This is a genomic window from Achromobacter sp. GQ309 (genome assembly GCF_059759315.1).
The window spans coordinates 167,876-280,907 of sequence record NZ_JCAXDP010000003.1; the positions used below are offsets into that span (position 1 = coordinate 167,876).

Below are 113,032 nucleotides of genomic sequence, written 5' to 3' on the forward strand. Positions count from 1 at the left end.
CAGCACCTTGCTGTACAGCAGCGTGGTCGGCGCGGGTTCTATGTAGATCTCGATGCGCGGATGCCGGGTCACCCACGTGCGCAGCACCGGCGGCATGATGCCGGTCAAGGCGGTGGGGGTGGCGCCCAGCCGCAAGGGGCCGGCCGGCAGGTCCGTGTCCGACGCGGCCGAGCGCAGGTCACGCACGTCGCGCAGGATGGCGCGCGCGCGTTCCAGGATGCGCACGCCGGCGGGCGTGGGTTTGACCGTGCGGCCCGAGCGCGCAATCAGTGCGCTGCCCACGTCCGCCTCCAGCGCGCGCAACCGCTGCTGCACCGTGGCCGGTGTCAGCCCCTGATGCCGGGCGGCCTGGGCGATGGAGCCGAGTTCCACCACATGCACATAGGTCTGTAGAAAGCGCGAATCCAAAGCCGCGTGCCCTTTTCAGAAAATGGTTTTTCCATATTCTAAAGATGCGTGAAGATAATTGTTGTTTTCTTTGGTCCGGAGAAGAATACGTCCAGGCGATCAGGCAGCGCGCGGCGCGCCGATCGGTCCAGTCGATTTCACTGCTTTCAAGGAGCCACCCGTGCCCATCATTGAATCCATAGACGTATGCGCCGCGGCGGTGCCTCTGGATAAAGTCACCTCGTTTTCCAACCGTACCGTGTCCACCCGCCACTACGGCCTGGTCAAGGTGCGCTCCACCGATGGCGTGGAGGGCATCGGCTTTTGCTACGTCGGCAGCGCCGGCGGCGCGATCTTCGAGGCCGCCGTCCAGAGCCTCTTGGGCCCCGTGCTGCTCGGCAAGGACTCGCACGCGGTCGAAGGCCTGTGGCAATCCATGTATCAGGAAGCGCTGCTGCAAGGCCGCCAAGGCACCGTGATGCGCGCGTTGAGCGCGCTGGACATCGCACTGTGGGATCTGAACGCCAAGACCGCGGGCCTGCCGCTGCACAAGTTCCTGGGCGCGGTCGAACTGGAATCCGTGCCGGCCTACGCCAGCGGCGGTTACTACCTCGATGGCAAGACCCCGCAGCATCTCGGCGAGGAAATGGCCAGCTACGTGGCCAAGGGGTTTGGCGCCGTCAAGATGAAGACCGGCCGCCTGTCGCCGCGCGAGGAAGAAGCGCGCCTGAAGGCCGCGCGCGAAGCCGTGGGTCCGGACGTCGAGCTGATGATGGACTGCAACAACGCCTGGCAGGACGTGACGCAGGCCATGCAATACATCCGCCGCTTCGAACAATACGAGCCGTACTTCATCGAAGAACCGTTCAGTCCGGATGACATCGACAGCCACGCCAAGTTGGCGCGCCTGACGCATCTACCGATAGCCACCGCCGAGATCGGCTACGGCCGCTGGTATCACAAGGAACTGCTGGACAAGGGCGCGGCGGGCATCCTGCAGACGGATGCGGCGGTTTGCGGCGGCATCACCGAATGGAAGCGTATCGCCGCCACCGCAGCCAGCTACGGCGTGGTCGTGTGCCCGCACTGGTTCCACGACGTGCATGCGCCGCTGGTCGCGGCCACGCCCAATGCGCGCTATGTCGAATTCTTCTGGGACGATCAGGTCCTGAATTTCCGCAAGCTGGTCGACCGCCAACTGACCCACAAGCAGGGCCGCGTGATTCTGCATCAGGAGCCGGGTCTGGGGTTCGGCTTTGACGAGCGCATAGTCGAACGCTTCGGCAAGTGGACGCGCGTCGCCCGTTAGGCCCGTCTTCCATTAGGCCCGTCTTCCATCAGGCTCGTCGACCGGCGCCGCGCAAAGGTTGCATGCCGTGCACATGCGGCAGCGGCGCCGGTTCATGCAGGCGTAGTACCCGAAGGTCCGCATCCAGGCCGCGTCAGACGGCCGGATGCAACAGCGGCAGGCAGTTCCACATAACCAGTTGCCGGCCGTCGGACCGGCGCGCGAGGAGACAACGATGCAACGTAGGCAATTCATGACCAGCGCCGCGGCGCTGGGGGCGGCCCTTGTGCTGCCGTCGGCGGCGCGGGCGCAGGACATGCCCTCCGGGCCGGTGAAGATCGTGGTGGGGTTTCCCGCGGGCGGCGGCACGGACGTGCTGGCCCGGCTGCTGGGGCAGAAGCTCGGCGTGCTGTGGAACATGCCCGTCATCGTCGAAAACCGCGCGGGTGCGGCCGGCATCATTGCGGCCGAGCAGGTCGCCCGCCAGCCCGGCGACGGCAATACGCTGCTGATGGCGCACGTGAACAGCCATGGCATCGCGCCCGGCCTGCAGCCCAAGCTGGCGTATTCGGTGGACAAGGACTTCACGCCCATCGCGCTGGTCGGCAAGACGCCCACCATATTGATCGGCGGCGCCAGCCAGCCGGCCAAGACGTTGCCCGAACTCGTCCAGCTATGCCGCGCGCAGCCCGGCAAGATCGTGTTCGGATCGGCGGGCAGCGGATCCGCGCAGCATCTGGCGCTGGAAATCTTCAAGGCGCGCGCCGGCATCGACGTGCTGCACGTGCCGTACAAGGGATCGGCGCCGCTGATGAACGACCTGCTGGGCGGCCACGTGCAATATTGCTTCGAGGGAATGACCACCGCCACGCCGCTGATCCAGTCCGGCAAGGTCATCGCGCTGGCCCAGACGCTGCAGAAGCGTTCCAAGAGCCAGCCCAATGTGCCGACGGTGGCCGAGCAGGGCTATCCGGGCTTCGAGGCCAGCATCTGGTTCGGTATGGTTGGCCCGGGCGGTATGCCTGCCGCCATGGTCCAGCGCATGAACCGCGACATCGACCATGTGCTGGCGATGCCGGACGTGCAGGAGAAACTGGCGCAGGTGGGCGCGGAAGACGGCGGCGGGGGCGTGCAGCGCTTTGCCGAATTCATGAAGAGCGAACAGCAGAAGTACGCGAAGACAATCCAGGACGCGAAGATCGTGGCGGAGGGGTAGCGCTTACCGCGCCTCAGGATCCACCCAGCCCGCCGTCGCCGAGATCGAGCGGGCTTTTTCGCTGAGCAGGCGCGCGGTTTCGGATTCCAGGTCGTCGTCCACCGCGCCGACCGGTCCCATCAGCGTGATGGCGGCCTTCATTTCGCCCAGCATGTCGAAGATGGGCGCGGACAACGACGTGAAATGCGGCAGCAGCGCGTGGCGGCAGCGGCTGATGTGGTGCTTCTGCACTTCGTCGCGAATGGCCTGCACGTCCGCCATCGTGTAGGCATTGCCGGCGGTGCCGCCGTGGCTTTCGGGCACGGATGAGGCCAGCTCCTGTTCCAGCAGCTCGCGGGTCAGCGCATCGGGCAGGTGCGCCAGGAAATTTCGGCCCAGCGCGGACGACAGCAGCGGCATCACCGTGCCCACGCGCAATTCGAGCAGCGGCCGGCTGCGGCTGCCTTCGACGCGGTAGACAATCGTGGGGCCCTTGTTGCCCCACACGCCCAGGAACACCGTGTGACCCGTGGCCGCGGCCACCTCGGCCATGATCGGGCGCGCCGTCGTGAACACGTCGAATTGCTCCAGCGCGGCCAGCCCCAGCCGCAACGCATACGGACCCAGGCCGTAGTGGCCGGTGTCGGCGTGCTGCTGCACCACGCCCACTTTCTGGAAGCTCACCAGGTAATAGTGGACGTTGGGCACCGTCAGCGCACAGGCGTCAGCGATTTCCTTGAGCGGCATCGGGCGGCCGGTCTTGCGGATGACGTCCAGGATCCGGAACCCCACCTCGATCGACTGGATGCCCCTGCGCGCCGTGGCCGGCGCCTGTTCCGAATTCTTTTCAATCTTGCCGGCGGGCCTTGCCATTGCTGCCTCCACAGTGTGCGTGGCGGCAGTGTAGCAGCGGCCTTTTCCCCGCTTTTCCAGTCCGCGCCGGGTTTCCCCTAGCTTTTTCCCGTCCGGGCTTAACTTTGATAATAGTTAATGCGTACAGCACTATCAATCTAAAACGACAGGGGAAAGCAAGCATGGAAGCAAATGTCGCAATGCCCAGGCTCGACGCCGGGCCGACGCTGAGCCGCAAGGAAGAACGTCAGGTCGTGGTCGCCTCGACGCTGGGCACGCTGTTCGAGTGGTATGACTTTTTCATCTACGGAACGCTGGCCGTCTTCATGAGCCAGGTCCTCTTTCCGCAGGACAACCCCACCGTCGCGCTCTTGGCCGCCCTGGGCGCACTGGCCGTGGGCTTCATCATCCGGCCGCTGGGCGCGGTGATGTTCGGCTATCTGGGCGACAAGCTGGGCCGCAAATACACCTTCCTGATCACCGTCGTCATGATGGGCGGCGCGACCGTGCTGATCGGCTGCCTGCCCACCTACGAGACGGCGGGCCACCTGTCCTGGATCCTGCTGCTGACGCTGCGGGTCGTGCAGGGCCTGGCGGTGGGCGGCGAATACGGCGGCGCGGTGATCTACGTTGCCGAACACTGCGAACCGCGGCGCCGGGGGCTCCTGACCGGATGGATCCAGATCACCTCGTCGGCCGGCCTGATCCTGTCGCTGGTCGTCATCCTGCTCGTCCAGGCCTCGATGAGCGCCGAGGACTTCCGCCAGTGGGGCTGGCGTCTGCCGTTCATCCTGTCGATCGTGATGCTGGCCATTTCGATCTACGTGCGCGCCAAGCTGCACGAATCGCCCGTCTTCACGCGCATGAAGCAGCAGAACCGCCTGTCGAAGAACCCGGTCAAGGAAACGTTCGGCCAATGGCCCAGCCTGCGCCTCGTGCTGCTGGCGCTGATCGGCGTGACCGCCGGCCAGGGCGCCACCTATTTCACCGGGCAGTTCTACGTGATGATCTTCCTGCAGCAGGCCGTGCAGCTTGATCAGACCACTGTCTACCGGCTGATCCTGATCGGCTTCATCATCGGCGCGCCGACCTTCGTGCTGTTCGGCTGGCTGTCGGACAAGGTGGGCCGCAAGTGGATCATGATGGCCGGCCTGTTCATCGGCGCCGTGGGTTACCACGCAATGTTCAACGTGCTGCTCAACGCCGGCAATCCGGCGCTGGCGCAGGCCATGCAGACCACGCCGGTCCGCGTGCATGCCGATACCAGCGGCGGCGCGTGCGACTTTGGATTGCAGGCCGCCATGATCGGCAGCCATGCCGACCACAAGAAGGTGTGCGTGCAGGCCAAGAAATTCCTGGTCGGCAAGGGCATCAACTTCGAATATGCCGCGCCGATCCCGGGGCAGGAAATTGCGATGAGCGTGGGCGGCGCCACCGTCAACGGCTTTGACCGCGCGGCCTACGCCAAGGCGCTGACGGCGGCCGGCTATCCGGAGAAGGCGGATCCCGCGCGCATCGACCGCGCCACGATCATCCTGATCCTGGTGCTGATGACGGCCGTCGTCGCGATGGTCTATGGCCCGGTCGCGTCCTATTTGGTTGAATTGTTCCCGGCGCGCATCCGCTACACGGCGCTGTCGTTCCCGTATCACATCGGCGCGGGCATTTTTGGCGGTATCGTGCCCTTTACCGCCACGTACCTGGCGCAGGCCATCGGCAATATCTTCGGCGGCCTGATGTACCCGGTGGCGGTGATGGTGGTCGTGGGCGTCATCGGCAGCCTGCTGCTGCCCAACACGCGTGCGAAGGCCATCGACGAAGATCCGGCCCACTGACAACAACGAGACAAAAAGGAAGCGAGCATAGATATGTCCATGCAAAAGACCTTCAAGGCCGCCGTCATCCAGGCGGCGTCCATTCCCACCGACAGCATGGCTTGCGCCGAAAAGGCCGCCGCGCTGATCCGGCAGGCGGCCGAGCAGGGCGCCCGGGTACAGGTGTTTCCCGAAGCCTTCCTGGGGGGATATCCCAAGGGCAATTCCTTCGGCGCTCCCATCGGGATGCGCAAGCCCGAAGGCCGCGACGCCTTTGCCGCCTATCATCAGCAGGCCATCCGCCTGGACGGCGAGGAGGTCGCGCTGGTGGCGCAGGCCGCGGCCGACACCGACAGCTTCGTGGTGATGGGTTGCATCGAGGCCGACGGCGGCACGCTGTACTGCACCGTGCTGTATTTCAACGGCCAGGCCGGCCTGGCGGGCAAGCATCGCAAGCTGATGCCGACCGCTGGGGAACGCCTGATCTGGGGTTTCGGCGACGGGTCCACCATGCCCGTCATCGACACCCCCTACGGCAAGATCGGCGCGGTGATCTGCTGGGAAAACTACATGCCCATGCTGCGCATGTACATGTACAGCCAGGGCGTCGCGCTGTATTGCGCACCCACGGCGGACGATCGCGACACCTGGGTGCCCAGCATGCGCCACATTGCGCTGGAAGGGCGCTGCTACGTGTTGACCGCGTGCCAGCACCTGCGCCGCAGCGCCTACCCCGAGGACTTCGAATGCGCGTTGGGCGACGCGCCGGACACGGTCCTGATGCGCGGCGGCAGCGCCATCATCGGTCCGCTGGGCGAGGTGCTGGCCGGTCCGGATTTCTCGGACGAGACCATCCTGTACGCCGACATCGAACCCAACCAGATCCTGCGCGGCAAGTACGACTTCGACGTGTCCGGGCACTACGCCCGCCCCGACGTCTTCCAGCTTCAGGTGGACACCCGCGAAAAGCGCGCGGTCTCGGCCACCGGCGCCGCCGCCGGGCAGCAGGAGGCATGATCGATGCATTTTGATTTCAACGCCTTGCCGGCGCAGACGGTCTACAACATCCTCACCTCGACCGTCACGCCGCGTCCGATCGCGTGGGTCACCACCGTGTCGGGCAAAGGCGTCGTCAACGCCGCGCCGTTCAGTTTCTTCAACGTGATGGGGCATCAGCCGCCGACGGTCGCGATCGGCCTGATGCGCCATGCTGGCGGGGAATTCAAGGACACCGGCGCCAACATCATCGAGAACGGCGAGTTCGTGGTGAATCTGGTGCCGGAATTCCTGGTCCGCGAGATGAACCAGACCTGCGCCGATTACCCGGCGGACGTGGACGAGATGGCCGCGGCCGGTTTGACCGCGCTGCCCGCCACCCATGTGCGACCGCCCCGCATCCAGGGCAGTCCGGTGTCGCTGGAGTGTGTCAGCCAGGCAACGGTGGTGACCGGTCCGCGACAGATTGTGGTTATCGGGCGCGTGCTGGGCGCGCATGTCGAAGACGCCTATGTGCGGGACGCCGAACGCGGGCATGTGGATACGCCGGCGCTGGGACTTATTGCCCGCATGCACGGCGGCGGCTGGTACGCGCGCAGTACGGACACCTTCCAGCTTGCGCGGCCGACGTCGCCGACCTGAGTTTCCGCGGCCTTCGGGCCGTTTTTCTTGCCTGGGTTTTCCCGTTGATTCGGTCAGCGATAGCGGCTTTTTTACAACGCTGCCGACGCCTTTCAGGCAATGCGAGGAGGTTGTGTCAATAACGCCTTCATTTCCCCCGATGCCGCCCAAATCCGGGCTGCTAGCATCCGTTCGACCGTCGCGAGAACCCTCGAAAATCCGAACTCTCCGCCGGCAATTTCAGACACAACGGACACCATTATTGGGGGCGGATAACCAGGGGCTTGCGAGCATCTGGCTTGAATTGGCGGCGGCGCAATCCCGCCGCCAAGGCATCCGCCCGAGCACGCATTCACACCGCCCTGGAAGTCGCCGGAGGCAGTATGAAAAACATGAAGCTTGGAACCCGCCTTGCGGGTGGTTTCGCCATCTTGCTGGCCATGATCATGGTCATGTGCATTGTCGGGCTGGTCAGCCTGGCCAACATCAACGAATCGGTCGAAACGCTGACGCAGCGATCCCTCACAAAGGAACGCCTGATCAACGACTGGGCGCGCAACATCCAGTCGGGCGTCACCCGGACCACCGCCATCGCCAAGAGTGCTGACGCCAGCCTGGCAGGCTTCTTCGCCGAGGAAGCCGCGGCATCGACCCGCAACTCGTCGGCCTTGCAGCAGAAGATCGAGCCCTTGATTGAAAGCGACGAGGAAAAGGTGCTTTGGCAAGGCATTGGCAAGGCGCGCAGCGAATACCTGCGCACCCGCGACGGCATCTTCAAGGCCAAGCAGGAAGGCAACGTGGACGCCGCCAACAAGATCTTCACGCAGGAGTTCTTGCCCGCGACGCGCCAGTTCATTGACAACATCAATCGCCTGTCCGAATTGCAGCGCGCCGATATCGACGCGCGCGCCGCAGAAATCGAAGCGTCTTACGGCAACGCGAATCTGTGGATGATCGTGATCGGTTCCATTGCGGTGGTGTGTGGCCTGTTGATGTCCGTGCTGCTGACGCGCAGCATCACCCGTCCGCTGTCCGACGCCGTGCGCGTCGCGCGCACGGTTGCCGCAAACGACCTGACCAGCACCATCGTCGTGCGCTCGCGCGACGAGATCGGCCAGTTGATGGCGGCCCTGGAATCCATGAACGCCAACCTGGCCAGCACGGTCGCCCGGATCCGCACCGGCGTGGACAGCATCGCGTCCGCCTCCGGCGAGATCGCGGCAGGCAACACCGACCTGTCCTCGCGCACCGAGCAGCAGGCTGCGTCGCTGGAGGAAACCGCCGCGTCGATGGAGCAGCTGTCGTCTACCGTGAAGCAGAACGCCGACAGCGCCAAGCAGGCCAACCAGCTCGCCGCGGCGGCCTCGGAAACCGCATCGCGCGGCGGCGCCACCGTGTCCGAAGTCGTCAGCACCATGAACGCGATCTCCGCCAGCTCGGTGAAGATCTCGGACATCGTGTCGGTGATCGACGGCATCGCATTCCAGACCAACATCCTGGCGCTCAACGCCGCGGTGGAAGCCGCGCGCGCCGGCGAGCAGGGCAAGGGCTTTGCGGTCGTGGCCGCCGAGGTGCGAACGCTCGCGCAGCGCAGCGCCCAGGCCGCCAAGGAAATCAAGGTCCTGATCGAAGACACCGTGCAGAAGATCGGTCAGGGCTCGGGCAGCGCCGAACGCGCCGGCGCTACGATGCAGGAGATCGTCAGTTCCGTGCAACGCGTGACCGACATCATGGGCGAAATCGCGGCGGCCTCAGCCGAGCAGGCGGATGGCATTGAACAAGTCAACCGTGCCGTGTCGCAGATGGACGAGGTGACCCAGCAGAACGCGGCGTTGGTGGAAGAGGCTGCGGCGGCTGCGGGCTCGATGCAGGATCAGTCGGCGGATCTGACGCGGGCGGTGAGCGCGTTCAGGTTGCCGGGAGGTGCGGAGCGGGTGTTGGCGGTCGAGGCGGTGTCGTCCGTCCAGGCCGGCGGGTCGCAGGCGTCGCTGCGGCTGGCCGCTTATTGAGCATGCGGCACGGCGTGAATACGCCGTGCAAAGAAAAAAGCCCCTGATTTCTCAGGGGCTTCATCCTTCAATACTTGGCGGAGAGGGTGGGATTCGAACCCACGGTACGGGGATACCGTACGCCTGATTTCGAGTCAGGTACATTCGACCACTCTGCCACCTCTCCGTGGCTGGGTTCCGCATCGGTGAAGTTTCGGTTTAACAAGACTTCACTAAAAGATCCCTGGTCGGAAGGATCTTCGTTGTCGGAGCAGCGAAGCCCGCAATTCTACAGGATTTTTTTCTTTTGTGTAAAGGGGTGGAAAAAAGAACGGGTAAAAGGACCACAGCGGGTTTCATCCGGCTTTCAGTCGGCGCAATCTTTGGCCAGAATTCACCCCATTCCGCCCTCTGCGCATTCCATGGACCTCATCCTCATCCTTCTGCTCGCGGCCGTGCTTTGCGTGCCCATCACGCAAAGACTGGGGCTGGGCGCCATTCCGGGCTACCTGATCGCGGGCGTCCTGGTCGGTCCATCGTGCTTCAAGCTGGTCACGAACGTGGACACGATGATCGGCGTGTCGCAGTGGGGCGTCGTGATGATGCTGTTCATCATCGGGCTGGAACTGTCGCCCAAACGCCTGTGGGCGATGCGCAACGAAGTCTTCATCCTGGGCACCCTGCAGATGTTGGTCTGCGGCCTGCTGCTGGGGGTGGTGTTCGGCGCGGCGCTGCGGCATCTGGCGGGCATGGAGTGGCAGGCGGCGGTGTTGTGCGGTCTGTCGCTGGCGCTGTCGTCCACGGCGGTGGCGCTGCGGTTGCTGGACGAGCGTCAGTTGACCCGCACGCCGCTGGGGCGCTCGGCGCTGGGCGTGCTGCTGTTCCAGGACATGGCGGCGATTCCGATGCTGGTCGCGGCCGGATTGCTGGGGTCGGACGGGACCTCCGCGCCGTCCTTCAAAGAAGCGCTGGTGGCCGTGGCGGTCGTGGCGCTGGCCTACCGGCTGCGTCTGCTGGGCTGGGCGGCGAAGGCGGAATTGAACGAACTCTTTACCGCCGCGGCGCTGCTGATGGTGGTGGGCGCAGCTCAATTGTTCGACTACGCGGGCCTGTCGGCGGGCCTGGGCGGATTCCTGGTGGGCGTGTTGATGGCCGAGTCGCGCTACCGGCATGAGCTGGAAAAAGCGATCGACCCGTTTAAGGGCTTGCTGCTGGGCCTGTTCTTCGTGGCCATCGGCATGTCCATCAACCTCAAGGTCGTGGCCCATCACTGGATGTTCATCTGCGCGGGCGTCGCGGCGCTGCTGGCGGTGAAGGCCGTCATCCTTTATGGATTCGCGCGCTTTCTGGGGCTGCCGCGCTATCACCGGCTGCTGTTTGCGCTGGTGCTGGCCCAGGGCGGCGAGTTCAGCTTCGCCATCTTCAACGAAGCCTGGGACAACCATCTGGTGAACCTGGAGCAGCGCGACGTGCTGTCGGTGATCGTCGCGGTGTCGATGGGCGTGGTGCCGGTGCTGATCAAGGTGCTAGAGCGCGTGCCGGAGAAATACGGCGGCATGGCGGGCCTGCCTGTGACGGACGCGGTGCCGGTCACGGACACTGCGCCGTCTGCCGACGTCGCGCCGTCGTCCTCCTCGGACAAGCCGCCCACCGCTTGACCCCGCAGCGGGTAAGGGCATGGCATGATTGGCGGCTTGCCGGGCAGCTACACTTGAAGCCCGTTTCGTTTCCCCACGCCAGCTCACAGGAGAAAGCTCATGCTCAAAGGAAAAGTAGCGCTTGTCACCGGTTCCACCAGCGGGATCGGCCTGGGTATCGCCACGGCCTTCGCCGAGCAGGGCGCCGATATCGTCCTGAACGGTTTTGGCGACGCGGCCGAAATCGAGAAGCTGCGCGCGGAGCTTGCCGCCAAGCATGGCGTGAAGGTCATCTACGACGGCGCGGATCTCTCCAAGGGCGCGGCCGTGCGCGAGCTGGTCGAAAACACCGTCAGCCAGCTTGGCCGCATCGACATCCTGGTCAACAACGCGGGTATCCAGCACACCGCGTTGATCGAAGACTTTCCGGCCGAAAAGTGGGATGCCATCCTGGCGCTGAATCTGTCCGCCGTGTTCCACGGCACCGCCGCCGCCTTGCCGCACATGAAGAAGCAGGGGTCGGGCCGCATCATCAACATCGCGTCCGCGCATGGTCTGGTGGCATCGGCCAGCAAGTCGGCCTACGTGGCCGCCAAGCATGGCGTCGTGGGATTCACCAAGGTCACGGCGCTGGAAACGGCCGGGCAGGGCATCACCGCCAACGCCATCTGCCCGGGCTGGGTGCGCACCCCGCTCGTCGAAAAGCAGATCACCGCGCTGGCTGAAAAGAATGGCGTGGACCAGGAAACCGCTGCCCGCGACCTGCTCAGCGAAAAGCAGCCGTCGCTGCAATTCGTGACGCCGGAACAACTGGGCGGCACCGCCGTGTTCCTGGCCTCGGACGCCGCCGCGCAAATCACCGGCACGACCGTCTCCGTCGATGGCGGCTGGACGGCGCGCTAAACAAGGAAATTCTGAATGCTGTTGTTGCTTTCCCCCGCCAAGAAGCTGGACTACGACTCGCCGCTGCACGTCGAGACGCATACCCAGCCGATGTTCGTGGATCAGGCCGCCGGCCTGATCAAGGTCCTGAAGACCAAGACCGCCGAGGACATCTCGGACCTGATGAGCCTGAGCCCGGCCCTGTCCGAGCTGAACGTCCAGCGCTACGCGCACTGGAAGCGCAGCTTCACGCAGGCCAACTCGCGCCAGGCCGTGCTGGCCTTCAATGGCGACGTCTACGAAGGCCTGGACGCCGCCACCCTGTCGGCCAAGCAGCTCGACTGGGCGCAGGAGCACGTCGCCATCCTGAGCGGCCTGTACGGCGTGCTTCGCCCGTTAGACCTGATGCAGCCGTACCGCCTGGAAATGGGCACGCGGCTGGAGAACCCCAAGGGCAAGAACCTGTACGAGTACTGGGGCAGCACCATCGCGGACTACCTGAACGAGCGCCAGGCCGGCCAGAAGTCGCCGGTCGTCATCAACCTGGCCTCCGAGGAATACTTCAAGTCCGTCGATCAGAAGGTCCTGAAGGCGCGGGTGGTGCAATGCGTGTTCCAGGACTGGAAGAACGGCGCCTGGAAGATCATCAGTTTTCACGCCAAGCGCGCACGCGGCCTGATGGCGCGTTACGCCATCCAGCACAAGGTTGCCAAGCCGGAAGGGCTGCAGGGTTTTGATCTGGAAGGCTACGCGTACGACGCGTCGGCGTCGTCGGCGGACAAGCTGGTGTTTCGCCGCAAACTGGACTGACGAAGTCGGCGGCGGGGGAGGGTGTCAGACACCTGGTTGGGACCTCGCCCTCTCACAATAAATGCCAGCCTGGCATCTCCGCCAGGCTGGCATTTTTTTTGCCCGTCGAATCGACGAACGGCGGCTTACGACGCCGCGGCTGCCACCGGCGGCGCATGCAGCGGATCGGCCAGCGCCTGCAGTTCCTGGCGGATCATGTGCGTGGCCTTGAGCATCTGCTTCACGGGATAGACCAGCGCAGCCTGATCGCCCGCAGTGTCGAACTGCGTGGGCAGGTCCAGCGGCACGCGCGGGCTGTTTTCATCCAGCAGCACGGTCATGCCGTCCAGCGCTTGCCGGACCGGCTCGGGCGTGGCGGGCAGCGCCGCCAGAATCGGAATTGCCGCGGTAATTTGCGAGGCCAGCACGTGGTTCTGGATCAGCAGATTGTTCAGTTCCGGCACGTCCACTTGATGCGACTTGGGCTCGCTCATCATGCGGTAGAACGCCTCGGCGAAGTTGCTGAAGGCGATGTGCACGTTCTTGCGCGCCAGGCGCCAGGCCAGGTCGGCGTCGGTGACGGCGGGCGTGTCGGTGGCAGCTGCGCCCACGGGGGCGCCGTGCGCCTGCATGGCTTCGACGTAGCGCAGGCCGGCCAGCAGATACTCGCGGTTGGCGCGGGTTGCGGCCGAAGCCAGCGGCTTCAGGTAACGCGCCTCCCACCACGGCAGGATGTAGCTGCAGACCAGCGCCAGCGCGCAGCCCAGCAGCGTGTCGATGGCGCGTTCGCCGATCACCGACATGGACACGGTGCCCGGCGACACGAAATGGAACACCAGCACCACGAACAGCGTATTGAAAATGGCGCTGGCCATGTAGTTGAGCTGCACCATGCTGTTGCCCATGATGCAGGCGCCCAGCAGGACGGCGAACAGGACGCTGGGCTCGTCGGTCACGTTGAACAGCAGCAGCGCGGCGATGCAGCCGATCAGGGTGCCCATCAGCCGCCAGCCATTGCGCTGGCGCGTCAGCGCAAAGCCAGGCTTCATGATGATGACGATGGTCAGCATGATCCAGTAGTTGTGCGCCGAGAACTCGGGCGATAGCCAGCGGCTGGCCAGCGTCATGGCGATCGCGGCAGCGGCCGTCACGCGCAGCGCATAGCGGAAGTGCGGGGAATCCAGCCGCAGGTTGCTGGTCAAGAGGCCAAAGCGGAATTCCTGGCGCGAAATGAACCGCGTCAGCGACTTGTTGATGCGCAGCACGTCGGTGGGCTTGGCATCGGGCGAGGCTGCGGTGTGATCGGCCAGCCGGTCCACGATGCGCGCCGAATTGCGCAGGCGCCGCAGCACCTGCACGATCAGCGCCAGCATCTCCGGATCGCGTTCGCCCAGGCCTTGCTGCTTGAGTTGCTCGATCTCGTACTCGATGGCGCGCAGTTCCGCCTTGGCGCTGCTGCGGTATTGCACCTTGCGTCCGCGCGACACGTCCAGCGCGATGCGGTTCAGTTCCAGCGACATCTTCACCAGCGCGTCGCGCATGAACATCAGGCAGTCATTGCCGGCCAGGGTGCGGCGCAGCGCGGCGTAGTCGGTATGCGTGGCGACCAGCGTGTCCAGCAACTGCAGCATGTCCACGAACATGTTCCAGATCATCACGCGCTGGCGGTCGCCCAGGCCTTTGCCGCGGGGCAGGGCGCGCAGCACCATGTCGCGGGCCGCCTGGTGCTTTTCGGTCATGACGGACTGCCGTTGGATCAGGTTTCGGTAGGCCTCGTCCAGATCGGCGGTTTCGTCGTAGAAGTTTGCGCGCGCGGCCACGTAGTCGGCGGTGGCAAACAGCGCGACGGACATGGCCTGTTGCTCTTCACGCAGCCAGAACAGGCGCGAAAACCCCAGGCTGAACGCCACATAGAAAAGCGCGCCGCCCAGCGTGGCGGCGGCATGGGCCAGCACTTCTTGCGGCGCCAGCGGCGAGTGCATGGTCAGCGTCATCAGCAGAAGGCCCGCAAAGCCGATCAGGCCGCCGCGCTTGCCGAACACGGTGAACATCGAATAGACGAAGCACTGCGCAATGACGGCCAGCCAGATCAGCACCGGATGCGAGGATGCCAGCCCCGTGATGATGACGGTGATCGTGCCCAGCGCCGCGCCGCCCAGCATTTCGTTGGTGCGGTGCCGCTGCGGACCGCCCGGCTGGTCGATGATGGCCAGGCATTGCGCGCCGAAGGTCGCCACCAGCCCGGTCGTGTAATTGCCGAAGAGGCCGCCCAGCACCAGCACGGGCAACAGCATGCCGACCCCCTGGCGCACCCCTCCGAAGAAGTAGTGGCTATAGAGAAAGCGGCGAATGCTGGCAATGCGCAAATCCATGGGCGGCGGCTCGGTTCTGGACGACGCAACAAGTATAGAGAGGGCATCGCGCGTTTTGGGGCCGGATAGTGACCGAACCTTCCGCGCAACGGTCGGCAAAAGCCGATTTGCCACCTTTGACGCAACGCGGTAAATTGCTCCACTTGCTTCGGTCTGCCTATCCGATACCGGAGCGTTGATGCGAACGGCCAGGGTCACATCCCAGCCGTTGTGCAGCAAGTCTCACCTGCCGTTGGCCGCGCCACAAGCGTGTGTTGCCAAGGCTTCCATTTCGACCTCCAGCGTCCCCCAGGGGCGTTTGCACTGCGTTCTGTCGAGCGTGTGCCGGGTCGGCAAGGTGTCCGGGTGGCGTGGCTCCGTGAGCCGCTAAGCGCCGGATCATGTTGTCGTAACCGGTATGGGTTCAGTTGCCGCCGTATCCGGGCGCGCAGCAGTCAGGGTTGCAGGGCCGGTTTTGAAAGGAACTACAACATGGAAATGAATGGCGCCGATATCGTCGTGCGCTGCCTGGCCGATGAAGGCGTGGAACACGTTTTCGGCTACCCTGGCGGCGCGGTGCTCTACATCTACGACGCAATCTTCAAGCAAGACAAATTCCAGCATATCCTGGTTCGTCACGAGCAAGCTGCCGTGCACGCGGCCGATGCCTACTCGCGCTCGTCGCAAAAGGTCGGCGTCTGCATCGTGACCAGCGGTCCGGGCGTGACCAATGCCGTCACCGGCATTGCCACCGCCTACATGGACTCCATCCCGATGGTCATCATCAGCGGGCAGGTGCCCACTGCGGCCATTGGCGAAGACGCTTTCCAGGAATGCGACACCGTCGGCATCACGCGTCCCTGCGTCAAGCACAACTTCCTTGTGCGCGACGTGAAGGACCTGGCCGAAACCATGCGCCGCGCGTTCTATATTGCGCGCACGGGCCGTCCCGGTCCGGTGCTGGTGGATATCCCCAAGGACATCACCGTCGCGCAGTGCAAGTACGTGCCGCCCAAGGGCGAGATCTCGATGCGTTCCTACGCGCCCGTCAACAAGGGCCACCAGGGACAGATCAAGAAGGCCGTGCAGATGCTGCTGGCGGCCGAGCGCCCCATGATCTACACGGGCGGCGGCGTCATCCTGTCGAACGCCGCGCCCGAGCTCAACAAGCTCGTGACGCAGCTGGGCGCGCCCTGCACCAGCACCCTGATGGGTCTGGGCGGCTTCCCGGCCAGCAGCGGCCAGTTCGTGGGCATGCCCGGCATGCACGGCACGTACGAGGCCAACATGGCCATGCAGCACTGCGACGTGCTGCTTGCCATCGGCGCCCGCTTCGATGACCGCGTGATCGGCAATCCCAAGCACTTTGCGCAGAACGCCCGCAAGATCATCCATATCGACATCGATCCCTCGTCGATCTCCAAGCGCGTGCGCGTGGATGTCCCGATCGTGGGCAACGTCAAGGACGTTCTGGCCGATCTCAGCGCGCAGTTCGAGATCGCCGCCGCCGAACACAAGCCGGCCTCGCTCGCCAAATGGTGGGACCAGGTCGAGACGTGGCGCGGCAAGGAATGCCTGAAGTTCGCCAACTCGGACGAGGTCATCAAGCCGCAGTACGTGGTGGAAAAGCTCTGGGAAGTGACCGGCGGCGACGCCTTCGTCACCTCGGACGTCGGCCAGCACCAGATGTGGGCCGCCCAGTACTACAAGTTCGACAAGCCGCGCCGCTGGATCAACTCCGGCGGCCTGGGCACCATGGGTGTGGGCCTGCCGTACGCCATGGGCGTGCAGATGGCCAATCCGGGCAAGGACATCGCCGTGATCACCGGCGAGGCCTCGATCCAGATGAACATCCAGGAACTGTCGACCTGCCACCAGTACCGCCTGACGCCCAAGATCGTCTGCCTGAACAACCGTTTTCTGGGCATGGTGCGCCAATGGCAGCAGATCGACTACGGCTCGCGCTATTCCGAGTCGTACATGGATTCGCTGCCCGATTTCGTCAAGGTCGCCGAAGCCTATGGCCACGTGGGCTTGCGCATCGAGCGTCCCGCCGACGTCGAACCGGCGCTGCGCGAAGCGTTCGGCAAGCACAAGGAGCGCCTGGTCTTCCTGGACTTCATCACCGACCGCACTGAAAACGTGTGGCCGATGGTCAAGGCCGGCCGCGGGCTGACTGAAATGCTGCTCGGCTCTGAAGACCTGTAAGGAGGCCCCGCAATGAAGCACGTGATTTCCGTCCTCCTCGAAAACGAACCCGGCGCGCTGTCGCGCGTGGTGGGCCTGTTTTCGGCGCGGGGCTACAACATCGAAACCCTGACCGTGGCGCCCACCGAGGATTCCACGCTGTCGCGCATGACCATCGTCACGACCGGTTCGGACGAGGTCATCGAACAGATCACCAAGCATTTGAACCGCCTGGTCGATGTCGTGAAGGTGGTGGACCTGACCGAAGGCGCCCACATCGAGCGCGAGCTGATGCTCGTGAAGGTGCGCGCCGTCGGCAAGGAACGCGAGGAAATGAAGCGCATGGCGGATATCTTCCGCGGCCGCATCATCGACGTCACCGACAAGTCCTACACCATCGAATTGACCGGGGTGCAGGAAAAAGTACAGGCCTTCCTCGAGGCCCTGGACCGCAGTGCCATCCTTGAAACCGTGCGCACCGGCGTGTCCGGCATCGGACGCGGTGAACGGATTTTGAAGATTTGACCGGCCTTCCAGGCCTGCCTCACCCTACATCTGAATCAAACGAATATCCAAATACTGGAATCTGGAGCACAACATGAAAGTTTTCTACGACAAAGACTGCGATCTGTCCCTCATCAAAGGCAAGACCGTTGCCATCATCGGCTACGGTTCGCAAGGTCACGCCCACGCGCTGAACCTGCATGAGTCGGGCGTGAAGGTCATCGTCGGCCTGCGCAAGGGCGGCGCCTCGTGGAACAAGGCCGCCAACGCCGGCCTGGAAGTCAAGGAAGTCGCGGAAGCCGTCAAGTCGGCCGACATCGTCATGATGCTGCTGCCCGACGAGAACATCGCCTCGGTCTACAACAACGAAGTCCACGGCAACATCAAGGCGGGCGCCGCCCTGGCGTTTGCCCACGGTTTCAACGTGCACTACGGCCAGGTCGTGCCGCGTGAAGACATCGACGTCATCATGATCGCCCCGAAGGCCCCCGGCCACACGGTGCGCAACACGTACAAGCAGGGTGGCGGCGTGCCCCACCTGGTGGCCGTGTACCAGGACAAGTCGGGCGCCGCGCGTGACGTGGCCCTGTCGTACGCCAGCGCCAACGGCGGCGGCCGTGCCGGCATCATCGAAACCAACTTCCGCGAAGAAACCGAAACCGACCTGTTCGGCGAACAGGCCGTGCTGTGCGGCGGTACCGTCGAACTGATCAAGGCCGGTTTCGACACGCTGGTGGAAGCCGGCTACGCGCCCGAAATGGCTTACTTCGAGTGCCTGCACGAACTGAAGCTGATCGTCGACCTGATCTACGAAGGCGGCATCGCCAACATGAACTACTCGATTTCGAACAACGCCGAATTCGGCGAGTACGAAACGGGCCCGAAGATCGTTACGGACGAAACCCGCAAGGCCATGCGCCAGTGCCTGACGGACATCCAGACCGGCGAATACGCCAAGAAGTTCATCCTGGAAAACGCCGCCGGCGCCCCGACCCTGACCTCGCGCCGCCGCATCAACGCGGAATCGCAGATCGAGCAAGTGGGCGGAAAGCTGCGCGCCATGATGCCCTGGATCGCCGCCAACAAGCTGGTGGACAAGTCCAAGAACTGATCCCCACGGCAGGCGGGGCGTTGCCCCGCCGGTCAGGATCGAAGCGGCATGCCTTTCATGGGCATGCCGCTTTTTTCTTATTTTTTGGCCTTTTCGCAGCCATTTGGGCGCTTTGGCGCCAAATGGGGCCGGGCACGATCCTTGCTGTAGCCCGCAAGCAGGGCCAGATAGGTTAACCTTTCAAAGTCCGTCGTAAGTTATTGAGACCATGCCCAATTTTTCCATGCGCGATTCCGAGAACCGCCACCGGAGCATTTACCTGCTCCCCAACGCGTTCACCACCGCCGCTTTGTTTGCCGGGTTCTACGCCGTTGTGCAGGCCATGAACGACCGCTTCGAAGTCGCCGCCATCGCCATTTTTGTCGCCATGGTGCTGGACGGCATGGACGGCCGGGTGGCCCGTCTGACCAACACGCAGTCCGCATTCGGCGAGCAATACGACTCGCTGTCCGACATGACGTCGTTCGGTGTGGCGCCGGCCTTGGTCATGTATGAATGGATCCTGAACGACCTGGGCCGCTGGGGCTGGCTGGCGGCCTTCGTCTATGTGTCCGGCGCGGCGTTGCGGCTGGCGCGTTTCAACACCAATATCGCCGTCGTGGACAAACGTTTCTTCCAGGGATTGCCCAGCCCGGCCGCAGCTGCGCTGGTGGCGGGTTTCGTCTGGCTGGCCGTGGACAACAAGCTGCCCATCCATGACAGCCTGATGGCCTGGGTGGCGTTCACGCTGACCATGTACGCCGGCATCACCATGGTGTCGAATGCGCCGTTCTTCAGCGGCAAGAGCTTCGCTCTGGGCCGCAGCGTGCCGTTCTGGGGCATCCTGCTCGTCGTTGCGGTGTTCGTGTTCGTGTCCAGCGATCCTCCCGTTGTCCTGTTTGGCCTGTTCGTGCTGTACGGCCTGTCGGGCTGGGTCACCTGGCTGTGGCGCTGGAACAAGGTGCGCCGTCTGCAGCAGGAGCGACGCGGTCATTCGTCCTGACGTCCAGACGCCGCCAACAAAAAACCCGCCATCGCAAAGATTGGCGGGTTTTTTGTTCCGGGTGGTGCTACCAGAAGTTGAACCGGTCGTCGTCGTACATGGGGTCCGGTCCGGGGTGGAAGTGGGTGACCTTGCTGCCGTCGCGGCTCATGTAGACGTACATCAGGGAATTCCAGACGCTGTTTTCCTTATAGCGATACGACCACACGACCTCGCGCTTTTCGCCCAGGCCAGCCTGTTCGATACGAGCTGGCGGGCCGAACTCGCAGCGCACCCGATCCGGCCCCCAATCTCCGGTCTCCAGCACTTTGAAGTGCGCGTCGGTCAGAAGCGGCATCACCCGGTCGACCCGACCATCGGGGCCGACGTTCGCGCCCCAAGCGTACTGGCCCATGGGCTGCTGCGTCCAGATCACCCGGCGGCCGCCATTGGCCTGGGGACATTCGAAGTTGGGCGCGCCGAACTGCGCCTGAACTTGCGAAAGCGGGGTGCCGGGCGGCACCTCGGTCATGTTGGCGCAGGCGGCCAGTCCGGCCAGTGCGATCGAGGCCAGGGTCACGCGGGCCGTTCTGTATAAGCTGATCATGTCCATGCTCCTTCGGGTGCGCACTGCGGCTTGGCCGGCCCTCGCGGCGGGCCCGGTCTTCTTGCTGGGGTAATTCTAGCGAATCAGCTATAATCGCCGAGCTTTATCAAATGTATTGATTCTGCAAGATCCTTTGCGCCAGCCGCCGGCGGCTTGTCGCAGTACCCGCAACATGGCGCCAAGCCTCAAGTGCCGGTTCTGCCCGATCCCGCCAATGGCAGCAGTGAGAAAGCGAATTCAAGCCTGGCTCGCGCAAAATTTTCCAAACCACGTCAGGGCGCCTCGGCCCTGTCGCATGTCCGAAGAGGTCATCAATGTCTGTAGCTGACATCAAGAAATCCGATATCGTTGCGCAATTCCAACGCGCTCAGGGCGATACCGGCTCCCCCGAAGTTCAGGTGGCTCTGCTCACCGCCCGTATTAACGAGCTGACCGGTCACTTCAAAGAACACATGAAGGATCATCACTCGCGCCGCGGTCTGCTGCGTATGGTCAGCCGTCGCCGCAAGCTGCTCGACTATCTCAAGGGCCGCAATCCCGATTCGTACCGCGCACTGATCGAAAAACTCGGTCTGCGCAAGTGATCGACGGGGCTGGCTCCCCATGACGCAACCGTGGTCGGTGCGACGCATGTCGCAGCGGCCACGGTTTTTCATTTGTAAGGAATAATCGTCATGTTCAACAAAGTGACTAAATCGTTCCAGTACGGCCAGCACACGGTCGTCCTGGAAACTGGCGAAATTGCTCGCCAGGCCTCCGGTGCCGTTGTGGTGTCGATCGAGGACACCGTCGTCCTGGCCACCGTCGTGGCTGCCAAGAAGGCCAAGCCGGGTCAGACGTTCTTCCCGCTGACCGTCGACTACATCGAAAAGACCTACGCCGCCGGCCGTATTCCGGGCGGGTTTTTCAAGCGCGAAGGCAAGCCCTCCGAAAAGGAAACGCTGACGTCGCGCCTGATCGACCGTCCGCTGCGTCCGCTGTTCCCCGAAGACTTCTACAACGAAGTCCAGGTGGTCCTGCACACGCTGTCGGTCAATCCTGAAATCGATCCCGACATCGCCGCCATGATCGGCGCCTCGGCCGCACTGGCCATCTCGGGCATCCCGTTCAATGGCCCGATCGGCGCCGCGCGCGTGGGTTACATCGATGGTCAATACACCATCAATCCGACCGCATCGGAACTGAAGTCCTCCAAGCTGAACCTGGTTGTCGCCGGTACGGAAAACGCCGTGCTGATGGTCGAATCGGAAGCTGACCAGCTGTCCGAAGAAGTCATGTTGGGCGGCGTGGTCTATGGCCACCAGCAAATGCAGACCGTCATCAACGCCATTCACGACCTCGTGAAGGATGCTGGCAAGCCCGATTGGGATTGGCAAGCTCCCGCCAAGGACGAGGCCCTGATCGCCGCGGTCACCGCCGCCGCCCAGGAAGGCCTGAACGCCGCCTACCAGATCCGCGAAAAGCAGGCCCGCACCGCCAAGCTGCGTGAAGTGTCGGCCGAAGTGTCGGCCAAGCTGGCCGCCGCCGCTGCCGAAAAGGGCGAATCGGCTCCCGACGCCGTCACGGTCGACAACATCATGTTCTCGCTGGAATCGGCCATCGTCCGCGGCCAGATCCTGAACGGCGAACCGCGCATCGACGGCCGCGACACCCGCACCGTCCGTCCGATCAGCGTGCGTCTGGGCGTGCTGCCCCGCGCGCACGGCAGCGCCCTGTTCACCCGTGGTGAAACCCAGGCGCTGGTCGTGGCCACGCTGGGCACCAAGCAAGACGAACAGATCATCGACGCGCTCATGGGCGAGTACCGTGACCGCTTCATGATGCACTACAACATGCCTCCGTTCGCCACCGGCGAAACCGGCCGCATCGGTGTGCCGAAGCGCCGCGAAATCGGCCACGGCCGTCTGGCCAAGCGTTCGCTGGTGCCGCTGCTGCCGGCCCCCGAAGACTTCCAGTACACGATCCGCCTCGTGTCGGAAATCACCGAATCCAACGGCTCCTCGTCGATGGCCTCGGTCTGCGGCGGCTCGCTCGCCATGATGGACGCTGGCGTGCCCATCAAGGATCACGTGGCCGGCGTGGCCATGGGCCTGATCCTGGACGGCGGCAAGTTTGCCGTGCTGACGGACATCCTGGGCGACGAAGATCACCTGGGCGACATGGACTTCAAGGTTGCGGGCACCGAAAACGGCGTCACCGCACTGCAGATGGACATCAAGATCCAGGGCATCACCAAGGAAATCATGCAGGTTGCGCTGGACCAGGCCCGCGAAGGCCGTCTGCACATCCTCGGCAAGATGAAGGACGCCCTGGACGGTTCGCGCGGCGAGCTGTCGGCGTTCGCGCCGCGCATGCTGACCATCAAGATCAACCCCGAGAAGATCCGTGACGTGATCGGCAAGGGCGGCGCCACCATCCGCGCGCTGACCGAAGAAACCGGCACGCAGATCGACATCTCCGACGACGGCACGATCGTGATCGCCAGCGTCGACGAAGCGCAGGCCAAGGAAGCCCAGCGCCGCATCGTCGAGCTGACCGCCGACGTCGAAGTGGGCCAGATCTACGAAGGCTCGGTCCTGCGTCTGCTGGACTTCGGCGCCATCGTGCAAGTGCTGCCGGGCCGCGACGGTCTGCTGCACATCTCCGAAATCGCCAACTACCGCATCGCGAACATCAACGATGTGCTGAAGGTCGGCCAGCAAGTCCGCGTCAAGGTCATCGAGGCCGACGACAAGGGCCGTCTGCGCCTGTCCATCAAGGCAATCGGTGGCATCGAGCAGCAGCAAGCCGCTGCCGCTCCCGAAGCTGCCCCCCAATCGGAACCGCAAGCTGAATAAGCCTGCAGCCTCCTGATTGAAAAGCGGCGCCTCATCCGAGGCGCCGTTTTTTTTGCCTGGCGCGGCTGAACGTGAGGGGGATGGGTCGCTGCTCCCCAGTTCGTCCGCCTTCCTGTAAAGTCTTGCGCGAGAGACGCGCCGCCGGGTGCAATGGCGCGCTTCACGCTTGATCGAAGGGGGCATACGGATGAGCAAGGCATGACGGCGTGGCCGATAACCGCAGTCACCGCAGCGCTGTTGGCGGCGCTGTTGACCGGCTGCATGTCGCCCCCCGGGGCGGGCCAGCGTGGCCCCAAGGGCGAGGACATGACGGCGGACCAGTTCGCGCAGACGGACTTCAACCGGACGGTCACGCTCGAGGTACGCGACAACCTGACCAGCCTGTATTCGTTGCTGGACAAGCTGTACCGCCGCAATCCGCGGGAATGGCGCAAGACCGGTGCGCCGGACCTGGCGACGGCGGTGAACCGCGTCAAGCATTCCATCGAAGTCCGCGTGCCGCCGCGAGATCTGAGCGGGCTGCGCGACATCCAGATCCTGGCAGTCGCCCTGGATCCCAATTATCCGGGCGACCGGGTCGGCGCCTTCATCTACGGGCTTGCGGACACCATCATCGCCGCGCACAACGGCAAGACGCGCCTGTACGCGACAGACGCCCTGGACGGCCAGCGGGTCTACAATGCCGCACGGAACGTCGAGGCCGCGGCTTGGCTGCTGGCCACGCGCCGCAACAACCAGGGCGAATTGCTGTTGCTGGCCAACGAAATTTCCCCGACCGCCACGAATCTCAGCTTCGAGCGCGAGTTCGGCGCCATCATCGGCCGGCTGGACCTGATCGCCAACCTGCTCGGCGAGAACTCCCGGCGCATCGGCATCAACTACGCCCAGGGCCTTTTGCTGTTCAACTTCCTGCCTGTGCGTTAACCGGATTTCCATCGTGATCGATATCGCATCCATCCAGGCCGCCCGCGAAAAGCTGCGCGGCCAGGTCCTGAAGACCCCGTTCACCCTGTCCCGCACGCTGTCTGACATTTTCGGCGCCGAGATCTGGCTGAAATTCGAGAACCTGCAGTTCACCGCATCCTTCAAGGAGCGCGGGGCGCTGAACCGCATGCTCACGCTGTCGGACGAGGAGCGCGCCAAGGGCGTGATCGCGGTGTCGGCGGGCAACCACGCGCAAGGCGTGGCCTACCATGCGCAGCGCATGGGCGTGCCGGCGGTGATCGTCATGCCGCGCTTCACGCCGACGGTGAAGGTCGCCAACACGCGGCGCTTCGGCGCTGAAGTCGTTCTGGCAGGCGACACCTTTGATGATGCCAAGGCGCGCGGCTACGAGCTGGCTCGCGAACGCGGCCTCATCATGATCCACCCCTACGACGACGAAGCCGTCATGGCGGGGCAGGGGACCGTCGCCCTGGAAATGCTGGAAGACCAGCCCAAGCTGGACACCCTGGTCATCGCCATCGGCGGCGGCGGGCTGATCTCGGGCATCTCCACCGCCGCCAAGGCCGTGAACCCCGGCATCGAGATCGTGGGCGTGCAGACCGAGCGCTTTCCGGCCATGTACGCGGCCGTCAAGGGCGTCACCATGCCGCCGGGGCAGTACACCATCGCCGAGGGCATCGCCGTCAAATCGCCCGGCGATCTGACGCTGGCCGTCGTGCAACGACTGGTCGACCGCATCGAACTGGTCAGCGAAGCGGACATCGAGCACGCCATCGTCGTGCTGCTGGAAATCGAAAAGACCGTCGTGGAAGGCGCAGGCGCCGCGGGCCTGGCCGCCTTGCTGCGCGCGCAGGAAGAGGGCAGCGACCGCTACAAGGGCAAGCGCATCGGGCTGGTGCTGACGGGCGGCAACATCGACCCGCTGATGCTGGGCGAGCTGATCGAGCGCGGCATGGTGCGGGCCGGGCGGCTGGCGCGGATCCGCGTCGACCTGCGTGACCTGCCCGGGGCGCTGGCGCATGCCACCAAACTGATTGCCGACGCGCAGGCCAACATTACGGAAGTGCACCACCAACGCGCGTTCACATCGCTGCCTGTGCGCAATGTCGAGGTGGATTTCGTGTTGCAGACGCGCGGTCCCGAGCACATCCAGGAAGTGATCGACATCCTGAACGCGGCCGGGTTTGCGGCCAGCAATCACGATCATTGACCGCTCGGGCGGCATCGTGATGCGGCCCCATTCTTTCAATCTGCTGTCAGAAAACTGTCGCTCCGGCCGAACTTTCGGCCGGAGCGTTTTTGTATGGGCGGCGTGTACATCGACGCCGCGTTGCGAGCATCAGGTGCGAGTCCCGGCAGGGCCTCGCCGGTGACGGATTCCCCGCTCCAGATCCTGCAAAAAATGCATCTTAATATTTCTACGCAGGCTCGCATCCATTCTGTACGGAACTTTTCCTCTAATGGCTAACTCACCTGAAAAATCGGCTATTTAAGCCAATTTCGCGGATTTGTGACCCTTCCGGCAGGTGCCAGGATGCCGAATTGCGTCCATTCCACGGTCTAGGGATATCCCCCACAAAGTCATGGTTGATACCCATAGGAGATATGTCGTTCCACGATTTACCATCCCGCGTTCATGTCGTTGCCGCCCGTCAAAGCGGCTGCGTTGAAAGAGAAATGAGCGCGTCTGAAGTCAGGATTTCCGGGACGCGACGGATTAGGGAGAAAGCAGATTGATAAGAAACAGACAGGATTTCTGGTCTGGCGTCATGTTCATCGTGGTGGGGGGAGGCTTTGCGTTGCAGGCGACCCAATATTCCATGGGCAGCGCGGCGCGCATGGGCCCCGGTTACTTTCCGTTCTGGCTCGGCATCGTGCTGGCGCTGATGGGCGCGACGGTGCTGATGAGCGCCTTGTCCCCCCGCGCCGAGAAAACGACGATCGGCCGCTATGACTTCCGCATTCTTTTTCTCGTCGTCGGGTCCGTGTTCCTGTACGGCTTTTCCCTGCGTTATCTCGGCCTGTACCTCTCGGTGTTCCTGCTTGTCCTGATCAGCAGCGTCGCCAGCCACGAATTCAACTGGAAGGTTGCCGTCGCCAACGGCCTGTTCCTCGTGGCGTTCTCCTACCTCGCGTTCATTCGCGGGTTGGGCCTGATCTTTCCGCTGTGGCCCAGCGTGCTGACCAACTGAGGTACCGGACATGGAATTGCTTCAAAACCTGATGCTGGGTTTTTCGGTGGCCTTCACCCCCGAAAACCTGACTTACGCATTCATCGGCTGCCTGCTGGGCACACTGGTCGGGGTGCTGCCGGGGCTGGGTCCCGTGCCGACCATCGCCATGCTGCTGCCCATCACCTACGTGCTGCCGCCTACCGCCGGCCTCATCATGCTGGCCGGCATCTACTACGGCACGCAGTACGGCGGGTCGACGACAGCCATCCTGGTGAACCTGCCGGGCGAAACCTCGGCGGTGGTGACCGTGCTGGACGGGCACCAGATGGCGAGAAACGGACGGGCGGGCGCCGCACTGTCGCTGGCGGCCATCGGCTCGTTCTTCGCGGGCAGCGTCGCCACCGTGCTGATCGCCGCCTTCGCGCCGCCGCTGGCCGAAGTGGCATTCGCGTTCGGCCCGGCCGAATACTTCTCGCTGATGGCGCTGGGCCTGATCGGCGCCGTGGTGCTGGCGTCGGGCTCGCTGCCCAAGGCGATCTGCATGATCCTGCTCGGCCTGCTGCTGGGCATGGTGGGCACCGACGTGAACTCGGGCGTGGCGCGCTATGACTTCAGCATCCCCGAACTGCAGGACGGCATCGACTTTGCCATCGTTGCCATGGGCGTCTTCGGTCTGTCGGAAATCATGAGCAACCTGGAGCTCAAGGAGAACCGGGTCGAGATCACCGACAAGGTCGGTTCGCTGTATCCCAGCCGGCAGGAATTCCGCGAGGCCGCGCCCGCCATCGTGCGCGGCACGGCGCTGGGTTCGGCGCTGGGCATCCTGCCGGGTGGCGGTTCCGTGCTGTCGGCCTTTGCGTCCTACACGCTGGAAAAGAAGCTTTCGAAAGAGCCGCAGCGCTTCGGCAAGGGGCATCCCGCCGGGCTGGCCGGTCCCGAATCCGCCAACAACGCGGGCGCGCAGACCTCCTTCATTCCGCTGCTGACGCTGGGCATCCCGGGCAACGCGGTGATGGCGCTGATGGTGGGCGCGATGACCATCCACAATATCCAGCCGGGACCGCAGGTCATGTCCAGCCACCCCGAGCTGTTCTGGGGCCTGATCGCCTCGATGTGGATCGGCAACCTGATGCTGGTGGTGCTGAACCTGCCGCTGATCGGCATCTGGGTGAAGCTGCTGCGCGTCCCTTACCGCATGCTGTTCCCGGCGATCCTGGTCTTCTGCACGATCGGGGTGTATTCGTTGAACTACAACGCCTTCGACATCTTCATGTTCGCCATCTTCGGCATCATCGGCTACGTGTGGAGCAAGCTTGGCTGCGAAGGCGCGCCGCTCCTGCTTGGCCTGGTGCTGGGGCCCATGATGGAAGAGAACTTCCGCCGGGCACTCCTTCTGTCGCGCGGCGAGTTCTCCACCTTTGTCACGCGTCCGCTGTCGGCCACGCTGCTGGCGCTTGCCGCGATCCTGCTGGTGCTGGTTGCGATGCCCGCGCTGCGCAAGAAGCGCGAAGAGGCTTTCGTCGAGGTCGATTGACGTAACGGTAACGGTTGGCTCCGGGTCTGGTTCGGCGAAAGCCGGCCAGGCCCCTTTTTTCTTGGCGGCTTCTTATTGCCTGCCTTATTTCCGCCGGCTTATTGCCGCCGCTTTCATCGCCAAGCGGTCTATTGACGCGCCACCAGGTTCTTCAGACCGTACAGCCGTTCGCGATGCAGGGTCGCAGTCAGCGGCTCCGGCTCGCGGCCCAGCGCGACGTAGTCGGCGGGAATCTGCGCAATCGCGTCCTGCATGTTTTCAGACCCCGCGTGCCACCACTGCACCAGCATCCGGTCCGGGTTGTAGACGTCCAGCCCCTGGCGTCGCAGCTCGGATCGATTGAAATCCTTCAGGTTCCACGTCAGCACCTGCACGGTCGGCGTCTGAGGCAGCCCGCAGCGCGCGCGCCGCGCCAACCCGGCCGCAATCACGTGGAAATCCTTGGGGTCGCTGTAGCGCAGCGACGCTTCATAGACCTGCGTGTCCGATTCCATGGCCGCCGGAAACCGCGCGTTCATGTCTGCCCAGAATTCCGCCATCACCTCCGGCGGAATGTCCCAGATGCGGCAGGCGTTGCGGCGCCATTCCTCGCCGATGCGTTCGGTCCATACGGGCTGGAACACGCCGGCCTCGGCCAGGCGCAGCAACAGGCGGCGCAGGATGCCGGACATGAGGACGCACGCGTCCAGGACGATGAACGGGGGAGAGGCGGGGAGGGAGGTCAAGATCGGTTCGGTCGCTGGCCCGGGCAACGCGCACGAATGGTGCGGCGATGGTCGCCGGGCGGGCGGGAAATATGAGGCGAGGCAGAAGAATAGTGGTTTTTTCTGTGGTCTGCCGAGCGGGTTATCTGTTCAGGAGGTCGTCCGGCACCAGAAGGTTTCGGTCGTCGGGACCCTGTTGGGTACCGCTGAGGAAAGGTCGGGCCATCGGGGTGGCCGTCAGCATGTCTGCCGGAAACGGAACCAGCATCTCGCGGCTGTGGGCGGCCGATGCGGTCAGCCAATCGCCATAGGCGCCTTCCGGCAGGATGACCACCATGCGCTTTTCCGTGTTGGGCTGGTGATAGCGGCTGAACAGGGGATCGTGGTCGGCGTTGATGGTGAGCATGGTGTAGCTCTCCTGCCATTGCCCCGCCGCATCGCGATAACGGTCCCACAAGCCCGCGATGCCCAATGGCTTGCCGTCGGCGCGGGTGAAACGGGTGGCCACGGCCTTGCCGGACGTCCAGTCCGGCTCGAAGATCGCGTCGGCGGGAATGATGCAGTGCTGCGCGCGGCGCCAGGCGTTGCCGAACGTGTACGAGCCCGCGGCGGTCTCCGCGCGGGCATTGAAGGTAGACAGCTTGCCTGCCCGTTCCAGGCCGCCTGAACGCGTCATGGCGCTGATCAGTCCCCAGCGGCCCGCCGCGGCCTCACGATCAGGAACGGCATCGTCGCCGGCGTCATGCTCAGGCGGACGCCGCACGAACACCCCTTCGTAGCGGGGCCACATGTCGTACTTGCCGATGGCGGCGGGTCTGGTGCGCACGCCGAATTTCTGCAGCAGCAGTTCGGCGTCCTTGAGCGTCTGGTAGTGCGAACACATGCACGGGCTCCCGGAATGACGGGGGAGGCGCACGGTGGCGCCTCCGGGGTATCCAAGCTTGCCGTGTGGGCGTGCGATTTGTCCAGCGTGAGGGGACTGCGAGAAGGCGTGGCGAGCAGGGCGCTCATGCGGCGCGGGGCGACAGATGCTGAAAAGGAAGCTCGAGAGCTTCCTTTTTTCATTATGCGGCGACCATCTTCTTGATCGGTGCCGGAGGTCCGGGTTCTTCCCGGGCGCCTTGTGTTATGCCGCTGCTACCGCTGGTGATGGCGCGCAAACCGGAGTCCGTGAGGGTGAGCTGTCGTACCGTGATCTTGGCATCCGGTTTCGAGATGACCGTTGCCTCTTTTACGAAAGTCCAACGTGAGCGCGGGGTGGCAGTTGTCATGTCAATACCTTTTCGTGACGAAATCGCTGATGGCTTCGCAGCCGGCGCCAACTATTTCCATTACATCGTCACGGGCGAACAATGCACGGTCACTTGAATCGAAGTAGATCACGCCCACTGCATGCTGTCGAGAAGCGTCCAGGACAGGAATGGCTAATGCGGAATATCGCCCCGGCGTGAGTCTGCGAGCTTGTGCCGTAGTGTACCCCCAGGCATCAACGAGCTCATCTCTCAATTGTTCGTCCGTCGCGGTTTCGCTCGACATATCAAATGGGGTCTTATTGCGGATGGCTTTGCCGGTGATGCCCGCGTTCACCGGAAACGTTCGGCCAACCCCTTCGCCGCTTCCGCCTGCATAGTTGATGATCTGCTCGATCTCAGTCGGATCGTTGACAGGTGGGACGACTCGATGAAAGGTTGTCCGCAAGTCCGACCCGCATTCTCGGGTGGCGCATTGCTTGGCGAGCATATGGTGTACGGTGGACACCGCAGCATACAGCCCTTCGTGGACGGCGGCGGGGCTGTCTTTGGTATCCTCCCCTCGAGCTACGCTGACGCGAACCATGAGGGCGGCAATAAGCCAAACGAACGCAAGAGCGGCGCAACCGAAAAGGAAGTAATCAGGCTTTGGCTCATGCCACAGCTTTATCGCCGCAATGCCGGCCGCGAATATAGGCGGCACGTTATACAGGAGTTCACGCGGCCAGCGCTTCTCGAGCAGCCGTCGCTTTTTGGCGCCGGGGATTTCTTTCAGGCGCATAGGGTTCCCTCCTGTTCGGACCCGTCGGGTGGCAGGTGACCGATTCTGCGAGGTAAGTCTAGCTTGGCTGTTATCGCGGTAGCCAAGGCTCAACAAAAATCAGACAGAGTCGCGCATAACGCTTGCCGAGCATTGGTGCCAGTGGGCATGCGAAACAATCATGAACAGTTTCGGGAGGCGCGTGGCGTTGCGGCCCCTGACGGGCACAGCGAACGCCAAGGAAGGCGGCGCAGAAATGGCGTCCTGCCTTGGATCGTGATGCAGAGGGGTGGTGCCCGAGACCGGAATCGAACCGGTACGGCCGCGAGGCCGAGGGATTTTCTTACCACTTCGGCTTTCGCCGCCAGCACAGGCTTGCTGTTCGTGGTCTGGAGCACGCCTTCACCATAGCCCTTTCGGCCTTAGGTGCCCGCCGTCTGCTCTCTACACCTTCCCCGATATGTCATCGGGGCTTGGCTCGGCGTTAGCGCGGAACGGGTCCAGGGCCTTCGCCGAGTTTGACGGGCTTCACCTTTGGAGTTTCCTCCAGAGGGCTCAAATTTGTTCAAGTCCCTTGTGTCTACCAATTTCACCACTCGGGCGATGCGCGTCCCGCGAGGGGCCGGCAGCGGGCGAGACTATACCACCTTGGCAGCGGGGATATTGGCGGCGCGCGCTGGTGACGGGTAATCGCGACAGGAACTGGACCGGCGGGCGGGTAAACCCCGATCCCTGCGCGGCGGGACTACGGACGACACTTTGCGCCATGAAGCCCAGCCCGCCCGCCCCGCCGTCCCGCGACATCGACCCCGTTTCCCTGCGCCTGTTCCTGGCCGCGCTGGAGGAAGGCAGCCTTGCGCGCGCCGCCGCCCGCGAGAACATCGTGCCGTCGGCCGTCAGCAAGCGCATGTCGGAAATGGAAGACGCGTTTGGCGTGCCGCTGCTCGAGCGCGGCGTGAAGGGCGTGCAGCCGACGCCGGCCGGCGATGCGCTGGCCGCGCACGTGCGCCGCGTGCTGGAGGATATGGACCGCATGCAGCGCGACATGGCGGGATTTGCAACCGGGGTGCGCGGGCATATCCGGCTGGCCGTCAGTTTTGCCGCCTTGTCGGGCGACCTGCCGGCGCAGATCCAGTCCTTCCGGCGCGCGAATCCGCAAATCGATATCTCGCTGGAAGAGGACACCACGCAGACGGCGTTTCGCGCCGTGCTGGAAGGGCGGGCGGACGTGGCGGCCGGTTCCGACTTCGGACACGAAGGCCTGCAGGTGTTTCCCTTTGGCCATTGCGAACTGGCGGCGGTGGTGCCGGGCCGGCATCTGCTGGCTGACCGCGAGACGCTCGGTTATGCACAGCTGCTGCCGTTCGAGCAGATCGAGCTGAACCGCGATAACGGCATCAGCAGCGTATTCGATCAGGCGGCGCGCGAGGCGGGTATGACGCGCCGCATCAGCGCGCGTGTCAGTTCGCACGAGACCATTTGTCTGCTGGTGTCGCGCGGAATGGGCGTGGCGGTGGTGCCGCATTATCTGAAGCCGCGACTGGCGCACCTGGACATTCGCTTCATTCCGCTGGAAGGGCCGTGGTCGAGCACGCCGCTGTGCATTGCGGTGCGGGATCCGGAAGCGCTGTCGCCGGCTGCGCGCGCGCTGCTTGCGCATCTGGGCGTGCTGGGGGATTGACGCCCTCAGGGCTAACCCGGACGTTCCGAAACGAGAATGCCCCCGTGCTGAAAGACCGCTACCCGCCGGTGCCGCCCGCCCGCGATGATGCAGACATGCCGGCGCGGCGGACAAGTTTCCGAGGCTGACGCCGCGCTCCCATCGAACAGGCTGGCAAGAGGAACCGCAGATGACAGCAGCACCGGCTTCACCCTTCATGGACAGCACCGAACTGCCGCTGCGCGGCATCAAGGTCCTGGAACTGTCTCACATGATCATGGGGCCGGCCGCCGGCCTGTCGCTGGCGGACCTGGGCGCGGACGTCATCAAGGTCGAACCGATCGACGGCGACCGCACGCGGCGCTTGAAGGGATCCGGCAGCGGCTATTTTCCGGTCTTCAACCGCAATAAGCAGAGTCTTGCGATCGACCTGAAGTCGCCGGAAGGCCAGGAGGTGGTGCGCAAGCTGGCGCTGCAGACCGACATGATCGTGGAGAACTTCCGCGACGGCAGCCTGGCGCAGTACGGACTCGATTACGAATCGCTGTCGGCTGAGAACCCGGGGCTGATCTATGTGTCGCTCAAGGGCTTTCTGTCCGGTCCCTACAAGCACCGCACCGCGCTGGACGAGGTGGTGCAGATGATGGGCGGGCTGGCGTACATCAATGGCGGGGCGGACACGCCGCAGCGGGTGGCGGCGTCGGTCAACGACATCCTGGGCGGCACGTTCGGCGTGGTGGGCGCGTTGGCCGCGCTGCACGACCGCCACGCCACCGGCCGCGGGCGCCATGTACGGTCCGGCCTCTTTGAAAACAATCTGCTGCTGGTTGCACAGTTCATCGCGCAGTTCCAATTGACGGGCACGGCACCCAAGCCGATGGGCGCCGAGCGCAAGCCGCCATGGGGCGTGTACGACGTCTTCGAAACCGCCGATGGCCGCGTGTTCGTCGCAGTGGTGGGCGATGCGCAATGGCGCAACTTCGCGCAGAAATTCCTGCCGCCCGAATGGGCCGCGGATCCGCGCCTGGCGACCGCCATCGACCGCGAGGCCGCACGGTCGTGGCTGGTGCCGGGCGTCGGTGAAATCCTGAAAACCTGGAAAACCGACGAACTGTGCGCCGCGCTGGAGGAAGCCAATCTGTCGTATGGCCCGATCCGCCAACCGCACGATTTGCTTGATGACGCGCATCTGAACGCGGGTGGCGCGCTGCTGCCGACCCGGCTGCCGGACGGCGGCGAGATCTCGGCCGCCGCGCTGCCCATCGAGTTCGATGGCCGCAAGGCGGGCAAGCGGTTCGATCCGCCCACCCAAGGCGCGCAGACGCACGCCATTCTTCAAGGCCTGGGCCTGGATGCCGCGCGCATCGACGCCTTGCGCACGGCGGGAGTGATTGCATGACGCCAGGGCGTTAGCGCCCGATTTCTGTCGAGGCGGCGTCAGACCGCCAAGACATCCATCAAAGAGGAGACACCCATGATCCGCAAACTCGTTGCGCTGGCTGCGCTGGCCGTCGCATGTACCGCCACTGCGCAGGACTATCCGAACAAGCCCATCCGCATCATCATCCCGTCCACGCCGGGCGGCGGCACCGACTACATCGGCCGCCTGATGAGCACCAAGCTGCACGAGCTGAACGGCTGGGCGGTCGTGCCCGAGAACAAGCCCGGCGCCGGCACCGCGCTGGGCTTGGCCGAAGCGGCGCGCTCGCCCGCGCAGGGCTATGACCTGGTGATCGGCCAGTCCGACAATGTCACGCTGATTCCGCTGCTGATGAAAGTCGCCTACGACCCGGTCAAGGATCTGACGCCGGTAGCGCTGGTGGCCACGACGCCGATGGTGCTGCTGGTGGCGGAGGCCTCGCCCTACAAGACGCTGCCTCAGGTGATCGAAGCGGCCAAGAAGGCGCCCAACCAGATTTCGTACGGCACGTCGGGCACCGGCGGGGGCGTGCACATCGCAATGGAAATGCTGCAGCACGAAGCCGGCTTCAAGATGCAGCACGTGCCGTACAAGGGTTCCGCGCCGGCGCTGGCCGACCTGATGGGCGGGCATCTGCAGTTCGCGGGCTCGTCGATCTCGTCGGCGGCCACGCTGATCAAGTCGGGCAAGGTGCGCGCGCTGGCGGTGACCTCGCCCAAGCGCAACCCGGCCTTGCCGGACGTGCCGACCGTGGCGGAGCTGGGATACAAGGACTTCAGCGTGGTGACCTACTACGGCGTGCTGGCCCCGGCCAAGACGCCCGACGCCATCGTCACGCGGCTGAACAGCGACTTCAACAAGCTGCTGGCGCGCCAGGATGTGAAGGACGCGCTGGCGGCGCAGGGACTCGAGACCGACCCCGTATCCAGTGCCCAGTTCGCCGCGCTGATCCAGTCGGACATCGGCAAGGCGCAGCAGACCATCAAGAGCGCCGGCATCGTCATTCAGCAATAGACACGGGAACGTATATGAACCAGGAAGTCAGGCTTTGCGAGGTCGGGCCGCGCGACGGGTTGCAGATGGCCAAGGGCATGATGCCGGGCGCCGACAAGCTGCGCTGGATCCGGCAACTGGCTGATGCCGGGCTGCGCGAGATCGAAGTGGGCAGCTTCGTGTCGCCGCGACTCGTGCCGCAGATGGCGGACACGGGCGACATCCTGCCCGAAGTGCTGAAGATCGACGGGCTGACGGTGTGCGCGCTGGCGTGCAATCTGAAGGGTGCCATCGCCGCCTACGAGGCCGGTGCGCACGTGCTGGCGTTTCCCGTGTCGGTCAGCGACACGCACAGCCGCGCCAATGTGGGCAAGGGAACCGACGCGCAGGTCGACATGCTGGCCGCCATCGTCGACTGGGTGCGTTCGCAGGCGCGGCCGATGCGAATCGACGCCGCCGTCGCCACCGCGTTCGGGTGTTCGATGGAAGGCGAGGTGCCGGTGCGGCGGGTGGCCGAGGTCGCGGCCGCGGTGGCGCGCGTGGGCGCCGATGAAATCGCGCTGGCCGATACCGTGGGCTATGCGCATCCCGGGCGCGTGCGCGAGGCGGTGCGTGCCGCGCAGGATGCCGTGGGCGCGCGACTGACCAAGCTGCATCTGCACGACACAATGGGATTGGGTCTGGCGAATGCGCTGGCGGGGCTGGACGAAGGCATCCGCGCCTTCGATTCCTGCCTGGGCGGGCTGGGCGGTTGCCCGTTTGCGCCGGGGGCGTCGGGCAACATCGTCACTGAAGACCTGGTGTTCATGCTGGAAAGCATGGGGTATCGCACGGGCGTTGACCTGCCCCGCCTGCTTGCGGCACGGCCACTGCTGGCCGAATCATTGCCGCAGGAAACCCTGCGCAGCGGCGTGGCCGCCGCCGGCATTCCCGGGACCTACGCGGCCACCGCTTAGGTCAGCGATACACCAGGACGGGCAGGGTGGTGTGCGCCAGCACCTTCTGCGTCTGGCTGCCCAGCAGCAGCGCGGCCATGCCCCCACGGCCGTGCGAAGACATGGCAATCAGGTCGCAGTTGCGCGTCATGGCCACGTCGACGATCACCTGATAAGGCGAGTCGCTCTCGCGCATTTCCGTGACGCAGGCCACGCCGGCGGTGCTGGCCTTGCCGGCGGCTTCGGACAGATACGAGCTGGCCAGCTCGCGCGCCTGGTTTTCGTAGATGCCGCGCATGCCTTCAAGCTGCACGGATTCCATGGAGGGCATCTCGAACGGGCTGTAAACGGTCAGGACCGTGACGCTGGCGTCCAACGCACGCGCAAGCGCAAGGGCTTGTTCCAGGCCGGAATTGGCCAGGCTGGATCCGTCGATGGGGATGAGTATGTGCTTGTACATGGCAACCTCCAGAAGGAATCTGCGTCCATGGTACGCCCGTTGGGGACGGCCCGTTTGGGACGGCCCGTTTGGGACGGCCTGTGGAGGACGGCCTGTGGAGGACGGCCTGTGGAGGACGGCCTGTGGAGGACGGCCCATTTGGGACGGTTGCCTCTGAATCTGGCGGAAGCGGTGAGATTCGAACTCACGAACGGTTGCCCGTTGCCGGTTTTCAAGACCGGTGCAATCGACCACTCTGCCACGCTTCCGGGGTGTTGCCAGTACTGCCGGCGATTTTGCCTGCCGGATTGCCCGCAGTGCCGCCAGTCTATTGCGGCCGCCAGGCAAACATTCTGCCCGAACGGAATCACGATATGCCGCAAAGGGCGCAATAATAATCCATTTGCTGCAAAGGAGGCACGCGATGCACGCTGTTGAAATCACCCGCCCCGGTGGCCCCGAAGTCCTCGTCCCCGTGGAACGCCCCACGCCCGAGGCCGGCGCCGGCGAAGTTCTGATCAAAGTGACCGCTGCGGGCATCAACCGCCCCGACGTGTTCCAGCGCAAGGGCAACTACGCCCCGCCGCGCGGCGCATCCGACCTGCCGGGTTTGGAAGTGGCCGGTGAAATCGTCGGCGGCGACGTGGCCGGCAGCGGCTTTGCCGTGGGCGACAAGGTCTGCGCCCTGGTCGCGGGCGGCGGCTATGCCGAATACTGCGTCGCGCCTGTGGCGCAATGCCTGCCGATTCCCAAAGGCCTGTCCGACATCGAGGCCGCCGGCCTGCCGGAAACCTATTTCACCGTGTGGAGCAACGTGTTCGACCGCGGCCGCCTGTCCGAAGGCGAGGCGCTGCTGGTCCATGGCGGCGCCAGCGGCATCGGCACCACGGCCATCCAGTTGGCCCGTGCGATGGGTCACAAGGTCTACGCGACGGTCGGTAGCGACGATCGCGCCCGTGCCGTCGAGGCGCTGGGCGCCGACAAGGGCATCAACTACAAGACGCAGGACTTCGTGAAGGAAGTGCTGGACGCCACCGGCGGACGCGGCGTCGACGTGATCCTGGACATGGTGGCCGGCGATTACATCGCCCGCGACATGCAGTGCCTGGCCGATGATGGCCGTATCGTCATCATCGCGCAGCTTGGAGGCTCGCACGCCAATGTGGATACCGCCCAGGTCATGCGCCGTCGCCTGACCATCACCGGCTCCACCCTGCGGCCCCGTCCGGTCGCCTTCAAGGGGGCCATCGCCCGCGCTCTGCGCGAGCAGGCCTGGCCGCTGCTGGAAAAAGGGGCCATCAAGCCCATCGTCCACGCCACGTTCCCGCTGGCCGAGGCCTCCAAGGCGCACGCCATGATGGAAGGCGGGGAAAACATCGGCAAAATCATCCTGACTATGTAAGAAACGCGCGGCGTTCGGCGTATCGCCGCGCAACAGGATACAATCTCGGGTTTCGCCTGGAATTTTTTCCAGGCAGGCCCGTGGGCGGTTGCTGCACAAGTCCCCTGTATCAGGACCTGCAGGCTCACCCCCTCACTCCCAATCGTCAGACAAATTCGCCATGACTTCAGTCGAAAACCGCGCCCGCCTCGTGCTGGGCAACTGGAAGATGCACGGCAACCTTGCCGAGAACGCCGCGTTGCTGACCGAGCTTCGTGCCGCGGATGCGGCGGGCCACTGCGAAATCGGCATCTGTGTTCCGTTTCCCTACCTGGCGCAGGCTGCTTCGGCCCTGACCGGCAGCAGCGTGTCCTGGGGCGCGCAAGACGTCAGCGCGCATGACAAGGGCGCGTACACGGGTGAAGTTTCCGGTTCGATGCTGAAGGAATTCGGTTGCCGCTGGGCGCTGGCCGGCCACTCCGAGCGCCGCGTCCTGCACGGCGAAACCGACGAGATCGTGGCCGCCAAGGCCCAGGCCGCACTGGCCGCCGGCCTGACCCCCGTGGTCTGCGTCGGGGAATCCCTGGCCGACCGCGAAGCCGGCAACACGCTGGCCGTGATCGAACGGCAGCTCAAGCCCGTGCTGGCGTTGGGCGCCGATGCGGTTTCCCGCATGGTTCTCGCCTATGAGCCCGTCTGGGCCATCGGCACGGGCCGCACCGCTTCGCCGGAGCAAGCCCAGGAAGTCCACGGCGCCATCCGCGCCGCCCTGCGCGCGCTCGGCGCTGCACAGGTCCAGGTGTTGTACGGCGGCAGCGTCAAAGCCGCCAACGCCTCCAGTTTGTTCGCCATGACTGATATCGACGGAGCCCTGGTCGGCGGCGCGTCGCTCGTGGCCGAAGAGTTTTTGCGAATTGCCGCCATCTAAGTTTCCGTTCCGGAGTCTGTAATGCCCCTGATGCTCAAAATTCTGCTGGCCGTCCAAGTGATCTCGGCGCTGGCTATCATCGTCCTGGTCCTGCTTCAGCAGGGCAAAGGCGCCGACATGGGCTCCGCTTTCGGTAGCGGCTCGTCGGGCAGCCTGTTCGGCGCCACCGGTGCGGCCAACTTCCTGTCGCGCGCCACCAAGTGGGCCGCGGTCGTGTTCTTTGCCTCCACCGCTGGTCTGGCCTACTTCAGCCACAAGGGCACCGCTGGCCCCGCTGTGGATTCCGGCGTGATGCAAAGCTTCCCGGCCGACCGTTCGGTCCCGCAAGCGCCGGGTTCCTCGGTGCCGGCCACGCCGGGCGCATCGTCCGTCCCGGGCGCATCGTCCGTGCCCGCCACGCCGGCGCCCGCCCAGCCCGACGCCTCCGTGCCGACGGCTCCGGCTGCCCCGGCCGCCCCGGCTGGCGACAAGCCGGCGGCCGCGCCCGCCGCCCCGGCAAAGTAAGGCACAGCAGCAGAAAGGCCGGCGTAAGCCGGCTTTTTTTATGCTTGCCGCATTGAAGCGACCTGCCTGGAAAAGCCATGGAAAAGCGATTGATGCCGTCGATGATGGCGCTGCAGTGTTTCGAGGCGGTGGCGCGGCACATGAGCTTCACGCGCGCGGCCGAGGAACTGCACATGACGCAGAGCGCGATCAGCAAGCAGATCGCGCAACTGGAGGCCCTGCTGCGCAACCCGCTGTTCCTGCGCGTGCGCCGCCGGCTGCAACTGACGCCCGCGGGCGCGCTGTACCAGTCCGAGGTCAGGGCAATTCTGAATCAGATCGACGTGGCTTCGCGCGACATTCTGACCTATGGCAGCGAGACTCAGGTGCTCACCATCGGCACCCAGCCCACCTTCGGGTCTCGCTGGCTGATCCCGCGGCTGCAGCGCTTCATGGCTGCGCATCCGGAAATCCAGTTGAAGGTGCGCAGCGAAACCCATCCGTTCGATCTGATGCAGGCCAAGATCGACATATCGCTTTTCTTCGGCCATGGCGCGCTGCCCGGCGCGCAGTGCGTGGAACTCTTCGAGGCTGACGTCGTGCCGGTGTGCTCGCCCGCCATCCTGCACGGCGGCAAGCTGGCCAGCCTTGCCGACCTGAGCCGGCAGACGCTGATCCAGTGCGCCTCCCGCCCGGAGGCCTGGCACGACTACTTTTCCCATCAGCAATTCCAGTCCGACCGCAGCTATCTCGGACCGCGCTTTGACACCTTCTACATGTGCGTGCGCGCGGCCGAGGGGGGTTGCGGCATCGCGCTCACGCCGCGCCTTCTGGCCGAAGAAGAATTGCAGGCCGGCAAGCTGGTCGTTCCCTGGGATTACGTGCAGCCCAGCGATGGCGCGTACTTCGTGGCGTATTCCGAGCACTCGGCCGAGGTGCCGAAGATCAAGCAGTTCGTGGCATGGGTGCGAGACGAAGCCCGCCAGCCGGACGGCCGGGGCGCGCCGCGCGCCCGGTCCATGAAAAAACGGACTGATTAGGCCGAATTTTTTCATTTGATCGGCGCGGGGCGGCGTGATTACATGCGGGCCATCCTTTTCCACCGATGTGCCGAGCCCGTCATGAGTCAGAACTACGTCAATCCCGATCAGATCCGCGCCTGGTTTTCGCGCGCCATGTCCGACATGTACAAGCAGGAAGTCCCGCTGTACGACACGCTGCTGGACCTGGTGGCGCAGGTGAACGCCCGGACGATGGACGAGCAGCCGGAACTGGCCGCGCATCTGGCGCGCACCGGCGAGATCGAGCGCCTGGACATCGAACGCCATGGCGCCATCCGCGTCGGTACGCCGGAAGAACTGGCCAACATGCGCCGCGTGTTTGCCGTGATGGGCATGCTGCCCGTCGGCTACTACGACCTGTCGCCCGCCGGCGTGCCGGTGCATTCGACGGCTTTCCGCGCCACGCATGAAGCGGCCCTGCAGGCCAGCCCGTTCCGCGTCTTCACCTCGCTGCTGCGCCTGGAGCTGATCGACGACGTGGCCCTGCGCGAAAAGGCCGCCCGCATCCTGGCCGCCCGGCAGATCTTCACGGACCGCGTTCTGGCGCTGACCGCCAGCTGTGAGGCGCAAGGTGGCCTGAATGAGGCCGACGCCCGGGAATTCGTGGCCGAGGCGCTGCACACTTTCCGCTGGCACAGCGAGTCCACGGTCAGCCTGGCCGACTACCGCGAATTGCATGGCCAGCATCGCCTGATCGCCGACGTGGTGGCATTCAAGGGGCCGCACATCAACCACCTGACCCCGCGCACGCTGGACATCGACGAAGCGCAGGCCGAGATGCCGCGCCGCGGCGTGTCGGCCAAGGCCGTCATCGAAGGCCCGCCGCCGCGAAAGTGCCCGATCCTGCTGCGCCAGACCAGCTTCAAGGCGCTGGAGGAACCGGTGCGCTTCGCCGGCGCGGATGGCTCCAGCGCGGTGGGCAGCCACACCGCCCGCTTCGGCGAGATCGAGCAGCGCGGTGTGGCGCTGACCCGCAAGGGCCGCGCGCTGTACGACCAACTGCTGGACCTGGCCCGCAGCCGCATCAGCGGCGCGCCCAACGAGGGCAATGCGGCGGCTTACATGCAGAACCTGCAGGATTGCTTTGCGGCGTTTCCGGACGATTACGCGGCGCTGCACGACCAGGGGCTGGCGTACTTCCGCTATTTCCTGACCGGCAAGCCGGGCACGCCGGAAACCTCGGATCTGTCCGCCCTGATCGATGCGGGCTACGTCCAGTTTGAACCGCTGGTGTACGAAGACTTCCTGCCGGTCAGCGCAGCCGGCATCTTTCAGTCGAACCTGGGCGACAAGGCGCAGGCCGAATACGCGCAAAACGCCAGTCAGGCCGCGTTTGAAGCGGCGCTTGGCGCACCGGTGATGGACGAACTGGCGCTGTACGACGCCACGCAGGCGCGATCGCTCGCGGCGTGCCTGCAGGCGCTGGGCGTGGAGGCGGTGGCGGCCTGAAGTTGTCCGGGCTGAGTGGGCCGCAACCCGCCGCCTTGCAGATAAAGCGGGACGGCTTTCCCGCTTTCCAAATTACGTGATAGAATACTCGACTTTCCAGCAGGGTTCGCCTTGTTGGGTTGGTCAAGCCGACGTGGTGAAATTGGTAGACACGCTATCTTGAGGGGGTAGTGGCGAAAGCTGTGCGAGTTCGAGTCTCGCCGTCGGCACCAAGAAATTCCTCGCAATGAACCCGCATTTTTCTTTTGGAGGATGCGGGTTTTTTGTTTGTGGGTCCCTTCGGTGGATGGTCCCTTCCATGGTGGGTCCGCAAGCTAACTGTGGCTATCCCCGGATCCGCTGGAAAACAGATTTCCAGATAGCGGAACAAAGGACAGAAGGGCCTCGGATCCCCCGTGAACCGGCCATCTCAGGGGAAACCCCATCCGGTCGCGTATCGCCGCTGCGCTTGTGCCGTCGCCGCCTCGCGACTAACATGTCGCAAGCCAACTATCAAGCCAACATTGCAATCTGTCGCTCGTGCCCCGAGATTGCGCAAAATTCTTCAATGCTTTCCTGCACCTTCGAATCCCCGAGCCGACATCGGCATGACCGACCGCATCCTCATGCCGGGGCTTTCCGGCATTTGCCGAGGCCGCGTCCGTGCTGAACGTGTCGGTCCGGCAAAAGACCGCCCATCCGAAGACGACACCCTGGAAGGGCCTGCAAGTCATTCCGCGGCGGGCGCTCGCCCCGTCGGAATCGGCCAGTCCGTTCGAGGTCCTGGATTTGAAGCCGCTGAACATCGCCGCGGCGGGCAGCGAGCGGGACGTGTATCTGCATCCGGCCGACAACTCGTTGCTGATCAAGATCGTCAATGGCGTGCGCCGCAGCCAGGCCGACCGCAAACGTCCCTGGTACAAGCGTTTCCGGCGTGATGCCTCGCATCGCGTGTTCATCATGGAAGCCGTTGAATACATCGCCACCACGGCCCAGCAAGGCGCGCGGGGAGGCAATGTGCTGATGGCGCGCATCTTCGGTTTGGTGTTGACCTCGAAGGGCTTGGGCCAGGTGGTCGAGCGCATCGTCGACGCGCATGGCAACCTGGCGCCCACGCTGAAGGAAGTCGTGGCGCGGCACGGGTTCTCGCCGGAACTGCGCTATCGCGTGCACGAATTCATCATGGCGCTGATCGACGCGCACGTGGTGTTCAACGATGTCAGCGCCAGCAACATCGTCGTGGGTTTCAATGCCGAAGGGCGCGAAGGCCTATATCTGGTGGACGGGTACGGCTCCAAGCAGCTCATTCCCGTCTATTCATGGAGCAAGTCGCTGAACGGCCGGCGCATTCTGCGCCGTTACGACACGATGACCAAGAAGCTCCTGGCCGCTAGCGAACGCCGGCGCTAGGCGTTTACCTCGTTAGCCCAGATTTGACGCCTGTCCTTGGGGGCAGGCGTCCGCCGCTTTTGTCTCTAACGACTTGAAATTCTTCGCTGCCTATTCAACAGGGCAGGAAGTAAGAATTTCGGGCGCGAGTTTCTGGATATCGCTTCCTGATAGCGCCGGCAGCGCCTCCGCCTTGATGCTGCGCTTGATGACTTGTAGCGCACAGGTGCAATAGCCGGAGTTTCCGCTACTCGCCGCAACACAGTTCTTTTCGAAGTTGCGATCAAACTCAGATTGCCGCGAACAGCTTGTTAACATCGCAAGCGTCAGAAACATAAAAATACATTGAAGAAAATTTTTGTGACGCATTGTTAGTCTTATCCTTATAATTTCAAACTGTCCCGAATTAAAACACGGGGTCGTCCATGCCCGCGTGACGGAGATTGGGGGCTGTTCGTCCAGATTGTGGGCGATATAAAGCAGACAAGTAACAAAATATGCTAGGCGTTAAATTACGTAGCGAAAATATTGACCAGTTTGATGTGTTGGGCGAACGCGGACAGGCCATTCACCTTGTCGCCAGCCAAATCCTGACTGTGTTGAAAGGCAAGCGTCCCGATCTGCTCGCCAATTTCGCCGTGCCGCAGCCTAGCGAAAATGGCACTCGCATTGATTGGTACGCGCCTAATCCGGGAGCCGTGATCGCCTGGAACGCGGCGACCAAAACAGAGCAGTCGAGCGCATTGGCAAGGCTCGAATCGGTACGGGCTGGCGTGGCGCAGTTGCGGGAAACCGTGCAAGCGAAGGGGAGCAGCAACGATGCTGCCTTGCTGGGTCAACTGCTGAAATGGATCCTGCACCACCCGGATAACAGCTTTGTGTTCCTCGTGGACGGCCAGCCCGTCATCACGTTCTGGGGCTTCGTGCACAGCGGTGCGGATCGATCCCTCGATCCTCTTCACGCCTTGCGGCCATCCGCTTTCGCGGAATCGGTCCCGCAGGCGCCACTCCTGGAAACTGCAACCCGTCCCTCCTTGTCCTCGCCGGGGCTGCCTCAGGTTGGCGCGTCCTCACCTTGGTGGAAGCGGTGGTGGATATGGCCGCTCTTGCTTCTTGCATTGTTGGCTTTGTTGTTTGGTTTGCGTGCGTGCATGCCGGGTCTCGCGCCCAGCTCATCCTTGCCGGTCGACACGGCGCCGCGCGACGTTGGGGGGTCACAAACCCTTCCGGAGCTGCCTAAGCCGCCTGGTGTCACACATTGGACCGCGCCCGCAGCGAATGGCAATGGTGCAAGCAGTGGCTTGCCCGCCACTTCGGGCAGCGCTGTGTCGGGCGAGAAACTGCCTGTTCCCGGCCTGAATACTCCCGCTGAATCTGCATCTGCCCTTGCCGGAGCAGACCAAGTCGCGCCTGCGACGCCGCCTTTGGCCGCGAATGACGCCAATTCTTCCGCGCCGGGCGCCTCGGACAATTCCTCCGGCCAGCGCGATGTCGTGCCGCCGTCGCCGGCAGAAAACAAGGACGCCCTGCAGATTCCGGTTGACGCGGGCGAGGGCAATGCCGACTTCCTCAACGGTAACTGGCGCGCCGGCGCGGGAATTCAAGACCGCGATACCGGCCAGCCCCTGCGTCTGCTCTACCAGTTCAAGAACGGGGAAGGGAACGTCACCCTCAATCGTCACAACGGCGTGCAGTGCTCCGCGCCTGTCAGTGCCGCCATGAGCAAGGGCTCGTTGATGATCAACAACAGCGTCGAGGCACAGTGTAGCGATGGAGGCACCTACGAAATGCCCCAGATCCAGTGCCAGCCCGGCGCGACAAGTATCGCGTCGTGCGCCGGCCATTATGGGGACACTCGATTCCCCATCTCCATGCGTCGCGCCCAACCCTAATCGTTGAGAGAACCTGCCATGTTGCCCCCAGTTGATACCTACGACGCCGACAAAGATAACGTTGAGCTTTTCGGAAATACGGGCGTCCAGTTCCTCGACCTGGCGTGCGCCCTGCCTGATCTCAAACGAGAGCCGGAGGGTGAGTTCTGCATGCATCCATCTGGCAGGATGCCGATCAGGCTGTATGTGCCTGACGACGGCAAGCCAGGCTACGAAGACAGGCCGGGCAACTTCTTCGAGACGAGGGCCGCCTTTTCCCTGCCGCTACAGGAAAGCCTGGAGTTGTTTGACGGCTACTGGTTGCCTGCTCCTTTCTTTCGCTACAAATCAGACAGCCAATTCGATCGGGGTCCGAAGAACTGGGCGCGCCTGCGCTTCGTCAAGCTCGCTGAAGCTGACGCCAATGGCAATACGCACCGTCTAACCCTGGCGTTCGACACTCGCACGCGTGCGCGCGACGACGCCCGCGATTACATCGAGCCCTACGACGAAGACATGGAGACGGGCGCCTTGTTTCGTCTTGCCTTCAACCTCCACGAAATGCAGTGGTTCCTTGACGAACAGGAATGGGTCGTCAAGTGGCTTGAAAGTATCTTCCGCGAGCGCCGGGACGACCTCGAAAACCGGGAAATTGAAAAGGCGCTCGCAAAGAAAGAGCACATTGCCCACTACTTGAACCTGCTCAGCCTGATGCGCGAGGGCGCGCCCACCACACGCTCCAACAAGGAGCTGAAGGACAAGGTCAAGATCAAGTTGCCGCGCATCAAGGTGCTGAACATGGTTGCGCCCGGTAGCAATGGCCGCAAGGTGATTCGAGGGGGAAGCGTGCCGGTCGACCTGGTGCTGGACGTGGGCAATTCGCGCACCTGCGGCATCCTGATCGAGGAACACAAGCAGAACGACAACGGCTTGAACGACTACAGCTTCCTGACCTTGCGCGACATGACACGGCCGGAGCATGTCTACCATCATCCGTTCGAGTCGCGCGTTGAGTTCGCACCGGTCAGCTTCGGCAAGGATGACCTTTCTCTGCAAGGCGGACGCGACGACGCGTTTGTCTGGGTCTCGATGGCGCGGGTCGGCACCGAAGCGACGAACCTGGCCGCGCGCAAGGAAGGCACGGAAGGGTCCACCGGACTGTCCAGCCCCAAGCGTTACCTCTGGGATGCCGAGGATGCCTACGAGACTGGCTGGCGGCCCAATGCTTCAACGATCAAGGGCGAAGCGCCTGAATGGGCGACGCTCGGGCCTTTGAAGAACCTGATCGACGAGAAGGGCATTCCTTTGTATGGACCGTGCCCGCTTTACGAAGGCGAGGAAACTTCAGGCTTTCCCGCGTTTGAGGCCCACTACACGCGCAGTGCGTTGATGGGCTTCATGTTGAACGAAGTGTTCGCGCAGGCGGTGTCGCAGATCAATAGCTGGTTGTATCGTTCGCGCAAGAAAGATCGGACCCTGCCTCGCTTCCTGCGTGCCATCATCCTGACCGTCCCCCCCAGCATGCCGCAGGTGGAGCGTGGCATCTTCAAGCAGCACGCGCAACGCGCACTCAGCTTGCTCTGGAAGAGCATGGGCTGGCACACCGGCGATGGCGACCCCGTCGAGGACAGCGAGGATGAGAAGCACGACCTGTTCGTCATTCCCTTGCCCAAGATCGTCATCAAATGGGACGAAGCGACCTGCGGTCAATTGGTTTACCTGTACACGGAGGTCGTCACCAACTTCAACGGCTATGCCGAGGAGTTCTTCGATGCGATCGCGCGGCGCGAGAAGCCGGATCGTGAATGCATCACCGTGGCCTCCCTGGATATCGGCGGCGGCACGACCGACCTTGTCATCACCGACTACAAGCTGGACCGGGGCGCGCGGCAATCGGCCAACAGCTTCGTCCCGATCACCCCCACGCAGCGCTTTCGCGATGGCTTCAAGGTGGCGGGAGACGACATCGTCCTGGAGGTCATCCGCAAGTACGTGCTTCCCCAGCTGGAAACCGCGCTCAAGGAGGCGGGCGCCCGGGAAACGGCGAGCCTCATGGACATCCTGTGCGGAAGCACGGGCGACGACGAGCGCCAGCGCCTTCTGCGCCAGCAGCTCACGTTGCAGTGCCTCTATCCCTTGGCGCTCGTACTGCTCAAGGAGTACGAAGGCTATGACCCGGAGAAGCCGGCCGAGCGCAAGGAACAGACCATTGGCGATTGGCTGCACGATAAGCAGCCGCTTAGCAGTGCGGTGCGAGGATTCGTGGGCAAGGCGCTCAATGAAGCCGCCGGGCAGCCGGTCGAGTTTGACCTGGACGCGGTGGTCCTGACGTGCGACCCGCTCAAGATGCACTTTGACTTCCTGACCGACAACCTGGATATCTGCAATACCTTGCGGAACCTGTGCGAGATCGTCAATTACTTCGAGTGCGACGTGTTGTTGCTGACCGGCAGACCGTCTGTCCTGCCGGGCGTGCAGGCCGTGATCCGCAAGGCCGTGCCGTTGCCACCGGGGCGGCTGGTTTCCATGCACAACTACCGCACTGGCGACTGGTTCCCGTTCCGCAAGGCTGGATGTATCGACGATCCCAAGACGACGGCGTCGGTGGGGGCCATGGTGATCTGGTTGTGCGAGAACAATCGCATTCCGACCTTCAAGATCAACACCAGCACGCTACGGCCCAAACCGCTGATCCGCCACTTCGGCGAGATCGGCAACGACAACATGCTCAAGCACGGCAACGTGCTGTTTGCCGACATTCATACGCGGCAGTCCGATGACGGCAAGACGTCCATGGACCAAAGCATCGAGTTGCCCCTGGGGCCGGACGGCGACGTCATCCCGTTCAAGATGGAAAACACGGCGCGGCTGGGTTACCGGCAGCTCAAGGCGGAACGTTGGCCCGCGACGCCCATGTATGTCCTGGGCTTCGACCGGGAGTGGGAGCAGGAATACAAGCGCATGCAGGAAGCCAATCCGAACAGGAGCCATGCCTCGGGCCGCGTGTATTTCAAGGTCGCCAAGCCCACGGAGCAGGAGCGCAAGGCGGGCCTGATCAGCGACCGGCTGCTGGTTGCCAAGACCGCGCCTCTGACGGACGACGCGCGAGGCAAGCCGGAGGTGAGGCTGCAACTGAACACGCAGCTCCGGATCGGGAAGGCGAATTTCTACTGGCTGGATAGCGGTAGCGTGAAAGGTTGATTCAGGATTGATTGCGACATGAGCGAATCTCAGGAAAAAATTGCGAACCAATGGCGTGCGATTCATCGCGGCGCGGGCCGTGCAATTGCATGGATAGACGCCGTGCGCGGCAACTCCAAGCGGCTCGACGACAAGGCCGATGCCTTGATCCACGGGTTGCGCCGGACCAGCAACAAGGCGCGCAGTCTCGAGCGTGCGGCGGGTCACCCCATGGCCATCGGGTTCTTCGGCTTGTCCCAGGCGGGAAAGTCGTATCTGATTTCCACCCTGGCGGCGAGCGAAGACGGCCGCCTGGAAACGGAGTACGGCGGTCAACGCGTCGACTTCTTGACGTCGGTGAATCCTTCCGGCGGCGGTAGCGAGGCGACAGGACTGGTGACCAGGTTCACGCGGACCAAACCTGCCATCCAGGATGCGGCCTATCCCATCGAAGTGCGCCTCTTCCGGGAAATCGATCTCGCCAAAATTCTGGCCAACGCATGGTTCAAGGACTTCGACCAAGGAAAGGTCGAATACAAGATCAATGGCAATGGCATCAAGTCCATCCTTGAGCGGTTCGCCGATCGGGTATCGCATGAGCCTCAGCCCGGCGTAAGCGCTGACGACGTCGTGTCCCTGTGGGACTATGTGTCCGATTCGTTCGGCAACCACGTCCAAGCGCTGGAAGGCGACCTTAAAAGCGGCTATTGGCCGCAGGCCGTCGCTCTGGCGCCTCGGTTGTCTCCCGCCGACCGCGCGGAGTTCTTCTCTCTGTTGTGGGGCGAGGAAAGGGAGCTGACGAAGGTTTACGCGCAAATGGCCGAAAGCCTTCGCGCCATCGGCAATGCCGACGTCGCGCATATTCCGCTCGATGCCGTGCAGGATCACAGCGACGGTCCTCCCAGCATCATGAACGTCACGATGCTGGACCAGATCGGCGGCGGCGACGGCGCAACCATCAAAGTGCGCGCGGTGAAGGGGGGGGCATTGGGCGAGCCGGTCAGCATTCGGCGCTCGAATCTGGCTGCCCTGACGACGGAGCTGGTTTTTCCGCTGGTGAACCCGCCGCGGGAACGCAGCCTGGAAACGGTCGACCTGCTGGATTTTCCCGGCTACCGGGGCCGATACGACAAGGCCCGTTTGAGCGAAATTCCGAACAATCCGGTAGGCGAGCTGCTGCGTCGTGGCAAGGTGGCCTACCTGTTCGAGCTGTACACCGAAAATCAGGAAATGAACGGCCTGGTGCTTTGCACGCCAGCGCACAAGCAGCCCGAAACGAGCGCGGTAGTGCCCGTGCTCGATCGGTGGGTCAGGCGAACGCAAGGCGATTCGGGCCGTGATCGCGCCGAAAAGTCGGGCTTGTTGTGGGCCGTGACCATGTTCAACGCTCGCGTCACGGACATGCTGCAGAAGGAAGACAAGTGGCACCAGGAGTGGAAGGGCTTGAACGACATTGCGTTCAAGATCTATGAAAGCCTCGACTTCATGCGTGACTGGAAGGGCGGAAAGCCGTTCAGCAACACGTTCCTCGTGCGCACGCCTTCCTACTCGGACTTCACGACCAAAGACGGCCATCGGGAAGTCGCCGTGTCTCCTGAGAAGCGGGATGCACTGAGCCGGATGCGTGAGAGCTTCATCAACGCCGATGCGCTGCGCAGCAGGTTCCCGCAGGCGGGCGAGGCGTGGGACGCCATGATGCAGCTTGACGACGGCGGCATGGGACGCATGGCAGGCGCCATCGCGCAGATCAGCGACATCGGGTTCAAGCTCGATCGGCTGCGTTCCCAGGTCGAGGACGCGCACCACACGATCGCCGATGTTGGCGTGGGCCTGTTTTACCGTGAAGGCAGCGATGTCGAAGCGGCACGAAAGAAAAAGCGGGAACTGGCTGACAAGGTCGCGCCCGTCTTGCGTGGCATCGCCGAGAACCCCAAGGCCTATTTCATCCTGTCGGAATTGATGCACGCCCTGGAGATTCCGAGCGAAGCACTCCGCAACCTGTATCTGAACGGCGCGGACGTGCCGCAGGCGCGGCAGGTTCAGGCCGAGGCGAAAGCGGCGCCCGCGAGCACGGGAGACGATCTGTTTGCCAGCCTGCTGGACAGCGGCAGTGGTGGCGGCGATGATGCGCCAGCCAGCGCCGCTGCGGATGTGCTCGTTGATACCTACGAACACTGGTTCGCCGATTCGGCGTTCAAGCTGTGGCTCAACCATCTGAGCGAGATTCCCGCCCGAACGCGCCAGCACGCGATGCTCAAGAACATTCCGCAGGATGTTCTGGAGATTGTCGTCGAAGAGCTGCGCAACGCCGCCTATCGGGACAATGCCATCGGCCATAACCTGCCCAAGCAGATGCTGCTCAGCCTGCTCGCGCGCTCGGACAGCGCTTCCAAGCGCGATCAGATGGTCATGAGCCAGGTGCTGCGCGTGCAAATGGTGCTGCGCGACTTCATTGCGTGGCTGGGTTACCCCGGCATGAACGACGACGACAAGCCTGCCAGCGCGTCGGTGGCCAACGGCAAGGTCTTTGCAAAGACCACATCGCTTGACGCCGCCACCGGCCTGCCCGACCTGCCCGAGAAGAACGAAATGGGTAAGGGGCGCGAGTTCTTGAAGGACTGGGTTGCTTGCTTGACCGACATGATCGTCAAGAACGCAGGCTACACGGCCGGGCAGGAAATCAGCGATGAACAGAACGAGGCGCTGGGCGCCATCATTGCGGACATCAGGAAAGGTTGATAAATGGCTGTTTTTATTTCTTTGAATCCGCTGCCGAGCCGGCGCGCGGGTTACGCCGAACTGCAGATCGAAGGATGGAGCGGCGACGCCGTCGAAGTCGAGCTGAGCGTCCGGCGCAACTCATCGCCGGCGCACCTGGATGCACAAGGGACGTGGGGCGGCGAACAACAGTGGCTGCGCTTTGGCCATGGTCAGGCGCGAGACGGCCGGCTGGTGATCGAGATCGGCCCTGCGATCGTGGACGCGATGCTTGAGGCCAAGCGCAATTCCCAGTTCCAGATCGAAACGCGCAAACCTGACGGTAGCGTGGCGCGCTATCCGGTACGTCCCATTCCGAATGATGTAACGCCGTCGACCGCGGCGGGCGAAGCGCCCGCGCAGGCCGAAGTTGTCAATGTCGCGGCCGCCCCGCAGCCAACGCCGTCCGAGCCGGTCGTCCTGCCGCCCACAGTCGAGCCAGCCGAGCCGATGGGCCAGCCTGAACCTGCGCCGCCCGAAGCGCGTAAATCCAAGCCGGTGGTTGCCATCGTCGCTGCCGTGCTGGCGCTTCTGGTGGCGGCCGGTCTGGCCGTCTGGTTCTTCCTCAAGAAGGGCGACATGCCCGCGCCAGCGCCGAAGGCGGACGTTCCGGCGGCCGCGCCGGCCGCTTCTGCAGCCGCTTGCTCGAAAGACAGCTTGGGTACTGCATCCGAAATGGTCTTCGTGCAGGACTGCGTGCGGGACGTCAAGGATCCCGTCGCGATGTTGTCGATCATTCAGGCCGCGCGGGACGCTGGCAAGTGCTCGATCGCCCAGCGGCTCTATGCGAATCGCGCGCAGGCCGGTGACGCTCAGATAGCCCTGGCTTATGCAGGGGAGTATGACCCCGCGAGCTACAAGGAAAACGCCTGCTTCAAGGCGGATGCCGCGACCGCTGCGTACTGGTACCAAGCGGTGCTGGAAAAGGATAAGGACAACGCGCAAGCGCAAGCGCGCCTCAAGGAGCTGCCGAAATGAGGAAGATCTTTCTGGCGATCGGCCTGATCGGCATGTCCTTCGCGGTACACGCCGCACCGCCGCTGTTGCAGGAAGGCAAGAAGACGCTTTACCAGCGCGTGCTGACCACGCCAGGTTGCCAGCTGCACGAGACCCCCGACGGAAAACCCGGTGCGGTCCAAGCCACCTTCAGCCGTTTCTACGTTTATGCGGATCAGGAAGTTGGAGGCAAACGCTGGGCGCAAGTGGGACCAGATTCATTTGGCAAGACGCTGGGCTGGCTTGACCGAGCCTGCACGGTGGACTGGAAGATGCAGATGTCGCTGGCCTTCACCAACCCCGCTGGCCGGGATCGAACCTTGTTCTTCAAGGACCGCTCGGCACTCGATTCGGTGCTCAACGCAATCGACCCTGTCGAGAAGATCGCTCCCGCGCGACAGCAACTCAAAACGTCGGGCAAGGCTCCGGGCGTGGTGGCGCAGGAGCCTGAGCTGTTCGTCGATATGACCAAGAACTTCTATCTGCTGCCCATTCTTGGCGGCGAAGAGGTGATGACGGAACAGAACATGCGCGTGCGCGTGCTGAACGTGGCGTCCGTCAGTGCGGCGGACCCCGGGGCCGCGGCCAATGGGAGCCCGGACCAATCGACCGAGCAGGAACGCACGAAGCAGATCAAGGAATTCAGTTCGGCGGTGGTCTTTGTCATCGATTCCACTATTTCCATGGATCCGTACATTGAGCGAACGCGCGAGGCGATTCGCAAGGTCTATGCAAAGGTCGAGGCCGAGAAACTGGGCGACAAGGTCAAGTTCGGCCTGGTGGCCTTCCGCTCCAGCACCAAGGCCGTGCCGGGTCTGGAGTACGTGAGCAAGATCTACGCGGATCCGAACAATATCAAGGACGGCGCGGATTTCATGGCCAAGGTGGCCGAATTGAGGCAGGCCAAGGTCTCCAGCAGCCTGTTTGATGAAGATTCGTACGCAGGTGTCATGGACGCCATCAACAGCATCGATTGGCGTCCGTATGGCGCGCGATATGTCGTCCTGATCACCGACGCCGGCGCGATCGATGGCGGCGACAAGTTGTCCTCCACGGGCATGAGCGCCAGCCAAGTCCGCCTGGAGGCGGCCAAGCCTGGCGTTGCCATCTACACGCTGCACCTGAAGACGCCTTCGGGTTCCAAGAACCACGCAGCTGCCGAGGCGCAGTATCGCAACCTGTCGACGTACGGCAACAGCAACTTGTCCCTGTACTACCCGGTGAATGCGGGAGATGTGAACGAATTCGGCAAGAAGGTGGATGCCTTGTCGGAGGCGATTACGCAGCAGGTGAAGTCGGCCTATCAAGGCGAGGATGCTGTCGGCAGCGCCGCCAACGCCACGGACCCGGGCAAGAAGCCGGCCAACGCTGACGAAAAGATGCTGCAGGATGCGGATCTTATTGGCAATGCGATGAAGCTGGCTTATCTCGGTGAACGCATCGGCGCCAAGGCCCCTCCGGTGTTCGAGGCATGGATCAGCGATCGCGATCTGATCAAGCAGACCGTACCGACGACCGACGTGCGCGTGTTGTTGACGAAAGGGCAATTGAGCGACCTGAACGACATCATGAAGACGATCGTGGACGCGGCGAATCAGGGCTTGATTTCGCCGACCGACATGTTCAACCAATTGCGCAATGTCGCTGCCACGATGGGCGCGGATCCCAATCAATTGCAGAAGTCCGACAAGAAGCTGGCGGAAATGGGATTCATGGCGGAGTACCTGGAGGGACTGCCCTACCAGAGCGAGGTCCTGAATCTTGACGAGGCGACCTGGAAGAGCTGGGACGGCTTGGCCCAAGAAAAGTTCATCCGCAATTTGTCCATCAAGCTTCGGCACTACCAGGTCTACAACGCCGATGTCGATCGCTGGGTATCGCTTGCGCCAGACAGTGATCCACGTGATTTCGTCTACCCGGTGCCTCTGGAAATGATGCCCTGAGCGGTCGGATGATGCTGGCTATTGACGATTTGCGGTTGCAGCGAGGGCGGGGCGATTCCACCTACGAGGTTCGGCTTCCGCGGTTACGCCTCGCGCGCGGCGAGGTGATGGCGGTCGTGGGAGGCAGCGGATGCGGAAAGAGCACGCTGCTGGAAGGTATCGGCCTGCTCTTGTCACCCGTGCAGATTCAAACTTACACCCTTGGCGACCAGCGTGACGTGGCCGCGTTGATGATGCGCGATGACGAGTCTGCGCTGGCGGCCGTGCGTGCGTCCAGGATCGGCTTCGTGCTGCAGACCGGCGGGCTGTTGCCTTACCTGACGGTGCTGGAAAACATCCTTCTGCCGCGCCAGCTTCTTGGTCTGCCCGCGCACAGTTCGCGCGTCCGTCATGCAATCGAATTGCTCGCCCTTGACGGCTTGCTTGATAAGCGGCCATCCCAATTGTCCATTGGCGAGCGGCAGCGCGTTGCGGTGGTGCGGGCACTTTCGCACGACCCGGATGTGCTGTTGGCCGATGAGCCCACGTCTGCGCTGGATCCGGATAACGCGCGCAAGCTCTTTCAGCTTTTCCTCGATCTGGCGCGCGACGAAAGCATGGCTACGCTGGTCGTCTCGCACGATTGGGACCTGGTCCGTCAGTTTGGGCTGCCTTGCTTGACGGCGGAGTTGGAGCCAGGCTTGAGCGTGTTCGGTCTGCGCGAGGCATTTTGATGCGCACCTGGCAGATATCTCGGCTGGCAATCAGAGACCTTTGGCATGACCGATTGGTGTCGCTCTGCATGATCGCTACGCTCGTGGCGGTGATCGCGCCACTGTTGCTCCTATTCGGGCTGAAGCATGGGGTTGTGAGCGCCATGCAGGACGAGTTGATGCGTGACCCGCGCAATCTGGAAATCCGTATGCTCACCAGCGGCAGCTATGACCAGGCGTGGATTGACGAACTAGCTGGCCAGTCCGGTGTCGGCTTCACGGTGGGTATGACGCGTTCCCTGAATACACAGGCGGACTTCATCCGTAGCGCCTCGAACTTCCTGGAGAATGTGGAAGTCCTGCCCACTGCCCCTGGCGATCCGCTGATGAGCGGCGTGGACGTTCTCGCCTTGCCGCATTTCGGCGTGATCTTCAGCGCACAAGCCGCGCAGCGCTTGAAAGCCGTTTCAGGAGATGTACTGCGCATGCAGATCGCGCGTCGCCTGAACGGCATGGATCAGCGCGCCGTGGTCGAACTCACCGTCCTCGCCGTGCTGCCGGGTCCAGCCTACGAGCGTGCCGCCGCATTTGTGCAACCCGCCCTGTTGCGAGACATGGAGTGGTACCGCGACGGCTACGCCGTCGCCGCCTTGGGCGCTGCGGACGGCAATGACGTGGAAGCCGCGAAGGTGCGTTTCGCGCGTGCTCGCATGTATGCGAAGGACCTGGACGCCGTGGAAGGCCTGGAGAAGCGCTTGAACGACCGCCGCATCGAAACCAGCAGCCGCCTGGCCGACATACGCAACGTCAAGGCCATCAACCATCTTCTGACGACCGTGTTCGGTGTGATTTCCATCACCGCGGTTGCAGGGTGCGTGGCGGCCTTGGTGGGGGCGTTCCTGGCCAGTGTCCGGCGCAAGCGGCGCGACATCTCGACGCTGCGCCTGCTGGGACTGGGTAGCCGGGACGTCGCCGTCCTGCTTGCGATGCAAGCAATCGCTTTGACCGTCGTGGCGATGGGCGCAGGTCTCGCCATTTACTTCACGGGAAGCGCGGTGTTCAACGACATGTTGGGCGGCGTCCGGGAGGCTGGCCAATTCGCCTGCCAGATCACGCCGCTGCATGGCGGCATGGCGTTCATGCTTGCCCTAGGCGTAGCGCTGCTGGCGTCGATGATCGGCGCGGCCAGCGCCAAACGAATTCAACCCGCGGAGAGTTTGCGTGAAATTTGAACTGCTGGGCCGTTGCGCCGCACTTGTCCTGCTGGCGTGGCCCTCAAGCCAAGCGGCGCTTGCCGCGGATGCGCCGGCGTCACCCTCGAAGTGGGATGCGCGTTTCTATAACCCCAAGCCGGAAGCTGGCGACATTGAATTGCCGCTGCCGTGCAATGGCGCCATCGTCTTCCGAAAAATCGTCGTCCCGGTGGGGGGGCCGCTGGCCGACCTGCCCATTCAGGTGGGCCAGGAAGGGGGAGCCTACTCTTTTGTCGAAAAGAGCAGGCCGGCGTACATCGCAGGCGGCTTCACCGAAATCTCGGCAGACAAGAAGTCGCGATCCAGCTATTACCTGATGGCCAAGTATGAGCTGACCACCAGCCAGTATCTCGCTCTGGCGACGCTGGCCAACGGCGATTCGACCAAGTGTCCGGATCCACAGGCTGGCGATGGCCGGTTCCCCATTACAGGGGCGAACTGGTTCGACGCGATGCGGACTGCCCATCTTTACAACATTTGGCTGCGGCAGCATGCCAAGGGGTTGCTACCTCAGGAAGACAAGATCTCCGGCTTCGTGCGCCTGCCCACCGAGGTCGAATGGGAGTTTGCCGCCCGGGGCGGCATCAACGTCAATGCCGCGGAGTTCGCTGAACCGCGTTATCCCATGCGCGACGGGAAGATCACGGAGTATGAATGGTTCGGCGGCACGCAGTCGTCGAACAGCAAGATCAACCGGATTGGCGTGCTTCTTCCGAACCCGCTGGGACTGCACGACATGCTGGGCAACGTGTCAGAGATGACGCTTGATGCATTCCGGCTCAACAAGTTCGATCGCCAGAACGGCTCGGCCGGCAGTTTCGTCATTCGCGGTTCAGACTTCATGCAGCCGGAGTCGGAGCTTCGTGCCGCGCTGCGGCGCGAGGGGAATCTCTACGACGAGGACGGCGAGATCAAGGACAAGACGGTGGGCCTGCGATGGGTGATCGCATCGCGCGAGATGACCAGCGCGAACCACGTCAAGGCGCTTGAAGAAAGCTACAGCAAGCTGGGAGACGGCCATGTTTCTTCGGACGCGACCAAAAAGGGCGCTTCGGCAGTCAAGGAATTGAACGCGTTGGCAGGCACTGTCACGGATAAGAAACTGAAGGATCAACTGGCTGGCTTGGAAGGCAAGCTGCGCGCAAGCAACCAGCAACAGGAAGAGGCGCGTGACCAGGCAATTCGCGCGAGTCTTAACCTCGGCGCGTTTCTGTGCACCAAGCTCAAGGATGACGGCGAGCACCGCAATCTGCTGCGCAGTGTCTACAAGTCCAATTGCGAGGACGGCAATTCCGACGCCACTTGCGAACGCCGCAAGAAACTGCTTACCAGCCACGAGAGCCGGGTCGAGGGCGTCACACAGTACTACGCCAGCAGCCTTGTCGACGCGGCCACCCTGTACGGCGCCAACAACCTGACCAAGCAGGTGCCGGTCCTGGACAAGATGTTCGAGCAGAACAAGCAGCTTAACGGGTTGCGGCCCTACTTGACGACCTATTGGTCGCAACAGAAGGCATACCTGAGCAATAAGAAGATCGACCGCTCGGCGTGGCTGGATTCGTGCATGGCAGTCAACAAATAACAATCAAGGAGTTCTCATGGCTTTATCCGCAAGGAAGTGGAATCGCATTCCGGTCGTTCTCATGATGGTCTGTTCTTTGGCGATTAGTGGGTGCGCCAGCACGGGCAGCTCCTTCCTCAACAATGGCGTGAAGCCCGACCCGCGTCTGACGCAGGGCAGTGATGCCAAGTTTTTCAGCCAGTCTGGTCTGCAGGCCTGCATGATGGGCGCAGCTGCGGGATTGGCGGTAGGGTTGCTGGCCGGAGGCAAGAACAAGGCAACGGCTGCCGTCGTCGGCGCCGTTGCGGCCTGCGGCGTGGGAATGGGCGCAAATTACTATCTGGACGTCCGCCGCAGTCAGTACAAGAACACCTCGGATCAGCTCAAGGCGATGGGCGACGACATCAAGACCGATACGCAAAAAGTCCAGGACCGCAGCAACTCCATCGTGGCAGTGATGGCCGACGACAAGAAGAAGCTTGTCCAGTTGCAAGCCGAGATTGCGACCAAGTCCGCAGACCAGACCGCCGCTCGAAAAGATCTTGCGCAGATCGACGCCAACATCGGCCTCATCAAGAGCGACATCGATCGGATGAAGGGCGTCGCAGATCAATACCGGCAGGCTGGCGAGCAAACTGGCGGCAGCGCGAAGGACACCAAGGAAATGCAAAAGGAATTGGCCGTGCTCGAGAACAAGATTGCGAAGCTCAACAAAGAGGCGGATAGCTACTTTGCCTTGCGCGGCGCCATCGATCTCGGGGAGCAAAAGGCATGAAGCGCTTGATGACGCGAGTTGCGCAGCTTGCTCCGATCGTGGCGCTGTTCGTTCTGGCCGGTTGCGCAACGACGGCAGCCGATTGTGATCCATCGAACACGAACGCCGGTTTCATCACCAAAATGAACTGCGACGTGGGCGGAGGCTATGGCAAACACGTGGCACAGCGCGAAGACGACATACGGGCGGCTCAAGCCGAAAATGCGCAAGCCAGGCAGGTGCTAGCCGATCTGGAGGCGCAGCGGGCGTCAATTGGCAAGTCCTTGGCGGAAAAGACCAAGGCGCGTAACGCGCTGTCAGCATCGGTCCAGAAGTTGCTGGATCAGGCGCGGGCCAAGTCCAAGAACAGCGAGGAGCTCAAGCGGCAACTGGCACAGTCGGAACGGGCACTGAAGACGCCCATCAACGTCAATGTTTCGGATGCCGCCCTGGAAGCGCAGATCAAGGCCAAGCAGGCCGAAGTGCTCAGGCTGCAAAAGAGCATGGGCCTCGTTCCTTGACGCCTCCGTAAGCCCAAACTTCGAGACTATCCATGCAACGCTTCTTGCGGGACCCGCGAGGGAACATGTCGGAGGCGTCGCTGTCCGGCACCTACGGCGAGCTGATCGAGTTGATCCGCAAGCATTTCGCGCCGGGCGTGGCGGCGACGTACGCCGTGCCCCGGATTGGCGCGGACGGGGTGCTCGAGTGGTGGACTTCCCAGCAGGGGGCGGTGACGCAGTATGCCGCCCTGTCTGAGGACGCCCAGCAGGCGCTGCTTCGCGCCTATGATGCGCATGTCGCCACCCTTGGTGGCCTGGCAGAGGCCATGCGAGCGCGCGGGATGGAGCACCAGGCGCAGCAGATAGAGGCGCTGCGGGTTCCGCCCGATCTGGACAAGCTGTATGGCGTGGACGGGCGCCTGCTGATTCGCCTGCAGGATGCGGCGCCCACGCTTCCGGCTGCGGGCGGCGCGCCGGCGCCGTCCTTCGCTCTCTGGCGCTGGCTTGCGGTGGGAGGGGCGCTGTTGCTCGCGCTGCTCCTGGCTGGCGCATGGTGGTGGTACCGGCAGCCGGCATCGCCGAGCGGCCCAGCTTTGCCTGCACTCAGCCCTGAGCCCAAAGCAGAGCCGGATCGCACGCCGGAATGGCCCACGGAACTGGTGTTCGTGCTGGAAACGGCAGCGCGTATGAAGGCAGCGCCGGAAAAGATCGGCGGGCCTGAACGCCGGGTCATTGGCCACGATGAGATTCGACGGATCGTCGACCGATTGCCGGACGTCACCGATACGCGTCTCGTCACGTTCCCAGCAATGCAGTGTGGAATGCCACACAGTCAGGGCGCTTTCCCATCGGCGAACCGAGCGGAACTCCTGCAGGCTCTGAAATCCACGCAGAACGAGGGCAAGGCGGCGTTGACCGACGGATTGAAGATCGCGGCAGCGACCGTCGATGGCGTCAAGCGCGATGCCCTGATATTCCTGTTCCTGGCCGGCGCGGACGAATGCGGCCAGGATATCTGTGCAACGGCTGTGCAGCTCTCCCGGGACAAGCCGCGGCTGCGGATCAACATCGTGGACTTGAGCGGTACGCACGCGGTGGCGGCCTGCCTCTCCGATCAGTCACGCGTGGGCTCGTACGCCTGGACGAGGTCCAAGCCAGATGGAAAAGGAGTGGATCTGTCACGAGAGGCGTCCAGGATGCTCTCGCCCGCAACGGATTCAGCTGGGTCATCCCAAGGCGCCGCTTCAGCCAAGTAAGCAGTTGGCGCGGCGCCACATCATTACGCCCCCTTCAACCGCTCCGGCACATCCTCCATATCGCTGCACACGGCCAGCACCTCGGCCGGCTTTCTGCTCAGCGACAGATAAACGTGGCCGATGCTGCTGTCGAAGTACGCCGATTCCAGCCGGTTCAGCACGACGCTGTCGCCGTTTTCGAACTGGATGCGGACCTTGCCCGACAGGACCACGACGAACTCCTGGCCCGGGTGGCGGATATAGTCTTCAAACTCCACGACCTTGCGCGAATCGATCATGGCGACCATCGGCAGCATCTTCTTGCCGGGGTATTCGCCCATCAGCAGGCGGTAGTGATAGTTCTCGGTGATGTAGTCGCGGGCGTCGCTGAGCCGGTTCTTGACGAAGGTGGGGGCGACCGCGGCCTGCGCGGCGTCGCGCAGCATGAACATGCGGGTCATGTCGATGTCGAGCGCGCGGGCCAGCGCGGCGAATTTTTCGTAACTGAGGGCGATCTGGCCGAGTTCGGCCTTCGATAGCGTCGACACCGCGATGCCGCTGGCCTTGGACAGCGCCTGCAAGGTCATCTTCCTGGCCTTGCGCTCGGCGCGCAGGCGGGCGCCCATTTCTTCCTTGCCCACGATTTCGGGCGGGGATGTGTTGCCGGTTGGGGCCATGTAGCGGTCTGGCTTATAGGGTTGAGGGCGGGGGCAGGGCCCGCAAGCCCCGCCGCGTGTAGCCGGATTGTACGGGGTGGGCCGGGTCAGGCGGGAGGCTGGGTGCCGGTGCGTTCGACGATCATCCGGTAGTGCTCGGGCCGGCGGTGGGCGGCGAAGTTGAAGATGTTGGCGCGGTAGTGATCCGACACCGACAGGTCGCAGACGAAGTTGATGACCTCGTCCTCCTCGGAGAACGTGCGCACCATGATTTCGCCGGTGGGCGCGACGATGCAGGATCCGCCGATCATGGGGTTGCCTTCCTCGACGCCGGCCTTGGCGGCGGCGGCCACCCAGCAGGCGTTCTGGTAGGCGCCGGCCTGCAGCGACAGCAGGTGGTGGTGCATGCGCAGGTGGATGGGCTCGTTCCATTGCACGTAGCCGGAGGGCGTGTTGTACCCGGCCATGACGACCTCCACGCCTTGCAGTCCCATGACGCGGAACGTCTCGGGCCAGCGCCGGTCGTTGCAGATGCACATGCCGATGGCGGCGTCCGGGGTCTGCCAGACAGGAAACCCCAGGTCGCCGACCGCGAAATACTTCTTCTCAAGATGCTGCAAGGGCGCGCCGTCGACGGCTTGCGCGTCGCCGGGGATATGAATTTTGCGGTACTTGCCCACGATCTGGCCATCGCGACCGACCAGGATGCTGGTGTTGTATTGCACGCCGTCCGCCAGCTCGGCGTAGCCCAGATAGAAGCCGATGCCCTTGTCGCGGGCTGCGTCGAACAGGGGGCGGGTCAGGGGGCCCGGCATTTCGGTTTCGAAGAACGCCTGCACCTCGGCCGGATCGTCGATGGACCAGCGCGGAAAGAACGTGGTCAGCGCCAGCTCCGGAAACGTCACCCAGGCCGCGCCGCGGCTGTGGGCGTCTTCCAGCAGGTCGATCAGCCGGCGAACGACCTGGACCCGGGTGTCGCTGCGCTGGACGGGGCCAAGTTGCGCGACGGCAAGGTGGAGCTTGCGGGCGGTCATGCGGCGCTCCCGGCGTTTCCTGGAGCGGCGATCCCAACGGCGCTCCGCGCCAGGACGCGGCCGGCGTGCTGACCGGTGAAGGCCTGCTCCTCCCACACGGGCGCGCCGTTCACGTAGACCGAGTGAATGCCGGCCGCGCGTTCGGTGGGGCGTTCGAAGGTGGCGGCGTCGGCCACCGTGGCCGGATCGAAGACCACGAGGTCGGCGAAGTAGCCAGGCTGCACCTGCCCGCGTTCGGCCAGGCCGAACTTGGCGGCGGTCAGGCCGGTCATTTTCCAGACCGCGGTTTCCAGCGGGAAGAGGCCCAGGTCGCGGGAGTAATGGCCCAGCACGCGCGGGAAGGTGCCCCACAGGCGCGGGTGCGGACGCTCATCGTGGGGCAGGCCATCCGAGCCGATCATGGTGGGGCCGAACTTCAAAATGCGCTGCACGTCGGGCTCGTCCATCATGAAGTAGATGGCGCCGGCCGGTTGCAGCTCGGGCACCACGTCGAATTTTGACTTGCCGCGTTCGGCGGCGACCTCGTCCAGGTCGCGGCCGCTGAGTTCCGGAAAGGGCTTGCACCAGGTGATGATGGTGCGGCCGGCCAGCAGGACGCGGTCCTGCTTGAGCATGGTGGAGCCGGCTACATAGGGATAGGCGTCCAGCGAGACGTCCTGCTTGGCCATCGCGGCCTCGATCAGCGGCAGCGTCTCGGCGGAGCGGCCGAAGTTGGGCTGGCCCATGACCTTGTGATGCGAGATTACAACCGGCACGTCCAGTTCGCGGCCGATGCGGAAGGTTTCTTCCAGTGCCTCCACGATGTGTTCGCCCTCGTCGCGCATGTGGGTGGCGTAGATGCCGCCGTGCGTGTTGAGCGGGCGGCAGACTTCGATGATTTCCTCGGTGGTGGCCTGGGCGGCTGGCGGGTAGAACGTGCCGGTGGAGATGCCGATGGCGCCGCTGGCCAGCGCGTCGTCGGCCAGCGTCTGCATGGCCTGCACTTCATCCGGCGTGGCGGCGCGCTGCAGGTCGGGCATGACGGCCGCGCGCAGCGTGGAGTGGCCGACCATGCAGGCGGCGTTGACGGCGGCGGGCGTGGCGCGCAGCGCGTTCAGGTAATCGGAGAAACGTTCGAAGCGATACGAGCCGCCTTCGTCCAGCAGGTCCAGCGGCGCGGGCGGGCTGGCATGGGCGTGGGCCAGCGGCGCCAGGCTGATGCCGCAGTTGCCCGTGACGACGGTGGTGACGCCCTGCGAGATCTTGGGCGTCATGTCGCGGCGCTTGAGCAGGTAGTTGTCGTCGTGGGTGTGCGAGTCGATGAAGCCGGGCGCCACCACTTTGCCCGTCACGTCGATGCGGCGTTGCGCGGCGCTGCCGGACAGGTCGCCCACGGCGGCAATGCGGTCGCCGCGCACGCCCACGTCGGCGCGCTGGCCGGGGGCGTTGGTGCCGTCGATGACGGTGCCGCCGGTGAGGATGTAGTCAAACGGGGTGGCGTCGGGCTGGGACATGCGGTTCTCCGGCTGGATGGATCAGGCAATGCGGGGATCAGGCAAAGTGGCAGGCGACCTGCTGTTCGGCGGCGACCTGGCGGGGCTGGGGCGTTTCTTCGGCGCAGCGCGGCTGCGCCATCGGACAGCGCGTGCGGAACGCGCAGCCGGATGGAGGCGACAGCGGGCTGGGGATTTCCCCCTTCAGGACCTCGACCGGATTGCGTTCTCCCTGGCGCGCGGACGGCACGGCGGCCAGCAGCGCGCGGGTGTACGGATGCGCCGGGCGGTCAAAGATCGCGTCGCGCGTGCCGATCTCGACGATCTTGCCCAGGTACATCACGGCCACGCGGTGGCTGATGTGGCGCACGACGCTCAGATCGTGCGAGATGAACACGTAGGTCAGGCCCAGGTCGCGCTGCAGGTCCATCAGCAGGTTGATGACCTGCGCCTGCACCGACACGTCCAGCGCTGACACCGGCTCGTCGCACACGATGAGGCCAGGGTCCAGCGCGAGGGCGCGCGCGATCACGATGCGCTGGCGCTGGCCGCCCGAGAACTCGTGCGGATACTTGTCGGCCGCGTCGGGCCGCAGGCTGACGCGCGCCAGCAGCTGCGCCACGCGCTCGCGAATGGCCTCGCGGCCGTGTCCGAAGTTGCGCAGCGGCTCGCCGATGATGTCGCGCACCCGCATGCGCGGGTTCATCGACGAGAACGGATCCTGGAAAATGAACTGCATGCGGCGGCGCATGGCGCGCAGCTGACTGCTGTTCATCTTGGCGAGGTCTTCGCCTTCCAGCAGGATGCGGCCTTCGGTCGGATCGGTCAGGCGGATCAGGCACTTGCCCGTCGTGGACTTGCCGCAGCCGGACTCGCCGACCAGGCTGAGCGTCTGGCCGCGCGGCACCGATAGCGAGATGCCGTCGACGGCGCGCAGCACCTTGGCGCCGCGCCCGCTGTCCACAGGAAAGTGCTTCTTCAAGCCGATGACTTCCAGCATGGGCACCGCGGTGGCCGCGGGCGCGGAAGACGCGAGGGGAATGTCGTGCAGATTCATGGCGGATCTCATGCGTCTCAGGCAGTCAGGGCGGCGGGCGCGGGGGCGTCCTGGCGGGCCCAGCACCAGACGCGATGGCGCGCGCCGGCGTCGGTGGCGGACGGCGCTTCCTCGGTGCAGCGTGGCAGGGCCTCGGGGCAACGCGCGGCAAAGGCGCAGCCGCGCGACACGGGCGTCCTGACGGGGACGATGCCGGGCAGCTCGGCAAGCCGGGCAGTGTGGTCCTGGCCGTCGACGAAGTCGGGCAGCGAACGGATCAGCGCCTGGGTGTACGGATGCTGCGGGCGGTCCAGCACGTCGTCCACGCTGCCTTCCTCGACCTTGCGGCCGGCATACATGACGATGACGCGCTGGCACATCTGCGCGACCACGCCCAGGTCGTGCGTGATCAGCACGATGGCCGTGCCAAGCCGCGCCTGGATGTCTCGCAACAGGTGCAGGATCTGCGCCTGGATGGTGACGTCCAGCGCCGTGGTGGGTTCGTCAGCGATCAGCACCTTGGGCTGACAGGCCAGCGCCATGGCGATCATGGCGCGCTGGCGCATGCCGCCCGAGAGCTGGTAGGGATACTCGCGCACGCGGCGCGCCGGGTCGGAGATCTGCACCAGGTCCAGCAGCGCCTCGGCCTGCGTCAGCGCCTCGCGCCGCGACAGGCCCTGGTGCAGCATGAGCGATTCGCTGATCTGCTTGCCCACCGTGATCACGGGGTTCAAGGAGGTCATGGGCTCCTGGAAGATCATCGAGATCTTGTTGCCGCGAATGGCGCGCATCGATTTCTCGGGCAGGGCCAGGAGATCGCTGCCGTCGAATTCGATGCTGCCGGTGGCGACGCGGCCGGGGGCGCGCAGCAGCCGCATGATGGACAGCGACGTGACGCTCTTGCCGCAGCCCGATTCGCCCACCAGGCCCAGGGTTTCGCCGGGCAGGAGGTCGAACGAGAGCTTGTCGACGGCCAGCACGGTCGTGTCGTCGCCGTCGAAACAGGTGGTGAGGTCTTGCACGCGCAGGACGGGATGGGGCTGCATGTGCGCTCCTACAGCTTCTTGGCCAGGCGGGGATCGAGCATGTCGCGCAGCCCGTCGCCGACCAGATTGACGGCCAGGACGGCCACGCCCAGAAAGAGGCCCGGATACAGGATGATGTGGAACGCCACGGCCACGAAGTTGCGGCCTTCGGCCATGATGTTGCCCCAGCTCGGGATGTGCGGCGGAATGCCCACGCCAAGGAAGCTCAGCACGGCTTCGGTCAGGATGGCGGAGGCCGCGATGAACGTGGCCTGCACCATCAGCGGCGCAAACAGGTTGGGCAGGATGTGGCGCATCAGGATCGACGGCACCCGCGTGCCGACCGAGACGGCGGCCTCGATGTAGGGCTGCTCGCGGATGGTCAGGACCAGCGCGCGCACCAGCCGCACGACGCGCGGCACTTCGGGAATGACGATGGCGATGATGACGGTGCCCAGCCCGCCCTTCAGCGTGGCCATCAGCGCAATCGCCAGCAGCACGCCGGGGATGGCCATCAGGCCGTCCATGATGCGCATGATGACGGCGTCGATGCGGCGGAAGTAGCCTGCCATCATGCCCAGCACCACGCCAGCGGCGGTGGAGACGACAGCGACCACGATGCCGACCAGCAGCGAGATGCGGGCGCCCCAGACAGTGCGCGAATAGACGTCGCGGCCCAGCGCGTCGGTGCCGAACAGGTGTTCGGCCGAGGGCGGCTTCATGCGCGCCAGCGGATTGATCTCCTGCGGGTCCACGGTGGCCAGCCACGGCGCGGCCAGCGCGATGGCCGCGAGGATGATGAGGATCGCGCCGCCGGCGTACAGCATGGGATGGCGGCGTATAGACCGGAACGCGCGCCGCAGGCGCGGCCGCGCGGCGGGAAGGGGCAGGGTGGTCGTGTTCATGCGTGGCCTCTTCTCAATAGCGGATGCGGGGATCGAAGAGCCGGTAGCTCAGGTCGACCAGCAGGTTGATCAGCACGTAGATGCCCGAGGCCACCAGCAGCACGCCCTGGATGACCGGATAGTCGTGGCGCAGCACGGCGTCGATGGTCAGGCGGCCCAGGCCGGGGATCGCAAACACGGTCTCGGTCACGACGACGCCGCCGATCAGCAGCGCCACGCCCACACCGATGGTCGTGACGATCGGATTGGCGGCGTTCTTGAGCGCGTGCCAGACGATGGGACCGGATGACAGGCCCTTGGCGCGCGCGGTGCGGATGTAGTCTTCGGACAGGGCCTCCAGCATGGTGGCGCGTGTCATGCGCGTCAGCAGCGCCATGTACACCAGGCCCAGCGACAGACAGGGCAGCACCAGGTGGCGCAGGTAAGGCACAAGGCCATCGGCCAGCGGTTTGTAGCCCTGCACCGGCAGCCAGCCGAGCTTGATGGAAAATCCGTACACCAGGCTGTAGCCGATCAGGAACACCGGCACCGAGAACGCACAGACCGCGCCCACCATGACCAGCCTGTCCAGCCACTTGCCGGCGTTCCACGCGGCCAGCACGCCCAGCGGAATCGCGGCCAGCACGGCAAACAGCATCGTGAAGAGCGCGATCGAGATCGTGGGGCCCATGCGCTGGGCGATGAGCTGCGACACGGGCATCTGCGTGGACATCGAGGTGCCCAGGTCGCCGACGGCGATATGGCTGATCCAGATGACGAACTGCTGCAGGAGCGGCTTGTCCAGCCCCAGGTTCTGCCGGATTTTTTCGACGTCGTCGGCGGTGGCGTTGTCGCCTGCGATGACCGCCGCGGGATCGCCCGGCGACAGGTGTATCAGCAGGAACACCACGACGGCCACGACGGCCATGACGGGTATGACGGCCGCGATGCGGCGCAGGATGAATTTCACGCTGGATTCCCCCCGGCTTGCGGCCGGGCGCGCACGGCGCCCGGCGTCTGCCTTACGGTTTCTCGATGTTCCACATCACCGGAATGCCGGACTTGATCAGATCGGTCTGCTTCAAGCCGCGCACCGCGAAGACAGGCTTGAACTCGCCCCACATCACGTAGGGCACCGTCTGGTAGGCGCGCGCCTGGATCTGCGCGGCAAGGTCCTTGCGTTTGGCGGCGTCGTTCTCGCGGATCCAGCTGGTGCGCAGGGTGTCCAGTTCCTTGTCGCACGGCCAGCCCGGCAGGCTGTTGCCGCAGGCGGCGGATAGCCACGGGTTGGTGACCGGCGTGCTGGCGTCGAAATAACCGCCCCAGGTCAGGAAGATGTTCCAGCCGCCTTGAGCGGGCGGATCCTTCTTCAGGCGGCGGCCGGCCAGCGAGGCCCAGTCCATCGACTGCAGGTCCACGTTCACGCCAGCCTTCTTCAGGTTCTGCGCCAGCACCATGACGGCCGGGGCGCTCAGGTGATCGGTGGGGTACAGCAGCACCACCTTCTCGCCCTTGTAGCCGGCTTCCTGCAGCAGTTGCTTGGCGCGTGCGGGATCGGTCTTGGCGTAGGGCGCGGCGCCCGCGTCCGTGGCCAGGGGCGAACCGCAGATGTACATGGTGGCGCAGTAGTCCACCCGGTACTTGTCCGGGTAGCCCATCGCGGTCAGCATTTCCTTCTGGCTGACCAGGTAGTACACCGCCTGGCGCGCGAGCGGGTTGTTGAACGGCGGATGCAGCGAATTCAGGATCACCATGCCTTGCGAGGCCACCGACGTGCTCAGCGTGATGTCCGGGTTGGATTCCAGCACCGGCAGGAAGTCGGGCGTGACCTGTTCGATCATGTCGACCTCGCCGTTCATCAGCGCGGCCGTCGACGTGTTTCCATCGGGGATGTAGACCCATTCCACGCGGTCCACCTTCACGTTCTTGCCGCCCGCCAGGCCGTCAGGCGCTTCGGATCGCGGCACGTAGGACGGGTTCTTCACATAGACGACCTTGTTGCCGGGCACCCATTCATCGCGCTTGAAGAGGAACGGACCCGAGCCGACCATTTCGGTGACCTGGGTGTTCGGATCAGTGGCGGCCAGCCGCTTGGGCATGATGAAGGGCGGCATGCCCGAAGGCTTGGACAGCGCGTCCAGCACGAGGCCGAAGGGCTCTTTCAGCGTCAGCGTGAACGTGTTTTCGTTGGTGGCGGCAAATTCTGCGCCGGCCGCCATCATGGCCTGGCCCAGCGTGTCCTTCTTTGCCCAGCGCTGGATCGACGCAATGCAGTCCTCGGCCGTCACCGGCGTGCCGTCGTTGAACTTCAGACCGGGACGCAGGGTGAAGGTCCAGGTCTTGCCGTCTTCGGACGTGGTCCAGGTATCCACCATCTGCGGCTTGACCTGGCCCTTGCTGTCCTGCGCGAACAGGGTGTCGAACACCATGTAGCCGTGGTTGCGCGTGATGTAGGCGGTGTTGAAGAGCGGGTCCAGCGTCTTCAGGTCGGCGTGCGGCACGAGGCGCAACGTCTTGGTCTGGGCGAGTGCACCGGTCGCGGCGCTCATGGCTAGGAGCGCGGCGGCTCCCAGCAGGCTGAAACGTCTGATCATGGATTTCCCCTTGTTGGTTCTGGTCTGCCCGTCATGGGCGGCAATGGTGGTTGGTCCTCGGCCCCCGCCTCAGGCCTTGAAGGGCCATTTCGGCAGCTTGCGCTTCACGAACGGCAGCGTGTTGAGGTCATTCGTGATGGCGCCGGGCGTTTCGACGTAGATGACGTGGCGGCCGACCTTGGAATACGAGGCATAGAAATGCTGCGAAGACTTCACGATGACGAGTTTCATCGCGGCCAGGTCCACGCCGAATTGCGTGAACAGGTCGGTGCCCATGGCCTGGGTGCGTGAGGTGGTCATGACGAGGGTGACGCCGCCGGTGCGCACGACGGCCACGTCGCCCAGCAGCGCAGGCGTGCCGGCCAGACCAGTCATGACGGCGTCGCGCTTGAGCGCCAGGATCTCGCAATCCAGGTCCAGCGGCTGGCCGGACACCGGCGCCACCTTGCCGCCCACGCGCAGCTTGATCTGCGCGCCTGCGCCGGCCTCGAAGCACAGTTGCACGGCAACCGGATCCCAGAACGGGCCGGTGGCGACATCGGTGATGCCGCGCGCCAGCACGCGTTCCAGGATGAAGGTGGCATCGCTGGGCGCGCCGCCGCCGGCGTTGTCGGCCGAATCGGCCAGCACCACCGGGAATTCCTTGTGCGCCAGCGCCTGGTCCAGCGCTTCGTCCGCGCCGGGGTAAGGCGGCGCCAGCTGATCGCGGAAACCGATGATCTCCTCGCCCAGCGTGCGCGCCAGCGCCTCGGCCTGCGCGGCGTCGCCGTCGGTATAGACCAGCACCTTCGAACCCATGTCCGGCGTGTCGCCCCACGGGAAGCCGTGCGCGATGGACACGGACAGCACGCCTTCCTTGCCTTCCATCGCGAGCAGGCGGTCCACGAAGCTGCGCATCGGCTCGCGGCTGGTGTGCATGATGGAGATCATTTCGCAGTCGTAGACCGCACGCGTGGGGTTGATGCGGCCCTCGGCGCGCGCCACGCACAGGTCGACCAGGTCGAACGCACGTTCCAGGATGTCGGTGTGCGGGTATTCCTTGAAACAGACCAGGAAGTCGGCGCTCTCTACCATCGCGTCTGTCAGGTGACAGTGCGGATCGAGTTCGGCGCCGATCACGGCGTCCGGGCCGACGATCTCCCGCGCGCGGCGCAGCAGGTCGCCTTCGCAGTCGTCGTAGCCGTCGGCGACCATCGCGCCATGCAGGCCGAAGAGTGCGATATCCACCTTGCCCGCGCGGCGCAGGTCGTCCAGCAGCTCATCGCGCAGCGTCTCGTAGGCGTGGCGGGTGGTGATGCCGGCCGGCGTTGCGCCTGCGGTCAAGCCTTCGATCAGCGTCCAGTCCTTGCCCGCGGCGCGCTGGCGCGCGGCCCACAGCGGACCCGAAAACATCTGCATGCGGTCCGGATGCTGGCCGGCGGGGAAGTAGCCGCGCGCCCGGTAGGAAGCCAGGCCGGTCGGAATGGGGGAGAAGGTGTTCGTCTCGGTCGCCAGGGACCCGGAAAAGATCTTCATGAATGACGCTCCGCGCTAGAGAGGGGCTTTGAGGGCGCGGGCATCGGGGCGCGCGCTGGGAGGTGTCGCCCCGCCAGGCGTGGGCCTGGCGGTGACATGCAATCGAACGAATACGGCGTCAGGCGGCTGCGGGACCCTTGGGCCGGCTGTCGCCCAGCCAGGCCTGCACTTCGATCTCGACATCCACGTCCATGGCCAGCTTGGCCTCGACGGTGGAGCGCGTGGGGAAATCGGAAGAGAAATGGCTGCGGTAGGCCTCGTTGAACTGCGCGAACAGCGCCAGATCGGTCAACCACACGGTCACGCGAACCACGTCCTTCAGGCTGGCGCCGGCCAGTGCGAGCGTGTCCTTGATGCGCTCGATGGCGGCATTCGTCTGGGCGGTGATATCGCCGCGCACGACCTGGCCGTCGGCATCCAGCGGGATCTGCCCGGACAGGAACAAAAAGCCGCCCGCCTGAGTGGCGCGCGAGAAGGGCAGGGGCAGGCTGCTGGGGTATCGGGTGATGGCGGTCATGTCGGGGTCTCGGTTATCGGTGACTGGATCAGCGCAAGCGCTCGGGCCGCACGGCGTCGGCATTGACGCCGTGCGCGTGCAGGTGATCGGGTAGGGGCTGGCGCGTCAGCAGCGCGGCCGCCAGTTCGGAAGTGGCTGCGGCGGTCTGGATGCCGTAGCCGCCTTGCGCGGCCAGCCAGAAGAAGGCCGGCGTGGCCGCGTCCCAGCCCACCACGAAATCGCCATCGCGCACGAACGAGCGCAGGCCGGCCCAGATGTGCTTCGGGCGGCGGATGGTCAGCGACGTGGCGGTTTCGATGCGATAGATGCCGGTTGCGACATCCAGCTCTTCGGGCACGACGTCGTGCGCGTCGACCGGATCGGCATTGGCGGGCGAGCCCAGAAGCTGCCCGGCGTCCGGCTTGAAGTAATAGCTTTCGTCTACGCCGACCACGGCGGGCCAGTGCGAAAAATCGACGTCGTCCGGACCGCTGAAGGTAAAGGCGGTACGGCGGCAGGGTTGCAGGCCGACGGGGGCGGCCCCGCACAGCGTTGCCGTGTGGTCGGCCCACGCGCCCGCGGCGTTGACGACGGCGCGCGCTCGGATCTGGCGCCCGTCGGCCAGGGTCAGCGTCCAGACATCGTTCTCGAACGCGGCGCCGGTCAATTCGGCATTGTTGTGCAGCACCGCGCCCTGGCGGCTCATGCCGCGCAGAAAGCCCTGATGCAGGGCATGCACGTCGATGTCGCGCGCGTCGGGCTCCTCGATCGCGCCGCAGAGCTGGTCTTCGCGCAGGCAGGACACGCGGGCCACCGCTTGCGCGGCGTCGATCAGCGTGACGTTGGGCGACTGGCGGTGGAAGTCTTCGAACACTTCCTGCAGCAGATCCTTCTGGTCCGGCGTTGCGATGTACAGCACGCCGCGCGGGCTAAGCAGCGGATGCTCGCAGAAGCCTTCGGGCGGATGCTCGTAGAACGCGCGGCTGGCGCGCGTAAGCGCCTTGATCTGCGTGGTGCCGTAGGTCTCCATGAACATGGCTGCGGAGCGGCCGGTGGAGTGATAACCGGGTTGGGACTCGCGTTCCAGCACTGCCACGGACGCCGAGGCGCTGAGGCGGTAGGCCACGGAGGCGCCGGCGATCCCGGCGCCGACCACGGCAAAGTCGTATAGGGTTTCAGCAGTCATTTTGTCGGAAGCGAGAATTCTCTTATTTGATAATTCTCGAATACGATAGTTTTTTGACGCGGCTGGAGTAATAGGGGAATGCCCGCATGGGCGCAAAAGGCGCGCACGATGCGGCGCAGCGCGGAGAGGGAAGCCGCGCTACCTGTCCATGGGTGCGCGACGGCGGGCCGCGCTACCCCAGCTTGCCCAGCAGACCGATCAGTTTTCGCCGATCCGCCGCGCCGAGCTTGCCGCTGATGCGCGCGTCGTGCGCCTGCACGGCCTCGGTGATGGCGGCTAGCGCGGTGTGGCCGGCCGGCGTCATGGCCAGCGCGTAGGCGCGCCGGTCGCGTTCGGCTTCCTGGCGCTCCACGTAGCCCAGTTCCTGCAACTGGTTGACGATCTGCACCGCGCCCGAGCGCGCAATGCCCAGGATGCGCGCCAGGTCGGTGAGCTTGAGGTTTTCATTGGCGGCGATCAGCGTCAGTGCCGAATAACGCTGCGGCGTGATGTCCCACGGCGCCAGCGCGGCCAGGAAGTCCTCGTAGATCAGGATCTGCGCGCGGCGGATGGCGTAGCCCACCAGATCGTCCAGCGCGCCGTACTGAATGCCGGGCACATGCGGATCGAAGTGTTCGCCGCGGGCAGCAGGGCGGCGAGGGCGTGGGGCGGAGGCTCTGGACATCGGGGGCAGATCGTGAAACGGGGCCTCAACACTAATGCACGCGTCGCCGCCGCGCCACCGGATTGCGGGAAATCCCTCGTGCGAAACGCGTGGCTATTTTGTTATGTTGCATAACAAATAAGACCAGGAGTAGACATGCATATCGTCATTGCCGGGGCGGGGATCGGCGGGCTGACCCTTGCGCTGATGCTGCATCGGCGCGGCATCGGCTGCCGCATCTATGAAAGCGCGCAGGAATTGCGGCCATTGGGCGTCGGCATCAATCTGCTGCCCCATGCGGTCAGCGAGATCGAACAATTGGGCCTCATGCCCCAGTTGGCCGAACGCGCCATCGAGACCTCGCAGCTTCACTACTACAACAAGCTCGGCCAGCCGATCTGGCGCGAGCCGCGCGGCCTCGAGGCCGGTTATCCGCTGCCGCAGTTTTCGGTGCATCGCGGCGAATTCCAGATGCTGCTGGCGCAGGCCGTGCGCGACCGGCTCGGCCCGAATGCCATCGTGCCGGGCATGGTGCTGGAATCGGCCAGCCAGGATGCGGCGGGCGTGCACGCGCAGTTCCGCCGCCGCGCGGACAACGCGCTGCAGGCCGTGCACGGCGACATCCTGGTGGGCGCCGATGGCATCCACTCGGCACTGCGCCGTCAGCTTCATCCCGTCGGGGACGAGCCCCGTTTTTCCGGGCGCATGTTGTGGCGCGCCGTGACCGAGGCGCCGCCGTATCTGGACGGGCGCAGCATGTTCATGGCGGGTCACCAGGACCAGAAATTCGTCTGCTATCCGATCTCCGAACCGCTGCGCAAACAAGGCCGTTCGCTCATCAACTGGATCGCCGAGCTGTCGATCCCCGGCGCGGAACTGCCCGCCACCGACTGGAACCGCAAGGTCGACAAGTCCGTCTTCGCGGACCGCTTTGCCGATTGGCGCTGGGATTGGATCGACATCCCTGCCATCATCGACGGCGCCGAGGCGATCTACGAATTCCCGCTGGTGGACCGCGACCCCTTGCCGCGCTGGACGCGCGGGCGCTTTACGCTGCTGGGCGACGCGGCGCATCCGATGTATCCGATCGGCTCGAACGGATCGGCCCAGGCGATCCTGGATGCGCGCTCCCTGGCCGACTGGCTGGATCAGGCGGTGCAGGGCAAGGCGCGTTCAGCAGAGATCGCGCTGCTGGAGTACGAGGCCGAACGTCTGCCGCGCACCGCCGGCATCGTGCTGCGCAATCGTTTGAACGGCCCCGAACAGGTGATGCAGTTGGCCGAAGAGCGCGCGCCGCAAGGCTTTGCGAACATCAACGACGTCATATCGGGCGAGGAGCTGGCGGCGGTATCGCTGCGCTACAAGCAGCTGGCGGGCTTTGACCCCGCTGCGCTGCGCCTTGCCCGCGGAGAAAAGCCATGAGCGGCGCCGATGCCATCAACGAACCCCACGCGCCCCGGCTGGAACACGTGACCACCGTGGTGGTGGACGTGGGCGCGCCGCAGGAAGTGGGCGATACGCCGCAGGGCCGGCGCCGCGTGATCCCGATCACAGGCGGCACGGTCGACGGTCCGCGTCTGTCGGGCAAAGTGCTGCCCGGCGGCGCGGACTTCCAGATCATCCGCTCGGCAACATTCACGGACATCCACGCACGCTACGTGATCGAGACGCCCGAAGGCGAGCGCGTGTATGTCGAGAACACCGGCATCCGCACGGGCAGCGCCGAGGACATCGCGCGGCTGGCGCGCGGCGAAGCCGTCGATCCGGCGCGCATCTACTTTCGCAGCTATCCCCGCTTTGAAACGTCGTCGCCCGCGCTCGGCTGGATGAACGAAAGCCTGTTCATCGGCACCGGCGCGCGTTATCCCGACCGCGTCGAATTGCGCTTTTATCGCATTTGCTGAACCCGCGGCAGCCGCCGCGGCATTAAAAAAACCAGGAGACAACCATGCAAACGATGCTGCGCCGCCTGCTGGGCGGCTTCATGCTGTGCCTGCCGCTTGCGGCAGCCGCCCAGTTCCCCAATGGGCCGGTGCGCCTGAACGTGGGTTTTCCGCCCGGCACGGGGCCGGACATCGTGGCCCGCACGTTGTCCCAGCACATGGGACCGCTGCTGGGCGAAAGCGTGGTGGTGGAGAACAAGGTCGGTGCGGGCGGGCAAATTGCCGCCCAGAACGTCGCGCGCAGTCCGGCGGACGGCCAGACGCTGCTGCTGGGCGAGGTCGGCTCGATCAGCATTTCGCCTGCCACGTACCGCAACCTGAACTACGATCCGCCGCGCGACTTCGCGCCGATCTCCGAGGTGGTGCGGGCCGACTTCGTGCTGGTGGTGCCGGCCAGCTCGCCGTACAAGGACCTGCCGGCGTTCATCGACGCCGCGAAGAAGGCGCCGGACCGCGTGAACTTCGCCACCTTCGGCGCGGGTACGCCCGGCCATTTCGGCGCGGAGCTTTTCGCGCGCGAGGCAGGCCTGAAGATCGAAGCCATCCATTACCGGTCGACGGGCGATGCCGTGTCTGGACTGGTGTCCGGCGGCGTGCAGGCGGCCTTCGTGACGACGGCCCTGGCCGCGCCCCAGGTGCAGGGCGGCAAGCTGCGCGCGCTGGCCACCACCGGCGCGAAGCGCTCGTCCGCGTTGGCTGACGTGCCGACGTTCGCGGAGGGCGGCCTGCCCGCGGTCAATTTCGGTGCCTGGTTCGCGTTGTTCGCGCCGGCCGGCACGCCCGAGGCCGTGCTGACTCGCTTGCAGGCTGACAGCGCCGCCGCGCTGCGCCAGCCTGCCGCCGTGAAGACGCTTGGCGAAGCGGGGTTTGTCGTCGTGGGCTCGGACCGGCAGGCGCTGCAGGCCTTGCTGACCGCGGAGTCCAAGCGCTGGGCCGATGTGGTGAAGGCGACGGGGTTCCGCGCCGACTGATGGACCGAGGGATCTGGCCGGCCGTACGTCGCCGGCCATACGTCGCCGGCCACAGCGATTGCTATAGTCTCGCGCTCATCAATCTTCGCGCTTCACTGGAGACCCGCTGCATGTCCGATCCCACGTTCGATCACGTTCTGTCCCACCCGCCACGCTGTCTGGATGGCGTGCGCGTGACACCCGCGCCCTTGATCGTGGAAGACCGTGGCGAGGTTGCGGTCGCATTCCGCCTGCTAGGCGCCGGCGGCGCGCAGACGGGCGAAATCCTGGGCTTTGACCTGCGCGACTACAACGAACACGTCCAGGACTACGAATTCGTGTCGCCGCTGGCCGTGAAATGGGACGGCGCATCGGAGGATGTCGTGGTGTTCGACAGCGACATCCACGGCTATCACGGCGAGCTGGATTGCTCGGCCAAGATCCGCGGCGAGGGGGCGGCGCAGGCCTTTGCCTGCCCCGCCTGCCAGGGCACGCGGTTCAGCGTCTTCGCCCAGTTCGACTACGACGGCACGGACGAACTCTGGGACGAAGATCCGGACACCGTGCAGAACTTCTTCAGCAATCTCATCGTGGCGGGCCAATGCACGTCCTGCAACACGGTGACGCGCGTCCTGGACATGGACCTCTGACCAAATCAAACGTTTGAACTCGGCCGTGTGAAGGCGGCCGATTGCTCGTGCGGACAGCACCTTGCAGCCCCTTTGGCACCATCAGTGGAACAGTATGTTCCAGCCAAAGTGCGTTTGAACGGGTATTCGCGTCATGGTCGAGCCGGTAGAATGCCTCCCATCGTCATCTCTATCTACTGGTCGAAAGGTCAAATAATGAGCAACGCATATCTCGAAGCGCTCAAGCAGCGCCGCACGCAGTATTCGCTGGGCCGCAACCTGTCGGCCTCCAAGGAAGAACTGACCACGCTGATCCAGGAAGCGATCAAGCACAGCCCGTCCTCCTTCAACTCGCAAAGCTCGCGCGCCGTGATCCTGTTTGGCGCCGAAAGCGACAAGCTCTGGAACCTGGCTACGGAAGAAGTGCGCAAGGTTGCGCCCGCCGAAGGTTTCGACAAGACCGAAGCCAAGCTCAAGAGCTTTGCCGCCGGCGTGGGCACCATCCTGTTCTTTGAAGACCAGGACGTCGTGCGCAGCCTGCAGGAAAAGTTTGCGCTGTACGCCGACAACTTCCCGGTCTGGTCCGAGCAATCGGGCGGCATGGCCCAGTTGTCCGTGTGGACCGCGCTGGCCAACGCCGGTGTCGGCGCCAGCCTGCAGCACTACAACCCGCTGATCGACGCCGCCGTCGCGCGCGAATGGAACGTTCCCGCCTACTGGAAGCTGCGCGCGCAGATGCCGTTTGGCTCGAACGAAGCCGGTTTCGGCGATAAGGCTTTCATGGACGACGCCGAGCGCTTCCGCGTGTTTGGCTGATCGAATCCGGGGGCGTGCCGCGCACGCCCCGCATGACCGCGGTATTCAGGCCCGCATTGCCCCACACGGCAATGCGGGCCTTGTCATTGACGGGCTGACTGAATGCGCAAGCCGGCAATGCATCCCGGTGGTATCCGTTTGACCGAGCACCCATATCGCCTGCAGCGGATGGCGCTATAGTCGACCGATCCCCACCAGGAAGGAGATGTCATGCAGACCAACGAGATCCATCGCGGTCGTCTGATCGATCACATCCAGCTTGTCGTGCGCGATCTGCCGGCCAGTCAGCGCTTCTACCAGGCGGTGTTCGATGCCCTGGAGGTGCCGATGGGCGGCACGGCCGACGACTACTTCTGGGCGGACGAGCTCTTTGTCTCGTCGGCTGACAGCCAGGCCGCGCTGGGCCAGTTGACGGGACGCCACCATCTGGCGTTCCAGGCGCGAGATCAGGCGATGGTCGACGCGTTTTACAAAGCGGCGCTGGCTCACGGCGGCAAGGACAACGGCGCGCCGGGATTCCGCGAATACCATCCCGGCTACTACGGCGCCTTCGTTTTGGATCCGGACGGCAACAACATCGAAGCCGTGTTTCATGGCGAAGCCCGGCGCAGCGCGCCGTCAGTCAAGGTGACGTTCTGACCGGAGCGTTTCCGTGCAACTGCGCCATCTCCGGTACTTCGTGAAGATCGTCGAGGCGGGCAGTTTTTCCCGCGCGGCGGCGCTCATTCCGGTGGCGCAGCCGGCGCTCAGCCAGCAGATCGCGGCATTGGAAGAAGAGCTGGGCGTGACGCTGCTGCATCGCAGTGCGCGGGGCGCGCGTCCCACGGCCGCGGGCGCCGCGCTCTACACGGAAGCCGCATCCATCCTGAGCCGCATGGAGCGCATTCCGCAGATCGTGCGCTCGCTCAGCGGCGACATCCAGGGCGTCGTGCGCATCGGCATGTCGTCGACGCTGGCGTCGTTTCTGGCGGGCGAACTGATGGAAAAATGCCGGGCGGCGCTGCCCAAGATCAGCCTGCGTTTCAGCAGCGATGCCAGCGGCCAGCTGGGCGCCCGCATCCGCGACAGCTCGCTGGATCTGGCGCTGGTGTTCGAGGACGAACCGACCACGGGTTTTGCGCGCCAAGCGCTGTTCCGGCAACGTCTTTTCGTGATCAGCCCGCGCAAGCCCGGGCGCCGGCCGTCCGCCATGCGCTTCGAGCAACTGGCGGACATGCCGCTCATCCTGCCCGCGCATCCCAACATGACACGCAATCTGCTGGACCGGCTGTTTGCCGAGGCCGGCATCGCGCCGCAGGTGGTGGCGGAAACCGAGGTCTTTTCCGGCATGCTGTCGGCGGTGCAGGCGGGCATCGGCCATACCATCCTGCCGCTGGGCGATTTTTCGGGGCAGCCGGGAACCGCGATGGTGTCCGCCGTGCTGATCGAGCCGCCCGTCTATCTGACGGCGGCAGTCATCGCGTCCAGCGACGTGCCGCTGGCGCCGCCCGCCGAGGCGGTGCGCACGCTGCTCAGCGAGTTCGTGATGCAGCAGGTGCAGGAAAAAGGACTGGCCGGCGCGGAGCCGCTGCCTTCCTGACGCGCCGCTAAAGGCCATATCCGCGGCCGATACCCGCATATCGACATAGTATTTTTCCAGCTTCGCCGGCAGGCGCAATCTTCACGCTCATGCAGCAACCGCAATGTCTGCGGCCTGCAGAACTGGAGAGTGATGATGGCAAAGCTGGTTTATCGCGTGGTGTCCGCGTGCGGCGCGTTGGGATATGGATTTCCCCGTGAATCGCTGCAAAAGGCGCTGGAAGGGCGGATCGACGCCGTGATCTCGGATGCTGGGTCGATGGACGCCGGCCCCTATTACCTGGGCACGGGAACCGAATACTTCGAACGCGAGGCCGTGAAGGCGGACTTTCGCCACATGGTCGAGGCGGGCGAACGCATCGAGGGTCCGGTCATCCTGGGAAGCTGCGGCATGGCGGGCGGCAACCGCAACCTGGACTGGATGATCGACGTCGCCAAGGAAGTGTTTGACGAGCTGGGCGTGAAGGACCGCGCCGTGGCGGTCATCCGGTCTGAACTGGACCCGGCCAGCGTGATCCGCGAATTCCGCGCGGGTGCGCTTCGGCCTACGGGCGCCGGGCCGGAGCTGGATGCAGCGGCGCTCGAAGAGAGCACCATCGTGGGTCAGATGGGCGTGCATCCGCTCATCACGGCGCTGGAAAGCGGCGCGAAGTACGTGCTGGCAGGCCGCTCGTGCGACATTGCACTGTTCGCGTCCGACATGATCCGCCGCGGTATCGATCCGGGTCTGGCGTACCACGTGGGCCACGTGCTGGAATGCGGCGCGCTGGCCTGCGACCCGGGCTCGCCGTCGGATTGCCTGATCGCCGAAATCTACGACGACGGCACGGCGCTTTTCGTGGCGCCGGACTCTGGACGGCGCTGCACGCCGTATTCGATTGCGGCGCATTCGCTGTACGAGGAAAGCCATCCGCAACTGCAGTTCTATCCCGAAGGCATCCTGGCGATGGAACACACGGAATTCTTCGCGCGCGACGCCCGCACCGCCGGCATCCGCAACAGCCAATTCGTGCATGCGGGCAAGCCATGGCCGTGGAGCATCAAGCTGGAAGGCGCGCGGCGGCTGGGCAAACGCAAGGTGTCGCTGGTTCATCTGGATCCCGCGGACCTGCCGCGTGTGCCTGGCGACGTGCTGGTCTATGGCCGCAACGGCGTCCAGGCCGTGCCGCTGCGCGAGGGCGAAAAGGAGCTGGGTCTGATCGTGGAAACGTGCGCGGCGACGCCGCAGGCGGCCGAAACGCTGGCCAGTCTGCTGACCCACTATTTGATCCACTACGGCTATGCGGGGCGCAAGGCCACCGCCGGCAACATTGCCTATCCGCTGTCGCCCAATCTGGTGAGCTTCCGGCGTGAAGATGGGCAGTACGGCGCGGTGGTTCCCAGCGGCACGCGCGATCCGGTGTTCCAGGCCAATTACCCGATGATCAAGGACGCGGTCATCACGCTGGTTCAGGCGGAATTTCCGGACGCGCTGCGCGCCGCCACCTGGAAAATCCATGAGGCCGACGCGAGCCATCCGGTCGCGCTCGTGCGCACCATCGACCGCGATCCCCGTGTGCTCGCCGACCGCCATCGCGCCGAGTTGCAACGCCTGCTGTCGCTGGCCGCCGCGCGCGACGGCTCGCGGATGGACATGGATGCCGGCGATGCCTACGAATGGACGCTGTACCACCTGCTGCAGAACGAAGACATCATCAAGAACCGCATGTTCCCGATCACCTACTTCCGCGCCAACGGCAAGGCGTGGACGGAAAGCGGATCCGGCCGGCCGCGGTACTACGACATCGGCATCACGGACTACCAGGGCAATCTGGACGACCGCACGCTGTCCCTGATCGCCGACGTGCCGCCTGAAGGCACGCCCCAGCGCGAACAACCGCTGCTCGACATGGCCGTGGTGGTCCGCAGCAAGGACGCGGGCATCAACCGGCTGACGTTCGACATCGTGTTCAACTCGGCCGCTGATTACGAGGCCGCGTTGCGCTCGAACGTGTTCTGCCCGGCCAATGTGGCGCAGGTGCTGGGCGTGGCGCCCGAGCGCGTGGTCGGCACGTTCTTCGTGGATAGCTGCAACGCCATCAAGCTGACCATCGACCGTCCGAACATTTCTGCTTCGCCGGATGAGCGCGACGTGTTCGGGGCGCAGCAGCAGGCCGTCATCGAGCGTCTGTCGATACCGCATTACGCGGAGCGGCTGGCGATGGCCTCGGCGCTGTAGCGCGTGTTGAGGCCGCCGCCGATCGCGAACGGGAAGGGCGATCGGCGGCGTGCGTTTGTGGGGTCGTCCCCGGTTTCGTGCCAGAATTGCGGGCTGTTCAACCGCCATCGAACCCGAGAAGAAGCCGATGAAACCTGGAATTCCCGCCCTACGATTGTTGTCCCTGGCTGGCTTGTTCTCCTTGTCCGCGCCCGCGCTGGCCATCGATTGCAAGAAGGCATCCACCGGCGTCGAGAAGCTGATCTGCGCCGACCGCGGCGCGGTGTCCGCCGACGCGGAATTGAATCGCAGCTACAGCGCACTGTTGAAAGCCGCGCCCGATGCCGAGATCCGCACCATGCTGATCGACGGCCAGAAGCGTTGGCTCGCAGCGCGCGACAACGCACTGGAAAGATTGATCGAGTCGCCCGACCTCCTGCCCGACGGCAAGACCCCCGCGCAGGCCGCGCGCAGCCTGATCCAGGCGCGCAGCGCCCAGTTCAAGGAAAAGGCCAAGGGGTCTGATACGCAGGTCCTGATCGCGCGGGCGCTGGATCAGCGCAAGTTCCGGGCGCAGTTCACCGGCGGTCCGTTTGCCGGGTTTGCGTCGTCGTGCGACGTGCTGCCGCCCGACTACAACAACTATTCCTGCTTCGCGACCCGCCATTACCAGCACAATGACCGCGTCTGCTCGGTGGACGAGTATTGGGCGTCCGGCGGCGTCTACACAAAGCGGTACGTGGCCAGCGTGGTGAACGGCAAGCCCAAGGTCATCGCGTCGTGCTCGTTCAGCAGCGCCGACGAGGCGTGCGACGACGGCAATGGCAAGACCCACTGGAACCGGTCGCCGGCAGCGCCCGATTTCAGTTATGCCGACAAGCCTCTGCCGAAGATCGACGGCGAAATCTTCGATACCGACGACTACGAATGGGCGCAGGCTTGCCTGGCAAGCCCGGTGTATCCCGCTGCCAAGTAGCGCGTTCAGGCCTGCGCGGCCGCGCGTGGGCCTGACGGGGAAGGTGTCAGACTGTAATCGCGCCCGCGCTGGCCGTGAGGGCCGGACCGCGCCCGCCGGATGAACATTTCCCATGCGGGGCACACGGCGCGCGGACGGTTCGATCACGATGCCCCGGGCTGGTCGGCCGCAAGATTTGGAAACGGACTGCGCCGCGCAGCGGTAATTTCGTCCACGGCACGGACGTAGAATCCCGCTTTTCGTCAATGCCACGCGGCCGTCAGGAACCAATCATGAAAAAAGCCATCCTTCTTGCATCCGTCTGCGCGGCGCTGCTGTCTGCCTGCGCGCCCACGACCTCACCCCGCGAAGGATCGTCCATGCCTGATTCCGCCACCATGTCCGCCGAAACTCAGGCCGGCCTGAGCGCCTACCACTGGCGCCTGACCGCCGCCACCGATGCCGCGGGCAAGTCCATCGCGGCGCTGCAAAAGGGCGTCGAGCATCAGGTGCGCCTGACCTTCAAGGACGACGGCGTGAACATCCGCGGCGGCTGCAATGCGCAATTTGGCGGGTACACGTACAAGAACGGCGTGCTGACCATCGCGAATCTCGCGTCGACGATGAAGGCCTGCGAACAAAGCCTGATGCAACTCGATGCCGAGATCGCCCAGCGCCTGAAGGGCGATCTGCGCGTGACGATGTCGGGCGACAAGGCCGAGCCGACGCTGGACCTCACGACGCAGGACGGCAGCGTGCTGAAGTTCGTCGGCGAACCCACGCCGGAAACGCTGTACGGCAGCGCGGGCCAGATCATGTTCCTGGAAGTGGCGGCCAAGCGCGCCGAATGCAGCCATCCGATGATTCCGCACTATCAGTGCCTGATGGTGCGCGAACGCAAGTTCAATGACGCGGGCATCGCGCTGCCGGCGCCGGACAAGTGGCAGCCGCTGTACCAGTCGATCGAAGGGTTTGAGCATCAGGAGGGCGTGCGCACCGTGCTGCGCGTCAAGCGTTACGACTGGAAGAACCCGCCCGCCGATGCGCCCTCCAAGGTCTACGTGCTGGACATGGTGGTGGAGCAGGACGCCTCGGGCAAGCGCAAGTAAACGGTGAGGTTCGCGTGGAGGGGCGTTAGCGCGATCCGCGCGGTTATCGCCCTGTTCGCGGTCAGCGCCCTTGGCCCGGTCACCAGGTGACGTAGAACATCGCCTTGGCCAGCACGACGATGGCCAGCATGTGGCAGAACACGCTCAGGTGCAGACGCCCTTGCAGCGCACCGGTGAGCTTGCGCTGCCTGGCCAGCACTAGCGCGGTCGCCACATGAATCAGCACGCTGATGGCCAGCGCGATCTTGATGGACAGCAGCAGGCCGAACGATGAGGCCAGCGGCGCGGACAGCGCGCCGCGGTGCTGCCACGCCAGCCCCAATCCCGCCAGATACAGCACCACCACCGACCACGGCACCACCGAACGCACGCGCGGCCCAAGCTGGCTACCCAGCGCCTTGCGCACCTCGGGCGGCAGGCGGCGGTGCACTGGTTCAAGGAACAGCACCTCAAAAGTGACCGTGCCGACAAACAGGAAGGCCGCAAGCAGGTGCACGATGAGCAGCACGGGATAGAGGGTCATGACGGCATTCTCCGCCCGCAGATGACGGCGCGAAATGACAAACATCAACCGCGCCATCGCAGGGTTGAATCGCCCCAACAACCGGCGCCCGTCGAACCTTGGTGTCAGACACCCGTTGTGACGCCGCCACACGCTCGGCCGTTGGTGTCAGACACCCGTTGTGAAGCCGCCACAAGCTCGGACCCTTGGTGTCAGACACCCGTTGTGATGCCGCCACATGCTGACGACATCTTCGGCGGGTGTCTGACACCGACCCAAGCAAACCGCCCGGCAAACCAGCCGGGAACTCAGGTCACTTGCCCGCCGGCTGCAGCGTCAGCGTATCCGACCGCTGGCTATCCACCTTGGCCCGGCTGAAGGCCATCGGGAAATACTCGCCCGTTGACCAGCCCTTCAGCAGGTCCTGGTAATGCGGGCTGCGCGGATCCGCCGATTGGCCCGGCACGTTCTGCACGCGCGAGTTGTCCCAGTCGGACACGTCGATCACCTGACGGTACGATGCGCCGCTGGTCACGCGGTAGTCGCTCTTGCGGAACGTCGCGCGATGCACCGTGTCGTTGTCGCCGCCGACCGGATAGCGCGGCGTGCCCCACGCCTTGGCGGTGTCGGGCGGCAGCAGGCTGGCCAGGCTGTGATCGAACTGGATGTGGTGCAGCTTGCCCCACTGCCACTGCTTCGAATCCGGCCCCATCTTCGCGGTGAGCTTCGTGAGGCCATCGGCCAGCGCCTGCAACAGCAGGGCGTCGCGGCCCTGGTCCGGACGAGGACCAAAGGCGGCATCGGGCGTGGCCAGCTTTTCCAGTGTCTTGCGGGTGGAAAGCTCGCCGAACGCCGCGCGCCCGTTTGCCGGCACATACAGGTCGGTCACGCGTTTGACGACCTCGGGCAGCCAGAAGGCATAGACGGTGGCAGCCCGGGAGTCCGTGGCCATGCGGTAGTCCCAGTCCTTCAGCAGGCTCAGCGCTTCGCCGACCTTCGCGTCCGCCGAGTTCAACGACTTGGCATAGCCGCCCAGCGTGCGGGCAGGAATCGACAGGTTATCGAACTGCAGGTCCTGCGACTGCTGCACGGTCAGCCCCTTGCCGTCAGCCACCACCTCGCGGATTCGCTGGATGCGGAAGGGCTCGGCCCAGGTGCGCGCCGACATGTCCTTGTACGGATAGTTGGCGGGCAGGTTGTACTCGTTGGCCGTGGCGACATAGCCTTCGGGCGGATTGAAGACGCGGGGCAGGGCGTTGCCGGGCAGCACGCCGCGCCATTCGAAGTCGCCATTGCCCGGCACGGGCAGCATGCCGGACCAGTCGTTGCGCGGACGGATGGGCGCGATGCTGCCGCCGAACCAGCCGATGTTGCCGTCCACGTCCGCGTAGACCATGTTCTCGCTGGGCGTGTAGTGCTTTTCCATGCCGGCCACGAACTCGTTCCAGTTCTGGGCCTGATTCAAGCGCAGGCTGGCCAGATAGGCGGCCGTACCCGGGAATTCCAGGTAGGCGGCGCGCAGGGCGTAGGCCTTGCGGCGCACCGGGTCTTCGTGGATAACCGGACCATGACGCGTGAACTTCAGGCTGCGCATGGCAGGCGACGCGCCGCGCACCGGAATGCTCTCGTCGATCTGGCGCATCTTTTCCCAGCGGCCCTGGTAGCGGTATTCGCCGGGGTTCGCGGGGTTGGTGTCGTAGACGTACAGGTCTTCCTCGTCGCCGAACGCGAAGATCGTCAGGCCGAACGCGATGCGGTCGTTGTGGCCCATCGACACCCCGGGCAATGCCGGTTCGCCCGCGCCGATCACGTTCCAGCCCGGCGCATTCAGGTGGACCATGTAGCGCAGCGACGGCATCGTGATGGACCGGTGCGGGTCGCCTGCCAGGATGGGCTTGCCGGTGGCGGTGCGTTCGCCGCTCAGCGTCCAGTTGTTGCTTTCGTAGCGCGTCGCCAGCGGATCGAAGGCCGGGTCCAGCGACGCAAGCCGCCCCTCGGACAACGCGCTCGCCAGCTTGGCGCGTTCATCCGCGGCAAGCGGGCTGCGCGGGAAGTCGCCCGCCTCGAACTTCTGGCCGTCACGCGCGAGCCGGTAGGTGGCCAGGACGGACTTGTTGATCTGGCGCACGTCCAGGCCGGCAGGCACCTGCAGCGCCAACGGCGGCTCGAAGGTGCTCAGCCCCTGCACGTTGTGCAGGCCCAATGCGGCGATCTGCTCGGACATCCGCACTTCCTCGCTGACATTGCGCGTCAGGCCGTAGATGCGGATCAGGGAAGTCTCCGGACTCCAGTAGCCCGGCTCGGTGCCGGTCAGCTTGAACTCCGGCGGAAGCTGGTCGGGATTGGCCTTGACCCAGTTCACGTAGGCATTGATGCCGTTGGCGAATGCGGTGAGGATGGCCTGACCTTCGGGGTGGTAGCTGGCGAATTCCGCCTGCATGTCGCCGCGGTACAGGAAGAGGCGCGCGGCGCGATCCTGCTCGATGAAGCGCGGGCCGAACTGTTCGGCCATCTTGCCTTCGCCCTGGCGGCGCCACAGGTCCAGTTGCCACAGACGGTCGCGCGCGGCCGAAAAGCCCTGGGCAAAGAACAGGTCCGCCTGGTTCTTGGCGTAGATGTGAGACACGCCGTGCTTGTCCCTGACGATTTCCACGGGCTGAGAGAGCCCCGGCATGGCAATCGTGTCCTTCTTGCCGCCTGGCGAGGCGCAACCCGCCAGCACTGCGATCAGGCCGCTTGCCAGGAATGCGGCGGCCCTGCGCTTGAACGTACGCATAGACTTCTCCTCCGGTTATTGATCTTTTCTTTGCCGGCAGTACGTCAAACGCTGGAAGCCGCGCCGAACGCAACACCATGCAGCGACTAGAACTAAAGCAGAAGCGTGGGGAGAACTGTTTTATTTGATTAGATCTGGCAGGACTTGTAACGCTTCGTTGAAGTCTGGCCACTAGGGGAAAGCGCACCTGGCTGACATCACGTCGTCTAATGACGCGATCAGGCATGAAATTTTTGGTCACGACATCGCGCGCCGGCCGGTAAACTCGGGCGCCCTGAATACCGCGGGCGCGCTTGCTGTTCGCCGTCCTCACCCATTGCCGTACCTCATGCCGATCTCCGACCTCGCACGCAGCCTGTCCCGTCCCATCCTCGCCGCCGATGACCTGGAGTCGATGGCGCAGTTCTTCAGTCGGCCCGAGGTTGGCGCCTTCCTGACCCATGCCCGCAACCCGGCGAACACTGCTGCGGCCCTGCGGGATTGCGCCCTTCTTCTGCCGCAACTGCATCCTTCCCATGCTGCGGCGCTTGCGCTGATGGGCGGATCGCTGGTGGAGGGCGGCGCCGATCCCGCCATTCTGTTTCCCACGCTGCACGCACTGCTGCGCGATTGGCTGCAACGCCTGCGACCGTTCTGCGCGCAGGAAGTCGAAGAGGACGACGAGGAGGTCGAAGAGACCGACCGCCAGGCTTGGACGGACGCGCAGGCCAGGTTGGCAGCGGTGCCGCAGGACGCATTCTGGGAGGTTGAAGCCCTGCAAGCGGCCGTGGACGTGCTGGTGCTGCCGATGATGACCATGCTCTTGCGCCACCGTGGCAATCATCAGGCGTTCATCGCCGACGACGCGCTGATGGCCTTGCTGTATGCCATGACCTCGCTCAACGACAGCCTGCCGTTCGACCAGCTGCATTTCCTGTGGCTGGCATCGCGCGTCAGCTACGAAGACGAACTGGTAGTCGTGCTGCCGGCGTCCGGAACGGGTTTCATCGCCGAGGCCCACGCCATCAACAACACCTTTCACGCCCTCACGCTGCTGCAGATCCTGATCGGCGAACACGCGCAGGCGCTGCGCGTGCAGCGGGACATCGCCTCGCGCACGCCGGACATGGATGGCGACACGGCCGACTTCCAATGGTTGCAGGCCGGCGCGTATGCCGGAGGCGAGCTGAAGAACATGCTGAAGTGGGCGTGGGGCGAAGCCGCGCTGCGCGACCATCCGTCCCGCCACGGAAAGCGCGTGCTGATCGCGTTGGAAACGGACGAGGGCACCAAGCGCAACTGGTCGGGTTTCAACGGCGCGATCCACGAGGCGCAGCAGCCGTCGATGACGTTCAAGCGCTATCTGACGCCGGAGGAAGTGGCGTCGTATCTGGCGTGAACCGGCGCAGGTTCAGCTGCGTCCGAACAACCCGTCCACGCTGTCCTGCAGGTCGAAGACGTCCGACACGGCATACAGGCCCACCGGCTTGCCCAGTCGGCTGGTGTCCGGCGGCGTTTCCACGCAGGCCTTGATCAGCACGAACTGGCCGGCCGGATCCGGCATGAACTTCATGCCGGCGACCGACATCCGTTCGATCTGTACGCTGCCATCGTTGTAGCGGCGGCCGCGCGCGGGCTTGTCGCGTACTTCGTCGATGGCGGGCACATGGTCGAAGACGGCGTCATAGAACTCGATGACCGGGCTTTGGTTGGTCTGCGCGCAGTGGTGGACATACGCTGCGTGATAGCGGCCGTCGAGCTGGTATGACACCACGTCGCCCGCCCGGTAGAACGTCAGGCTGTCGGGCAGGCCGGGCGCGCGCTTGAGCGGTGCGGGCGGCGTGTGCAGGAAGGCGGCCTTGATCGCGGCGGTCTTGCGATGAAAATCGTCGCTCAGGGCCACGGCCTCGTTCAGGGCGTCGATGGCGGCATCCGCGCGGTCGGCGATACCGGCTTCGGCGATGCCGTACTTGTGCAGCAGGATGGCCAGCGCCACGGCGGTCTTGTGGCGATACAGCGGCGAGGCCGCGTCGTCGCTCGCCTGCAGCACGCAGTTCCAACGGCGCAGCAGGCGCGTCAGTACGCTGTCCGATGGGTTGGCCGCAATGGCGGCGTCATGGCGGGCGCGCGCCATGGTGTCTGCCAGCAGGCGCGCAAGGTCTTCGTCCAGCGTCTGGACCAGGATGTCGGCGGCGAGTTTCTTCAGCGCCTGGGCGTGGGTGATGGCGGTCATGGTGTCGGTCGTGGCCGCGCCGCAGGAGCCGGCGCGGGCCGAGCGGGCGGCGGAGGATCAGGCCCGCAGCGTGTCCCGCAGAGGATAAAGGGGGATGGTATCCCCCTCGTTACCAGATGCAAACCGATCCGCCGATTATTTGCCAAATGGCGTCGCGCGGCGGGGCAGGCAGCCCCGTTGCCGCGCGAGGTCATCGTGTTGCAGACATCACCACCTGCGCTCCGACCCGCTTGTGGGCTGCGCTGCCGACTGGCCCATGCCGCCGGTCCGGACGGTGGATTCGTATTTCTTGTAGTCCTCGATGTACGTGGGCGAGTTGACGTTCGGGCTTTCCTCGCCAGCCCATTGTTCTTCCAGCCCGGCTTCGCGCCATGCGGCCAGGTCGCGTTCGACGTCGGCCCGGGTGGGCGTGAAGTCCGAGGAAGGCGCCGCGGTCGCCGGCGCGGTTGAGGCGGATTGCGCACCCGCGGGGCTGGACAGCAGGGCAAATGCCGCCAGCGCAGCGGGGATAAGGGCGCGGAATGGCAGGACAGGGTTCATGAAGGGCTCCTTGGGGGTGCGTGGGGGCGCAGCGTTGGGACCGGTGCCGTTCGGGGCGCGCGCGATAGCGCTACGCGGCCGAGGGCAGCTGCGGGACCGGATGGGCGGAGTCATGGTCCGGCGGGCTCAGGCGCCGGTTTGCGGGCCTGCAGATCGCGAGCGCAGACGGGGTGGTGACCCGACAGGCGCTTGGAGGCCCGGGTCTCATGCCTTCGTGCTCATCGTAGAGCCGCATGGGTGCAGGCCGCATACTCAAATCTGAGTACACCAAGCGGCGCACAGGCCTACAACAACGACGCCAGGCGGACCAGTTCGGATTGGCGGCTGCACTCCATCTTGGTCAGCAGAGACGCCACCTGCTTGCGCACCGTCAGGACCGAGGCGTGGCGCAGCGTGGCCACTTCCTCGACGCTGTGACCGGCGGCCAGTCCGGCCAGCACCGCGGCTTCGGCATGCGTGATGGAGAACACCGATTGGAGCTTGGTGACGTCCGGCATCGCGAACGCGCTCTTCTTGCGCATTCGCATCAGCAGCATCCGGCCGCCGATGAGGCTGAGCGCAGGCGGCGCGGCGCTGATGTCGACCCAGAACAGCTCGCCCCAACCCGAAGCCGTGGCCATCGACCGCATCTGGCCGTCACGCGCGACGGCGGCACAGTGCGCATCCAACAGCCGCTGCACCTTGGCGTCCGCATGGCGCAGCCGGCGGCCGTGCAGCGTCCAGCCGTTGACGTCGTCCAGGAAGCCCACGGCCAACGGCGACAGTTTGTCGACGATGCAATCCACGCTGATCAGCAGCACGGCTTCGTTGACATCGGAAAACGCGCTTTCCAGCGACTTCCATCCGATTGCGCGGTTGCGCTCGCGTTGCGACAAGTGGTGGCGCAGCGCGCGGAAGTAGCGGGCGTAGTCGCCGGATTGCAGCCGGTCGCTGGCCTTCGCGTCGATGGACGAACGCTGAAAGCCGATCGCGGCGTGCAGCACGGTGTTCGATTCGATGATGAGCGACAGCACCTGCGCCATGCGATGCCGGGCCATGAAGTCCGCATAGAACTCGGTGCGCTGCAACTGCGCGGGTTCGTACATTCGCGTGGTGTCCAACCAGGTGCCGGCGGGTGCATTGCGCCCCTCCTGCTCAACGATGTCGCAGTTGCAGTAGTGCTCCTGGTAATCCGAGACGCACGCGTCGGAAAAACCGATGGCGGTCAGGGTCAGCAGCTTGTTCCTGGCGTCGAACACGATGAGCGCGCCGCTGTCGGCCCCGACAAGATCGCGGGCGGTGCCCAGGATGTCGCGCCACGGCGGTTCGGGGTCGGTCAGGTGGTCGACGGCCTCGACGGCGCGGCGCAATGCGATTCGATGATCGGGCATGGCGAGCCTCCAACTCTGGTTCAAACGTAATCGCTGCTACGTGTCACAGATGGTGGTAGGTGGCGCCGGCCGGCAAGACATGGCGGCGCACCGCTGCTGCGGATCAAAGCGGAGAGCGCGTCGCAGGGAGCGTACAGGGATAGCGGCGGGCCCAGCGCAGATTATCGTCGCAAATTTGCGGGCGATGATGATTTTGCTGTGCTTTCCCGCAAGGAAAATGGCGTGTTGATGCGGCGATACCAGGAAAATTCAACTGGCGCGAAACCCCTGCATATCGCCGCGTGACACCGCCGCGCTTATTGCGCCAGCAGTTGCAGCAGCAGCGCCTTTTTCGGTTCGTCCGCCTTGCGCGCCAGTGCCGCCAGCTTCTTGTCGGATCCGAACAGCCGTTCGCGCACATGCGCCCTCAGGTGCTCGGGCAGTGCGGCCAGTGCGTCAGCCAGCAGCGCAAGCAATGGCGCATCTTCAATCGTGAACCCCGCGGGCGGTTTGAAGGCGTCGGTGCAGACGCACAGGCATGCCACGACGGTGGCAAGGGTCTGCGGCGTCAGCCCATGCTGTTCGAGAAACACGGTGGTGTAGCGGTCCTGCACTGACTGATGTTCGTCGTCCACCAGATCCATGTAGTGGCGCAGCAGCGCAAAGTGGCCGGCGTCGGCCAGACCCAGCGCAAACGTCGCATACGTGCCGGACAGGCAGGCCTTTTCGGCCTCCGCATCCGAATACCATTCGTAGGGCTGGATGGCGGCGTGCGCATAGCGCGCCAGCGCATCGTGCGCCTCGGGATGCTGCGCGGCGTTGGCAAAAAAGCGATGCGTGTCGGACTTGGCCAGGCCCTTGATGGGCAGGTAGTGGCGTGCACGGCTTTTCAGTTCGATGCGGTAGCCGGCCGGAAAGCCCGCGCGCAACAGGCTGGCGAGGAAGTCCAGCGCCAGGCAGTAGGCCGCCGGCGACTCCTGCCGGATCGCAATGGACACGGTGGCCAGTACGTCGTTGGCGGCGCAGGTGACGGTGTCGGTCGCCAGGCGCGTGCAATCGGCGGGAATGGCGCCGCTGCCGCTGGCCAGCATGGTTTCGGCGCGCGCGCTGCCGACATCGCGCGCCAGTTCCAGAAAGGTCAGGCCGAGCGGCCGCGCATAGCCGGGTTCAAAGCGCAGGATCAGCGTTGCCGCATACAGCAGCAGGTCGATGCCGCGGTCGTTGGCATCCAGCGTTGCGCCGGGCTTGAGCTTGTAGGTGTTCGTGCGGAAGGCGTTCTGCGACACGTCGAAATAACGCGGCAGATACTGTTCCTCGGACCAGCGGCGCAGCGCGTGGATGATGGAGCCCCGCTGCTCGGCCAGCGACTCCTGGCCCGCGTTCAGCGCCAGCACGCGCGTGAAGACGGCAATCAGCCAGGGGTAATCGAACTTGGGAAACAGGCGTTCGTTCAGCAGATGGCGGCACAGCAGGCTGATGTGCAGGCGGCCGGTGGGTTGGGCGCCGTTCAGCACTTCCTGGTCTACGTATTGCGCAACGCGTTCGCGCAGGCCTTGCTGCTTGGCCTCGTCGGTGTGGTCCACCAGCGTCAGGCGCAGCCGGCCCTCGGTGGTGGGAAACTGCGCGCGAAAGCGGAAGTGGTGGTCCAGGTGCGGTTTGCCGGCAAGCCGGGCGATGCGTTCAAGCACGGCCTCGCGCAGCACGGGCGCCAGCGATTCGTGGACTTCATCGGGACTGAGCGGGCCGTTACGGCCTTCGGCGCGCAGGCCGTCTTCGTCGTCGGGCTCCCAGCTGGGCATGACGTCGAACATGATGCGCGAGGGCTCGTACTCCAGCAGGATCTCGCTGTGGATGCCGGCCTGCAGCGGTGTGCGGGCCACGATCGCGTCGATGTCGTCGCGCGCTTCCAGCTTGTCGAACCAGCCATGAATGGCGCCAAGCGTTTCATCCTGGATCTGCTGGGCGGTCTTGTGATGCAGGCCAATGGCGCGGGACTCGTGGGACATCGTGATTCGTGAGGGTGGCAACAGGTGCGCCGAATGCTACACGATGAGGCGCCGCGCCCGCGTCAGTGCCGGGACGCGAAATCGCCGATGGCGGCCGCGGGCGACAGCGCGAACGACGCCTTCATATCGCGCACTTCCTCCACAGGCGTGCGGCCAAAGAATCGCTTGAACTCGCGGCTGAATTGCGATGCGCTTTCGTAGCCGACGCGGGCCGAGGCCGACGCGGCGGTCAGGCCGTCGCGGATCATCATGAGCCTGGCCTGATGCAGCCGCGTGGACTTGATGTACTGAATGGGCGAGGTCTGCGTCACCGCCTTGAAATTGACATGAAACGCGGGGACGCTCATGCCGGCTTCCTGCGCCAGGTGAGTGACGTCCAACGGCTGGGAATAGTCGGTATGAATGCGGCGCAGCGCGCGGGCAACGCGGCCGAAGCGGCCCGGATGCGCCAGGGCGGCGCGCAAGGCGCCGCCCTGTTCGCCGCTCAGGACGCGAAAGCAGATTTCGCGCACCAGCGCCGGGCCGAGGATCTCGGCATCGAGCGGATGGCACAGCGCGCGCAAGAGGCGCACGGTGGCGTCGGCCAGTTCATGGGACAGGGGGGTCGAGGCGATGCCGAGCGGCGCGTCGCCGTTGTGGGCGCCCGCTGCGGCTTCGGAACCTTCGCCCGATCGGTTATCGATCGCCACCACCAGATCGGCCACGGTCGCCAGATCCATCCGGATGGACACCGCAAGCATGGGCTCTTCCTTGCTGGCCTGCGTCTCCGTGGAAAAGGGCAGGGGCACGGACAGCACCAGAAAGTGCTGGGCGTCGTAGACGTAGGTCTCGTCGCCCAGAAAGCCAAGCTTGCGGCCCTGGCACACGATGACGATGCCGGGCTCGTAAAGCACCGGCGTTCGGCACAGCGGCCGGTCCGAGCGCATGAAGCGCACGCCGTCCAGCGCGGACAGGCTGTAGCCCTCGTTGGGCGCCAGGCGGTCGATGAGGGCAATCATTTCGCGCGACAGCGGGTTGGACGGCAGCGTCATGGGGCATCCGTGGTTCGTTTCCGGTGGGGGACATTCTACCGGCGCCCATCGGGGCGGAACAGGGTGCGCAATAGGAATGGGCAAGGGTGCGATAGACGCAGGTATTCGCGCGCGCGGCCGCAATCCTTAGCATTTCAGTCACGTCAACGACTTGGAGAAATGACCATGACTGCAACACAGAACCGGCAATCCAAAGTGGTGCTGATCACCGGCGCCAGCAGCGGCATCGGCGAGGCCACGGCGCGGCTGCTGGCCGCGCAGGGCCACCGCGTGTACGTCGGGGCGCGCCGCACGGACCGGCTGGAAACACTGGTGCAAGAGATTCGGGCAAACGGCGGTACGGCAGCGTTTCGCGCGCTGGACGTCACGTCGGCCGAGGACATGCGGGACTTCGTGCGCGGCGCCGAGGCGGCCTACGGGCAGGTGGACGTGATCGTCAACAACGCGGGCGTGATGCCGCTGTCGCCGCTGAATTCACTGAAGGTGGACGAGTGGGACCGGATGATCGACGTGAACATCCGCGGCGTGCTGCACGGCATCGCCGCCGTGTTGCCGGGCATGGAGCGCCAGGGGCACGGACAGGTGATCAACGTGTCTTCCATCGGCGGACTGGCCGTGTCGCCGACGGCGGCGGTGTACTGCGCGACCAAGTTCGCAGTGCGCGCGATTTCGGACGGCTTGCGCCAGGAGACCGACAAGATTCGCGTGACGGTGGTCTGCCCCGGCGTCGTTGAATCGGAACTGGCCGACACGATTACCGACGACACCGCGCGTGTGGCGATGCAGTCGTTCCGCCGCGTGGCCCTGCACCCGGACGCCATCGCCCGCGCCATTGCCTACGCCATCGAACAGCCTGACGACGTGGACGTCAGCGAAGTGGTGGTGCGCCCGACGGCCAGCCCGCATTGAACCTACAACCATAAGGAATCGAACCATGACGGCAACGACTATTTCTGACCAACCCTTTTCAGACCAACCCTTTTCCGGCCGGACGGCCATCGTGACCGGCGCCGCCAGCGGCATCGGCCTGGCCACCCTGGAACTCCTGCACGCGCAGGGCGCCCGCGTCGTGGCGGTGGACCGGGACGAAGCCGTGCGCGCGCTGGCGCGGCCCGGCGTCGAGCCCCTGGTGGCCGATATCTCGCGGGAAGACAGCGCCGAAAAGGCGGTCAAGACCGCGATGGACCGCTTCGGCAGGCTGGACATCCTGGTGAACAACGCGGGCGTCATCATCAACAAGCCGGTGATCGACATGACGCTGGACGACTGGGAAGGCATTCTTGCCGTGAACGCCACGGGCGCCTTCCTGTTTTCCCGTGAAGCGATGCGCGTGATGGTGCCGGCGGGCCGTGGCGCGATCGTCAACGTCGGCTCGTACGCCTGCTACCAGGCCTTTCCGACCATTGCGGCCTACGCGGCGTCCAAAGGCGCGCTGGCGCAGCTGACGCGCGCGTTGTCGCTGGAGGCCATCGAGCACGGCATCCGGGTGAACGCCGTGGGGTCGGGCGACGTGGTCACCAACATCACCAACCACATCCATGCGGACGGTCCGGGCTTCCTGGCCGAGCACGGCAAGAACGCGCCGATCCGGCGCGCGGCCGAGCCGCGCGAGATCGCGGAGGTGATTGCGTTCCTGGCATCCGACAAAGCCAGCTATATCGTCGGCGCGGTGGTGATGGCCGACGGCGGCATGAGCGTGGCGCTGCGCTAGGCGCAGAGTGCGTGCGGCCTTAAAGCGGCGGAAAGATCGCCGCGCGCCACAGGTCCAGGAAGTGGCGCTTTTTCAGCGGGTCCAGATACACCAGCAGGCCGACGCCCAATGCCACGGGCCGCACGCCGGCTGCGGGCACGACCGATGCGCTGACCGGCCGCATGCCGGACTCGCGTGCCAGCGCTTCCTGCCCGCGCGCCGACAGCAGATAGTCCAGGAACAGCGCGCCCAGGTCGCCGCGCGGCGCTTGCTTCGGAATGATGGCCGAGCGCGACAGCATCAGCGTGTAGTCCTGCGGGTAGATGATGGCGAGCGGCGCGCCGTTGTCGATGCGGTGCCGGGTATAGGACTCCAGCAGGTTGTAGGCCAGCGTGACGTCGCCGCTTTCCAGCTTGTCCAGCGCGTGTTCGGTGGACTCGTGGATGGACACGCCGTTGCGGCCGAAGGCGCCAAGCAGCGCGCCCGCCATGCTGTCCAGCCGCGTGTCCTGCGTAGCCGCCAGATAGCCGATGCCGCTGCCCTGCACGTCGTAGGTGGAGATGCGGCCGGCGAGCGGCTGGTCGGGCGCCTGCAGCAGCGACAGCAGTTCGCGGCGGGTGTGCGGCACGCGTGCGGCATCAAGCTTGCGCGTGTTGTAGACCATCACGATGGGGTCGGTGCCGATGCTGAAGACCTCATCGCGCCAGTTGGCCCAGCCGGGCAGGGCGCGCGTCTGCGGCGATATGTGCACGCGCGCGTAGCCGTCGTTGACCAGCTTGGTCTGCAGGTCCATGGCGCTGCTGATGACGATGTCCGGCCCTGACGGGACGCCGGGCGCTGTGGCTGCGCGGGCCACGGTGTCGCTGTAGAGATCCTGCGTCGACAGCTCGGTGTATTCCAGCCGGACAGATGGGTTCAACCTGCTGAAGTCTTCCAGCACGCCGCGAAACACCTGCACGCTGTTGGACGCGTGAACGACCAGCACGTTGCTGCTGCCGGCCGGTCCCAGCGTGAGACCGCTGCCGCTCACTTCGGCGGCGTGGCTGATCGCGGACAGCGTCAGCGCGGCGATCGCGGCCAGGCCGCGCAGGATGGAGCGGGCGTCACGCATGATCGGCTTTCGCGGGCAAAGCGGTTGCGGGCAACGTGATGACGGCGTCCAGCCCGCCGCCCACGCGGTTGCTCAGGCTGAGCGTGCCGCCGTGGATGTCGACGACGCGCTTGATGATGGACAGACCCAGGCCGGCGCCTGGCGAGCGGGGATTGGGGCCGCGCGCAAACCGTTCGAAGGCCGTGTTGGCCAGGGCCGGCGGAATCCCCGGCCCCTGATCGGACACCGTGACGCGCCAGCCACCGTCGTGCGGATCCAGCCGCACGTCGATGTGGCCATCGTCATTGGCACCGTGCCGCAAGGCGTTGTCGATGAGGTTCTTGAAGGCCTCGCGCAGCATCAGGTTGTCGCCCATGACGCGCGGCGGATTGCCGCCGTTGGCGGACGGCAGATGCAGCCGGACATCAGGCTGCGGGTCCGCCTGCGGGACGGTGTCGTACACGGCCTGGCTCAGCAGCTCGGCCACGTCGACCGGCTGGAACTGCCGGACATTGCTGCGGTGGATGACGCTGGCGTCGCTGAGCAGCTGGTTGACCAGGCGCGACAGCTTTTCGGCGTTGCGCAGCACGGCCAGCAGGCTGCGCCGCTGCTCGGCTGGATCGTCCTCGTCCAGTGCAAGCTCCATCTGCGCGTGCAGCGCGGCCAGCGGGGTGCGTAGCTGGTGCGCGGCCTCGGCGATGAACAGGCGCAGGGTGTCCAGGTTTTCCGACAGCCGGCCCATGAAGCCATCCAGCGAGTGAACCAGCATGTCCAGTTCCTCGGGCACCGGCGCAGCGATGGGATGCAGGTCCGATGCGGTGCGGCCGGCCAGTTCGCGCTCGACCCGCTGAATGGGCGACAGCGACCGCTGCAATCCCCAATACGCCAGCGCCAGCGCGGCGGCGGTAAAACCGATTAACGCCAGCGTGCCTTGCCACAGGATGCGGTCGGCCAGCGCGTTGCGCGCCTCGCGCGTCTGGGCGACCTGGATGATCGCGGTCTCGGTCTCTTGCGGACCGGCTACCTTGCGTTCCATCCAGGCGACGCGCACCGGTTCGCCCTGGTATTCGGCGGCGTAAAGCTGCGGCGTGCTGGCGTCGCCGCTGCCTCGCGCGGGCGGTGCGGGCAGGTCGCCGTATCCGGAGATCAGCGCACCGCGCGCCGAGGCCACCCGGTAGAACACCCGGTCGCGCGGCGCCTGCTCCAGCAACGCCAGCGCCGCGTAGGGCATGTCCATCTGCCACTCGCCCTGCACGAGCTGCAGGCTGTCGGCCATGGACAGCACGGACGCGCGCAGCAGTTGGTCGTAGGTGGTGTCGGCGGTCTGGTGCGCATAGCCGCGCACCAGCAGGTAGATCGCGCCCAGTCCCACCGCGAACAGCGCGCCGAGCACGGTCAGCAGCCGGCGGCGCACGGAAATGCGGCGGGGCAGCTCGGAACGCGGCCGGTTCATGGCGTGGCGGGCCGCTACGGAAGCGGCGGGGCCGAGGGCTCGCCGTCCGCGCCGTCGGCTGCGGTCAGCAGGTAGCCGGTGCCGCGCTGCGTCTCGATGCGCAGCGGCGAGCCTTCCAGCTTGCGGCGCAGCCGGGCGATGTAGACCTCGATGGCGTTGGGCGCGGCGTCGTCGTCAAACGCGAACAGCTTGTTTGCGATCTCCGACTTGCTGACGGCGCGGTTCATGCCGGCCAGCAAAATTTCAAGCAGGCTGAATTCGCGCTTGGGCAGGTCGATGCGCCGGCCGGCCAGCGTGACCTGCCGCGCCGCGCTGTCGATGACTAGGTCGCCAAACCGCAGGGTGCCGGTGGCTTGCGGGCTGGGACGGCGCAGCAGCGCGCGGCAGCGGGCTTCCAGTTCACGGAAATCGAAGGGCTTGGCCAGGTAGTCGTCCGCGCCGGTATCCAGGGCGTGCACGCGGTCTTCGATGTCGATGCGCGCGGTCAGCGCCAGGACGGGCGTCTTGCTGCCGCGATCGCGCAGCCGGTGCAGGATGTCAAAGCCCGACATGCGCGGCAGGCCGATGTCCAGGATGACGAGATCGAAGGTCTCGTACTGCAGCACGCCGTCGGCGTTCAGCCCGTCGTTCTGGCTGTCGACGGCATGGCCGAGACGGCGCAGCCGGCGCACAAGTGCGTCGGACAAATCCTCATCGTCTTCGATTACCAGGATGCGCATGCGGCGATTGTCGCATGATGGACAGCCCCCACGCCGCGCGCGCTTCGCACGCTAGATGCCCCCCGGGGGGGCGCTTTTCCCTTGGGGCGGCCCGGCGGGAAAAGGGCCCCCATGCCGCGAATGCGTCTCCGCGGCCAACAAAAACGACAGGTTCCAGACAGCTTTTCTTCCTAGTCTTGCGTACCCGCTTCCCCAGCCGGAGGCAGGCACACATAACAACGACTAGCTGGAGATAACCCTCATGCTTCTGACCCTGCTTGGCTTCGGCATGGTGATCACGTTCATGACGCTGATCATGACCAAGCGCCTGTCGCCGCTTGTCGCCCTCATCCTTGTCCCCATTATCTTTGCGCTGCTGGGCGGTTTTGGCGCGGGCATCGACAAGATGATGCTGGACGGCATCCGCAAGATCGCGCCGACCGGCGTGATGCTGATGTTCGCCATCCTGTACTTCGGCGTGATGATCGACGCGGGCCTGTTTGACCCCATCGTCGGCCGCATCCTGCGCGCGGTGAAGGGCGATCCGCTGAAGATCGTGGTGGGCACGACCGTGCTGGCGCTGGTGATCTCGCTGGACGGCGACGGGTCCACCACCTACATGATCGTGGTGGCGTCGATGCTGCCGCTGTACCGCCGCCTGAAGATGAACGCGCTGTCCATGACCTGCCTGGCGATGCTGGCCAGCGGCGTCATGAATCTCACGCCGTGGGGCGGACCCACGGCGCGCGCCGCCAGCGCCCTGCACGTGGACGCGGGCGACATCTTCGTGCCGCTGGTGCCGGTGATGGGCGTGTCCATCGTGGCGATCCTGATCCTGGCGTTCTTCCTGGGCCTGCGCGAGCGCCGCCGTCTGGGCGTGCTGGCGCTGCCGGAGGGCGCGTCGCTGCATGCGGGCTACGACGAAGATGGTCCGAAGAACCTGCCCGAGATCGAGGTCGACCACGACCTGCGCCGCCCCAAGCTGCTGTGGGTGAACGCCGGCCTGACGCTGGCGCTGATGGTGAGCCTGGTGCTGGGCGTGCTGCCGCTGCCCGTGCTGTTCATGATCGCCTTCGCCATCGCGCTGATCATCAACTACCCGAACCTGGCCGAGCAGCGCCGCCGCGTGGCGCAGCATGCCGGCAACGTGCTGTCGGTGGTGTCGCTGATCTTCGCGGCGGGCATCTTCACCGGCATCCTGTCCGGCACCGGCATGGTCGAAGCCATGTCGCGCAGCCTGCTCGCCGTCATTCCCGACGCGCTGGGACCGTATCTGGCGGGCATCACCGCGCTGGTCAGCCTGCCGTTCACGTTCTTCATGTCGAACGACGCCTTCTACTTCGGCGTGCTGCCCATCCTGAGCGAAGCCGCGCAAGGCTACGGCATCACGCCCGTCGAGATGGCGCGCGCCTCGCTGATCGGCCAGCCCGTCCACCTGCTCAGCCCGCTCGTGCCGTCCACCTACTTGCTCGTCGGCCTGGCCGGCGTGGAGTTCGGCGACCACCAGCGTTATGCGCTGAAGTGGGCCACGATGGTCTGCATGGTGATGCTGGCGGCCGCCCTGGCGTTCGGCCTGTTCCCCCTGGTGGGCGCGGCCGCCTGATTCCCCGCGGCGCCAGCCGCATGACTTTGAAAGGAAGCACCATGGCTTTGCGCATCGCTTACGTCACCAGCGGCATGGGCCACACCGGCACCGCGATCTGCCAGGCGCTGCATCGCGCCGGCCATCGCGTGGTCGCCGGCTGCGGTCCGCGCTCGTCCCGCAAGGACCACTGGCTGAAGGAACAGAAGTCGCTGGGTTACGACTTCATCGCCTCGGAAGGCGACGCCACCGACTGGGCGTCGACCGAGGCGGCCTTTGCCAAGGTCCGGCGCGAAGTCGGCCAGATCGACGTGCTGGTCAACAACGCCGGCTCCATGCTGGACATGCGTTTTCGGCAGATGAGCCACGCCGACTGGTCGGCCGTCCTGCGCAGCAATCTGGATACGCTCTTCAACAGCACCAAGCAGGTCGTCGACAGCATGGCGGACCGCGGCTGGGGGCGCATCATCAACATCGGATCGGTGGCAGCCGAGAAAGGCCAGATCGGCCAGATCAACTTTGCGACCGCCAAGGGTGCAGTCATTGGTTTCACGCGCTCGCTCGCGCAGGAAGTGGCGGCGCGCGGCGTGACGGTGAACCTGGTGTCGCCGGGCTTCATCGCCGACGACACGGTCCGCGCGTTCCCGCCGGCGCTGCTGGACCGCATCGTGGAAAGCGTGCCGGTGGGCAGGCTGGGCACCGCGCAGGACCTGGCCGGGTTGTGCGTGTGGCTGGCGTCTGACGAGGCCGCGTTTGTCACCGGCGCCAACTACGCCATCAACGGTGGCGTGTACATGAGCTGATGCCGAGGCGTCAGGCCCGCGCAGGTCAGACGCTGCGGCTTTTCAGGAAGTCGGCGATGGAGGTCGCGGTGCGCTTGCTGTCGGCCAGCCATTCCACGCGCCATTCGGTGATGCGTTCTGCGGTGTGGTGTTCAAAGACGCCCGGCGTAGGCTCGTTGATGGACTCCAGCTGCCGCACCAGCACCAATGGTTGTTCCGCGCCCGGCGTGTCTTGCGAAAACGCCGCGGCGTCTTCGAAGGTGTCAAAGGCGTAGTAGTAATCGTCGCCCTCATGCAGGTCTTCGCCGCCCGCATGCGGGTGCACCCACACGCGATATTCCAGGACGTCGTCGTAGAAATAGCCGCCGCCCGATTTGGTCATGGCGGGGTATTCGCCCACCTGATCAGGATCGATGGCGACGGGGTGGGCGGAGGAAAGAGGTGGCGTCATGGTGAGCGGCGGATAAGGTTGAAGCGCTGCGGATTGTGGCAGGCCGACACCTTAGCGCATTCAGGCGCCACGCCGCTCAATTCGCCAGCTTCACCGCGCCGCTGTCGATCAGGGCCTTCCATTTGGCGTTGTCCGCCTGGATGAATTTCAGCAGGTCTTCCCGCGAACCGCCGCCGGCCAGCATGCCGGCGTTGTCGACCGCCGCCTTGAACGCGGGCGTGGCGACGGCGGCGCGCAGCGCGGCGTTGATGGGTTCAAGCTGGTCGCTCGTGATGGCATTGCTGGCCGCCACCGAAAACCATTGCGTCGCGGCGTAGCCTTTGAATCCTGATTCTTCCACCGTGGGCAAGTCGGGCAGGCTGTCCAGGCGATAGGGCGTGGTCACGGCGTAAGCCTTCAGTGCGCCGGACTTGATCTGCGGCATGACCGGCGCGGATCCCAGGATGGCCAGCGGAATCTGTCCGCCGGCAACGTCCGCCACCGCCTGGCCGCCGCCCTTGTACGGCACATGCACGATGCGGGTGCCGGCGTATTGATTCAGCAACTCGCCCGCCAGGTTCTGCGACGTGCCGTTGCCCGAGCTGCCATAGCTCCAGGCTTCGGGTTGGCGGCGGGCATCGGCCAGCACGTCCTGCAGGCTGTTCTTGGCGTTGCGGGCAGGGCCCACGATGACCATGGGGCCCTGCGCCATCAGCATCACGGGGGCCAGCTCGCGGCCGATGTCGGGTTGCGGCGTCGGGTAGATGAGCGGTCCCGGCACGGTGAGCAGATAGCCGTCGGCGGCCTTGCTGCGCGCGACCAGTTGAAGGGCGATCGCACCCGAGGCCCCGGGACGGTTCTCCACGATGACGTTCAGGCCGGTCTGGCGCGCCAGCTCCTGCGCCGCGATGCGGGTCAGCACGTCCGCCGTGCCGCCGGGCACGAAGCCCACCACCCACGTGATCTGTTTGGCCGGCCATTGAGTATTGCTGTCGGCCGCCGTGGCGGCCGCGGCGGGCATGGCGATGCTTAGAAGCATCGCGCAGCATTGGATAGCGAATTTCATGTTTTCCCCTTGATTTCTGCTATCGGTGATTCGTCTTTCGCTCAGCCGGGATCCCGCTTGCCGGGCGGCGTGTTCGGATGTTCGGCGCACGACTGGTTGAACGCCTGCACCATTTTCAGGATGGGGCCGAGCACCCACGTATTGAAGATGAGAATGTCGCTCTCCTCCTTGGGGTCCTGTAGCAGATTGAACAGGTACGGGGATTCCAGTTTGCCCTTGCCCTCGTTGACCTCGGGCTCCCAGTAGAAGTGCAGCTTCCAGTCGCGCCATTTCACGGCGCGCAGGTCGCCCTTGATGTAGAACAGGAATCCCTCACGCAGGGATTTCGCGCTGGCTCCGGTAAAGAAGTCGGTCTGGTCGATGCCGTCGATGGGCCGGTCCCGCGGAATGTCGGCGCCGCCGATGCGGGACAGCGTCGTGTACAGATCGGTCACGTGGACCATCTCGTTGGACACCTGACCCGGCTGTACGCGGCCGGGCCAGCGGATGATGAAGGGCACGCGCAGGCTGCCTTCCATGGCGGTATGGTAGGTGCCGCTCCAGGGACCCGCCGTGCCGCGGTACGGCTTGCGGTATTCGGGACCGTTGTCGCTGCAGAAGATGAACACGGTGTCCTCGCGCAGGTTCAGCTCGTCTACGGCCTGCACGATCTGGCCGACGCGATGGTCCATTTCGACCATGGAGTCCGCGAAGTCGCCCGCGCCCGTGCGCCCGGCAAAGTCGGGGTGCGGCAGGGTGGGAAAGTGCAGATGCACCAGCGGCAGATACAGGAAGAACGGGCGCGCCGCCTCGGCATGCTTGCGCATGAATCCGATGGACCGGTCCACCAGTTCGGCGTCGATGCCGCGCCGCGTGTCCAGATCGTAGACCTTGACGTTCTCCGACGGCCCGCCGGCTTCGCCTTGCATGATGTGCGGAATGTCCGCCACCGTGGGATCGAAGCCGATCGACGACGTGAACTGGCTTTCGTCGGTGGTGCGCGGGATGCCGTACCACTCGTCAAAACCCCGGTCGCTGGGATACCGGCCGGGGATGTCGCCCAGATGCCATTTGCCGAAATGCGCGGTGGCGTAGCCCTGGCCCGACAGTTGTTGCGCCAGCGTGATCTCGTCGCGCGTAAGCCCTTGCGGCAGGCCGGGCGGGACGGATTGCAGGCAGCCCGTGCGGATGGGGTGACGCCCGCTCATCAGCGCCGAGCGCGTGGGCACGCAGTCGCTTTCCACGTTGAAGTTCTGCAGCAGCAGGCCCTCGGTGGCCAGGCGGTCGATGTTCGGGGTGGGTGCGCCGCGCAGGGCGCCGCCGCCGTAACAGCCAAGTTCTCCCCATCCCAGATTGTCGGCCACGATCAAGACGATGTTCGGCTTGTGTTCCATTGTGCTCTCGCCTCGGTGAATGCTCGGGTTGATCCCAGGATTCTAGGAGGGCGAGGTCGCCGTTATATTCCCGAAAGTACGTAAATGAATGAACTTTGGTTATGAATCTGTCGCTGCGGGATATTGAGTATTTCCTTGCCGCCGTCGAGTACGGCAACCTGGAACGCGCCGCGGCGTCGTTCGGCGTCAGCCAGCCGGCATTGTCGAAATCGCTGCAGCGGCTGGAGGCTGATACGGGGCTGGCGTTGCTGGACCGCAGCGGCCGTGGACTGCGCCTGACGTCCGCCGGGCTGGTGTTCCTGGAGCATGCCAAACGGCTTTGGGCCGAGTACCGGGACGCCATGCGCCACGCGGCGGAATTGCGGGTGGGCCAGGCGGGATTGCTGCGCGTGGGGGTAACGGGCGCGACCGTCGACAGCGTGGCGATGCCCGCGATGCGGCACCTGCTGCCGCGCCGACCGGCGTTGCGGGTGCAATTGACGCAGGGGTTATCGGATGACCTGAACGAGCAGGTCGCCAGCGGCAAGCTGGACCTGGCCGTGACGCCCATCTATGCGGACGTGCCTTCGACCCTGCACCATGAACCGATCATGGAAGACCGCCTTTGCGTGGCGGCCAGCCGCCACCATCCGCTGGCCACGCGCCGCAAACTGGCATTGCGCGATCTGGCGGACCTGCGGTGGATTCTGCCCAAGCCTTCCTCGATTGCCCGCAAGGCCCTGGATTCGCGGTACGCGGAAAGCAGCCTGCCGTTGCCCGCCGCGGCGCTGGAGGTCGAGCACTTTTCCAAGGGCACGCTCGAGCTGCTGGCGCAGACGGATCTGCTGGCGCTGCTGCCGCAAAGCGCGCTTGAGACTGGGGCGGACGTCGTCGCGCTACCGGTGGCGCTTGGCCGGCCGCTGCCGCGCGCCATTGCGCTGATTTCCCGGCAGGGGACCGCCTGGTCGCCGCTGATGCATGAATTCCGGCGCGCCATTCTGGATTGCGCAGCGGGCATGGCCTGAGCACGGCGACTGGCGCAACGGCGGTTTTCGGCTGTGCCACAATGGTCCGCTTTCAAATCATCAGGAGCGGGGTTCATGGCTGGAACGTCATTGCGGGTTGCGGCGGGCGTGGGGCTGCTGTCGCTGGCGGCGCTTGCCGCGTGCGGCAAGAAAGACGCCTATCCGCCCGAGGTCCAGCGCGAGACCTACAGCTCGTGCGTCGCCGGTTTTAAATCCAGGGTCCAGGCGTCGCCGGAAGTCGACGCGAAGGCCGCCAGTTATTGCAATTGCATGGTCGACGGCTTGCAGAAGTCCGTGCCCTACGAGGAATTCAAGCAGTTGGATCAGCTGCTGGCGACCAAGAGCGCCACGCCGGACAGCGAAAGGCTGAGCAAGGGCGTGACCGATGTGGTCAATGCCTGCTTGAAGCGCGAAATGCCCAAGGGCTGACGGCCCTAATGCGGAATGCAGTTGCCGAGCGCGCGTCAGGTGCACTGCCAGAGGTGCCCGCTGACGCGGCAGGCGGCGCACCAGAAGGTGTAGTTGCAGCCGCCGCTGCCCCACAGCCATTCACCACCGTCCTCTTGCGGCAGGCCGGAGTCCAACTGCATGGCCAGAGGCATGTCCTCGCCGCAGTCGGGACACGCCGGGTAGTCGGCGGATTGCACCCAGCTCGGTGCGCCGCCGACCCGGCTGAGGTTCTGGCGGCCATTGGACTCGCCCCAGTCCTGCCAATGCCAGCGCGCCGGCGCCTTGAACAGCGTCACGCCGGCTTCCAGCAGCGGAATCGCGACGAAGTCCGGCTTCAAGGGGGCGTCGCGCTGCTGGCTGGGGTGCATAAGCGGCGCGCCGTCCTCGGCGTGGCGAAAGAAAAGGGCGCCGTCGGTTTCCCAACCCTGGCACGACAGGCAGGTCGCGAATTCGATGGCGCTGTGATTATCGATGCCTGCTGCGGCGGCATCCTGAATCGCCAGCAGCCGGTGCAAGGGGCCGTGGCACAGGCCGCAGCGGTTTGCCGACGTGCCGCCCATGCGCGCTTGCGCGCGGTCCGTTGATTCGGGGTTCCAGGTGGGATGCGCGCGCTGCATCTCGCGCCGCCATGCCGGCTGTTGCGCCAGCATGGATTTTCTTTGCGCAGCGCTAAAACCGATGTGCAGCGGCTGTTCGCCGTGCAACGCGCGCAAGCCCCCTCCGTGTTCCGCATAGCCCGCTTGCTGCAACCACGATGCGGCATCGGGGGCGTCGGCCTCGGGAAACAGGCGACGCCAGGCCGCGTATACCGTCTGCGGCCGGCGCGACCGCAGCAACGCGACGGCGCGCGCGCGTCCTGGACTGCCTTCGGCGAGGTCGTCGTCCAGCCGGTGCAGCCAGTCGAGCAGCGTGGCGTCGTCCAGGGCGCGCCATGCGAGATCGGCCGCGTATTCCGGACCGCCGTCGTCGTCCTGCACGGCGGTCAGCAGCCGCTCCCAGTCTCGGGCAAAGGCTTCAGGGTGCTGGACCGCTGCGGAATCCAGGACCGCGCGCGCCAGTTCGGAATCGGCGCCGCGCCGCCAGACTTCGCCAACCGTGGCCACGTAGGCCGCGTCGTCCATCAGGTCGAGCGCGGCGTCAATGACGGTGGCGTGCTTGATCGGCCTGTCCAGTGCCTGCAGGACCAGATCGGCCAACGCGGCGGGCGCATCCCGCCGCAATTGCAGCATTTGCGCCATGGGGTCGTTGTTCTTCCAGCCCAGGCGCTCATAGGCGTCAAGAATCTCGGTGGCGGTTTTCATCGGCCGGTCCAGAATTGATCGAGCGGGGAGGATATCCGATGGCATCGCTTGCCGCGGACCGGAGGCGCAGGCCGCGGCCGGACCCAGGGGCGCTGTGCCGGGCCCGCGCTATCGTGACAGCTTCGTCGACACGTCCGTGTGCGTGCCGCGGTCCAGATCCGCGCCAAGCGGCCTGTCCCATGCGGGCAGGGTCCGCAACTCCTGGTTGACTTCGCCCGCTTCGATACGCCGCGCAATGTCGTCCAGCAATTGCGTTCGCGTGGCGAATCCCCGGCCCTGCAGGTCGCGCGCGAACAGCCGGTAACGCAGATTGGGTTCAGCGCCTTTCATAACGCCCAAATTCAGGATGTGGCCTTGCTCGTTGCGCAGTAGCAGATGGCCGGGGCGGGCATAAATGCGGTAAATGCGCCATGGCGACGAAATGGCGGCGTGAATGGGATAGGGATCGCACCCGGGGTCGCAACCCGGGGTGCTCCGGGGATCGCGCCGGATGTCGCCATGGCCTCCGGGCGGCCGTGGCTTCGAAGGAAGGCGCTTGATGCACGCATTGGCGAATCGGGCGATGGATCTGCTGAAAACGCTCACGCAGCGCCCGCCGTTATCGCGGGAAGATCGACGGGGCGGGGGGCTGGCGGCCGGGGTTGGCGCTGAATGACCACGAGTTGTTCCTCATATGGCGATACGGCGAGGCGACGCGCGTTCAAGCACCAAGCGGCCAGCATACGCGCTTTTGTCAGCCGGCTTGCGCGCTGAGTGGATTGGTTACTCATTAAGCACAAAGCGCGTTGACTTCCCCCCGCACGCCGCCCATAGTGACCTGGAGTCTTTTCGAGCATCGTGATTTTCGTCCGGTCTTGCACCCTCCGCGGGGCGCCTAATTGTTCGCGATCCTTTCCTTGACTGGCCTCATTTCGCGGGTTTGCCCGCATTTAAAGGAAAGCGTCAATGGAAACCGGAATTGTGAAGTGGTTCAACGATGCCAAGGGTTTTGGCTTCATCATGCCCGAGGACGGCGGCAAGGATCTGTTTGCGCACTTCTCGGAGATCGTCAGTGACGGTCACAAGGTGCTCGTTGAGAATCAGCGCGTCAGCTACGTGACCGCGCAAGGCGCCAAGGGTCCGCACGCAACGCAGATCCGCGCATTGTGACCGGTGGCCGCGAGGCCTTTCGGTCAGATATTGGAGGTCCCATGTTTCATAACAATATGGTCTACAAGGGTTATCGGCTGACGGCGAGCGTGTCCCGGGTTCCGGTCGGCAATGCGCGCCGTCCGGCCTTTACCGCAACCGTGGCCGTGGAATTGGCGGGTGATCGGGACCGGCTCGGCGAGCTGCATCCCGTGCCGCTTTTCGTGTCCGGCGGGTTCGTCGCCACGCCCGGCATGGCGGTCGATGCCGCGATCACGCACGGCCGCCTGATGGTGGATGCGCATTCCCGGGTAGATTGACGGCGCGATGCGCGCCGCCGGGCAGCGCGAATCGTTGCCCATGATCGGCGCAATAGCCAGACCGGGCCGCCCGCGTTACGCGAGGCGGCCCATTTCATTTTGGGTAGCGCTGGTTTCACGAATTTCTGATCGGCATACCGGCTGCAGCACAACATTCCGGTGAACCGCCTCAGGCTTTCAGTCCCAGCCGTCTTGCCAACTTATGCAGGTTGCTCGGATCCACATCCAGCGCCCGCGCCGCCACCGCCCAGTTGCCCTGATTGACATCCAGCGCGCGCCGGATGACCTGACGCTGGCAGGCGTCCACCGCGTCCCGCAGCGATTGCAAGGGTGCGCTTGCATCGGGCGCCTCGGCCGCATCATCCTCCAGCGACGCGGGCATGTCGCCATCGGACAAATCCAGCAGCTTGGCCCCCAGCGTGACAATTTCGTTGCGGCTGGCGCCGTGGCTGACGGCCTTGATGGCGGCGCGGCTGATGACGTGTTCCAGTTCGCGCACGTTGCCCGGCCAGCGGTAGCGCCGCATCATTTCCTCGGCCTCGGGCGATAGCCGCAGGCTGCGCAGACCGAGCCGCGCGCGGTTCAGTTCCAGATAGCGTCCGGCCAGCAGCAGGATGTCGTTGCCGCGGTCGCGCAGGGGCGGGATGGGAATGGGATAGACCGACAGCCGATGATAGAGGTCGGCGCGGAAGTCGCCCGCGCGCACCAGGTCGCGCAGGCTGCGGTTGGTGGCCGCCACGATACGCACGTCCACGGTGCGCGGGCGGTCGTCGCCCAGCCGCTGGATCTCGCCGTTCTGCAGGGTGCGCAGCAGCTTGGCCTGCACCAGCAGCGGCAGTTCGCCGACTTCGTCCAGGAACAGGGTGCCGCCATTGGCGGCTTCGAAGCGGCCGGGGCGGTCAGCGACGGCGCCGGAGAATGCGCCCTTGGCGTGGCCAAACAGCTCGCTTTCGGCCAGCGATTCGGGCAGCGCGGCGCAGTTCACATGCACCAGCGGCCGGTCGCGGCGGCGCGACAACCCGTGCACGCGATGCGCGAACAGCTCCTTGCCCACGCCAGTCTCGCCCAGCAGCAGGATGGGCAGCTCTGAATCGGCCACGACTTCGATCTCGTGCAGCAGCCGGCCGATGGATTCGCTTTGGCCCAGGATGTCGCTGCTGGCCGGAGCGGCGCTGTCCGCCGGCGCCTGCCCGCGCGCCACGCGCAGGGCACGGATCTCGGCTTCAAGGCGCGTGGTGCGGAGCGCCGCTTCGAGCAGCACGATGTAATCGCGCAGGTCGGCCTGCGCCTCCATGTCGAACGTGCCGACCTCCAGCGCGTCCAGCGTCAGCACGCCCCAGGTCTTGCCCTCGATGTGCAGGCTGGTGCCCATGCAGTCGTGCACCGGCAGCGGTTCGCCCGCCATGCCATTGATGAGTCCATCGTAGGGATCCGGCAACGTGCTGTCGTGGTGAAAGCAGGTGACGCCGCGCCGTCCCAGGATGGCCGCCAGCCGCGGATGCTGCTGCACGGCGAAGCGGCGGCCCAGCGCGTCCTGGGTCAGGCCGTCCACCGCGATGGGGCGCAGATGGTCCTCTTCAAGCTGCAAGAGCGCGACCGCGCCGCAACGGAAATGGGTGCGAAGGCTGGAGACCAGTCGCTGAAGCCGGATGGCGGGCGGCAGGTCGGCGACCAGGTCCGCGAGCAGGAGATTTTGCATGGGGTGAATTCTACCGTTGCAAGGTGAATAGAACCCTCCTGTTGAAGGGTGATATCTACCCTTTAAATCGCAGGTGGTTGATAAATCGCAAGTTTTTCCTGGCACGGATTTCGCAAGTAGAGAAGCACCGCAATGATCTTTGGAGAGACGCGATGAGCATGGTTGAGCAATCCCTGGGCCAGTTGGCCCGCAGCATTCCCGGCGCCACGCAGGTGTTTCACGAGTTCGATCTGGACTTCTGCTGTGGCGGCAAGAAGAGCCTGGCCGAGGCGGCGGCCCAGCGTTCGCTGGACCCAGCGCAGATCGAGGCCCGTCTGGAGGCCCTGGCGCAGAATCCGCAACACGAAACCGACTGGGGGCTGGCTTCGCCGGCAGAACTGGTCGACCACATCCTGGCGCGCTACCACGAGGTGCATCGCCAGCAATTTCCGGAACTCATCCGCCTGGCCCTGAAGGTTGAACAGGTGCATGCCGACAGCCCGGACTGCCCGGCCGGCCTGGCCGACCACCTGCGCACCATGCAGCAGGAACTGGAAAGCCACATGCAGAAAGAGGAACAGGTGCTATTCCCCATGCTGGCCCGCGGTCACGGCGCCATGGCGACCATGCCGATCATGGTGATGCGCATGGAACACGACGACCACGGCGTCGCGCTCGAACGCCTGATGGCGCTGACAAACAACGTGACGCTGCCGCGCGCCGCCTGCAATACCTGGCGCGCGCTGTACCTGGGCATCCGGCAGTTCAAGGAAGACCTGATGGCGCACATCCACCTGGAGAACAACATCCTCTTTGAAAACGCAGGCGCGCGCGCGCCGGCCTGACGGGCGCGGCAAGGAAGGGCGGGGCCCGCCGGCCCCGCGGCATCAGCAGGGAAGGTTTGTATGAACATCGACAAATTCAAGCAGCAGCACGTGGATATCCTGGAAGGGATCGCGACGCTGCGCAGGCTGGCCCTGGCGGGCGTGGCCCGCAACGCGGCCGAAATCGCCCAGGGCATCGTGGCCATGAGCGCCACCATCAAGCTGCATCTGGCGGTCGAGGACCGGGCGCTGTACCCGGCCGTGGCGCGCAGCGCCGACGCCGAACTGGCGCGCAAGGGGCGGGAATTCCAGGAAGAGATGGACGCCATCGCCGCCGCCTATGAAGGCTTTGCCAAGCGCTGGAACAACGCGCGCAACCTGGAACTGGACGAGCGCGGTTTCCGGGACGACGCCAACACCGTGCTGCGCCGCGTCCACGAGCGCATGCAGCGCGAAAACCGCGATCTTTACCCGCGCATCGAGGCGATGTAGCAAACCGGCCCGGGCCGGACACAAAAGGAATGAAAAGCGCCATCTCCGTTGCATGAAACCGGCGACCGCCGCCTGTACACTCGGAACACCTTACAGGGCGACAGGGGTTCTTGATGGCCGGAAGCAGTTTCTTCGCGTTGTTCGACGATATCGCCACCATCCTGGATGACGTTTCCGTCATGACGAAGGTGGCGGCAAAGAAGACGGCAGGCGTGCTGGGCGACGACCTGGCGCTCAATGCCCAGCAGGTCAGCGGCGTGCCGGTCAACCGCGAGCTTCCCGTGGTCTGGGCGGTGGCCAAGGGCTCCTTCATCAACAAGCTGATCCTGGTGCCCGCGGCGCTGCTCATCAGCGCGTTCGCGCCTTGGGCCATCACGCCGCTCCTGATGCTGGGCGGCGCGTTCCTCTGCTACGAGGGCGTCGAGAAACTGGCGCACAAGTACCTGTCTCACGGCGAATCCCCCGAAGGCCACCACGCTGCGCGCGCCGAGGCGCTGCAGAACCAGTCCGTCGACATGGTGGCGTTCGAAAAGACCAAGATCAAAGGCGCGGTGCGCACCGACTTCATCCTGTCGGCGGAAATCATCGTTATCAGCCTGGGTGCCGTGGCCGGCGCCGACTTCACGCGGCAGGTCGCGGTGCTGTCGATCATTGCCATCGGGATGACGGTGGGCGTGTACGGCCTGGTTGCCGGCATCGTCAAGCTGGATGACCTGGGCCTGTACCTCCGCCAGAAATCGTCGCGCGCGCTGGCCTGGATGGGCGAGCGCATCGTGGCCGCGGCGCCTTATCTGATGAAGACGTTGTCGGTGGTGGGCACGGCCGCGATGTTCATGGTCGGCGGCGCCATCCTGACCCACGGCATCCCGCCGGTGCATGCGGCCGTCGAACACGCCGCTGCGGCGGTTGGCGGGGGCGGCGTCGTTCACGCGCTGGTGTCCACGCTGCTCAATGCCTTGTTCGGCATCGTCGCCGGCGCGGTGGTGCTGGGCGTGGTCAGCCTCGTCAAGCGCCTGTTCAAGAAGGGCTGACAGGCAGCGGGATCCGGCGCGCCGGGCAGGCGGGCGTGACCGGGCAACGGGGGCGCCCGGAAGACCGCCACGCCGAAAAGGCCGTGGCGTACCGCTACCGCTACTTCTATCGACTGCTACTGCTACTTCTACCGACCGCGACCGCTACTGCTGCGGCGCGGCGCTCGCCGGCGAGCCCATCGCCTGAAACAACGCCGCCGTTTCCGTCATGCGGGCGTTGGCGTATTCCAGTTCTCGCAGGCGCGCCGCCACGTAATGCTGTTCGGACGCGTACTGGGTGTAAGGCGCCAGCGCACCCAGCCGAACGCGCTTGGCCGTGTTCTGATAGGACAGCTCCGCCGAGCGCCGCGAGGCTTCGGCTGATGCCAGCGCCTGCCCGCCGGCATCCAGCCGTGACAGCGTGTCGGCCACGTCGCGGAACGCGGTCAGCACGGTTTGCTTGTACTGCAACACGGCAGCCTCATAACGCGCCTTGGCGGCGCTGCGCTCGGCAAGCAACTGCCCGCCGTGGAAGATCGGCTGCGTCAGCGACGCGCCGATGGCCCAGATGGAGCCGGCGCCCGACAAGGCATCCGCCCACGCAAACCCGCCCTTGCCCATGGAAGCCGTCAGCGACAGGCTCGGAAAGAGCTGCGCGGTCGCCAGGCCCACGTCGGCGGCGGCCGCCACCAGCGCCGCCTCGGCAACCAGCACGTCCGGGCGGGAAGCCAGGAGTTCCGACGGCACCACTACCGGCACCGTATCGGGCACGGCGATCGTGCTGAAGGCCAGATCCGGCGGCGCCTGATCGGGGCTGCGGCCCAGCAGCACGGCCAGCGCGTGACGCGTCGCATGCCACCGCGCGCGCAGGCCGGGCAGCGATGCCTCCAGCGTGGCGGCATCCTGATCCGCGTCCAGCGCGTCGTTCTGCGACGCCGCGCCCAGTTCGTACCGGCGCTGCGTATCGCGCGCGACCTGCCGCAACAGCACCACCTGCTTTTCCGTCAGCGCCACCTGTTCGGCCAGCGAGGCCGAGGTGATCGCACCCGTGACGATGTTGGCCGCCAGCGAACGCCGCGCGGCTTCCAGCTGATAGGCCTGCTGTTCCACCTGCGCGGCGAGCGACGTGTTGGCAAAGCGCGCCGCGCCAAAGAGGTCCAGGTTGTAGCTGGCCTGCACCTGACCTGTGAAGACATTGAAGAGCGCAGTGGGCTGCGGCAGGTTGGGCATCGTCAGCGCGCGGTTGCGCGTGGCGCTGACGCCCGCGTCCACCGTGGGCAGCAGCGACGAATTGACCTGTCCGCGCAATTGCTCGCGCGCACCGGCCAGATTGCGTTCGGCGGCGGCCAGGTCGGGGCTGTTGGCCAGGCCTTCTTCGACCAGCGCATTCAGCGCGTCGGACTGGTAACGCGTCCACCATTGCGGGACCGGGTGCGCGCCGCGTTCGAAGCGCTGTGCCACGCCCTGCGCGGCGGCGCCGGCGGCAGGGGCGGCCTCGACCCCGTATTGCGCGGGTTCGGCCATCGCGGGCGGCCTGCTGTCCGGCGCAAAAGCGCAGGCGCCCAGCGCCAGCACCAGCGGCAGCGCGGCAAATCGCAGGCAGACGGAAGGGATGGAATGTTGCATCGTCAGGCTCCTCGTTCCACCGTGTCGCCCGCGTTGGCGCCGGGCGGCACGCCTTCAGGTTCGTCGCGCTCGTCGTGCTTCACGCGGAACCACGCGGCATACAGGGCCGGCAGGAAGAACAGCGTCAGCACCGTGGCGCTGGTGATGCCGCCCATCAGGGCCGTCGCCATGGGGCCGAAGAAGTTGCTGCGCAACAGCGGAATCAGCGCCAGCACGGCGGCGGCCGCCGTCAGCGTGATCGGCCGGAAGCGCCGGACCGTGGCGCCCACGATGGCGTCCACACGTTTGTGGCCCGCGCTGATGTCCTGATCGATCTGATCCACCAGGATGACCGAGTTGCGCATGATGATGCCGAACATGGCAATCACGCCCAGCATCGCGACAAAGCCGAAGGGCTTGCCGAACAGCAGCAGGGCGGCCACCACGCCGATCAGCCCCAGCGGCGCGGTCAGCACCACCATCAGCACGCGGGCGAAGCTTTGCAGCTGCACCATCAGCAGCGTCAGCACGGCCACCGCCATCAGCGGCATCTGCGCGTTGATGGACGTCTGGCCCTTGGCGCTTTCCTCCACCGGGCCGCCGACTTCGATGCGGAAACCGACCGGCAGCTCGGCGCGCAGCGTGTCCAGCTTCTTGTCGATGGCGCGCGTGACGTCGATGCCTTG

Annotated in this window: 102 protein-coding genes and 3 tRNA genes (2 of these 105 cut by a window edge); 63 read left to right on the forward strand and 42 right to left on the reverse strand. The window is 65.0% G+C overall.

The genetic code is table 11. The annotated features are described in order from the left end of the window. On the reverse strand, window positions 1–408 hold the beginning of the coding sequence (locus AC6CIE_RS10195; protein WP_498092188.1) for a LysR family transcriptional regulator. It extends 495 nt beyond the left edge of the window; only the first 408 of its 903 coding nucleotides appear in the window; it begins with the start codon at window positions 406–408; the stop codon falls past the left edge of the window. 160 nt (window positions 409–568) lie between these two features. Between AC6CIE_RS10195 and AC6CIE_RS10200 the strand changes: the two genes are divergently transcribed. After that, a complete protein-coding gene (locus tag AC6CIE_RS10200; RefSeq protein WP_498092189.1) occupies window positions 569–1,696 on the forward strand; it encodes a mandelate racemase/muconate lactonizing enzyme family protein in 1,128 nt (375 codons plus the stop codon). Window positions 1,697–1,910: 214 nt separating this feature from the next. After that, the gene (locus AC6CIE_RS10205; protein WP_498092190.1) at window positions 1,911–2,891 is read left to right on the forward strand and encodes a Bug family tripartite tricarboxylate transporter substrate binding protein; all 981 of its coding nucleotides are present in this window, start codon (window positions 1,911–1,913) and stop codon (window positions 2,889–2,891) included. 3 nt (window positions 2,892–2,894) lie between these two features. Here AC6CIE_RS10205 and AC6CIE_RS10210 read toward each other — a convergent pair whose 3' ends face one another. Beyond that, window positions 2,895–3,743: an IclR family transcriptional regulator gene (locus AC6CIE_RS10210; RefSeq protein ID WP_218344878.1), complete on the reverse strand. Its 849-nt coding sequence runs from the start codon at window positions 3,741–3,743 to the stop codon at window positions 2,895–2,897. Between the two features lie 161 nt (window positions 3,744–3,904). On the opposite strand from AC6CIE_RS10210, the gene AC6CIE_RS10215 reads away from it, so the two are divergent. The 4 genes from AC6CIE_RS10215 (at window position 3,905) to AC6CIE_RS10230 (ending at window position 9,162) form a co-directional block, all read left to right on the forward strand. Continuing rightward, window positions 3,905–5,557: an MFS transporter gene (locus AC6CIE_RS10215; protein WP_498092191.1), complete on the forward strand. Its 1,653-nt coding sequence runs from the start codon at window positions 3,905–3,907 to the stop codon at window positions 5,555–5,557. A 33-nt stretch (window positions 5,558–5,590) separates the two neighbouring features. Continuing rightward, complete coding sequence (locus tag AC6CIE_RS10220) at window positions 5,591–6,553, forward strand: carbon-nitrogen hydrolase family protein (protein WP_175137234.1); 963 nt, start codon at window positions 5,591–5,593, stop codon at window positions 6,551–6,553. Between the two features lie 3 nt (window positions 6,554–6,556). Further along, window positions 6,557–7,174, forward strand: a complete 618-nt coding sequence (locus AC6CIE_RS10225) for a flavin reductase family protein (protein ID WP_175137235.1) — start codon at window positions 6,557–6,559, stop codon at window positions 7,172–7,174. 371 nt (window positions 7,175–7,545) lie between these two features. Next, on the forward strand, window positions 7,546–9,162 hold the full coding sequence (locus AC6CIE_RS10230; protein WP_281359591.1) for a methyl-accepting chemotaxis protein: 1,617 nt from the start codon (window positions 7,546–7,548) through the stop codon (window positions 9,160–9,162). Window positions 9,163–9,237: 75 nt separating this feature from the next. Here AC6CIE_RS10230 and AC6CIE_RS10235 read toward each other — a convergent pair. Beyond that, a tRNA-Ser gene (locus AC6CIE_RS10235) sits at window positions 9,238–9,328 on the reverse strand. A gap of 235 nt (window positions 9,329–9,563) precedes the next feature. On the opposite strand from AC6CIE_RS10235, the gene AC6CIE_RS10240 reads away from it, so the two are divergent. The 3 genes from AC6CIE_RS10240 to yaaA all read left to right on the forward strand — a co-directional run bounded on the left by AC6CIE_RS10240 (window position 9,564) and on the right by yaaA (window position 12,470). Beyond that, the gene (locus tag AC6CIE_RS10240) at window positions 9,564–10,799 is read left to right on the forward strand and encodes a cation:proton antiporter domain-containing protein (protein WP_498092192.1); all 1,236 of its coding nucleotides are present in this window, start codon (window positions 9,564–9,566) and stop codon (window positions 10,797–10,799) included. A 99-nt stretch (window positions 10,800–10,898) separates the two neighbouring features. Continuing rightward, window positions 10,899–11,681, forward strand: coding sequence for a 3-hydroxybutyrate dehydrogenase (locus tag AC6CIE_RS10245; protein ID WP_312993037.1), 783 nt, complete (start codon window positions 10,899–10,901; stop codon window positions 11,679–11,681). A 15-nt stretch (window positions 11,682–11,696) separates the two neighbouring features. Then, window positions 11,697–12,470, forward strand: a complete 774-nt coding sequence (gene yaaA, locus AC6CIE_RS10250) for a peroxide stress protein YaaA (RefSeq protein ID WP_175184162.1) — start codon at window positions 11,697–11,699, stop codon at window positions 12,468–12,470. A 125-nt stretch (window positions 12,471–12,595) separates the two neighbouring features. Here yaaA and AC6CIE_RS10255 read toward each other — a convergent pair whose 3' ends face one another. Next, a complete protein-coding gene (locus AC6CIE_RS10255) occupies window positions 12,596–14,821 on the reverse strand; it encodes an FUSC family protein (protein WP_175123111.1) in 2,226 nt (741 codons plus the stop codon). Between the two features lie 417 nt (window positions 14,822–15,238). Here AC6CIE_RS10255 and AC6CIE_RS10260 point away from each other — a divergent pair, with 417 nt between their 5' ends. The 4 genes from AC6CIE_RS10260 (at window position 15,239) to pssA (ending at window position 19,584) form a co-directional block, all read left to right on the forward strand. Further along, window positions 15,239–17,008, forward strand: a complete 1,770-nt coding sequence (locus tag AC6CIE_RS10260; RefSeq protein WP_279971975.1) for an acetolactate synthase 3 catalytic subunit — start codon at window positions 15,239–15,241, stop codon at window positions 17,006–17,008. A gap of 12 nt (window positions 17,009–17,020) precedes the next feature. Beyond that, window positions 17,021–17,512 carry an acetolactate synthase small subunit gene (gene ilvN / locus AC6CIE_RS10265; RefSeq protein WP_006223608.1) on the forward strand — a complete coding sequence of 164 codons (492 nt, stop codon included), beginning with the start codon at window positions 17,021–17,023 and terminating at the stop codon, window positions 17,510–17,512. A gap of 73 nt (window positions 17,513–17,585) precedes the next feature. After that, entirely contained in the window at window positions 17,586–18,602 is a 1,017-nt protein-coding gene (ilvC, locus tag AC6CIE_RS10270) for a ketol-acid reductoisomerase (RefSeq protein WP_056568560.1), read from the forward strand. Window positions 18,603–18,810: 208 nt separating this feature from the next. Further along, window positions 18,811–19,584, forward strand: coding sequence for a CDP-diacylglycerol--serine O-phosphatidyltransferase (pssA, locus tag AC6CIE_RS10275; RefSeq protein ID WP_105237630.1), 774 nt, complete (start codon window positions 18,811–18,813; stop codon window positions 19,582–19,584). Between the two features lie 67 nt (window positions 19,585–19,651). Here the strand turns inward: pssA and AC6CIE_RS10280 are convergent, their stop codons facing one another. After that, window positions 19,652–20,170, reverse strand: coding sequence for a hypothetical protein (locus tag AC6CIE_RS10280; protein WP_175123109.1), 519 nt, complete (start codon window positions 20,168–20,170; stop codon window positions 19,652–19,654). A gap of 314 nt (window positions 20,171–20,484) precedes the next feature. Here AC6CIE_RS10280 and rpsO point away from each other — a divergent pair, with 314 nt between their 5' ends. The 6 genes from rpsO (at window position 20,485) to AC6CIE_RS10310 (ending at window position 27,660) form a co-directional block, all read left to right on the forward strand. After that, complete coding sequence (gene rpsO / locus AC6CIE_RS10285) at window positions 20,485–20,754, forward strand: 30S ribosomal protein S15 (RefSeq protein ID WP_006223612.1); 270 nt, start codon at window positions 20,485–20,487, stop codon at window positions 20,752–20,754. A gap of 90 nt (window positions 20,755–20,844) precedes the next feature. Further along, window positions 20,845–23,007, forward strand: a complete 2,163-nt coding sequence (pnp, locus tag AC6CIE_RS10290; protein ID WP_175137241.1) for a polyribonucleotide nucleotidyltransferase — start codon at window positions 20,845–20,847, stop codon at window positions 23,005–23,007. A 198-nt stretch (window positions 23,008–23,205) separates the two neighbouring features. Next, window positions 23,206–23,931 carry a hypothetical protein gene (locus AC6CIE_RS10295; RefSeq protein WP_175123107.1) on the forward strand — a complete coding sequence of 242 codons (726 nt, stop codon included), beginning with the start codon at window positions 23,206–23,208 and terminating at the stop codon, window positions 23,929–23,931. A 13-nt stretch (window positions 23,932–23,944) separates the two neighbouring features. Next, window positions 23,945–25,162, forward strand: a complete 1,218-nt coding sequence (locus AC6CIE_RS10300) for a threonine ammonia-lyase (protein ID WP_218344865.1) — start codon at window positions 23,945–23,947, stop codon at window positions 25,160–25,162. 559 nt (window positions 25,163–25,721) lie between these two features. Continuing rightward, complete coding sequence (locus tag AC6CIE_RS10305; RefSeq protein WP_175184167.1) at window positions 25,722–26,144, forward strand: tripartite tricarboxylate transporter TctB family protein; 423 nt, start codon at window positions 25,722–25,724, stop codon at window positions 26,142–26,144. A gap of 10 nt (window positions 26,145–26,154) precedes the next feature. Further along, window positions 26,155–27,660, forward strand: coding sequence for a tripartite tricarboxylate transporter permease (locus tag AC6CIE_RS10310; protein ID WP_175137244.1), 1,506 nt, complete (start codon window positions 26,155–26,157; stop codon window positions 27,658–27,660). A gap of 128 nt (window positions 27,661–27,788) precedes the next feature. Here the strand turns inward: AC6CIE_RS10310 and AC6CIE_RS10315 are convergent, their stop codons facing one another. The 4 genes from AC6CIE_RS10315 to AC6CIE_RS10330 form a co-directional block, all read right to left on the reverse strand. Continuing rightward, the gene (locus AC6CIE_RS10315) at window positions 27,789–28,331 is read right to left on the reverse strand and encodes a PIN domain-containing protein (RefSeq protein WP_239216225.1); all 543 of its coding nucleotides are present in this window, start codon (window positions 28,329–28,331) and stop codon (window positions 27,789–27,791) included. 175 nt (window positions 28,332–28,506) lie between these two features. After that, window positions 28,507–29,247 carry an SOS response-associated peptidase gene (locus AC6CIE_RS10320; protein WP_175123102.1) on the reverse strand — a complete coding sequence of 247 codons (741 nt, stop codon included), beginning with the start codon at window positions 29,245–29,247 and terminating at the stop codon, window positions 28,507–28,509. A gap of 181 nt (window positions 29,248–29,428) precedes the next feature. After that, window positions 29,429–29,635, reverse strand: a complete 207-nt coding sequence (locus AC6CIE_RS10325; protein WP_286935996.1) for a sulfatase — start codon at window positions 29,633–29,635, stop codon at window positions 29,429–29,431. A 1-nt stretch (window position 29,636) separates the two neighbouring features. Continuing rightward, the gene (locus AC6CIE_RS10330; RefSeq protein ID WP_498092193.1) at window positions 29,637–30,395 is read right to left on the reverse strand and encodes a GAF domain-containing protein; all 759 of its coding nucleotides are present in this window, start codon (window positions 30,393–30,395) and stop codon (window positions 29,637–29,639) included. A 745-nt stretch (window positions 30,396–31,140) separates the two neighbouring features. Between AC6CIE_RS10330 and AC6CIE_RS10335 the strand changes: the two genes are divergently transcribed. The 4 genes from AC6CIE_RS10335 (at window position 31,141) to AC6CIE_RS10350 (ending at window position 35,403) form a co-directional block, all read left to right on the forward strand. After that, window positions 31,141–32,055, forward strand: coding sequence for a LysR family transcriptional regulator (locus AC6CIE_RS10335; RefSeq protein ID WP_175123100.1), 915 nt, complete (start codon window positions 31,141–31,143; stop codon window positions 32,053–32,055). Window positions 32,056–32,224: 169 nt separating this feature from the next. Beyond that, the gene (locus AC6CIE_RS10340) at window positions 32,225–33,433 is read left to right on the forward strand and encodes a CaiB/BaiF CoA transferase family protein (protein ID WP_175123099.1); all 1,209 of its coding nucleotides are present in this window, start codon (window positions 32,225–32,227) and stop codon (window positions 33,431–33,433) included. A gap of 75 nt (window positions 33,434–33,508) precedes the next feature. Beyond that, window positions 33,509–34,468 (forward strand): Bug family tripartite tricarboxylate transporter substrate binding protein, encoded by a 960-nt coding sequence (locus AC6CIE_RS10345; RefSeq protein ID WP_175123098.1) that lies wholly within the window; start codon window positions 33,509–33,511, stop codon window positions 34,466–34,468. A gap of 14 nt (window positions 34,469–34,482) precedes the next feature. After that, window positions 34,483–35,403, forward strand: a complete 921-nt coding sequence (locus tag AC6CIE_RS10350) for a hydroxymethylglutaryl-CoA lyase (RefSeq protein ID WP_175123097.1) — start codon at window positions 34,483–34,485, stop codon at window positions 35,401–35,403. A gap of 1 nt (window position 35,404) precedes the next feature. Here the strand turns inward: AC6CIE_RS10350 and AC6CIE_RS10355 are convergent, their stop codons facing one another. Further along, window positions 35,405–35,842, reverse strand: coding sequence for a universal stress protein (locus tag AC6CIE_RS10355; protein WP_175123096.1), 438 nt, complete (start codon window positions 35,840–35,842; stop codon window positions 35,405–35,407). 160 nt (window positions 35,843–36,002) lie between these two features. Next, window positions 36,003–36,090, reverse strand: a tRNA-Ser gene (locus AC6CIE_RS10360). Window positions 36,091–36,245: 155 nt separating this feature from the next. Between AC6CIE_RS10360 and AC6CIE_RS10365 the strand changes: the two genes are divergently transcribed. The 7 genes from AC6CIE_RS10365 (at window position 36,246) to AC6CIE_RS10395 (ending at window position 42,512) form a co-directional block, all read left to right on the forward strand. After that, window positions 36,246–37,223: an NAD(P)H-quinone oxidoreductase gene (locus AC6CIE_RS10365; protein ID WP_175123095.1), complete on the forward strand. Its 978-nt coding sequence runs from the start codon at window positions 36,246–36,248 to the stop codon at window positions 37,221–37,223. Between the two features lie 160 nt (window positions 37,224–37,383). Then, window positions 37,384–38,130 carry a triose-phosphate isomerase gene (gene tpiA / locus AC6CIE_RS10370; protein ID WP_056321524.1) on the forward strand — a complete coding sequence of 249 codons (747 nt, stop codon included), beginning with the start codon at window positions 37,384–37,386 and terminating at the stop codon, window positions 38,128–38,130. Between the two features lie 21 nt (window positions 38,131–38,151). Then, on the forward strand, window positions 38,152–38,634 hold the full coding sequence (gene secG, locus AC6CIE_RS10375; RefSeq protein ID WP_175123094.1) for a preprotein translocase subunit SecG: 483 nt from the start codon (window positions 38,152–38,154) through the stop codon (window positions 38,632–38,634). A gap of 77 nt (window positions 38,635–38,711) precedes the next feature. Then, a complete protein-coding gene (locus tag AC6CIE_RS10380; protein ID WP_175123093.1) occupies window positions 38,712–39,653 on the forward strand; it encodes a LysR substrate-binding domain-containing protein in 942 nt (313 codons plus the stop codon). 81 nt (window positions 39,654–39,734) lie between these two features. After that, window positions 39,735–41,123 carry a 2-oxoadipate dioxygenase/decarboxylase HglS gene (gene hglS, locus AC6CIE_RS10385; RefSeq protein WP_175123092.1) on the forward strand — a complete coding sequence of 463 codons (1,389 nt, stop codon included), beginning with the start codon at window positions 39,735–39,737 and terminating at the stop codon, window positions 41,121–41,123. Window positions 41,124–41,250: 127 nt separating this feature from the next. Then, window positions 41,251–41,335 (forward strand) — tRNA-Leu (locus AC6CIE_RS10390). Between the two features lie 430 nt (window positions 41,336–41,765). Further along, window positions 41,766–42,512, forward strand: a complete 747-nt coding sequence (locus AC6CIE_RS10395; protein WP_239213126.1) for a YrbL family protein — start codon at window positions 41,766–41,768, stop codon at window positions 42,510–42,512. A 90-nt stretch (window positions 42,513–42,602) separates the two neighbouring features. Here the strand turns inward: AC6CIE_RS10395 and AC6CIE_RS10400 are convergent, their stop codons facing one another. Continuing rightward, window positions 42,603–42,860, reverse strand: coding sequence for a hypothetical protein (locus AC6CIE_RS10400; RefSeq protein WP_498092194.1), 258 nt, complete (start codon window positions 42,858–42,860; stop codon window positions 42,603–42,605). 128 nt (window positions 42,861–42,988) lie between these two features. Between AC6CIE_RS10400 and AC6CIE_RS10405 the strand changes: the two genes are divergently transcribed. The 11 genes from AC6CIE_RS10405 to AC6CIE_RS10455 all read left to right on the forward strand — a co-directional run bounded on the left by AC6CIE_RS10405 (window position 42,989) and on the right by AC6CIE_RS10455 (window position 59,257). Then, window positions 42,989–44,383 (forward strand): SrfA family protein, encoded by a 1,395-nt coding sequence (locus AC6CIE_RS10405; protein WP_175123090.1) that lies wholly within the window; start codon window positions 42,989–42,991, stop codon window positions 44,381–44,383. Between the two features lie 3 nt (window positions 44,384–44,386). Further along, window positions 44,387–47,563: a virulence factor SrfB gene (locus AC6CIE_RS10410; RefSeq protein ID WP_498092195.1), complete on the forward strand. Its 3,177-nt coding sequence runs from the start codon at window positions 44,387–44,389 to the stop codon at window positions 47,561–47,563. An 18-nt stretch (window positions 47,564–47,581) separates the two neighbouring features. Further along, on the forward strand, window positions 47,582–50,281 hold the full coding sequence (locus AC6CIE_RS10415) for a virulence factor SrfC family protein (RefSeq protein ID WP_498092196.1): 2,700 nt from the start codon (window positions 47,582–47,584) through the stop codon (window positions 50,279–50,281). A 3-nt stretch (window positions 50,282–50,284) separates the two neighbouring features. Beyond that, entirely contained in the window at window positions 50,285–51,277 is a 993-nt protein-coding gene (locus AC6CIE_RS10420) for a hypothetical protein (RefSeq protein WP_175123087.1), read from the forward strand. A 65-nt stretch (window positions 51,278–51,342) separates the two neighbouring features. Then, window positions 51,343–53,238 (forward strand): vWA domain-containing protein, encoded by a 1,896-nt coding sequence (locus AC6CIE_RS10425; protein WP_254594160.1) that lies wholly within the window; start codon window positions 51,343–51,345, stop codon window positions 53,236–53,238. Window positions 53,239–53,246: 8 nt separating this feature from the next. Then, complete coding sequence (locus AC6CIE_RS10430; RefSeq protein WP_254594161.1) at window positions 53,247–53,951, forward strand: ABC transporter ATP-binding protein; 705 nt, start codon at window positions 53,247–53,249, stop codon at window positions 53,949–53,951. Then, window positions 53,951–55,162 carry an ABC transporter permease gene (locus AC6CIE_RS10435; RefSeq protein ID WP_175123086.1) on the forward strand — a complete coding sequence of 404 codons (1,212 nt, stop codon included), beginning with the start codon at window positions 53,951–53,953 and terminating at the stop codon, window positions 55,160–55,162. Before AC6CIE_RS10430 ends, AC6CIE_RS10435 begins: the two co-directional genes overlap by 1 nt. Further along, on the forward strand, window positions 55,152–56,765 hold the full coding sequence (locus tag AC6CIE_RS10440) for a formylglycine-generating enzyme family protein (protein WP_217467844.1): 1,614 nt from the start codon (window positions 55,152–55,154) through the stop codon (window positions 56,763–56,765). The genes AC6CIE_RS10435 and AC6CIE_RS10440 overlap by 11 nt, the downstream gene beginning before the upstream one ends. A gap of 16 nt (window positions 56,766–56,781) precedes the next feature. Beyond that, on the forward strand, window positions 56,782–57,519 hold the full coding sequence (locus tag AC6CIE_RS10445; protein WP_175123085.1) for a hypothetical protein: 738 nt from the start codon (window positions 56,782–56,784) through the stop codon (window positions 57,517–57,519). Continuing rightward, on the forward strand, window positions 57,516–58,019 hold the full coding sequence (locus AC6CIE_RS10450; RefSeq protein ID WP_175123084.1) for a hypothetical protein: 504 nt from the start codon (window positions 57,516–57,518) through the stop codon (window positions 58,017–58,019). Before AC6CIE_RS10445 ends, AC6CIE_RS10450 begins: the two co-directional genes overlap by 4 nt. Before the next feature lie 32 nt (window positions 58,020–58,051). Continuing rightward, the gene (locus AC6CIE_RS10455) at window positions 58,052–59,257 is read left to right on the forward strand and encodes a vWA domain-containing protein (protein WP_498092197.1); all 1,206 of its coding nucleotides are present in this window, start codon (window positions 58,052–58,054) and stop codon (window positions 59,255–59,257) included. A 23-nt stretch (window positions 59,258–59,280) separates the two neighbouring features. On the opposite strand, the gene AC6CIE_RS10460 is transcribed toward AC6CIE_RS10455, so the two are convergent. From AC6CIE_RS10460 to AC6CIE_RS10515, 12 genes are all read right to left on the reverse strand, one after another. After that, window positions 59,281–59,913, reverse strand: a complete 633-nt coding sequence (locus tag AC6CIE_RS10460) for a helix-turn-helix domain-containing protein (RefSeq protein WP_063954138.1) — start codon at window positions 59,911–59,913, stop codon at window positions 59,281–59,283. 86 nt (window positions 59,914–59,999) lie between these two features. Continuing rightward, window positions 60,000–60,926 (reverse strand): N-carbamoyl-D-amino-acid hydrolase, encoded by a 927-nt coding sequence (locus AC6CIE_RS10465; RefSeq protein ID WP_498092198.1) that lies wholly within the window; start codon window positions 60,924–60,926, stop codon window positions 60,000–60,002. Next, window positions 60,923–62,419, reverse strand: coding sequence for an N-acyl-D-amino-acid deacylase family protein (locus AC6CIE_RS10470; RefSeq protein ID WP_498092199.1), 1,497 nt, complete (start codon window positions 62,417–62,419; stop codon window positions 60,923–60,925). The genes AC6CIE_RS10465 and AC6CIE_RS10470 overlap by 4 nt, the downstream gene beginning before the upstream one ends. Before the next feature lie 37 nt (window positions 62,420–62,456). Continuing rightward, window positions 62,457–63,455: an ABC transporter ATP-binding protein gene (locus AC6CIE_RS10475; protein WP_175123080.1), complete on the reverse strand. Its 999-nt coding sequence runs from the start codon at window positions 63,453–63,455 to the stop codon at window positions 62,457–62,459. Window positions 63,456–63,472: 17 nt separating this feature from the next. Next, window positions 63,473–64,480, reverse strand: a complete 1,008-nt coding sequence (locus AC6CIE_RS10480) for an ABC transporter ATP-binding protein (RefSeq protein ID WP_175123079.1) — start codon at window positions 64,478–64,480, stop codon at window positions 63,473–63,475. Between the two features lie 8 nt (window positions 64,481–64,488). Continuing rightward, window positions 64,489–65,364 carry an ABC transporter permease gene (locus AC6CIE_RS10485; RefSeq protein WP_179691095.1) on the reverse strand — a complete coding sequence of 292 codons (876 nt, stop codon included), beginning with the start codon at window positions 65,362–65,364 and terminating at the stop codon, window positions 64,489–64,491. Between the two features lie 13 nt (window positions 65,365–65,377). After that, entirely contained in the window at window positions 65,378–66,313 is a 936-nt protein-coding gene (locus AC6CIE_RS10490) for an ABC transporter permease (protein WP_175123077.1), read from the reverse strand. Window positions 66,314–66,365: 52 nt separating this feature from the next. Beyond that, on the reverse strand, window positions 66,366–67,937 hold the full coding sequence (locus tag AC6CIE_RS10495; RefSeq protein WP_175123076.1) for an ABC transporter substrate-binding protein: 1,572 nt from the start codon (window positions 67,935–67,937) through the stop codon (window positions 66,366–66,368). Window positions 67,938–68,006: 69 nt separating this feature from the next. Next, window positions 68,007–69,452 (reverse strand): M81 family metallopeptidase, encoded by a 1,446-nt coding sequence (locus AC6CIE_RS10500; protein WP_175123075.1) that lies wholly within the window; start codon window positions 69,450–69,452, stop codon window positions 68,007–68,009. Between the two features lie 118 nt (window positions 69,453–69,570). Next, window positions 69,571–69,969, reverse strand: a complete 399-nt coding sequence (locus AC6CIE_RS10505; RefSeq protein ID WP_498092200.1) for a RidA family protein — start codon at window positions 69,967–69,969, stop codon at window positions 69,571–69,573. A gap of 28 nt (window positions 69,970–69,997) precedes the next feature. Then, window positions 69,998–71,134 carry an NAD(P)/FAD-dependent oxidoreductase gene (locus tag AC6CIE_RS10510; RefSeq protein WP_175123073.1) on the reverse strand — a complete coding sequence of 379 codons (1,137 nt, stop codon included), beginning with the start codon at window positions 71,132–71,134 and terminating at the stop codon, window positions 69,998–70,000. Window positions 71,135–71,306: 172 nt separating this feature from the next. Beyond that, window positions 71,307–71,798: a MarR family winged helix-turn-helix transcriptional regulator gene (locus AC6CIE_RS10515; protein WP_175123072.1), complete on the reverse strand. Its 492-nt coding sequence runs from the start codon at window positions 71,796–71,798 to the stop codon at window positions 71,307–71,309. Between the two features lie 135 nt (window positions 71,799–71,933). Here AC6CIE_RS10515 and AC6CIE_RS10520 point away from each other — a divergent pair, with 135 nt between their 5' ends. From AC6CIE_RS10520 to AC6CIE_RS10565, 10 genes are all read left to right on the forward strand, one after another. Further along, window positions 71,934–73,199: a flavin-dependent oxidoreductase gene (locus AC6CIE_RS10520; RefSeq protein ID WP_175184183.1), complete on the forward strand. Its 1,266-nt coding sequence runs from the start codon at window positions 71,934–71,936 to the stop codon at window positions 73,197–73,199. Continuing rightward, window positions 73,196–73,681, forward strand: coding sequence for a DUF3237 domain-containing protein (locus tag AC6CIE_RS10525; RefSeq protein WP_175123070.1), 486 nt, complete (start codon window positions 73,196–73,198; stop codon window positions 73,679–73,681). Before AC6CIE_RS10520 ends, AC6CIE_RS10525 begins: the two co-directional genes overlap by 4 nt. 44 nt (window positions 73,682–73,725) lie before the next feature. Next, a complete protein-coding gene (locus AC6CIE_RS10530) occupies window positions 73,726–74,691 on the forward strand; it encodes a Bug family tripartite tricarboxylate transporter substrate binding protein (RefSeq protein WP_175184184.1) in 966 nt (321 codons plus the stop codon). A gap of 110 nt (window positions 74,692–74,801) precedes the next feature. Next, window positions 74,802–75,320: a hypothetical protein gene (locus tag AC6CIE_RS10535; RefSeq protein ID WP_175123068.1), complete on the forward strand. Its 519-nt coding sequence runs from the start codon at window positions 74,802–74,804 to the stop codon at window positions 75,318–75,320. Window positions 75,321–75,515: 195 nt separating this feature from the next. Then, the gene (locus AC6CIE_RS10540) at window positions 75,516–76,115 is read left to right on the forward strand and encodes a nitroreductase family protein (RefSeq protein ID WP_175123067.1); all 600 of its coding nucleotides are present in this window, start codon (window positions 75,516–75,518) and stop codon (window positions 76,113–76,115) included. A gap of 210 nt (window positions 76,116–76,325) precedes the next feature. Further along, complete coding sequence (locus tag AC6CIE_RS10545; protein WP_175123066.1) at window positions 76,326–76,754, forward strand: VOC family protein; 429 nt, start codon at window positions 76,326–76,328, stop codon at window positions 76,752–76,754. A 13-nt stretch (window positions 76,755–76,767) separates the two neighbouring features. Then, window positions 76,768–77,694 (forward strand): LysR substrate-binding domain-containing protein, encoded by a 927-nt coding sequence (locus AC6CIE_RS10550; protein ID WP_498092201.1) that lies wholly within the window; start codon window positions 76,768–76,770, stop codon window positions 77,692–77,694. 135 nt (window positions 77,695–77,829) lie between these two features. Further along, window positions 77,830–79,911, forward strand: coding sequence for a DUF4387 family protein (locus AC6CIE_RS10555; protein WP_498092202.1), 2,082 nt, complete (start codon window positions 77,830–77,832; stop codon window positions 79,909–79,911). A 127-nt stretch (window positions 79,912–80,038) separates the two neighbouring features. Continuing rightward, window positions 80,039–80,866 (forward strand): lysozyme inhibitor LprI family protein, encoded by an 828-nt coding sequence (locus AC6CIE_RS10560; protein WP_498092203.1) that lies wholly within the window; start codon window positions 80,039–80,041, stop codon window positions 80,864–80,866. A 359-nt stretch (window positions 80,867–81,225) separates the two neighbouring features. Continuing rightward, entirely contained in the window at window positions 81,226–81,954 is a 729-nt protein-coding gene (locus tag AC6CIE_RS10565; protein WP_217467847.1) for an META and DUF4377 domain-containing protein, read from the forward strand. 79 nt (window positions 81,955–82,033) lie between these two features. On the opposite strand, the gene AC6CIE_RS10570 is transcribed toward AC6CIE_RS10565, so the two are convergent. After that, window positions 82,034–82,477 carry a CopD family copper resistance protein gene (locus AC6CIE_RS10570; RefSeq protein WP_286935975.1) on the reverse strand — a complete coding sequence of 148 codons (444 nt, stop codon included), beginning with the start codon at window positions 82,475–82,477 and terminating at the stop codon, window positions 82,034–82,036. 292 nt (window positions 82,478–82,769) lie between these two features. After that, window positions 82,770–85,232 carry a penicillin acylase family protein gene (locus tag AC6CIE_RS10575; protein WP_498092204.1) on the reverse strand — a complete coding sequence of 821 codons (2,463 nt, stop codon included), beginning with the start codon at window positions 85,230–85,232 and terminating at the stop codon, window positions 82,770–82,772. A gap of 328 nt (window positions 85,233–85,560) precedes the next feature. On the opposite strand from AC6CIE_RS10575, the gene AC6CIE_RS10580 reads away from it, so the two are divergent. After that, entirely contained in the window at window positions 85,561–86,610 is a 1,050-nt protein-coding gene (locus tag AC6CIE_RS10580; protein WP_498092205.1) for a hypothetical protein, read from the forward strand. Window positions 86,611–86,622: 12 nt separating this feature from the next. On the opposite strand, the gene AC6CIE_RS10585 is transcribed toward AC6CIE_RS10580, so the two are convergent. The 5 genes from AC6CIE_RS10585 to AC6CIE_RS10605 form a co-directional block, all read right to left on the reverse strand. Further along, the gene (locus AC6CIE_RS10585) at window positions 86,623–87,444 is read right to left on the reverse strand and encodes a hypothetical protein (protein WP_498092206.1); all 822 of its coding nucleotides are present in this window, start codon (window positions 87,442–87,444) and stop codon (window positions 86,623–86,625) included. A gap of 207 nt (window positions 87,445–87,651) precedes the next feature. Further along, window positions 87,652–87,984 carry a DUF4148 domain-containing protein gene (locus tag AC6CIE_RS10590; protein WP_175123057.1) on the reverse strand — a complete coding sequence of 111 codons (333 nt, stop codon included), beginning with the start codon at window positions 87,982–87,984 and terminating at the stop codon, window positions 87,652–87,654. Window positions 87,985–88,268: 284 nt separating this feature from the next. After that, window positions 88,269–89,354 (reverse strand): LuxR C-terminal-related transcriptional regulator, encoded by a 1,086-nt coding sequence (locus AC6CIE_RS10595; protein WP_175123056.1) that lies wholly within the window; start codon window positions 89,352–89,354, stop codon window positions 88,269–88,271. 296 nt (window positions 89,355–89,650) lie between these two features. Beyond that, window positions 89,651–91,339 carry a DUF6138 family protein gene (locus tag AC6CIE_RS10600; protein WP_498092207.1) on the reverse strand — a complete coding sequence of 563 codons (1,689 nt, stop codon included), beginning with the start codon at window positions 91,337–91,339 and terminating at the stop codon, window positions 89,651–89,653. 62 nt (window positions 91,340–91,401) lie between these two features. Then, window positions 91,402–92,370 carry an AraC family transcriptional regulator gene (locus AC6CIE_RS10605; RefSeq protein ID WP_498092208.1) on the reverse strand — a complete coding sequence of 323 codons (969 nt, stop codon included), beginning with the start codon at window positions 92,368–92,370 and terminating at the stop codon, window positions 91,402–91,404. A gap of 165 nt (window positions 92,371–92,535) precedes the next feature. Between AC6CIE_RS10605 and AC6CIE_RS10610 the strand changes: the two genes are divergently transcribed. After that, window positions 92,536–93,279: an SDR family oxidoreductase gene (locus tag AC6CIE_RS10610; RefSeq protein ID WP_498092209.1), complete on the forward strand. Its 744-nt coding sequence runs from the start codon at window positions 92,536–92,538 to the stop codon at window positions 93,277–93,279. 25 nt (window positions 93,280–93,304) lie between these two features. Next, entirely contained in the window at window positions 93,305–94,081 is a 777-nt protein-coding gene (locus AC6CIE_RS10615) for an SDR family NAD(P)-dependent oxidoreductase (RefSeq protein ID WP_175184195.1), read from the forward strand. Window positions 94,082–94,100: 19 nt separating this feature from the next. Here the strand turns inward: AC6CIE_RS10615 and AC6CIE_RS10620 are convergent, their stop codons facing one another. The 3 genes from AC6CIE_RS10620 to AC6CIE_RS10630 are packed head-to-tail and all read right to left on the reverse strand — an operon-like array spanning window position 94,101 to window position 97,322. Then, window positions 94,101–95,171, reverse strand: coding sequence for an ABC transporter substrate-binding protein (locus AC6CIE_RS10620; protein ID WP_498092210.1), 1,071 nt, complete (start codon window positions 95,169–95,171; stop codon window positions 94,101–94,103). Then, a complete protein-coding gene (locus AC6CIE_RS10625) occupies window positions 95,164–96,603 on the reverse strand; it encodes a sensor histidine kinase (RefSeq protein WP_175123050.1) in 1,440 nt (479 codons plus the stop codon). Before AC6CIE_RS10625 ends, AC6CIE_RS10620 begins: the two co-directional genes overlap by 8 nt. Window positions 96,604–96,617: 14 nt before the next feature. Beyond that, the gene (locus tag AC6CIE_RS10630) at window positions 96,618–97,322 is read right to left on the reverse strand and encodes a response regulator transcription factor (protein WP_175123049.1); all 705 of its coding nucleotides are present in this window, start codon (window positions 97,320–97,322) and stop codon (window positions 96,618–96,620) included. A 241-nt stretch (window positions 97,323–97,563) separates the two neighbouring features. On the opposite strand from AC6CIE_RS10630, the gene AC6CIE_RS10635 reads away from it, so the two are divergent. Together AC6CIE_RS10635 and AC6CIE_RS10640 are read left to right on the forward strand one after the other, a co-directional pair. Continuing rightward, window positions 97,564–98,904 carry a CitMHS family transporter gene (locus AC6CIE_RS10635; RefSeq protein WP_175123048.1) on the forward strand — a complete coding sequence of 447 codons (1,341 nt, stop codon included), beginning with the start codon at window positions 97,564–97,566 and terminating at the stop codon, window positions 98,902–98,904. 41 nt (window positions 98,905–98,945) lie between these two features. Beyond that, a complete protein-coding gene (locus tag AC6CIE_RS10640) occupies window positions 98,946–99,686 on the forward strand; it encodes an SDR family oxidoreductase (RefSeq protein ID WP_175123047.1) in 741 nt (246 codons plus the stop codon). 25 nt (window positions 99,687–99,711) lie between these two features. Here the strand turns inward: AC6CIE_RS10640 and AC6CIE_RS10645 are convergent, their stop codons facing one another. The 3 genes from AC6CIE_RS10645 to AC6CIE_RS10655 all read right to left on the reverse strand — a co-directional run bounded on the left by AC6CIE_RS10645 (window position 99,712) and on the right by AC6CIE_RS10655 (window position 102,534). Next, a complete protein-coding gene (locus tag AC6CIE_RS10645) occupies window positions 99,712–100,116 on the reverse strand; it encodes a GCN5 family acetyltransferase (protein ID WP_175123046.1) in 405 nt (134 codons plus the stop codon). Window positions 100,117–100,192: 76 nt separating this feature from the next. Further along, on the reverse strand, window positions 100,193–101,161 hold the full coding sequence (locus AC6CIE_RS10650; RefSeq protein ID WP_175123045.1) for a tripartite tricarboxylate transporter substrate binding protein: 969 nt from the start codon (window positions 101,159–101,161) through the stop codon (window positions 100,193–100,195). 41 nt (window positions 101,162–101,202) lie between these two features. After that, complete coding sequence (locus AC6CIE_RS10655) at window positions 101,203–102,534, reverse strand: arylsulfatase (protein ID WP_175123044.1); 1,332 nt, start codon at window positions 102,532–102,534, stop codon at window positions 101,203–101,205. A gap of 101 nt (window positions 102,535–102,635) precedes the next feature. Here AC6CIE_RS10655 and AC6CIE_RS10660 point away from each other — a divergent pair, with 101 nt between their 5' ends. Next, the gene (locus AC6CIE_RS10660) at window positions 102,636–103,538 is read left to right on the forward strand and encodes a LysR family transcriptional regulator (protein WP_175123043.1); all 903 of its coding nucleotides are present in this window, start codon (window positions 102,636–102,638) and stop codon (window positions 103,536–103,538) included. A gap of 75 nt (window positions 103,539–103,613) precedes the next feature. Further along, the gene (locus AC6CIE_RS10665; RefSeq protein ID WP_239213093.1) at window positions 103,614–103,967 is read left to right on the forward strand and encodes a hypothetical protein; all 354 of its coding nucleotides are present in this window, start codon (window positions 103,614–103,616) and stop codon (window positions 103,965–103,967) included. Window positions 103,968–104,002: 35 nt separating this feature from the next. Here the strand turns inward: AC6CIE_RS10665 and AC6CIE_RS10670 are convergent, their stop codons facing one another. Together AC6CIE_RS10670 and AC6CIE_RS10675 are read right to left on the reverse strand one after the other, a co-directional pair. Next, window positions 104,003–105,289, reverse strand: a complete 1,287-nt coding sequence (locus tag AC6CIE_RS10670; protein ID WP_175123042.1) for a serine/threonine-protein kinase — start codon at window positions 105,287–105,289, stop codon at window positions 104,003–104,005. Between the two features lie 108 nt (window positions 105,290–105,397). Next, entirely contained in the window at window positions 105,398–105,874 is a 477-nt protein-coding gene (locus AC6CIE_RS10675; RefSeq protein ID WP_175123041.1) for a hypothetical protein, read from the reverse strand. Between the two features lie 360 nt (window positions 105,875–106,234). Between AC6CIE_RS10675 and AC6CIE_RS10680 the strand changes: the two genes are divergently transcribed. Further along, window positions 106,235–106,438 (forward strand): cold-shock protein, encoded by a 204-nt coding sequence (locus tag AC6CIE_RS10680; RefSeq protein ID WP_129242965.1) that lies wholly within the window; start codon window positions 106,235–106,237, stop codon window positions 106,436–106,438. A gap of 41 nt (window positions 106,439–106,479) precedes the next feature. After that, entirely contained in the window at window positions 106,480–106,737 is a 258-nt protein-coding gene (locus AC6CIE_RS10685) for a hypothetical protein (protein WP_175123040.1), read from the forward strand. 169 nt (window positions 106,738–106,906) lie between these two features. Here the strand turns inward: AC6CIE_RS10685 and norR are convergent, their stop codons facing one another. After that, window positions 106,907–108,436: a nitric oxide reductase transcriptional regulator NorR gene (norR, locus tag AC6CIE_RS10690; protein WP_175123039.1), complete on the reverse strand. Its 1,530-nt coding sequence runs from the start codon at window positions 108,434–108,436 to the stop codon at window positions 106,907–106,909. Window positions 108,437–108,588: 152 nt separating this feature from the next. Between norR and ytfE the strand changes: the two genes are divergently transcribed. The 3 genes from ytfE (at window position 108,589) to AC6CIE_RS10705 (ending at window position 110,762) form a co-directional block, all read left to right on the forward strand. Further along, complete coding sequence (ytfE, locus tag AC6CIE_RS10695; RefSeq protein WP_175123038.1) at window positions 108,589–109,260, forward strand: iron-sulfur cluster repair protein YtfE; 672 nt, start codon at window positions 108,589–108,591, stop codon at window positions 109,258–109,260. A gap of 60 nt (window positions 109,261–109,320) precedes the next feature. After that, a complete protein-coding gene (locus tag AC6CIE_RS10700) occupies window positions 109,321–109,731 on the forward strand; it encodes a hemerythrin domain-containing protein (RefSeq protein ID WP_175123037.1) in 411 nt (136 codons plus the stop codon). Window positions 109,732–109,844: 113 nt separating this feature from the next. Beyond that, a complete protein-coding gene (locus AC6CIE_RS10705) occupies window positions 109,845–110,762 on the forward strand; it encodes a DUF808 domain-containing protein (protein ID WP_191576815.1) in 918 nt (305 codons plus the stop codon). A 144-nt stretch (window positions 110,763–110,906) separates the two neighbouring features. Here AC6CIE_RS10705 and AC6CIE_RS10710 read toward each other — a convergent pair whose 3' ends face one another. Next, window positions 110,907–112,367 (reverse strand): efflux transporter outer membrane subunit, encoded by a 1,461-nt coding sequence (locus AC6CIE_RS10710; RefSeq protein WP_218344821.1) that lies wholly within the window; start codon window positions 112,365–112,367, stop codon window positions 110,907–110,909. A 2-nt stretch (window positions 112,368–112,369) separates the two neighbouring features. Continuing rightward, window positions 112,370–113,032: the 3' portion of an efflux RND transporter permease subunit gene (locus tag AC6CIE_RS10715; RefSeq protein WP_175123034.1), read on the reverse strand. 2,523 nt of this gene lie beyond the right edge of the window; the window shows 663 of its 3,186 coding nt (coding positions 2,524–3,186); its start codon lies beyond the right edge, outside the window — the gene reads right to left on this strand; it ends in the stop codon at window positions 112,370–112,372.

Excerpts from the sequence above, each read along its gene's own strand:
- AC6CIE_RS10670 (WP_175123042.1), bottom strand. The coding sequence starts at position 105,289 with ATGAAAACCGCCACCGAGATTCTTGACGCCTATGAGCGCCTGGGCTGG.
- AC6CIE_RS10400 (WP_498092194.1), bottom strand. The coding sequence starts at position 42,860 with ATGCGTCACAAAAATTTTCTTCAATGTATTTTTATGTTTCTGACGCTT.
- AC6CIE_RS10555 (WP_498092202.1), top strand. The coding sequence starts at position 77,830 with ATGGCAAAGCTGGTTTATCGCGTGGTGTCCGCGTGCGGCGCGTTGGGA.
- AC6CIE_RS10330 (WP_498092193.1), bottom strand. The coding sequence starts at position 30,395 with ATGCGCCTGAAAGAAATCCCCGGCGCCAAAAAGCGACGGCTGCTCGAG.
- AC6CIE_RS10540 (WP_175123067.1), top strand. The coding sequence starts at position 75,516 with ATGAGCAACGCATATCTCGAAGCGCTCAAGCAGCGCCGCACGCAGTAT.
- AC6CIE_RS10590 (WP_175123057.1), bottom strand. The coding sequence starts at position 87,984 with ATGAACCCTGTCCTGCCATTCCGCGCCCTTATCCCCGCTGCGCTGGCG.
- pssA (WP_105237630.1), top strand. The coding sequence starts at position 18,811 with ATGCCCAATTTTTCCATGCGCGATTCCGAGAACCGCCACCGGAGCATT.
- AC6CIE_RS10620 (WP_498092210.1), bottom strand. The coding sequence starts at position 95,171 with ATGCGTGACGCCCGCTCCATCCTGCGCGGCCTGGCCGCGATCGCCGCG.
- AC6CIE_RS10215 (WP_498092191.1), top strand. The coding sequence starts at position 3,905 with ATGGAAGCAAATGTCGCAATGCCCAGGCTCGACGCCGGGCCGACGCTG.
- AC6CIE_RS10445 (WP_175123085.1), top strand. The coding sequence starts at position 56,782 with ATGGCTTTATCCGCAAGGAAGTGGAATCGCATTCCGGTCGTTCTCATG.
- pnp (WP_175137241.1), top strand. The coding sequence starts at position 20,845 with ATGTTCAACAAAGTGACTAAATCGTTCCAGTACGGCCAGCACACGGTC.
- AC6CIE_RS10570 (WP_286935975.1), bottom strand. The coding sequence starts at position 82,477 with ATGACCCTCTATCCCGTGCTGCTCATCGTGCACCTGCTTGCGGCCTTC.
- AC6CIE_RS10625 (WP_175123050.1), bottom strand. The coding sequence starts at position 96,603 with ATGAACCGGCCGCGTTCCGAGCTGCCCCGCCGCATTTCCGTGCGCCGC.
- AC6CIE_RS10455 (WP_498092197.1), top strand. The coding sequence starts at position 58,052 with ATGCAACGCTTCTTGCGGGACCCGCGAGGGAACATGTCGGAGGCGTCG.
- AC6CIE_RS10380 (WP_175123093.1), top strand. The coding sequence starts at position 38,712 with ATGGAAAAGCGATTGATGCCGTCGATGATGGCGCTGCAGTGTTTCGAG.
- AC6CIE_RS10630 (WP_175123049.1), bottom strand. The coding sequence starts at position 97,322 with ATGCGCATCCTGGTAATCGAAGACGATGAGGATTTGTCCGACGCACTT.
- AC6CIE_RS10210 (WP_218344878.1), bottom strand. The coding sequence starts at position 3,743 with ATGGCAAGGCCCGCCGGCAAGATTGAAAAGAATTCGGAACAGGCGCCG.
- AC6CIE_RS10220 (WP_175137234.1), top strand. The coding sequence starts at position 5,591 with ATGTCCATGCAAAAGACCTTCAAGGCCGCCGTCATCCAGGCGGCGTCC.
- norR (WP_175123039.1), bottom strand. The coding sequence starts at position 108,436 with ATGCAAAATCTCCTGCTCGCGGACCTGGTCGCCGACCTGCCGCCCGCC.
- AC6CIE_RS10495 (WP_175123076.1), bottom strand. The coding sequence starts at position 67,937 with ATGATCAGACGTTTCAGCCTGCTGGGAGCCGCCGCGCTCCTAGCCATG.
- AC6CIE_RS10650 (WP_175123045.1), bottom strand. The coding sequence starts at position 101,161 with ATGAAATTCGCTATCCAATGCTGCGCGATGCTTCTAAGCATCGCCATG.
- AC6CIE_RS10685 (WP_175123040.1), top strand. The coding sequence starts at position 106,480 with ATGTTTCATAACAATATGGTCTACAAGGGTTATCGGCTGACGGCGAGC.
- AC6CIE_RS10645 (WP_175123046.1), bottom strand. The coding sequence starts at position 100,116 with ATGACGCCACCTCTTTCCTCCGCCCACCCCGTCGCCATCGATCCTGAT.
- AC6CIE_RS10470 (WP_498092199.1), bottom strand. The coding sequence starts at position 62,419 with ATGTCCCAGCCCGACGCCACCCCGTTTGACTACATCCTCACCGGCGGC.
- AC6CIE_RS10475 (WP_175123080.1), bottom strand. The coding sequence starts at position 63,455 with ATGAATCTGCACGACATTCCCCTCGCGTCTTCCGCGCCCGCGGCCACC.
- AC6CIE_RS10205 (WP_498092190.1), top strand. The coding sequence starts at position 1,911 with ATGCAACGTAGGCAATTCATGACCAGCGCCGCGGCGCTGGGGGCGGCC.
- AC6CIE_RS10610 (WP_498092209.1), top strand. The coding sequence starts at position 92,536 with ATGACTGCAACACAGAACCGGCAATCCAAAGTGGTGCTGATCACCGGC.
- AC6CIE_RS10280 (WP_175123109.1), bottom strand. The coding sequence starts at position 20,170 with ATGATCAGCTTATACAGAACGGCCCGCGTGACCCTGGCCTCGATCGCA.
- AC6CIE_RS10505 (WP_498092200.1), bottom strand. The coding sequence starts at position 69,969 with ATGACCGCCATCACCCGATACCCCAGCAGCCTGCCCCTGCCCTTCTCG.
- rpsO (WP_006223612.1), top strand. The coding sequence starts at position 20,485 with ATGTCTGTAGCTGACATCAAGAAATCCGATATCGTTGCGCAATTCCAA.
- hglS (WP_175123092.1), top strand. The coding sequence starts at position 39,735 with ATGAGTCAGAACTACGTCAATCCCGATCAGATCCGCGCCTGGTTTTCG.
- AC6CIE_RS10255 (WP_175123111.1), bottom strand. The coding sequence starts at position 14,821 with ATGGATTTGCGCATTGCCAGCATTCGCCGCTTTCTCTATAGCCACTAC.
- yaaA (WP_175184162.1), top strand. The coding sequence starts at position 11,697 with ATGCTGTTGTTGCTTTCCCCCGCCAAGAAGCTGGACTACGACTCGCCG.
- AC6CIE_RS10680 (WP_129242965.1), top strand. The coding sequence starts at position 106,235 with ATGGAAACCGGAATTGTGAAGTGGTTCAACGATGCCAAGGGTTTTGGC.
- AC6CIE_RS10340 (WP_175123099.1), top strand. The coding sequence starts at position 32,225 with ATGACAGCAGCACCGGCTTCACCCTTCATGGACAGCACCGAACTGCCG.
- AC6CIE_RS10535 (WP_175123068.1), top strand. The coding sequence starts at position 74,802 with ATGTCCGATCCCACGTTCGATCACGTTCTGTCCCACCCGCCACGCTGT.
- ilvN (WP_006223608.1), top strand. The coding sequence starts at position 17,021 with ATGAAGCACGTGATTTCCGTCCTCCTCGAAAACGAACCCGGCGCGCTG.
- AC6CIE_RS10565 (WP_217467847.1), top strand. The coding sequence starts at position 81,226 with ATGCCTGATTCCGCCACCATGTCCGCCGAAACTCAGGCCGGCCTGAGC.
- ilvC (WP_056568560.1), top strand. The coding sequence starts at position 17,586 with ATGAAAGTTTTCTACGACAAAGACTGCGATCTGTCCCTCATCAAAGGC.
- AC6CIE_RS10430 (WP_254594161.1), top strand. The coding sequence starts at position 53,247 with ATGATGCTGGCTATTGACGATTTGCGGTTGCAGCGAGGGCGGGGCGAT.
- AC6CIE_RS10600 (WP_498092207.1), bottom strand. The coding sequence starts at position 91,339 with ATGTCCCACGAGTCCCGCGCCATTGGCCTGCATCACAAGACCGCCCAG.
- AC6CIE_RS10335 (WP_175123100.1), top strand. The coding sequence starts at position 31,141 with ATGAAGCCCAGCCCGCCCGCCCCGCCGTCCCGCGACATCGACCCCGTT.
- AC6CIE_RS10545 (WP_175123066.1), top strand. The coding sequence starts at position 76,326 with ATGCAGACCAACGAGATCCATCGCGGTCGTCTGATCGATCACATCCAG.
- AC6CIE_RS10345 (WP_175123098.1), top strand. The coding sequence starts at position 33,509 with ATGATCCGCAAACTCGTTGCGCTGGCTGCGCTGGCCGTCGCATGTACC.
- AC6CIE_RS10500 (WP_175123075.1), bottom strand. The coding sequence starts at position 69,452 with ATGAAGATCTTTTCCGGGTCCCTGGCGACCGAGACGAACACCTTCTCC.
- AC6CIE_RS10310 (WP_175137244.1), top strand. The coding sequence starts at position 26,155 with ATGGAATTGCTTCAAAACCTGATGCTGGGTTTTTCGGTGGCCTTCACC.
- AC6CIE_RS10710 (WP_218344821.1), bottom strand. The coding sequence starts at position 112,367 with ATGCAACATTCCATCCCTTCCGTCTGCCTGCGATTTGCCGCGCTGCCG.
- AC6CIE_RS10415 (WP_498092196.1), top strand. The coding sequence starts at position 47,582 with ATGAGCGAATCTCAGGAAAAAATTGCGAACCAATGGCGTGCGATTCAT.
- secG (WP_175123094.1), top strand. The coding sequence starts at position 38,152 with ATGCCCCTGATGCTCAAAATTCTGCTGGCCGTCCAAGTGATCTCGGCG.
- ytfE (WP_175123038.1), top strand. The coding sequence starts at position 108,589 with ATGAGCATGGTTGAGCAATCCCTGGGCCAGTTGGCCCGCAGCATTCCC.
- AC6CIE_RS10510 (WP_175123073.1), bottom strand. The coding sequence starts at position 71,134 with ATGACTGCTGAAACCCTATACGACTTTGCCGTGGTCGGCGCCGGGATC.
- AC6CIE_RS10700 (WP_175123037.1), top strand. The coding sequence starts at position 109,321 with ATGAACATCGACAAATTCAAGCAGCAGCACGTGGATATCCTGGAAGGG.
- AC6CIE_RS10420 (WP_175123087.1), top strand. The coding sequence starts at position 50,285 with ATGGCTGTTTTTATTTCTTTGAATCCGCTGCCGAGCCGGCGCGCGGGT.
- AC6CIE_RS10240 (WP_498092192.1), top strand. The coding sequence starts at position 9,564 with ATGGACCTCATCCTCATCCTTCTGCTCGCGGCCGTGCTTTGCGTGCCC.
- AC6CIE_RS10320 (WP_175123102.1), bottom strand. The coding sequence starts at position 29,247 with ATGTGTTCGCACTACCAGACGCTCAAGGACGCCGAACTGCTGCTGCAG.
- AC6CIE_RS10605 (WP_498092208.1), bottom strand. The coding sequence starts at position 92,370 with ATGACGCTGCCGTCCAACCCGCTGTCGCGCGAAATGATTGCCCTCATC.
- AC6CIE_RS10435 (WP_175123086.1), top strand. The coding sequence starts at position 53,951 with ATGCGCACCTGGCAGATATCTCGGCTGGCAATCAGAGACCTTTGGCAT.
- AC6CIE_RS10665 (WP_239213093.1), top strand. The coding sequence starts at position 103,614 with ATGGCTGGAACGTCATTGCGGGTTGCGGCGGGCGTGGGGCTGCTGTCG.
- AC6CIE_RS10615 (WP_175184195.1), top strand. The coding sequence starts at position 93,305 with ATGACGGCAACGACTATTTCTGACCAACCCTTTTCAGACCAACCCTTT.
- AC6CIE_RS10465 (WP_498092198.1), bottom strand. The coding sequence starts at position 60,926 with ATGACCGCCCGCAAGCTCCACCTTGCCGTCGCGCAACTTGGCCCCGTC.
- AC6CIE_RS10295 (WP_175123107.1), top strand. The coding sequence starts at position 23,206 with ATGACGGCGTGGCCGATAACCGCAGTCACCGCAGCGCTGTTGGCGGCG.
- AC6CIE_RS10595 (WP_175123056.1), bottom strand. The coding sequence starts at position 89,354 with ATGCCCGATCATCGAATCGCATTGCGCCGCGCCGTCGAGGCCGTCGAC.
- AC6CIE_RS10485 (WP_179691095.1), bottom strand. The coding sequence starts at position 65,364 with ATGAACACGACCACCCTGCCCCTTCCCGCCGCGCGGCCGCGCCTGCGG.
- AC6CIE_RS10520 (WP_175184183.1), top strand. The coding sequence starts at position 71,934 with ATGCATATCGTCATTGCCGGGGCGGGGATCGGCGGGCTGACCCTTGCG.
- AC6CIE_RS10305 (WP_175184167.1), top strand. The coding sequence starts at position 25,722 with ATGTTCATCGTGGTGGGGGGAGGCTTTGCGTTGCAGGCGACCCAATAT.
- AC6CIE_RS10530 (WP_175184184.1), top strand. The coding sequence starts at position 73,726 with ATGCAAACGATGCTGCGCCGCCTGCTGGGCGGCTTCATGCTGTGCCTG.
- AC6CIE_RS10325 (WP_286935996.1), bottom strand. The coding sequence starts at position 29,635 with ATGACAACTGCCACCCCGCGCTCACGTTGGACTTTCGTAAAAGAGGCA.
- AC6CIE_RS10635 (WP_175123048.1), top strand. The coding sequence starts at position 97,564 with ATGCTTCTGACCCTGCTTGGCTTCGGCATGGTGATCACGTTCATGACG.
- AC6CIE_RS10225 (WP_175137235.1), top strand. The coding sequence starts at position 6,557 with ATGCATTTTGATTTCAACGCCTTGCCGGCGCAGACGGTCTACAACATC.
- AC6CIE_RS10350 (WP_175123097.1), top strand. The coding sequence starts at position 34,483 with ATGAACCAGGAAGTCAGGCTTTGCGAGGTCGGGCCGCGCGACGGGTTG.
- AC6CIE_RS10450 (WP_175123084.1), top strand. The coding sequence starts at position 57,516 with ATGAAGCGCTTGATGACGCGAGTTGCGCAGCTTGCTCCGATCGTGGCG.
- AC6CIE_RS10580 (WP_498092205.1), top strand. The coding sequence starts at position 85,561 with ATGCCGATCTCCGACCTCGCACGCAGCCTGTCCCGTCCCATCCTCGCC.
- AC6CIE_RS10705 (WP_191576815.1), top strand. The coding sequence starts at position 109,845 with ATGGCCGGAAGCAGTTTCTTCGCGTTGTTCGACGATATCGCCACCATC.
- AC6CIE_RS10655 (WP_175123044.1), bottom strand. The coding sequence starts at position 102,534 with ATGGAACACAAGCCGAACATCGTCTTGATCGTGGCCGACAATCTGGGA.
- AC6CIE_RS10315 (WP_239216225.1), bottom strand. The coding sequence starts at position 28,331 with ATGTCCGGCATCCTGCGCCGCCTGTTGCTGCGCCTGGCCGAGGCCGGC.
- AC6CIE_RS10480 (WP_175123079.1), bottom strand. The coding sequence starts at position 64,480 with ATGCAGCCCCATCCCGTCCTGCGCGTGCAAGACCTCACCACCTGTTTC.
- AC6CIE_RS10405 (WP_175123090.1), top strand. The coding sequence starts at position 42,989 with ATGCTAGGCGTTAAATTACGTAGCGAAAATATTGACCAGTTTGATGTG.
- AC6CIE_RS10575 (WP_498092204.1), bottom strand. The coding sequence starts at position 85,232 with ATGCGTACGTTCAAGCGCAGGGCCGCCGCATTCCTGGCAAGCGGCCTG.
- AC6CIE_RS10460 (WP_063954138.1), bottom strand. The coding sequence starts at position 59,913 with ATGGCCCCAACCGGCAACACATCCCCGCCCGAAATCGTGGGCAAGGAA.
- AC6CIE_RS10355 (WP_175123096.1), bottom strand. The coding sequence starts at position 35,842 with ATGTACAAGCACATACTCATCCCCATCGACGGATCCAGCCTGGCCAAT.
- AC6CIE_RS10525 (WP_175123070.1), top strand. The coding sequence starts at position 73,196 with ATGAGCGGCGCCGATGCCATCAACGAACCCCACGCGCCCCGGCTGGAA.
- AC6CIE_RS10515 (WP_175123072.1), bottom strand. The coding sequence starts at position 71,798 with ATGTCCAGAGCCTCCGCCCCACGCCCTCGCCGCCCTGCTGCCCGCGGC.
- AC6CIE_RS10230 (WP_281359591.1), top strand. The coding sequence starts at position 7,546 with ATGAAGCTTGGAACCCGCCTTGCGGGTGGTTTCGCCATCTTGCTGGCC.
- AC6CIE_RS10640 (WP_175123047.1), top strand. The coding sequence starts at position 98,946 with ATGGCTTTGCGCATCGCTTACGTCACCAGCGGCATGGGCCACACCGGC.
- AC6CIE_RS10585 (WP_498092206.1), bottom strand. The coding sequence starts at position 87,444 with ATGACCGCCATCACCCACGCCCAGGCGCTGAAGAAACTCGCCGCCGAC.
- AC6CIE_RS10365 (WP_175123095.1), top strand. The coding sequence starts at position 36,246 with ATGCACGCTGTTGAAATCACCCGCCCCGGTGGCCCCGAAGTCCTCGTC.
- tpiA (WP_056321524.1), top strand. The coding sequence starts at position 37,384 with ATGACTTCAGTCGAAAACCGCGCCCGCCTCGTGCTGGGCAACTGGAAG.
- AC6CIE_RS10245 (WP_312993037.1), top strand. The coding sequence starts at position 10,899 with ATGCTCAAAGGAAAAGTAGCGCTTGTCACCGGTTCCACCAGCGGGATC.
- AC6CIE_RS10660 (WP_175123043.1), top strand. The coding sequence starts at position 102,636 with ATGAATCTGTCGCTGCGGGATATTGAGTATTTCCTTGCCGCCGTCGAG.
- AC6CIE_RS10560 (WP_498092203.1), top strand. The coding sequence starts at position 80,039 with ATGAAACCTGGAATTCCCGCCCTACGATTGTTGTCCCTGGCTGGCTTG.